Consider the following 115,343-nt stretch of genomic DNA (forward strand, 5'->3'; position numbering starts at 1 on the left):
AGGTAAGGTGGGACTTCCTGTTTATTCCATTTTCGCCTATAAATGGGCCGGTCTTGATCCAGTCACTGGTGATCCCCAAGGATTTCTTGATGGAGAGATAAGTAAGGACTATGCTGCAATAACAGGTTCAGACAAAGGGATAGAAGATTTAGAATATTTTGGTTCCGCCATTCCCACCACCTATGGATCGTTTATTAATACCTTTTCTTACGGGCAGTTCTCGCTAGACATTGCTGTTAGCTACAAGCTTGGTTATTGGTTCAGACGTAGTTCAATTGATTACGGGAGGTTATTATCTGGCTCCATTGGACACGGTGATTTTAGTTCTCGTTGGCAGAATCCAGGAGATGAAAAATTTACAGATATTCCTTCTTTATTGTATTCTACCAATCAAGCACGTGATATTTTTTATGCGGGTTCAAGTGCGTTGATTGAAAAAGGCGATCACGTTAGACTACAATATCTTAATCTTGGCTATGATTTTGGTCAAATAGGGAAGAGTTTATCCTTTCAAACACTTAGGATATATTGTGCGATAAATAATCTAGGATTGTTATGGTCGGCTAATAAACAGGGTATTGATCCCGATTACTTCCTAGGAACAAATTCAATAAAATCTTCGGCTTCTTATTCACTTGGCCTTCACCTTAAATTTTAAAAATTATGAAAAACATCATTTGCCTTTTGTGGGCATTAATATTTATACTGAGCAGTTGTGATCGGTTTTTAGACGTAAAGTCTAACTCTAAATTAGGAATTGCGGAAACATTAGAAGATAATCAGGCTATACTTGACAGATCACAGATGACTACATATTACAGCAACAGTGCTGAAATTTCGTCAGATGATTATTATGTTACGGATGCTGACTTTGACAATAACCGATTTGATTATGAGAAGATGCTTTATAAGTGGAATCCAGATCAAGTATCAAGACCCGGTGATAATGATTGGACAAATCTGTTTTCCAAGATTGTTGTACACAATACAATCTTAGACAACATAAAGCACTATAAATTTGAAAATGCTGAGAATTTGAAAGGTCAAGCTTTGGTGTATCGTGCGGCCGCTTATCTTGAGGCCGCTCAAATATGGTGCCTTGCTTATGATCAATCCACAGCTTCAACTGAACTAGGACTTCCACTTCGATTAACTGCAGATATGAATGTCCCTTCTGTGCGAACCACATTAGATAAAACATATGAACAAATTTTGGATGATTTGCATACAGCAGCTGAGCTTTTGCCCAACAACCAAATCTCAATTGTACGCCCCTCCAAAGTAACAGCTTTAGGGTTTCTATCTCGCGTCTATTTGTATATGGGAGATTATGAAAAATCGCTGTTGTATGGCAGTAAAGCTCTTGCAATAAATTCGAAATTACTGGACTATAACCACCTAAATGAAAATGCGTCTTATCCTTTTGAAATGAACCATGCGGAATTGCTTTTTTCTACATCAATGACACCTTCGTACTTCCTACATAAGAATCGTATTCATATAGACGAAAACTTCTATAATAGTTATGATGACAATGACCTACGTAAAACACTTCAATTCACAAAAAAATCTGGTGGTGGAATAGGGTTCAGAGGAAATTATGCGGGTTCTTCCTTGATGTGCAGTGCGCTTGCAGCCGATGAACTCTATTTAAATGTTGCCGAATCGTATGCGCAGTTAGGCCAGATTTCAAAAGCGATGGATCAGCTTAATCAATTATTAATTACACGTTGGAAACAGGGTGCCTTTGTTGGTTTTACTGCCGATTCCAAGGCTGATGCGATTGAGTTAATTCGTATAGAACGTAGGAAAGAACTTCTTATCCGCGGGCTTAGATGGGCAGATATAAAAAGATACAACCGAGATGGCGCGAATATCACTCTAAGTAGAACAATTAAAGGGGAAACTTTTACTTTGCCACCTAATGATCTTCGTTATGCGATTGCCATTCCGGAGGAAGTTATCGAAATGTCAGGGATGCCTAAGAACAAGAGATAAAAAAGGTGGGGTGTTTGGACCCCACCCATTAATTGAACGTTTTTAAGGTTCAGATTTGAATCCTTCAGATAGATCAAGGATTATCGAATTACTGTTCGATCCCAAGACACTTGATAAACTGACGTTTTCTGGTAACGTGATTTTGCAAGGAAGTACTTTTTCTACCCCACAAGGGTTAGAATTATTGATTGTACTCCAATTGTTCACGTCATTGAAATTTTCAGTCATATCTGTCCCAATGTAGTGATACACAACATCGTCAGCATTCTGACTGTTCTCTGCTATCTGAAATGACATTGTAATTCCTGCTGTTAGCAGGGCAACTACCAACATTGCGTTGGTTCTGAAAAATGAAATGGTTTTCATTGTTTAAAAATTTAATGATTAAAATAAATATTAATAAATTTGGTACTTGACTACTTGTAGTCAATCGGTTGCTATGTATTTGGGAGAACAATAGGTTCTCCCTTGTACATTGTAGCCAACTGGAATTTACAGTTGACAGTTGTCAATCATGCTGCAGCATGCAATTAAGAAGTTGCGCACCTTCTCAATATCTTTTTTGTCGGTCTATGTTTGTAACCATAGATTCCACATATTGCTATCCGTGGTAGACTCATCATAACTCCCAAGTTTACGTTTCAAGACCCTTATTCTTGTTTTCAAAAACAGGACTGGTGACTCTAAACTTTAGGGTAAGTTATGCTCAATAAAAATCGATACAGCACTCAGCCAAGATGGCTCGAGTAGCCCTTCATTCTTATCCTTTCGTTCGGAGTTTCCAATAGACGTTCTTTCTCAAATAGGAGGGAGTGAGTTGGTCTTTGGCTAGGACAATTCGAGTCTTAGGTGTACCCATCGTTTCCCAAGTTCCGTCGCATGGACACTTCTGTCCAGAATAAGCTATCATTACAATGGGATCTTTTTCAAAGAAGAAATCCCTGTAAGGAATCCCCTGTTTATGAGTACTCATAGATTTGGGATTTTATTTAACCCTCAGTTTCTATCCAATGCTGCCTGTCTTTTTTTGGGGGCAATTTGGTTGTATCCTTATTGTCATCTTCAAGAGTTAAGTCCTGAGGTTTTAACAGAGTACTTGTCGAATTTTCCACTTTTAAAGAAGCGGGCATCGAATCGCGATCTTGACACGATAGTAAAATACTTGATAGTAAAATAAATGTTAAGCCACTGAAGGCTGCAAATTGAAAGGTTTGATTTTTCATAATGGGTTAATTTTTTTAAGATTAGCCCGGCCGGTTGATTTTTTATTGATAGAATTCTTGGGATAAATGTATGTAATTCAAGCATATGAAAATTTTTGGGTAGGGAACGGATCGTGATCCGTTCCCTCGCCTACATAATCCGTTCCCTCTTTTTTGAAACGAAAATTCTTTTAAAATCATAAATATGTAACTGCTATGTATTCAGGTGTGGTAATTTGCCTGTATTATGCAAAGCATACTAAAAGAACGAAAATAATTGAAAAAAAGTTTTAATTTTATGAATATCGTGCGAGTATGCGTAATCCGTTCCCTTTTTTAGTCCTGATTTTGGTCTCAAACTGTGCAATGTCGCAAGGTTTTACCAAAAACTATGACTATTATGAGAAGTTGTACGGTCATTTTTCTGAAAATGACGTGAGGGCACTAGTGCCTTTAAATCAGAGTATAAAGGTTGCAAAATTCCAGAAAGATTATTACCATCTAACCTACGTTTATGAGGACGCAGTGTACTTTATGGGAGACAGGGACGTAAAATTGCACTATGCGGATAGTAGTTTAATCGCAGCGAAGCTTTCGAAAGACCAAAGTTTAGTGGCAAAAGCTTATTTAGGCAAGGGTATCGTTTACTATTATAATTTCCGGGATTACAGAAAGGCCCTTGATGAATATAAAAAGGCTAATACTGCCGCTCAAAAATTAAAAAATTCCTACTTAAATTACAAAATTCAGTTTCACATTGGCTTAGTTAAGAAATACCTTGGTTTTTACGGGGAAGCGGATTCTCATTTTGCGCAGGGCGTGGCTTATTTCAAAAGGAATTTAGAGAACGGTGAACTGCATTCAAACGAGCGTCACAATATGACCAAAGGCTATTTGAATTCTCTCTATCAACAAAGCCTTGTTAAACGTCATTTACAAGAATATTCAGAAGCTCGTGATCTTATTTCGGAAGGATTTAAGCAACTAAGTTTATTAGAGGACTATTCTGAAGAAAGAGGGAAGTTCATGTTAGCCCGTGGAATGGATCTGCTTCTTACTAAGGATTTCAAAAACTCCTATTCTGTTCTTTCTGATGCTTTATTAATTCTAAAGCATGAAGAGGATTTTACAGCCCTTGCCTTGACTCATTATTATTTAGGGAAAGTTATACTTCAAATAGATAACACGGCATATGGCATGGCAAATGCCAAGAGACATTTTTTGATCGTGGATTCCCTGTTTTCGAAGTACGGGTTCTTTGAACCGGAACTTCGATCCAATTATAGGTACTTAATCCAAAGCATTGAATCGAAGACTGACCATGAGAACCAAAACTATTATTTAAAACAACTAGTCAAATTAGATAGTATCGGAAATAGAGAGGCGGCTTACATGGCCTCAACCGTCCTACGAGATTTTGACCTCGCTACTGATAGGGTCAAATCAAGAACGAATGCTGAATCGATGAAAGACCGTATGATTCAACTTCTGATAATTCTCTCCATTGGTGGGGGCCTTTTTTTACTTATCTATTTCAAACCAAAAAGATCCGTCATACTAAGGAAGGGAAAGCTTCTTGATTTAACAGCTCTACGAACAGTAGAGGGGCCCTCCGAACCTTTTACAGAAAATCAAATTAATTCCGCAATACCTGCATTAAATCAATTTGAGAGAGATCGAGGTTTTGTACAGAAAGGGATTAAAGTAGAGGATGTTTCACAACAACTTGAATTACCCCCTAGGCTTATTAGCTATGTGATTAAGACTACAAAAAAAGAAAATTTCAGTTCCTATATCAATCGACTTCGATTGGAGTATGCGGCAAGGCAAATAAATGAGTCTGCAAAACTCATGAATTTGTCAGTTCAGGGCGTTGCAGAGCAGGCTGGCTTTACAAGCCGCCAAACGTTCACTCGTTTATTTCACGATTTTTTCGGAATGACTCCAACAGAATATTATGAACGAATTAAAAAGGACCGAGACGGGTAAGGGAGATTGATAGGGCTTTGATTTCAAGCCGTCTAACAGAACTAATGTTCTTTCTATACCATTCAGGACGCATTAGGCTAGGTGATTTTAGCGTAACTTTCACGAAGGTAGAGACTTTGATAAAACTTGACTAAATTGCAGTCGAGTCACCCTTCAAAAAACAAAGCTATGATAAAGAAAATTCTATTGGGTCTTGCGTTATTCCTTGCTCTTGGGTTTACGGCGTTTCAAGTTTCCCCATGGCCTGGCGCACTTGCCATTCGTTCCGTTTTTAATTATTATGGAGAGAAAGCCAACAGTGCACTTGAAAAAGAAGTTCCCGATGGAATCATCTCTATCAAAAATCAGCAATTTGACACTTCAAATCCTTCCTTAACCTTTGATGTATTTCATCCTAAAACAGTGAAGCCGCTGCGCACCATTATTTGGACCCATGGCGGGGGTTTTATTTCAGGTTCTAAAGGACAGATAGAAAATTACGCTAAGATTTTAGCCTCTAAAGGTTATGTGGTGATCACACTAGATTATACCATAGCACCAGAAAAGAAATACCCGACACCCCTTTTTGAGGTAAGCAAAGCATTGCAATATATTTCAACAAATCATGAAAAATACTTTGTAGATAAGGATTTTATAATTTTAGGAGGGGATTCCGCCGGCTCCATGATCACAGCTCAAACCGCAATCAGCATCACGAATCCTGCGTATGCCAAAGAGCTCAATCTTCAGCCCGGCTTAAAACCTCACCAAGTGAAAGGATTGATCCTTTATTGTGGCTTTTATGACCTTAAAGTGTTAATGGACAGTGAAGCGCCTAATTTCTTTACCAAGACAGTTTCTTGGTCTTATTTGGGTACCAAAAATTTGAAGGAAGACACCTCCTTAAAAACTACCTCCATCGCAAATTATCTAACCAAAGACTTCCCAACATCTTTTATTTCCGCGGGTAATGAGGATCCACTTCTTCATCAATCCTTATTCTTTGCCAAGAAATTAAAAGATATTGGAATTAAAACTGATGAACTGTTCTATGACCCGAATTTAAGCCCTGGTTTAGGTCACGAATATCAGTTCACGATGAATGAGTATGGGAAAAAAGCCTTGGATCGCTCGCTACAGTTTTTAACGAACTTGCAGTAAAGTAGTTCAAAAAAACACTCACATTTTGATAGGACAGCTGCAGGAAATCGGTAACCTATTTTAATCCTCGTGAGTCCTGAAATAGGAGAACTATCGGGAATACATAAAATATGCTTTTGTCTGTAATTAGTACTCGAATCGTACTATTGCGCCAATCTCAAATTATTTCAAGGGTAAATGTTAATTTACTTCATTGGTCATTTCCTGATAAAAACGGCACTACAACCTCAACTAATATTTAGTATCTTAGCATCTATCACCTAGCATTTAATCAAATTATTATAATTTAAAAATCTTTAAAAATATAACAAACACCAATTCAAATAACCATGGAAGCAGATTTAAAATTAAAATTAGAACAATTGTTCCAAAGAGTTGACACACTCAAAGATCAAATTAATACCGAAGAAGCGACTAAAAACGCCTTTGTTATGCCATTCATTCAGATATTGGGATATGATATCTTTAATCCCACGGAAGTGATTCCTGAATTCATTTGTGATATAGGGACAAAAAAAGGAGAAAAAATTGATTACGTTATTAAACGAGATGACCAACCTATTCTAATTATTGAATGTAAGCATTGGAAGGAAAAAATCGATGCCCATAATTCCCAACTTCATCGCTATTACCACGTATCTAAATCTCGATTTGGTGTCCTAACAAATGGACATCAATATAATTTCTATACTGATTTAGAGCAACCAAATATAATGGACGAAAAACCATTTTTCACGCTCGATTTGGCTAACTTAAAAGATTCTAGTCTTAAAATTATAGAAAAGTTCACAAAAAAAGGTTACAATTTAGAAGCTTTGTTGGATTCTGCAGAGTCTCTCAAGTATATTAAAGGAATTCGTTCTGAATTTGAAAAAGAGCTACAGCAGCCCTCTGACGAAATTGTGAAACTATTAGTCAGTCGGTTTTTTGACAAACCGCTTATTGCATCCCGAATGGTCTTATTTAAAGAATACACTAAAAAAGCGTTTTCTAATTCAATTAATGAATCGATTAACTTTAGACTTAAAAATGCATTAAGTTTAAATGAAGCGGTCAATTCTAAGCAAGACAGTGAAATTGATGACATTACTAAGGACCTAGAAAACCCTAAATTTGTTACGACAGAAGATGAGATTGAAGCATTTCAAATTATAAAAGCAATACTTCGCGAAGTACTTCCTGCTTCGCGTATTGCATTTCGGGATACACAATCTTATTTTGGGATTTTATTAGATGATAATAATCGTAAGCCAATCTGTCGCTTGCATTTTAATTCTGCAAATAAATATCTGGAACTATTAAATCATGGAAAAGATAATGGTGAACGAAAACTTTTAAATTCATTAGAGGATATTTACAATTTCAGAAGTGAATTGCTTTCGACCATTGAAAACTATTAGGCATTAATGATTCATATGACTATGTAGCAGTTTGCGCCCAAAATTAATTATTTTGGTTATTGACATAATACCTACCTAGGTGCAAAAAAAAACCGTCTTCAGACTAATTCTTGACGGTTTTAATTTTTGTGTTCCAAGATTTCATATCAAGAAAAACCAGACACTCTCATCATAAGGCCAAAAGGTCTTCGAATCAATTGAACATTAAACCAAATGAAGCGGAATGCTTATTGAAACTGGATGGATCGCTTGTTCGCTTTATCATCTACAGCATGCCATTCTCCATTTTCATAAACAGCAGCCTGATGGTCTCCTTTATGCCTGTTCACATCCACGCCTAGAACTTTTCCTTCGTAATAAAAGGCCACATTGCCTTCCAGAATTGTATGTCCCGCAATAATGCGCTTGACGTCAAACAATTCTAGCGTTCTTTTGACCTCCGCTTCTGTAGCTTTGGGTTCAATGAAATACCCTCGATACCAAAACAGGGAACTTTTCCCTACGAAAAAGGGATCAATTTTGGGATCACCTACACCTTTTAAAACTTTTACCTGATCGTAGAAGGGACGGCAAAGTTCATTGATTTTTTCAATGGAATATCCAAGTTCGTTAATAACGGGAGATACGCCTGCATGCATTGCTAAATTATCCCCAATCTTCTCTATGGTATTCTTGGTTCTTAGCCAACGACCCAGCTCAGTATTTGGGGTGAATAAGGACATGTAATCCACGCCCATTAGCTCCGCAGATTCCAAATATTTGGGATGAAGGTAACGCAAATCCCCAGAAAGGTTCATGATGTCATGGTTTCCTAAAATCGTATGCACGTAGCCTCCTGCTTTTTTAGCCTCCATTTCTAATTTATAAAGTAACCACATGATTTCCGTTACGGTGCTACCCCGATCAAACAAATCCCCACAAATCACGAGATGTCCTTTTCCGTAGGTCCAGTTGTAATTCTTATCCACGATACGGTTGGCTATTAGAAGGGTTCTAAACCCTTCAAACTGACCTTCTAAATCCGAGACGACAAACATCTTCTTCGGTTGCTTAAAAACAGAAGGCTCGTTTTTAAGAGACCTTTTTAAAGGGACTGTGAAATCATAATCTGAATTTTCAAATTTAACTTGCACCTTCTTATCTTTTAATTCAATTTTTGAGGCTATGCCTTTTTCAACACTTGAAGCCCAAGGTTCTCCTTGGATATAAGTGACGTGTGGGCCGTCGTAAATTGTCTGCGCAAATGCTGAAAAACCAAATAATACCATTAGAAATTGCAGTACGATTTTTCTCATTTTTGAGGTTTTAATTGAGTTAGTGAAAGGTAGTAAAAAAAAGAAGTAGAGTTTTTCCCTTGAGACTCTCAAATGGGACGAACTCTACTTCATTCGTTTAATGTATCTTTTTTTACTTAAGATTCGCCTTGCCGCCTACGATAGGTAGGGTAAGGGTCGTTCCGTCTAGATCCACAGTGAGTTCTGTTCCTGGTTTTGGATGAATAGTGAATTCTTTATCACTGGAGAAAATTAAGAGTCCGATTTGTTGGCCTTTCTTGATGATTTGATCATCTGGTTGCAGATCGAAGGTAACTTCATAGAATTTACCTGGAACCAAGGGTTCTCCTTTTCTAAGAGAAGCATGGTTCTGTGGATCGGCCCAACCGCGGGTAATGATATTATCTGTTATTTTAGATCTTCTAGAATCATTCCAGGGCAAGGATACGAGCCAAACCGATAAGTTGGCAGCAGGTTTATTGCTAGCCAATTTCACAGTGATTTTAGGGACTCCTGAAATATGAATATCAGATTCTAATTTTGAGCTTACATAAAGTAGCCGGTGATTCGTATAGTCGGCCCTAGCTAAACTCTCTCCTGAAAAGGAGTAGTTATCTACTAGCGTTTCTTTTGCATTTGTAGAAGTTTTTGTGGTGGATAAGCCTCCTTTCTCCGGCGCACCTTTGGTTAAATAGAAGGGTACGTACTTGGCCTGAGGATTTGGAAAATCGGCATAAGGCGTAGGCTTATCCATCTCATCCGCTTCTCTTACAATCCAAGCTTTGCTTTTTTCCTTCTGAATCCCGTTGTCCACACCAAACAAATAGTGGGTGAACCATTTGTTCATCATCTCCATTGGCGGTGGACCTCCGTGTCCATTTTGATGGTAATAGATGGCGGTTTCAAGACCCATTTCTTTGGCTTTCTTGTAGATTCGGTAGCTGTGCTCCGGCATTACGTTCCAGTCGTTAAAACCATGGGACATAAGCAGCGCAGCTTTCATTTTTGGCATATGGTTTAAGTAATCTCGTCCTTCCCAGAAATCGTTATAATCTCCGGTAAGACGGTCCATCCCGTTTTTCATTTCCGTATCACGAATTTTCGCATTGCTATAAGCGCGCTTTGATTCCTCTCCACTGTGAATAAAATCATAAAGCACATCCACGTCCTCTCCTAAATAACCACCCGGGGAACGAACAAGTCCGTTCGAGCGGTAGTAATGGTAGTAAGATGTATTCGGAGCCACAGGTATAATTACTTCTAGTCCTTTTACACCGGTTGTCGCCGCAGCAAGGGGAAGAGTTCCGTTGTAAGACGTTCCCGTCATGCCGACTTTTCCTGTGGTCCAATAGGCTTTTACTTTTTCATTTCCGTCTGCAGAAGTGTACCCATTGGCTCTACCGTTAAGCCAATCGATGACCGCTTTAGGCGCTAAGGATTCATTTTCTCCACCCACTGTTGGGGAGCCTTGTGACAATCCGGTTCCAGGAGAAGCCGAATGCACCACAACAAAGCCCCTCGGAACCCAAGTGGCAATAAGGGAGTTGGATAGGATGGGACGTGTTCCCGTCCTTGTCACCTCAGCATGCACACGGGGTTTAGCGGCAGGCTGCCCTAATTCATGGTTTACATCCCAAAATCCTCCTTCCACATCGGGTGCAACGCCAGAATAGTAAGGGCTTGTTTCGTAGATGACAGGAAGTTTGAGACCTTCACTTTCGGTTTGGTAAGGTCGGGTGACATCCACATACATTCGGTCTTTTTTGCCATCCCCATCGGTATCGAAACTTGTTTCAACCCATAAATCCGTGCGGATCCATTTCTCGGCATCTTTAAATTCAGGGACAATCTGCGCTTGTCCGTTTTCAAAAATAGGAGCTGCTTTTTTGACGGTTTGAGCCCCTAAGCAAAGGGAGCCCGTGAGCAAAGCGAGATATACGCTTTTTCGAAATACTTTATTCATGATGGATTTTTATGTCAGTAGTGGAACTCCTTTCGATGGGGAAAACCCCATGGACAGTAGCTATTAGTGTATAAAGATATAATTTCTTTGCGAATTCAGCGGGCCTTATGTCTTTTTTTTGATTTCTACAGTTTCTTTAAAATTATGAACATAAAAAAGCCACTCCAAAAAAGTGGCTTGCGCTTGATTTAAAATTAAATTCTATTTAGTTGTTCTCAGGTAAAAAACCGTATTCTTTTGAGTATTGAAGCATTTGCTCTGCAAAAGAGTTAGGGTAAGAAATTTCATAATCGGTTACCTCACCGCTGCTGTTTGTTACCGGATTAATGTAGGGGTTTACAAACCCACTATACGGCGCGTTTTCATACTTCGCACTACGGGCAAGCACTTCCTTATGAATAGCCTGATCTACTTTCACCCCGTAATTTTCAACTAGGTTTTTAGCGGCCTCATAATCTCCTTCGGATTTGATTCTTTGCGTTTCTCTAAGAAGTTGTCCGAATAGGTCGTGAAGTTTATCGTAGTCTGTAATGTTGAAATAGGTTTTCCCATCCCGCACGACTTTTTCAATTACATGGTCTTTTTGTCCCTTTTCAAAGACCCAGGCGCTAACCCATTGGCGGTTTCTCATATGAGATTCTTCAATGTCTGCTCCCGGTTCTAGTCGCACAAGTTGCATCATCAGTCCATTCCGGATATAATTGTCATAAGCGGACATTCCAATCGCTTTCCAATCGTCTACCAAGTTAAGTTCCTGCAATTTCGGATCGTATAGGAAATACAGACCTACCAAGTCGGCTCGGCCTTCTTCCATGGTGGAGGCGTAGCTTTTCAATGTTTCTTTCGGAGTACCAATGCCTGGATTGATCTGTCCTGAGGCATGACCAATTACTTCGTGAAGGGCCGTGTGGAGTTTGCTTGCAAGCTCCCCATATTTTTTAGCCAGTTCAAGTTCCTTTTCATCGTTTACAAATTCTTGCAGGCGGCTAGTTCCTCCTACCGCGTTGTAGGCGTCAATAATATTTCCAAGTGAGATGGATTTAGAGCCGTGCTCCGCACGGATCCAATCCGCATTTGGAAGGTTTACCCCAATAGGAGTACTGGGGGAAGCATCGCCCGCTTCTGAGGCTACAACCACAGTTTTGTAACTAATACCCACTACATTCTTTTTCTTATGTTCTGGCATTAAGGGAGTATGGTCTTCGAACCACTGCGCCTGATTGGAAAGCACATCCATCTTCTTGGACATATCAAAGTCTTTGATTTGAACGATGCTCTCAAAGGTTCCTTTGTGACCTAAGGGATCGTTATACACTTCAATAAATCCATTGATGTAATCAATGTTTCCATCGGTTGCAGCGACCCAGGCGGTGTTATAATCATCCCAGGTTTTTAAATCGCCCGTTTTATAGTATTTGATTAAATACGCAAGCGCATCTGCCTGCTTTTGATTCTCGGCTACATTTTTAGCTTTTTCAAGCCAAGAGACAATCTGGTCAATGGCCGCTCCATACATCCCGCCGCTCTTCCAAACTTTTTCTTTAAGCACTCCGTTTTCTTTTACAAGTTTTGAATTTAACCCTGTAGACAACGGACGTTTTGCATCCGGACTTTTCATACCTCCGTAAAATGCAGAAGCTTCTTCTGAGCTAATTCCTTCGCCATAGAAGTTCACAGCTGAACCGGTTAACAGACCTTTACTTAAGTCTAAGTTTACTTTTTTGGAGTCTTTGTCATTGAAGAGTAAATCGGCTAGGGCCGCATCCATTGGGGTATTTGAATTCTGTAAAAGCTCCTGAAAATAGGCCTTGGAAAAAGTAGGTTTAATCTTTTCGTTAGAGTAGTGATGGTGGATTCCATTCGAGAACCAAACCCGTTTTAAGTAGTCTTCAAAATTACTCCATTCTGCAGAAGACTTGTCTCCTTTATAATTCTGGTAAACATGTTCGAGGGCATGACGGATCTTTAAATTATGCTTGTAATTCTGATCCCATATGATATCACGACCAGAATATCCCGCCTGACTTAGGTAGTATACGTATTCTTTCTCCTTTAGAGTTAAGTTATCCCAGCCCGGGACATCGTACTTAAGAACTTCGATATCTGCAAAACGATCCACACTATTGGACTTCGTATGCGTGCTTTGTTCTTGTGAAGAGTTTTGTGCTGTAGGGGCCTTTTGCGTCGTACAAGAAAAGAGCAGTACGGAAGCAAGGGCTAGTAGAGTCAATTTTGTTTTTTTCATACCATAGATTTACACAAAGGTATTTATTTCAAAAATAACAGGTCCTAGGTTGTCCTATATACTTCTTTTGGCTTTTCAAATAGGACCCTCATGCGTGCTTATTCCAGTTCAATAACCCGCTTCCCGGAGCTCCGAAAGTGCGTGTGCATAGGCCCCAAGGGAAACAGCCTTACTGGTTCCCATTTTAGAAAGGCCCACAATAAGTTTCTTTTCCGCGGAGTACGAGACGCTTTGATCGGTAAAAGGCACTGGAATTTGCTGAGTTTTCCAATCGAGGAATTGCGCATAGGAATCGGGATCTTCCATATTATATACTTTAGAAACGAGTCTAGGCATTTTCTCCTGGTTCAGGTTTTCAATCGTTCCGTTTAAATGTCTAAGGACTGCAGGCAGAATAAGATCGCTAGCCCCTGAAAGCCCTCCTCCAATCACCACAGGAGCGTCGAGTAGGGTAAGGGCATTGGCAAGTGCTTCGCCAAACATGGTAGATAGTTCTGAAAAGGCTGCTAAAGCCGCCTTTTTATGACCTTCTTTCTGACCTATAGCGATGTAGTAGATATCTTCAGGGGTTCTGAACTCTGAATCGCCAGATTCTTGGGCGTAAACCCTTTGAACGGCACGAATGCTGACACTTTCTTCAACCAAAATATCGGCATGCTTAAAATTCCGCACGAGCCAGATTTCTCCTCCAGCGGAGTTGTCTCCACCCATAATTTTTTGGTTTTGAATAATCCCGCAGCCAAGCCCTGTACCTAGGGTGATACCCACTAGATTTGAATACTGCTTATTTGCACCTTTTAATTTCAAATCGGAGTTGAGCCTTGGCAACATACCTCCAATGGCCTCACCGTAGGCGAACAAATCACCGTCGTTATTTATATAGGTTGGAATCCCAAAATGCGCTTCGAGCATAGGACCTAAAGCAACCCCGCCTTTAAAGCAAGGAAGATTCATTAAATCGCTGATAATTCCATTTTTATAGTCTGCTGGACCCGGAAAAGCAAAACTGATGGCAACCGGTACGTCGGGCTGAGCGGCCTTTTTTAATTTTTCAAATCCCTCGATGATGGTTTTTAAACACAGATCAAGATCGTGGGCATTACTAGGCAGTACAATGGGGCTGAAAAGTTCTTTCCCCGCTTTAATGGCTGAAAATACAAAATTGGTTCCACCCGCATCAAGGGTTAACACAACGCTCTGATTTTTATAAATATCCATAGTCGTAGTTTATTGGACAATAGGTTGGTGCAATATTACTCAAATTTTACTAAATCCTTTTAGTAATTTCAGATTTTTAAGTTAGTTTTGCATAAAGTTTTGCTTTCGTTTGGTTGGAACGCCTGTCTTCATATGTTCTAAAGCGCTACTGTTATGGCACTTAGTCCTATTATGGCACTTTTATAGTGAATGTGTTAATCCTTTCAAATCGAAGCCTAGATAAGAAAACAAGCATTAGAATGCACAGGCTAAGGGCCAATTGGCCTAAATTTATAGCCTCTAAAAAAGAAATAATCGCATGAACACGGAGAAAGAACAGTTTTTTGAAAAGGTGGAGCAGATGCTTCACAGTCATGGATTTCGAGCGGTAACCAAAGACATGACGCGTCCTTGGGGTGGCTTCTACGTTATGGATGAGACTCAGGCTCAAGCCTTTTCCGACCAGTTTTTTGACGGACTGGATGTCAACGACCTAAAGATCGGTGGGAAATTGAGTCCAAAAATATTAGTGGTCGCTCCCCACAGCAAGCTAAGCTGGCAGTATCATCATCGGCGCGCTGAAATTTGGCAAGTCGTTGAAGGCACTCTGGGTATTGTACGGAGCCCGAACGACATGCAAGGCGAAGTTATGGAACTTCACCCCGGCGATCAAGTGAAACTCGCCCAAGGCGAGCGTCATCGACTCGTGGGATTAAACGAGTGGGGTATTGTGGCTGAAATTTGGCTTCACACGGATGCGTTAAACCCGTCAGACGAAGACGATATCGTGCGCGTTCAGGACGATTTCGGACGCTAAGCGCTTGTTTTCAGGCTACTTTTGGCCCTCAAATAACAATCGCCTATCTTTAATGGCTAGATAACCACACAGATGAAAAAGCAGGGAATTTCGATTAAAACCATGGCCTCGGACTTGAATATTTCAACGACCACGGTTTCCTTCGTCCTTAACGGCAAGGCAAAAGAAAAACACATCAGCCCTGAGCTGACTAAAAAAGTCCTGGACTATGCCAAGAAGGTTAATTACAAACCCAACCTCATTGCGCAAAGTCTTCGAACTGGGAAATCTCACACGCTGGTCCTTATTGTGGAGGATATTAGCAACAATTTCTTCGCAAGACTTGCCCGTATTATTGAGGACATTGCTTATTCAAAAGGATACAAGGTGATCTTCTGCAGTCACGAAAATAACGATCAGAAATTTGCAGAGCTAATTGAATATTTCAAGTTTCGCATGATGGACGGGTACATTATCGTTCCGCCTGCGGGAAGCCGAGAAGCTATAGAGGAGCTTAGTGAACAAAATGTACCCATTGTTCTTGTGGACCGTCTTTACGAGAATATTCAGAGCAATGCGGTGGTCATCGATAACCGACAGGCTGCCTATTCCGCTACGAAGCATCTGCTAAGCAACGGGTATACAAGCACCGCTTTTGTAACGGTTGATTTGGAGCAGACCCAAATGCTAGACCGTCTCCAAGGCTACGAAGATGCGATGGAAGAGAAGGGGCTTAGCCCATTGGTTCTAAATCTTCCGTTTGCGCAAGCAAGAGAACAAAAGGGGAAGAATTTGATTGATTCGTTCATGGTTAAAAACTCAAAAATAGATTCCTTATTTTTCGCTACCAACTACCTGACTCAGTCCGGTCTGGAAACCCCTCGCATTAAAAACAAGCTCTTTGCACGTGAGCTCGGTGTGGTGGCCTTCGACGATAATGACTTTTTCAGAATATACCACCCATCCATTACAGCTGTAGCCCAGCCTTTGCAAGAGATTGGCGCAGAAACCATGCGCCTTATGCTCGGTGCTTTAAAGCGCAAGAACGTGCAGCTTGGTGCGCGTAAAGTGATTCTAAATGCAGAGCTTATGGAGAGAGAATCCTCTCAACCTTCTTCGAGCTCTGTGGAAAATAACCAAAATTGACCTTACTAAATCGGTTTACTACGTTTTAGGTCTAGTTTTCGTTAAAATATCACAAAGTATGTCATTTTTGTGTTTTTATACTTCTCAATAATCTTTTTAATCCTTGAATTATGTTCAAGGATTTTTTCTATTCATTGTATTTTATTCTTTCTTGTGACCAAAATAATTTTTTTTTACAAATATGCTGTTTTTTAAATCGATTTAGTATATTTACTCAATACAAAAAGTTAACAAAACTTAACAAAAAGTTAACTTGGTGTGTAAACGCATCCTTTATCATTTATAAACGCTCAGGTTCAGACTCAAGGCAATGCCTTAATTCGCCATCTGAGAAACGGTTGTAAAGTCAGCCCTAAAGCAGACAAAAGAAGGGGAGAGTTAAACTTAGTGCAAGGCTAAACGGTCTTTTATCCGATTCGGAATGGAGGGGTCAATTAAGACCCACTTTATATAGAGAACTTATATAAGTAACTTTGATATGAGAAATAATTTTAAAGTTTTAACCACTGCCGCCATTTTCTTCTCGGCTCCCGCTCTCTTCGCCCAGCAGTTGAAGTCGGACAGTACGAAAGAAGCGGCTATTGAAGAAGTGGTCGTGGTAGCCTATGGTACTCAGAAGAAAACCAAGGTCATTGGCGCCATCGATCAAATTCAGAGCGAAGGATTTAAAGGACGGGCAAACACCAGTACCACGCAGGCCCTTCAGGGAAAAGCACCCAATTTGACGATTCAGCAAGGCAACAACGAACCGGGTGCTGGTATTAACATCAACATTCGAGGAATTAGTACCCTTGGGAACAACAGTCCCCTGGTGGTGATTGATGGAATTGTAGGTGGCGATATTAACGCCCTAAATCCGAGTGATATTGAAAGCGTGTCGGTATTAAAGGATGCGGGTAGTGCTGCGATCTACGGATCACGTGCCAGTAACGGCGTGCTTTTAATTACGACCAAAAAAGGAAAGAAAAGTCGACTGATGCAGGTCGATCTAAACACGCTTTTAGGGTATAATATTCCGCATTACTTTACCCAACCGGTTAAGGGGTATGAAAACGCCATGCTGCGAAACTTATCCGCTTATAATGCGGGATTAAGTGCGGCACCTTACAGCGCGGAAGACATTCGCCAATTAAAGGAGCAAGGCGATTACGAATGGTTTGCGAAAGAAATTGTACGACCTGCGATGCAGAGCAACTACAATGTGTCGGTAAGCGGTGGGTCTGAAGCCTCCACCTATCGAGTCTCGGCTGGCTATCTAAATCAAGAAAGTAATTTAGTGGGTCCTGCAAAAGGCATGGAGCGTTACAACTTCCGGATTAACTTGAATAACGAATTTGGACGCTTAAAACTTAGCTCAAACTTAGCGTACGCTAAGCAGATGATTAAAGACCATTCCTACAACACCTCGACCCTTATAGGAGATGCGGCTAGAGTTCCCCTCTATTATAAACAGAAAGACGAGAACGGAAATTATCTCACAAACGACGTCCTTCAGGAATTTAACCCCCTCGGTATCCTAGAAAAGGGAGGCTTTAGAAATTACGATAACGACGATATTTTAGGAAGCATCAGCGCTGAACTAGAAATCACCGATTATTTGAAAGCTAAGGCGGTTTTCGGTGGTCATTTATGGGTAAACAACATGTTCAGCCGAACCATGCGCGTGGATTTTTCACCCAAAGGAGTTTATGGTGCAGACCAAAACACACGCGATCAGCATAGAAAAAGCCTGGACTTAAACACCCAGCTAATGGTGGAATTTGATAAGACCTTTGGAAGTCATTACCTCAATGCCCTTGTGGGAGTCAGCAATGAAAATCACAGGGATCGCGGCATCGGACTCTATAGGCTTTATACCGATCCAGAGCTAGGAACTCCCGTCACTGGAACTGAGATCGATCCGGATTCTTACAATTCGAATATGAGCTCCTCCCGAAGTTCCCTAAACTCACTCTTTGGTAGAGCTTCTTACGATTACAACAACAAGTATTTTGCCGAAGTGGCTTTTCGATACGACGGATCATCCAAGTTCAGACGAGACATACGTTGGGGATTTTTCCCATCTGCAACCCTAGGGTATCGAATCACCCAAGAGGAATTTATGCAAAATTACCAAGAGAAGGTCGGGAATATTAAACTTCGAGGTTCTTACGGAATCTTAGGAAATCAAAACGTAGGCGATTATCAGTATCAAACCACATACTTCACGTTTCCAACAGCGTACGGCTACAACAACGTCGCCGTGGGTGGAACCGGTTACAGTTTTGCAAACCCCGATATTCATTGGGAAAAAGCAGCCACGTTCAATGTAGGGTTTGATGCAGACTTTTTTAAAGGCAAACTTTCCCTCACGGCCGACTACTTCAATAAAGTTACTAGCGATATTCTAGTAACCCCTCAAGTTCCGGGTACCTATGGCGCCTCGTTACCAAACTACAACGCCGGTAAAGTAGGAAATCAAGGGTGGGAAGTAAGTGCCAACTGGAGACATCGAGGACGACTTTTTAGCCACAGTTTGACCGCTAACCTGGCCGACAGCAAGAACGAAGTGCTGGATTTCCAAGGAAGGGAACGATTAACCCGATTGGAAGAACTTCAAATCATTCTTAGAGAAGGGTTGCCTTTCAATTCTTATGTTGGGCTTCAAAGAGACGGAATCTTCCAAAGTTACGAGGAAATTCAAGGTGCGGCGGTACCTGTTGGACTTAGCGTGCAACCGGGAGACAACCGTTATGTGGATATTAACGAAGATGGGGTCATTGACGATAAGGACCTAGTGGTCTTTGGGAATCCGTTCCCGCGCTATACCTTTGGACTTACCTACAACGTGGAGTTCAAAAACTTCGATTTGAGTCTTTTTGCACAAGGCGTCGGCAAACGAACCATGATGATTCGTGGGGAAATGATAGAGCCTTTCCATTACAATTATGGGATGACCATGTACACCCATCAATTGGATTATTGGAGTCCGTCCAATCCGGGTGCCTACTACCCACGCCTGGCTAATAACGGCAGCATGAGCAACACGAACAACTTCCGAAGAGGCAGCGACATGTACCTTTACGATGGAGCGTACGTTCGACTTAAAAACGTGCAGTTAGGGTACACTCTTCCGGAGTCTACACTCACAAATTTGAAATTGAGCAATCTTAGAATTTATTTCTCAGGTCAGAACCTCCTCACCTTAAGCAAGGTGAAGTTCGTCGATCCTGAATTGACTGAATTTAACAACAACCTAAGATCTAGTGGGGCAAATTCGGGTCGAGCGTATCCAACGCCGATTTACTATGGTTTTGGTATGGACGTAACTTTTTAATTTAAGACATCATGATAAACAGAACACTATATAAATACAGTTTGGTTGTAGGGCTAGCCTTTTTAACAAGTTGCGAAGGTCTGGATTTGGTGCCTGAAGACCGTTTCACGGAGGAAACCTATTGGACCACGATCGAGAAAGCGCAGTCTTCTCTTAATAATGCTTACATGCAGATTTTAAGCTCGCATCATTTCTTCTATAACGAAGCGTTGAGCGATAATGCGGTAAACGGTAGAGGAGATGAAGCGGGAGCTGCTTCCATTGCAGCGGGAACGTTTGATGCCTCTCTACCTCGTTTTAAGGACGAATGGAATCAACGATACGCGGGTATTAAAAGCTGCGTATTAATCCTGGAAAATATTGATAAAATTAAGGACGCCGATCCCATCAAGATTGAGCGCATGAAAGCAGAGGCTAAAGTGATTCGGGCTTACCATTACTTTATGCTCACGACCTGGTTTGGTGATGTACCCCTTTTCCATACCGATCCCACTTTGGAAGAGGCTTCAACAGCCGTAAGAACTCCAAAAGCAGAAGTCATTGAATTCGTACTTAACGAACTTGATGATGCCATGGCAGTTCTTCCAACCAAAGACCAGTACGCAGAGGCGGAACGAGGAAAAATCACATCCGGCGCGGCTTTGGCTCTAAAAGCGAGAGTCCTTCTTTACGAAGGACGTTGGCAAGAAGTGGTCACGGCCACAGATCGTCTAATCAATAAAGAGAAAGGCTCTTACGGTTTATTCCCGTCGTACAGTGGTCTTTTCTTACCCGAAAATGAGTACAGCAATGAGGATATCTTCAGCATCCAATATGTTCCAATCCAAAGAATGTGGAATGAGTTCTTTGATATGGCTCCGCTTTCTGCAGGCGCACGTCTCAATGCCCTTGCACCCACCCAGGAACTTGTGGATAGCTATGTGATGTTAAACGGTAAGAACATCTCAGAATCGGGTAGTGGTTTTGACAAGGAAGCTCCTTACGAGAACCGCGACCCCAGGCTAACCGCCACGGTGGTTTACGACCAATACAAATGGAAAAACGAATCGGGTGCAGTAAAAACCATTTACATTAAACCAAACACCGATCCAACGGGAGCTGGACTAGACGAATACCAGGCGGGTTCCTCCAAGACCACTACGGGATACTATACTCGTAAGTATTGGGATCCTACCCACCTTTCGGGACTTCAAAGTGGCTTGAATTTAATGGTTATTCGGTATGCCGATGTCCTTTTAATGAACGCCGAGGCAAGAAACGAATTGGGGCAATTTTCCCAAACCACCTGGAACGAAACCATTAAAGCGCTTCGCGTTCGCGCCGGGTTCACCGATGCTGGTGCGACCGCTTATCCAAGTGGTCTTTCACAGACCCAGATGCGTGATCTCATCCGAACCGAACGACGGACCGAACTGGCCATGGAAGGCTTAAGAATTTTTGATATCAGACGCTGGAAGCTTTCTGAGCAGGTGTTGAATGGTTGGGCTCACGGCGCACGTTTTGGAATTCCTAGCGAGGACGATGGGTACCTAAGAGTGAGTCAAAGAAACTTTGACCCTTCTATGCACTACCTCTGGCCAATCCCTAGAGCCGAGCGTCAAATCAATACTGCTTTAACCCAAAATCCTGGCTATTAATTTAATTGACAAAAACTTATTTATAATGAGAACTTTATATTCAACCTTGGCGTTTATATGCCTATTGCTCCTTACGGTCCAGTGCCGGGACGACGATCAAGTAAGCCATACCGAAGTCTCGGCTGTAGAACAGCTTTATTCGCCTTCCGATCTTACTTTTTATAATTTAGGTGCGAACAGCTCAGCCCTTTTCGAGTGGCAGAGTGCCCATTCCGAAGACAACGGCGTGGTGCTCTACGAAGTCGCTTTTGACCTAGAAGGGGGAGATTTCTCCTCACCGATAAAAGTGGTGCCTGCGGATGGTAACGGTTTTAAAACCACGTTAAATCTATCCTTTACCGAACTCAACCAAATCGCCACGTTGGCCGGAATCAAGTCACAAGAAATTGGCAAACTGATTTGGACCGTGTTCTCTTCCAAGGGTCTAAACGTGAAGAAATCAAACGTTTTTAGAACCATTGAGGTGCAACGACCGGCAGGCTATCCGACTCCGGATGAACTGTTCATCACGGGTACGGCAACGGAAGGAGGTGCTAATTTAGAGGCCGCCTTACCATTTAAAAAAATAAGCAGTAGCCAGTACGAGATCTACACCGAGCTCAAGGCGGGAACTTTCCAATTGGCCACTCGTAAATCGGGAACTCCTGAACTCTATTACTTAGATGGAACCAAGCTGAGTACAGAGGGAGAAACCACCCACAGTGGAGACACGAAAGTCTATCGAATTAAAGTGGATTTCAGCAATGGAAAATACACGATGGACGAAGTGGCGAAAATTGAACTTTGGTTTGCACCTGCTGGGGAATTCCTGTTTGAATATCAGTACCAGGGCAATGCGATTTGGAAAGCTTCCGATAAGGCCATTGAATTCTATCAGCAAAGTTGGGGTCGTGACGAACGATACAAATTCAAGTACACTTTTGTGAATGAAGAAGGAACTAACGTTGAAGAATGGTTTGGAAGTGTCAATAGCGACAACCAGAGACCAACAGCCGATTCAGCGGATTCGTACTGGTATTTAGTTCCGGTCACCAGCGACCACTGGCAAAACTCCTTTAAATTCGCTTCGGAATTGGACATGGCTACCGTAGACGCTTTCATAGATATGAGCGCAACCGTACCTGCCTACACGCACAGCTTCACGGTCAAGTAGACTTAATCACCCCTAAGTTCTCCCTTAAAGAGCTCCTTAAACGGACTTCTTTAAGGGAGTATAAAAAAGCATAAAATGAAACAACTAACGAATATCAAACCCCTTCTTTTTCTTGCATTTGGCCTAGGTGTGCTCATCGGATGCGAGGACGAAAGAACGCCTCTTCGCGATCCAAGTCTGGAACCCATTGGCACCGCTCAAATCAACTACGAGGCCACAGCGGACAGCATGCAAGTGGCCACCTACAATACCTTTTTAGGTAGCAACAATACGTTTGTTGAAAACAACGAAGGAAGTACCGCCTTTCATTATTGGCCGAACGCCCATGCTTTGGATGTTTTGGTTGATGCCTACCTCAGAACAAAAGACCCAAATTACGTAGCCAAAATGCGAGCTCTTTTTGATGGGATTAAAATTAAAAACGGAGGCACCTACGAGAATGTTTTCAACGACGACATGCTATGGTTAGGACTTTCGTCACTCCGGGCTTACCAGGCCACGGGCGATGCGGATTACAGACTGGTGGCAACCGAATTGTGGAAAAGCATTCAACTGAGCTGGAGCGACGTTTTCGGTGGTGGAATCGCCTGGAAGAAAGACACACCTTACAGCAAAAATGCCGTAAGCAATGCTCCCGCCGTTATTCTGGTTATGGAACTTTATAAACTGGATCCCAAACCCGAATATTTGGAGTGGGCTCAGAAAATTTATGCTTGGCAAAAAGAGCATTTAATAGAGGCTTCTACAGGCTTGGTTTGGGATAACGTGTCTCTAGTAAATGGGGTGCAGACCACCAATAAAGATTGGGTATTTACCTACAATATGGGAACTTGGATTGGTGCCGGTCTACGTTTACACGCCGCAACAGGGGAGCTCACCTATCTCCAAGATGCAGTGAAAACAGGACAAGCCTTGATAAGCCATGGGAAACTGGTGGACAATGGCCTGCTTCGAGACGAAGGTCAAGGGGACGGCGGTTTATTTAAAGGCATCGGCGTGCGATACCTCACGGAACTCATCGGGAAGACTGAACTCAATTCGAGTGATCAATCGGCAATGCTTCAATTTTTAGGGTACAATGCCAAGACGTTCTACGAAAAAGGAATCGCTAGACCCAAGATGATGAGTGGATCCAATTGGGCTGTAGCCCCTACAGGGAAAACAGACCTAACGACGCAGCTCAGTGGGCTTATGCTTTTGGAGGCGGCAGCGAAACTTCAAAAACAGGACTTGATTCGTTAATCTGAGCTCCGCAGACGCTATTTGACATTTCCCTCCCATTTTGAGAGTAAAGTGACACACCCCAGTGGTGAACACCAATAAAAACTCTTAAATTCACAGTTCTCCCGAACGTCAGACCTAAAAATCTTATCGCAGGAGAACTGTATTTTAATAAATAGGCTCCTTGGACTCAAGATCCAAAAGAAACCTTTTAAAGAAAAAAGATTATGAATCGCATTTTAGTTTGTTTATGTTTTCTGTCTTTCCTCAGTCTCAGCGCTCAGGAAATTCAGGTGGAGAGCCACAAAGAGCCCGTGGATTGGGTCAATACCCTAATGGGTACGGATTCCAATTACGAAGTGAGTAACGGGAACGTGTATCCTGCCATTGCTTTACCCTGGGGAATGAATTTCTGGATGCCTCAAACGGGAAAAATGGGTGACGGCTGGGCCTACACCTACAGTGCTACGAAGATTAGAGGCTTTAAGCAAACGCACCAACCCTCACCTTGGATGAACGATTACGGTCAGTTCTCCATAATGCCGACCACCGGAGAAATTAAGTTTAAAGAAGACGAGAGACAAAGCTGGTTTTCTCATAAGGCGGAAACCGCCTCGCCGTATTACTACAAAGTGTATCTGGCCGATTACCACATGACCACCGAGATCACACCTACGGAAAGAGCCTCTATGTTTCGGTTTACCTTTCCTAAAGGAGAAAAAGCGCACGTCGTGGTCGATGCCTTTGATAAAGGCTCGTATGTGAAAGTGATTCCCCAAGAAAATAAAATAATAGGGTACACCACAAAAAACAGCGGAGGCGTTCCCCAGAATTTTAAGAATTTCTTTGTCATTGTCTTTGACAAGCCTTTCACCGATTTACACACTTTTAACGGGGACACGCTTGGTAAAGCAGCCGAAATGAAAGCCGACCATTCGGGCGCCGTGGTGAGTTTTAACACGAATAACGGAGAAGTTGTTCAAGCGCGAGTGGCCTCCTCCTTTATCAGTTTTGAACAGGCAGAACTCAACTTAAAAGAAACAGCAGATCGAAGTTTTGATCAAATTAAAAGCGACGGTAGAGCGCTTTGGAACAAAGAGCTTAGCAAGATTGCAGTCGATGGCGGCTCTTACGAACAGACGGCGACCTTTTACAGCTGTCTATACCGCTCCATGCTCTTTCCTAGAAAATTCTTCGAGTATAACGAAAAAGGAGAAGTGTTCCACTACAGCCCTTACAACGGAAAAGTGCTTCCTGGTTATATGTTCACCGATACGGGATTCTGGGATACATTTCGAGCGCTTTTCCCCTTCTTGAATTTAATGTACCCTACTTTAAACTCTCAAATTCAAGAGGGACTTGCAAACGCATACAAAGAAAGCGGCTGGCTACCCGAGTGGGGCAGTCCGGGCTTAAGAAACATTATGGTGGGGAACAACTCGGCCTCCGTGGTTTCTGAGGCTTATTTAAAGATTGGAGACACCCACAAATACGACATTAGCACCCTCTACGAGGCACTGCTTCATGGCGCTAATAATGCAGGTCCTCTGACGGCCGTCGGACGAGCCGGCGTGAAGGAATACAATGCCCTTGGCTACGTAGCCCACGACATCACGAATCAAAGTGCAGCACGGACTTTAGAATATGCTTACGATGATTTCGCTATTTACAAACTTGCTCAGAAATTAAAGCGCCCTCAGGCGGAAATTGACCTTTACAAAAAACGCAGTCTCAATTATAAAAATTTGTTTGATCCCACCACGGGGCTCATGCGTCCTAAGAATTCAGACGGAAGTTTTAAAACGCCGTTTGATCCGTTTGTTTGGTTTGAAGGGTTTACAGAAGGGAACTCTTGGCATTACACCTGGAGCGTGTTTCACGATACCCAAGGGCTTATCGATCTCATGGGGGGAAGAGAGAACTTCGTTAAAAAATTGGACTCGGTCTTCACTCTTCCGCCGTCCTTTGGAACCAACTTCGAAGGCCATGTCATTCACGAAATGCGTGAAATGCAGGTGGCCAACATGGGACAGTACGCCCACGGAAATCAACCGATCCAGCACATGATTTACTTATACAACCACGGTGCAGAGCCCTGGAAAACGCAGTATTGGGTTAGAGAAACCATGGATCGACTTTATAGTCCGCATCCGGACGGATACTGTGGGGATGAAGACAACGGTCAGACCTCCGCTTGGTACGTGTTCTCAGCAATGGGCTTTTATCCCGTCACCCCAGCCAGCGATGAGTATACCCTGGGTGCCCCTTTATTTAAGAACATTACGCTCTCGCTAGAAAATGGAAAAACCGTTCAAATTGCAGCGCCGGAAAACAGTGCCAAAAACCGCTACGTAGAATCCATGAAAGTGAATGGAAAACCCTACACCAAACTCTACCTAAGCAACAGGGAACTGATGAAAGGAGCGAAGATTGAATTTAAGATGAGTGAACGGCCGAACACGACACGAAAGATTCGCGCCTCAGACCTTCCATATTCGCTTTCCAATGAAAAATAATATTAAAGCATAATCTACTTAGTATGAACAGAAAAGAATTTTTACAAAAATCAGCCTTGGCCGGAGGCCTTCTGATGGTGAACCCTACCCAGCTCTTTGGCTCAAGCCCTTCGTTTAATTCCAATTTTCCCACGGTAAGGGTGCCTGTTAGCGCACGCCACTTTACCAGTGGAGTGGTGGAAGACGTCATTAAAGAGTTTTCGAAAAATGTGAAAGATAAAGAACTGGTCTGGCTCTTCAACAATTGTTTCCCGAACACGTTGGATACCACCGTGACCTATAAGGAAAAAGCAGGCCGTCCTGATACCTACGTAATTACCGGAGATATTGACGCGATGTGGCTTAGAGACAGTTCAGCTCAAGTCTTTCCTTATCTCGCTTTTGTAAAAAAAGACAAAAAACTAAAAGACCTAATTGCTGGGGTGGTCAATCGACAAACCGAGCAGATTTTAAAAGACCCGTATGCCAACGCTTTCTACGATGATCCCAACAAAACGGGAGAGTGGGCAAGCGACCACACCAAAATGCTTCCTGGGGTGCACGAACGCAAATTTGAAGTAGACTCTCTATGTTACCCTATTCGTTTAGGCTATCACTACTGGAAAGAAACCGCCGATAAAACGCCATTTGATGCCTCGTGGGTACAGGCGATGAAAGCGATTTTACAAGTTTTCAAAGAGCAGCAGTGTAAAAATGGGTACGGTCCGTACTCGTTCCAAAGAAACACGCCTAACGGCACCGATACCCGTTCACTTAAAGGGTTTGGGTATCCGGTAAAACCAGTAGGGCTTATCGCTTCGGCTTTTAGACCGAGTGACGATTCTTCCGTGTTCTCCTTTTTAGTGCCCTCGAACTTCTTTGCGGTCGAAAGTTTAAAGCAAGCGGCCGAAATGCTACGTGCGCTTCATCACGATACCACCACTTCGGCCGAGATGGAAGCATTGGCTCAAGAAGTTTCTCAAGCCCTCAAAGAACACGCAGTGGTGACACACAAAAAATACGGCCAAGTTTATGCCTTTGAAGTGGACGGTTATGGAGGACAAGTCATAATGGATGACGCAAACGTTCCAAGTCTTTTGGCTCTTCCGTATTTAGGGGCGATCGACGCAAAGGACCCCGTGTACCAAAATACCCGTAAACTCATCCTCTCTTTAGACAATCCCTTCTTTTTCAAAGGGAAAGCGGCTGAAGGAATCGGCGGACCGCACGTAGGCATGGACATGATTTGGCCTATGGCCATAATCATGCGAGCCTTCACCACGAGCGATGAGAACGAAATTAAGGCTTGCATACAAAGCCTTAAAGCCACCCATGGTGACACGGGCTTCATGCACGAATCCTTCCATAAGGACGATCCCAAGAACTTTACTCGATCTTGGTTTGCTTGGACGAACACGCTTTTTGGCGAACTTTTATGGGAGACCTACAAACACAGGCCCCATCTTCTTACTTAATTTATTCACTTAATTGGGTCCCTTTGTGCAACCAAAGGGACCTTTTATTTGTCTTCTGAAATCCTGTTTTCCCGGGCGAAGGTCCAGGGCAAAACAAAAAAAAAACTACTGTTATGTGGAAACAAACAAGCTATTTCCTTTCGGGTATTTTGACCTTTAGTTTGCTGGGCTTCAGCCCCGCGCAAAAGAAAGAAGCACCCGATTTAAAAGAAAAAAAACTGACCTCTTGGGTGAATCCATTTATTGGAACCGCCCCACTACTTGATGAGGCCATCATTGGGTACAAGCCACCGGCCGACATGCGCGTTTGGGCTGGATTGGTATTTCCAGGATCCTCCTTGCCCAATTCAATGGTGCAATTAAGTCCCATGACCCGATACACCTCGGGAGCCGGTTACGAGTACGAGAATCCAGACATTCTAGGCTTCACCCATACCAACAAGGGGCATTGGAACCTTTGCCACATCCCGTTGATGCCGGTTCCTAAGGGAGCCACATACCCTTATAAATCCGCCTTCGGCCACGACCAAGAAGAAGCTTCACCCGCATATTATCAAGTCTATCTAAAGGACTATAAGGTGAACGTGAGACTCACCTCTACGCTTCGCGCAGGAATTCATGAGTATACCTTTGAAAATAACGCAAACCGCCAAGTGCTTTTCGATTTAGGACAAGCGAATAACCACGTCGACGACTGGAAAATAAATGCCCAGGGAAAATTTGCTGTCAGCGGTTTCCAGAGAACGGGTCATGAAAAGGTGTATTTCTATGCGGAACTTAGTGAAGAAATAGAAGAAATAAGCGAAACCAACAGCCAGAAAAGTAAAGGCTATGCCTTATTGAGTCTCAAAGACGGGACGTCTCCTGTGGTCGTGAAAATAGGACTCTCGTTTGTGAGCGAAACCAACGCAAAGCAGAACGTGCAAAAAGAAATCGGAAATAAAACGTTTGATCAAATCAAAAAGGAAGGATCGGATCAGTGGGAAACGCTACTTGGAAAAATCAAAATTCAAGGAGGCACGAACCAACAAAAAGAAATGTTCTATTCTAGTCTTTATCGTTCGTTCTTGTGGCCGGTTCTTCGAAGTGACAGCAACGGCGAATTCTTGGACGATCAAGGCCGCATCCGAACCGAGAGCTACAAATACTACGAAATCCCTTCCCTTTGGGACGATTACCGCAATAAGCTAGTTCTCCTAGGGATGATTTCACCCGAGTTAACCGGGGATGTCATTTCGTCTTTAATTGACCGCGGGACCAAAACCGGATTCATTCCGACCTTCTTCCATGGGGACCATGCAGCGCCATTTATTACCGGTTCCTACCTGCGAGGCATCCGTAATTTTGATGTTAAAAAGGGGTATGAATACTTACTCAACAATGCCTATAAAGAGGGTGGTACTCGACCTTTTTTAAAGGAATACATTGAAAAAGGGTACATTTCAGATCCCGATTTGAAAAGCCCACATGTCGAATCCAAAGGAAAAGCAGGAGTAAGTAAAACTCTTGAGTTTGCCTACGACGACTATTCTTTAGCTCTTTTGGCTAAAGAAATGAACGATCTGCCGCATTATAACGACCTTATGAAACGTTCAAAGAATTATGAAAACGTCTTTGATAAACAAACCAATTTCATGAGAGGACGACTGGACGATGGCCGTTGGATCACTCCGTTTAATCCCGAGTACCCTTACTACGAATATATGTACCGGGAAGCGAACGCTTGGAACATGTCATTTTTTGCCCCTCACGACATGCCTAATCTAGTAAAGCTCTACGGCGGGAACCAGGCCTTTGAAACGAAACTCGATTCGCTCTTTACCATCCCTTGGAATAAAGACTACATCGCTTGGAATATTTCCGGATTCATTGGCCAGTATTGCCACGGAAACCAACCGGGCCACGAAGCGCCTTTTAGCTATTATTTTGTTGGAAAACCGGAGAAATCGCAGCAGAGACTTGATCAAATCATGGACACGATGTACGGAATTGGCCCTGAAGGACTTGCCATGAGCGGTATGGACGATGCGGGAGAAATGTCTTCTTGGTACGTCTTCACAGCCTTAGGCCTTTACCCACTAAGTCCAGCTGATCCCGAGTATATCGTTTCTGTTCCTCTTTTTGAAAAAAGCGAATGGAAACTGGATAACGGCAAAACCATCGTGATTGAGAAAACAGGTCAAGGGCGAGATTTAAAAGAAATTAAGGTTAATAAGAAAAAACAAGATTCTTATTATGTCTCCCACGATTTATTTACCCAGGGTGGAACCCTAACCATTAAAGCCGATTAATCTTGTGATCAAGAGACGATCGAACTAACCTCAGGGCTGAGGACTTAATTCAGAAAAAGCTTTGGCTACGGCCAAGGCTTTTTTTTTTGCGAATCTATCCCAGAATTGGAAATCAAAAAGGGTTCAAGTCCTTGACCGCGACATAAGACCCCTAGGGCTGAATCACTGTGGAGTTTTTCACTTCTTTAATCATGAAAGAACTTTGGGTACTAGCAATATGCTGGAGGTTGGTAAGTTTGCTCACCATAAACTCTCTGTATTCTTGGATGTCACGTACGCAAATCTTTAGGATGTAGTCGTAATCCCCTGCGACATGAAAACATTCCAGTACTTCGGGGAACTGGGTGATTTCGTTTTCAAATTGAGTGATGTACTCTTTCTTGTGCTGCACTAGTTTAACATGGCAAATGACGATAAAGCTTTTCTGCACTTTTTCCGCGTCAAGAAGTGCCACATACTTTTTGATAATTTGCTTTTTTTCTAATTTCTTTATCCGTTCAAAAACTGCGGTCACGGACAAATTAAGCTCGGTCGCGAGTTGTTTTGTGGTTTTCTTGGAGTCGTTTTGAAGTAAGATTAGCAATCTTTTGTCTTTTTCGTCTAGCATTAAAATGAATTATTTTCGGTTATTTTTTCATCCTTCGTCAAATTTAAAATTATTTTCATTAATTATTTTAATTTATAGATTAAAAATCTATACTAAGTAAATTCAATTGTTTTATAGTTGCACTATTTGCACATTTATAAAATTGAAAATTTATATTATGGAAAACTTTGAGCCCGCAAACAAAATTCAGGATTTGCAGTACTTTGGAGAATTTGGAGGCGTAAACCCTTCAATCTCGGATAGTTCAACCTACACGTTTCTTTCTGCAAAAACCATGTTCGATACTTTTGAAGGAAATACAGACGGATGCTATTTGTATTCTAGACACTCCACACCGAGCAATCTCTATTTAAGTGAGGCCCTTGCCCAAATGGAAGGAACAGAAAGTGCAAATGTAATGGCCTCAGGAATGGGAGCAATCACATCTACTTTGCTTCAATTGTGCAAAGCAGGAGATCACATTGTGTCGAGTCGAACCATTTATGGAGGAACTTATGCCTTTATGAAGAACTTCCTTCCAAGCTATAACATCAACACTGCTTTTGTTGACATTACTGACTTAGAAGGGGTAGAAGCGGCCATCACAGAGAACACAAAAGTTCTTTTTTGTGAAACCGTGAGCAATCCACTCTTAGAAGTGGCCGATTTGAAGAAATTAGGAGCATTAGCTCAAAAGCATAATCTAAAGCTAGTGGTAGACAACACGTTTTCTCCGCTTTCCATTTCTCCACAGAAACTAGGTACGGACATTACAATTCATAGTTTGACTAAATTCATTAATGGAAGTAGCGATGCAGTTGCCGGCGTCGTATGCGCACCTAGTAGTTTCGTGAACGATTTGAAAGACGTGAATACAGGCGCTTGCATGCTCCTTGGACCCACGCTCGATAGTTTACGAGCCGCGAGTATCTTAAAGAACTTACGAACGCTTCACATCCGCATTAAAAAGCATAGTGAAAATGCCCTGTATTTAGCAGAGCACTTTGAAAAGGACGGATTAACCGTAAAATACCCAGGTCTTAAAAGTCACAAGCAGCATGAGTTATTCAAAAGCATGATGAATAAAGAATATGGCTTTGGTGGACTTTTAACTCTTGATGTAAAAACCACGGAGAAAGCCAATGAACTCATGGAACTTATGCAAAAGGAAAACTTAGGCTATTTAGCCGTGAGCCTTGGTTTTTATAAAACGCTATTTTCTTGTTCTGGAAGTTCGACTTCTTCCGAAATTCCAGAAGCGGAACGTAAAGAAATGGGACTCTCCGATGGTCTTATTCGTATGTCAATCGGACTGGATCACGATATTCAAAGAACCTATCAAAAAATGAAGTGGTGCATGGGGCAAGTAGGGATTCCAAAGTAACGCTCTTGCATGCATTGAAATTTGCAAAACAAAAATTTAAGTGATATTCACTGAGCTAAGGATAGAAAGAAGAAGAACTCTTCATGAAATTCTCGCTCTTCTAATTGATACCAAAAACCTAAACTGGATTCAGTTTAGGTTTTTACTTTTTCTATTTATTGAGTAGTCGTTCAAGCACTTTAATTTGAGCATTTTTCGATTCAATTACTTCTGTGTATAATTTTTTGATTTCGTCAAGAGCCTCAAAGAGAATATCCACTGGATTGTGCTTATCTAGATTAATGCCGTTCCAAGGATCCTCATGGAGGGTGCTCGTCAGTACACTTACTGCCTTTTTCTCGTCAAAATTCTCAATAGCTTCGACCGGGATTTTCAGAGCTCTTGCAATGGCTTCCAAAAGGGATTTGTCAATCTCTGCTTTCTGTTCCAAAATGGATATTTTCTGTTGATTCCACTCTTCCCCCAAATCAAAAGCGAGGGACTCCTGCTTGATTCCTAACATTTCTCTAAAACGCTTTACATTTCTTCCGTGATGAAATTTTGCTAGCTCCATAGTGTGATTCTCAGTGATTAAAAGCTTGAACACAGAAGGCATTCTGAATGAATGCCTTAGAGTTGTAAAGATAAAAATTATTCATTGAAAAATCTGTAATTTTTGCTAGAAAAATGAAGTTTTTATGCGAAATTTCATTTACCACTACTTTGTTCTTATTTGGTTTTTTCAAGCATAATTAATTGTTTGCCTGCAAAGGAATCGCCTAAGTTTAAGGTTCCTTCAAGAACCAGGGTTTTGTTTGTCACATCAATGACCGAAATGTAGTTTCTAGAGTTGTACTCAATGTAGTTTTCTTTCTCGCTGGATTGGGGATTCTTCCCATACTTATACTTGTAAGAAACCCACTCCTCGTCCTGAGATTTGCAATGAGCAGGTTTAAACTTGCTTCTTTTGGTCTTAAATTCAAATATCTCTTCACTTCCGATGCAAGAATTCTTATACGTATTGTCAGGGTTCTCATCCGTCGCAAACGTATCATAGCTTCCGTTATAAAGCCCTACAATTTTCCATTTTCCGTCCAATCGGTCCTCGTCAATTTTTCCTTGTGCTTTTTTAACAGCCCAACTAACACCGTTTACGGTTCCTTTCACCACTTTATAACCTACCTTGGCTGCGGTTTTCACGACTCCTACGGCCGTACTTACTATGCAGGACGTAAGGGTGAAACAAAGAACAAGGACAAGAACTGTTTTTAGAATTGATTTCATAAAAATGCATTTAGTTTAATTTCAAAAGTGGAGTGGTGTTAATCAGGGAAACTCTGTTTTGAAATTATAGTTTGACTAGACCATGGGATACAAAAATGGCTCCATTGTAGTTTTAGTCGGTTCTATTTACTCGAGTTCAACGGATCTTCAAGTGGGAAATTAGAGAATTTCTCATCTATGCCCCTAGAATTTTTGTAGATTTACATAGGATATTCTACTTCTTATCCCCAGAATTTAAAATTTAATGAGTCTACTTCTAATTCTTGAAATCCTTTACGGTGTCCTTGTGACTTTGGTGTGCCTCCGCATTATCCTTGACACCAAGAATGCCACCAAATCCCTTGCCTACGTTTTATTTACAATCTTTGTTCCCGTAATCGGAATGGGTTTTTATTTCTTGTTTGGTATTAATTACCGACATCGACACATGTACAAGAAAAAACTCTTTAAAGATGAAAAATTGTCCATAGAGCTTCGTACCAAACTTTTTGAATATTCCAAAGAAACCTATTTGGGACGGGATTCTAAGTTGTCGCAATCGAGAGAACTTTCCTATATGCTTATGCATGATTTATTAAGTCCCTTAACCTCCGGAAACGACGTGAAGATTCTTCGCAACGGGGAAGAGAAGTTCCCCGAAGTGATTAAAGCCTTAAAGAACGCAAAAAACCATATCCACTTAGAGTATTATATCTATAACGACGATGAGATTGGAAATCAAATTGGCGACATCTTACTTCAAAAAGCAAAAGAGGGGGTAAAAGTTCGTGTGATATACGATGATTTTGGAAGCTCTCGGGGGTGTAAGAAACTTATGGAAAGACTTAGCGAGGGAGGAGTAGAGGCGCATCCGTTCTTGAAAATTTACTTTATTGCCTTGGCCAATAGAATCAATTATAGAAACCACAGAAAAATTATTTTGATCGATGGAAAAGTGGGGTTTGTAGGGGGAATTAATATTAGCGACAATTATATTAACACAAAAGAAACTCCCGAAAACATATATTGGCGCGATACTCATCTTAAAATCGAGGGACCGGGGGTGTTTTATCTGCAATTTCTTTTTTTATGTGACTGGAATTTTTGTGCAGAGCAGTCCCTTGAACCCACAAATGATTTCTTCCCTAGTCCACAGCAGCATGATACCAAAGAAAATAAGGTAGTACAAATTGCTTCGAGTGGGCCGGATTCTCCGACCCCCACCATTTTGTTCTCCATTTTGCAGGCCATTAATTTAGCGCAAAAGGAGATTTTAATTACAAGCCCTTATTTCATCCCAGATGAAAGTTTATTAAATGCACTTATCATTGCATCGCACAGCGGAATAAAAATTAAACTTCTTGTGCCCAAAAACTCAGATTCGAAGATTGTGAAATTAGCTTCCCGTTCTTATTATACACAACTACTCAAAGCGGGAGTCGAAATCTATCTTTATACCAAAGGTTTCGTGCATGCGAAAACCATGGTCGTGGATAGCTTTTTAGCGATCGTGGGCACGGCCAATATGGACATTCGTAGTTTTGATTTAAATTTCGAAGTAAACGCGGTGGTCTACGACCACGCAACGGCCCAAGAACTACGGAATGATTTTGAAATGGATTTGCAAAATTCAGAACGTATAGACAAAGAACGATGGCTTACAAGAGGAAAGCACATTCAACTTTTGGAAAGTACGATGAGTTTAATTTCCCCTTTGCTTTAGGCTCTTTTGCGCCCTTTTGCGAGACTCGGCGCATTGCATAAAAAGAAATAAAGTAGTAGATTTGATAAAAATTATCCTATGAATTTACTAGTAAGACTTTTAATTACAGCCGTATCGGCCTACGTACTACAATTGATCCTTAGTGGGGTTCAAATTGAAAATTTTTGGACGGCGATTATCTTTGCCGTGGTCTTAGGAATTGTGAATCTCATTTTTAAGCCCATCATGCAAATTTTAGGCTTTCCTTTGACCGTGCTTACCCTAGGGCTTTTTGCTTTGGTGATAAATGCTCTGGTCATTATGATTGTGGATTACTTTGTAGACGGTATGACGGTGGACGGCTTTGGATGGGCCTTTATCTTCAGTATTTTACTCTCCATCATCACTTCCGTCATAGGAGGCGTCGTAAACAAAGACTAACCTTTTAACCATCCCTATGAAATCATACCCTGGTGCAAATCCTGATCTCTTTTCAAAAATAGTCACAGGAATTTTCATTTTAGCGATTCTTGTCGCGCTTGGTTTTTGGGCCTACAGCCCAAACCCCGAGGCAAGAACCTCAGGAATGTTCATGGGTCTTTTTTTGCTTCTTGCTCTCACTGTATCTTGGCTTCTAATTCCTTCCATTGGGAAGTCGGAAAGTCATTTTGAAATTCGGACCAAACTCCATTGCATTGAAATTCCTTTAAAAGAAATCAAATCTGTAGAAGCGAAAGCCTACAAAGGACTCTATTTACGACTCTTTGGTATAGGCGGACTCTTTGGCTATTTTGGTTATTTTAACAAAGGGGAAGTGTGGTATGTTACGAATCGACAAAAGGCACTTCGCATTGTGACCAAAAGAGGGAAAGTCTATGTAGTCAGCCCTAGCGACCCGGTTGCAGTCGCAAGTGAATTAGAAAAATATATTAACCCCAAATAAATAAAACTGTATGAAATTAAAACATACTGTTATGGCTCTCGCAGCCCCTTTCTTAATGAATGCACAAAATGTCATGACTCCAGAAATCCTCTGGACTCTAAACCGACTGGGCGTTTCGGCGGTTTCTCCCGACCAAACGACCCTGATCTATAAAGTTAGCCAAACGGATCTTAAAAGCGAAAAGTCAAACAGCAAAAACTATTTGCTTTCAGTCGGAAGCAAAATGGCTTCCGAACTGGATTTAGGAAAAAAATCCCTAGTGCAATGGGACAAAAACGGACTGTATGCGCAGGAAGGAAAAATCCTTTTTATATCCAAAGATTCCGGCAAAACTTGGACGGAGTTCTTTACTGTAGGGGACGCAAGCAATGTACGAATCTCTCCGGACGGAAAGAAAGTTGCCTTTAGTAAAGAAGTGACGATAGAAACTGTCCTAGGAAAAGAAAAATACAAAGACACGCCCAAATCCACGGCGCATATTTACACGGATTTAAATCACCGCCACTGGGATTACTTTAGTGAAGGGAAATACAACCACGTGTTTGTCGTAAACGTCTCAGACAAAAAAGAAAAAGCGGTCGATCTTCTCGAAGGAAAACCTTGGGATTCACCTCAACGTCCTTTCGGGGGAGCAGAAGATTTTGTTTGGAGTCCTGATTCCTCAAAACTTCTTTATGTCACCAAAGCGTTAAGCGGAAAAGAGTATGCTCAATCGACCAATACGGATCTTTATTCCTACGATTTAGAAAGCAAAACCACGACGAATTTAACCCAGGGAATGATGGGGTACGATTTGAATCCAAAATTCTCTCCAGACGGCCAGTATTTAAGTTGGCAATCCATGAAACGAGAAGGCTATGAGGCGGATAAAAATGACATCGTAATTTTAAATCTTAAGACGGGCGAAAAGAAAAACCTAACCGAGTCTTGGGACGAGAGCGTAAGTGGAGATGTATTCTGGTCCAAAGATTCGAAATCTCTTTATTTTACCGCCGCTTTCAAAGCGACAAAACAACTGTTTTCAGTGGGAGTAGAGGGAAAAGGAAAAACGACGGTGAAGCAGCTTACCAAAGGAGACTTTGACGTAAATGAAATTTTCCTTCAAACTAAAGACGAGCTCCTGGTGTCTAGAGCAGACATGAACCACAGTGCCGATCTATATTTGGTGAATGTAAAGAATGGAAAATTTAGTCCAGTCACTTCTGTAAACGCGGAGACTTACGCGAACTTGAAGCCGGCTAAAACCGAACTAAAAATGGTGAAAACCACGGACGGAAAAGAGATGGGTGTATGGATGGTGTATCCACCGGATTTTGATCCGAGTAAAAAATACCCAACCATTCTTTACTGTCAAGGAGGACCTCAGTCTGCATTAACTCAGTTCTTTAGTACAAGATGGAATCTAGGACTTATGGCCGCACAGGGATACATCGTCGTGGCTCCAAACCGTCGGGGAATGCCAGGATGGGGTACGGAGTGGAACGAAGCCATCTCTAGAGACTGGGGAGGACAAGTGATGCAGGACTATCTTTCGGCAACCGATTATGCGCTTGATTTACCGTATGTGGATAGCGAACGAATGGGAGCGGTAGGAGCGAGCTACGGAGGATATAGCGTCTTTATGCTTGCGGGGATTCATGAAAATAGATTCAAAACCTTCATCGCGCACGATGGTCTTTTTGATATGAATTCATGGTATTTAACCACAGAGGAGCTATGGTTCGCAAACTGGGACATTGGAAAACCGACCGAATCGCCAACCCCTAAGGCTTTCACGGACTTTAATCCCATGAATCATGTTCAAAAATGGAACAAACCTATTATGATTATTCAAGGAGGCATTGACTACCGTGTTCCTTACGAACAGGGGCAAGAAGCTTTCCAAGCGGCTCAGTTAAAAGGGCTAAAATCAAAATTCCTTTACTTTCCAAATGAAAACCACTGGGTGTTAAATCCCCACAACGGTCTCGTGTGGCAAAGGGAATTCTTTGAATGGCTAAATGAGACGCTTTAATCAGAGCGTTGAGCATTAGAACAAAACCTTCCAGGATCTTTCTTGGAAGGTTTTGTTTTTCTCGCAGGGCACTTTTAGGCTTTACTTGACTTTGCCTCTCAAATAGCGTATCTTTGCACTCTAATTTTTAAACCGTAATTTAAAAAATGAAAACATCCCACTTTAATTTTGATTTGCCAGAGGAGCTTTTGGCAGAACATCCAAGCGAACACAGAGACGAGGCTAGACTGATGGTTTTGGACCGTAAAACGGAAACCATTGAACATAAGCTTTTCAAAGATGTCATTGACTATTTTGATGAAAAGGACCTTTTCATCTTCAACAATACCAAAGTATTCCCGGCAAGACTTTACGGAAATAAAGAAAAGACCGGAGCGAAAATTGAAGTTTTTCTTTTAAGAGAACTTGACAAAGAAACAAGAGTATGGGATGTGCTTGTGGATCCAGCTCGTAAGATTCGTATCGGAAACAAATTGTTTTTCACAGAAGACGAAGGTCTTGTGGCTGAAGTAATCGACAACACCACCTCAAGAGGACGTACCTTACGTTTCCTTTACGACGGCAGTTACGAGGAATTCAGAACCAAACTTAAAGAACTAGGGGAAACCCCACTTCCAAAATACATCAAAAGAGAGGTAGAGAAAGAAGATGCAGAACGTTACCAAACGATTTATGCAAAAGAAGAAGGAGCTGTAGCGGCGCCGACTGCAGGACTTCACTTCTCTAGACACCTAATGAAAAGATTGGAAATCAAAGGAATCGATTTTGCAGAAATCACCCTTCACATTGGACTTGGAACTTTTAACCCGATTGAGGTAGAAGACTTATCTAAGCACAAAATGGAAAGTGAAGAAGCGATTATCGACCAGAAGAATGCCGACATCATTAACAAAGCGGTAGAAGAGGGAAGAAGAGTTTGCGCAGTAGGTACTACGACGATGAGAGCTCTAGAAACTTCCGTTTCTTCCAACCGTAAAATTGGACCTTACCACGGATGGACCAATAAGTTCATTTATCCTCCACATGATTTTGGAGTGGCCAATGCGATGATTACGAATTTCCATACGCCGAAATCCACTTTACTTATGATGATTGCAGCGTTTGCGAACAAAGATTTCATCATGAGAGCGTACGCGGAAGCCATTGAAGAAAAATACAAATTCTACTCCTACGGAGATGCAATGCTTATCCTTTAATTTAGGAGTTTCTATTTTACAAAACGTCACTTTTTTAAAGTGGCGTTTTTTTATTTCCGGTTTGCAGCGATTTCTATCTCCTTTTCGATCGTAAAAAGCGGTCCTTTTTAATTCAAAAACCCATTGCACCTTATAGGCAACTGCTTCACTAAGAGCACGTAAAATAAAATGGCTTAAAATTTCGTATCTTTGCAAACTTTAATAAGCATACCGTTTGAAAGATATTCGCACCTTAAGTCTTGAAGAGTTAAAAGCTCATTTTCTCACCCTCGGGGAAAAACCTTTCCGAGCCAAACAAGTTTACGATTGGCTTTGGAGTAAGAACCTGCATTCCATTGAGGAGATGACGAATCTATCGAAGGAACTTCGAGAATCGCTTACGAAAGAATTTACCATTAATCCGATCGCCGTGGATTTGCTTCAAAAATCCGAGGACGGAACGATTAAAAACGGTGTGAAATTGCACGATGGACTCCTTGTGGAAAGTGTGCTTATCCCTACCTCCACTAGAACGACGGCCTGCGTATCGTCCCAAGTGGGATGCTCACTTAACTGTGAATTTTGTGCCACGGCGAAGCTTAAGCGCATGCGTAATTTAGAAGTGGCAGAGATTGTGGACCAAGTCGCCCTAATCGATCGACAAAGTAGACTGTACTATCAACGACCCCTAAGCAACATCGTGTTTATGGGAATGGGCGAGCCCATGATGAACTATAAGAATGTGGTGGAAGCCATTCGCAAAATCACGACACCGGAAGGGCTTGGAATGTCGCCTCGACGCATCACGGTCTCTACTTCGGGCATTCCCAAGATGATTAAAATGCTTGCGGACGAAGAAATCAAGGTAAAACTTGCTCTTTCCCTTCACTCTGCTATTGAAGAAACGAGAAACGACATTATGCCGTTTTCTCAGAAGTTTCCTCTTACCGACATTATGGACTCTCTACAGTATTGGTATCAAAAAACAGGCTCTGTAATTACCTTTGAATATTGCGTTTGGAAAGGCATTAACGATTCAGACAAGGACATTAAGGCGCTCATTCGATTCGCGAAACAAGTCCCTTCCAAAGTAAATCTAATTCAGTACAATCCCATTGGAGAAGGAAAATTTGATCACCGAAGCATTGCTGCTGAGGAGCGTTACGTGTCCGAACTAACCAAAGCGGGGGTCACGGTCATGGTTAGAAAAAGTAGAGGAGGAGACATTGACGCGGCTTGTGGGCAGCTTGCCAACAAATCAGCGGAGTAACTTACTTGGGATTGATTTTTGTACGTAATTCGTAAATCTGGTTCTTAAAATCTATCTTTTATGAAATTCTATTTGCTTTTTGCCTCAGTCTTCTTTTTGTCCTTTCCCAAGGCGCAGAATTCGTACGATTGGTTTAAAATCAAAAAGTACAGAGTCTCTACCTTAGATTCAAAAATAAAAGAAAATTCAAGCCTCCATTTCCATCGAGATAAGCTCTATACTTTAAACGACGGCGGCAATCCCTCTGAGCTATTCGAACTTGATCCTAAGAACGGAAAGATTCTAAAAACGCATTCACTTTCTTTTCCCAACCAAGACTGGGAAGCTCTCGCTTCCGATTCCTTAAGCCTTTACATTGGGGATTTTGGAAACAATGCGGGCACAAGAAAGAACTTAAAAATTAATAAGGTGGACGCAACTACTTTTGAGCTGCAAAAAGAAATCGGATTCTATTTTCCAGAGCAGCCAAAAACAGGAGCCAAATTGCACGACCATGATTTTGACGTAGAATCCCTGTTGTTTTTAGACAGTGGGCTTCATGTCTTTACAAAACAGTGGAGCTCCTTACAGGTCTCTCACTATCTAGTCGCTCCAACCGATCCTTCTTCAAATATTCCCGCGCAGTTAATCGAAACCTTTGATTTAGGGTTTATGGCGACCGATGCTGCTTATGATAAGGACACGCTTTATCTCGTTGGGTACACCAAAAAAATGGAAGTTTTCTTAAGCGTATTTAAAAGAGATTCGGATGGGAAATTCTTTTCCCACCTCCCTAAAAAGTACTTCCTAGGCCTTAGTTCTAGCATTGGGCAAATCGAATCGATTGCTATACATAAGGGAAGAGTTTACCTTTCTGGAGAAGAATTTCGCTTCCGAATTCTCCATGCACCGCCCGCGCTGTATTCCTTCCCTTTAGAAAAATTGAAATAAGTTTCTCGAACGCTCGGAAAACCCTATATTTGTTCATTCGTATTACCCTTTTATCACCTCCTATTTGTGTCGAATACTGTAGAAGAAATTAAAAAGCCCATTGCGCAGGAAATGAAACTTTTCGAACAAAAGTTTTACCAGTCCATGCAAAGCAATGTCCCCCTACTAGATAAGGTGACCCGATTCATTGTCACGACCAAAGGAAAACAAATGCGTCCCATGTTTGTCTTTCTTTGTGCAAAACTCATGGGAGAGGTTTCCGAGAAGACCTTCCGAGGGGCCTCTATGATTGAGCTTATCCACACCGCTACCTTGGTGCACGACGACGTCGTAGACGAGAGTTTCAAAAGAAGAAACTTCTTTTCCATCAATGCGTTATGGAAAAACAAAATCGCAGTGCTCGTAGGAGATTATCTACTGGCCAAATCGGTCTTGCTTTCTACCGACAACAAAGAATACGATTTGCTAAATGTCATTTCAAGAACCATTCGAGAAATGAGTGAGGGCGAGCTTTTGCAATTAGAAAAAGCGCGCAAACTTGACATCACAGAAGACGTTTACTACGAAATTATTCGCCAGAAAACGGCCACTCTAATAGCCGCTTGCTGCGAGATTGGCGTTCTCTCCGTAGGAGCGGATGAAGAGACAGCCAAGAAATTTAAAGATTTTGGTACGTTTACCGGGATGGCTTTTCAAATCAAAGACGATTTGTTTGACTACCTGAGTTCCAACCTGATTGGAAAGCCTGTGGGAATTGACATTAAGGAAAAGAAAATGACGCTCCCTCTTATTTACACTTTGCGTGAGGCGAGTTCTACCAATCGCAAGTATTACTTAGATACCATCCGAAGACACAACAACAATCCCAAGCGAGTAAAAGAACTCATTCAGTTCGTGAAAGATTCGGGTGGACTTAGTTATGCGGTCATGATTATGAAGGATTATCAACAAAAAGCAAAAGATTTACTGCAAGAATTTCCAGATTCAGATGCGAAAAATTCACTAAATCAAATGCTTGATTATGTGATTGAACGAAAATTCTAATTCCTTCCTTTTTTTTACGTAATTCGCAATGGGATTTTAGAACATTCTTGATACTCAATAGGTTGTGTTTTAAACAAATATAGTATATTTGTGAAAAGCTAAAGTTTATGCAAACCACCTATATAGAAACCCAAAAATTATCGTTTGAAGATTTCAAAAAGTCCGTTTTAGAGGATTATAAGCTCGGCCGTATCTCTAGAGAAATGTCCCTACTAGGACGAAGAGAAGTTTTGACTGGCAAGGCGAAATTTGGAATCTTTGGAGACGGAAAGGAACTTCCTCAACTCGCGATGGCCAAAGTCTTTAGAGAGGGAGATTGGAGATCCGGATACTACCGTGACCAAACCTTTGCTATGGCCGTAGGCGGTCTTACGCCAGAGAGTTTCTATGCTCAACTTTATGCCGACACCAGTGTCGAGAGAGAACCTGCCTCTGCAGGACGCCAAATGAATGGACATTACGGAACTCGTACCTTAAATTCAGACGGAAGCTGGAAGAACTTAACAGAATTAAAAAACATATCGGCAGACATTTCCCCGACCGCAGGACAAATGCCAAGACTTCTAGGTCTTGCGCAGGCTTCGAAAGTCTACAAAAACTTATCTTTTGAAGGAAGTGAAACGTTCTCTAACAAAGGAAACGAAGTCGCTTTCGGAACCATTGGAGACGCCTCCACCGCAGAAGGGCATTTCTGGGAAACCCTGAATGCAGCTTGCGCCCTGCAGGTCCCTATGATTGTATCGATTTGGGATGACGGATATGGGATTTCGGTTCCCACGCACAACCAACGAGCGAAGGTAGATATCTCTGAGATGCTTTCTGGATTCCAAAGAAAGGAGGGAGAAGCTCAAGGATGCGAAATCATTCAAGTGAGAGCTTGGGATTATCCTTCCTTACTTGATGCTTATGGGAAAGCAGAGCATTATGCCCGTAATGAAAGTGTTCCCGTCGTGGTTCACGTGATTGAAGTCACGCAGCCTCAAGGGCACTCGACTTCAGGATCGCACGAACGGTACAAGGACGAGGATAGACTTTCTTGGGAAGGTGAATTTGACGGACTTGTCAAATTCAAAGAGTGGATCTTAGATTACACCGTAGATTTAAACGGGAAAGAAGAAGGACTAGCGACTGTAGAAGAGCTTAATGCTTTAGATGCAGAGGCAAAACAAATTACAAAGGCTGCCCAAAAAGGAGCTTGGGATAGTTACCAAGGAGCCATCCAGGAGATTAAATCCCAATTGCTTCCCCTAGTGGAAAGCCTTGTAGAGGAACAAAGCAAAATCAGCGAGGATCTCGCTCGATTTAAAGCGCTTGTTTCTGTAGGAAAAAAAGATATTTTCCACCTCGTTCGAAGAGCACTTCTTCTGTCTCGTGGTGTAAAGTCTGAAAAAAGAAAGGCCTTAAATGAAAAATTTGTAGAGCTTTTCGAAATAGAAAAGGATAACTATTCTTCTCATCTCTATTCCGAATCTCAGTGGAAATCCACTCTTGTGAAAGAGGTAAAACCCGTGTTTAGTGAAAATTCGAAAGAAGTAGACGGAAGAGTCGTGGTGAGAAACAATTTTGATAAATTGTTTGAAAAGTATCCCCATACCCTTGTCTTCGGAGAAGACGCCGGAAATATTGGAGATGTTAACCAAGGTCTAGAAGGGATGCAGGAGAAATACGGAGAACTTCGCGTAGCGGATACAGGAATCCGAGAAGCCACCATCTTAGGCCAAGGGATTGGACTCGCCATGAGAGGTCTTAGACCGATCGCAGAGATCCAGTACCTAGATTACATCCTTTACTGTCTTCAAGGAATGAGCGATGATTTAGCCACGGTACAATACAGAACCAAAGGAGGACAAAAAGCCCCACTGATTATAAGAACTCGTGGACACCGTTTGGAAGGGATTTGGCACTCCGGATCTCCAATGGCCGGAATCTTAAATCTTGTCAAAGGAATTCAAGTTCTCGTACCAAGAAACCTAACCATCGCAGCCGGTTTTTACAACACAATGCTTCAAAGCGATGAACCTGCCTTAATCGTAGAATGTCTGAACGGCTACCGACTCAAAGAGAAACAGCCTGACAACTTAGGCGAATTCACAATCCCTGTAGGGAAAATTGACATTACAAAAGAGGGCAGTGACGTGACCCTTGTGACCTATGGATCTACATGGAAAGTAGTTACCGAAGCGGCTGCAAGTTTAGAAGAACTTGGAATTAACGCGGAAGTAATCGATGTTCAGTCTCTTATTCCTTTTGACCTAGACCATGAGATTTTAGAGAGTCTTAAAAAGACTTCTCGTTTGGTTATTATCGATGAAGACGTGGAAGGAGGTGCCTCTGCCTTTTTGCTTCAACAAATCATGGAGAAACAAAAGGGATTCCGTTATCTGGATAGCGATCCATTAACCATTACAGCGAACAACCATAGACCTGCCTATGCAAGCGACGGAGATTATTTCTCTAAACCTTCCGTAGACGATATCGTGGAGAAAATCTATACTTTGTTTCATGAGGCCAATCCTAGTAAATTCACCGCCTTGTAAAAAAAGTTACTACATAAAAAAAGCGAGCCAGAACGGTTCGCTTTTTTTATTCTAAAACAGAAGCCAGCGCTTCGCATTTTCTCTTTTTAAAAGACCGTACGATTCAAGATCCTCGAGGAAAGTCATTTCCGAATGAGGGCGAAGAGAGATCGACTCGAAGATTTTTTTGCGGTGGGCATAGCCCTCCATAAACTCTTGGTTGGTTTCAAACTCTTGACGATCGGACTTTCTCATCCACGTGATGAATTTTGTGGGAGTGGATTTCCAAACACTCTTTCCACGATGTAAAAGTGTGTACTTCATTGCGATACGTTCTTAATGAAACAAAATTAGTAATTATTTTTTTCTAGGCTGTGAACGTAAGATTAATTCTGGAAAATCTTCTTTCAAGTCCGATAGACAAAGTAAAAAAGTGAATTTCCTCAATCGAGCGAACTCAAATAAACGGCGTGTCCATTAAAATAAGACCCTTAGAAAGAGCTACTAAAACATTCAAAGTTGATTTAAAAGGAATGCGCATTCAATTCACAAGAATTTTCCTTATTTTTGTGATTAAATAATTTCAATATGAACTACGATATCATTGTTGTGGGAAGTGGTCCTGGAGGCTACGTGACTGCGATCAGAGCCGCTCAATTAGGATTTAAAACCGCTATTGTTGAAAAAGAAAACCTGGGTGGAATTTGCCTCAACTGGGGATGTATCCCAACCAAGGCCTTATTAAAGTCAGCCCATGTCTTTAATTATTTGAATCACGCCGAAGACTACGGATTAAATAAAGTGGAAAATCCAGGGTTTGATTTTTCAAAAGTAATCGATAGAAGTAGAGGTGTGGCTTCCAAAATGAGTGGAGGAATCCAGTTTCTAATGAAAAAGAATAAAATTGAAGTTTTAAAGGGGACGGCTAAAGTGCTTCCTGGAAAAAAGATTCAATTAACAAAAGAAGACGGATCGACTGCAGAATATAGTGCAGACCATATTATCATCGCCACAGGAGCTCGTTCAAGAGTCCTACCTAGCCTTCCACAAGATGGAAAGAAAGTAATTGGATACCGTGAGGCGCTTTCTATGGCGAAGCAACCTAAATCTATGATTGTGGTAGGATCTGGCGCTATTGGCGTCGAGTTCTCCGACTTCTATAACACCATGGGTACGGAAGTAACCATTGTAGAATACATGCCCAATGTAGTCCCTGTTGAAGACGAGGAAGTTTCAAAACAATTAGAAAAATCTCTGAAGAAAGCAGGAATTAAGATTATGACCAGCGCCTCTGTTGAGTCTGTGGACACTTCGGGAGAAGGCGTTAAAGCAAAAGTAAAAACCAAAGACGGGGAAATCACCCTAGAAGCAGAAGTTTTACTCTCTGCGGTAGGGATTTCAGCGAACATTGAAAATATCGGGCTTGAAGAAACCGGAATTCAAACCGAAAAAGGACATGTCTTAGTAAACGAATGGTACGAAACTTCTGTGCCGGGTTACTACGCCATTGGAGACATTATCCCAACCCAAGCTTTAGCTCACGTGGCTTCTGCAGAGGGAATCACTTGCGTCGAAAAAATCAAAGGTTTAGACATCGAACGCATTGATTACGGAAACATTCCAGGCTGTACCTATACGCACCCAGAAGTAGCTTCTGTCGGACTAACGGAGAAGAAGGCCAAAGAACAAGGCTTTGATATCAAAGTAGGGAAATTCCCATTGTCTGCTTCCGGAAAAGCAACCGCGAATGGAAACACAGACGGATTCATCAAAGTAATTTTTGATGCCAAATACGGTGAGTGGTTGGGTTGCCATATGGTAGGTGAGGGCGTCACCGATTTAATCGCTGAGGCGGTTGTGGCAAGAAAACTAGAAACCACAGGTCACGAGATTATTAAATCCGTGCATCCCCATCCTACGATCTCAGAAGCGGTCATGGAAGCGGTCGCAGCAGCCTACGGCGAAGTAATTCACATCTAGAACTAGAAAACCTTTTATTAACATAGCTCCAGATTTCTCTGGAGCTTTTTTACTAAACAGAGTATGGATTCTTATCTATTAGAAAACATTAAGGCCATCGAAAAGCGAATGCTTACCGCCTGCCAGGAGTTTAATCGCGATCCCAAAGAAGTAAAACTTTTACTCGCGACCAAAACAGTAGAGCCTGAAAAGATTCTCTTAGCATTTAGCTCAGGCCATACGCTCATCGCAGAAAACCGAATTCAGGAACTCAAGGAAAAATTCAGTCCTCTGGAGTCCCTCAGGCATACCAATCATTTCATTGGCCATCTGCAAACCAATAAAATTAAAGAACTGTTGCGCTACGAGGTAAAATGTTTGCATTCCCTTGACCGCCGGGACTTAGCTCAAAAGCTACAAGAAAGACTTGAGAGGGAGAACAAAACCATAGAGGTTTTGCTACAAGTCAATACCTCAGTGGAAGCCAGTAAATTCGGAGTGGATCCCAAGGAAGCTATTTCGTTTTGCAGGTACGTATCCTCTCTTCCCAATTTAAAGATAAAAGGACTTATGACCATTGGGCTGTTTAGTGACGATATGGACAAGGTAGAAGCCTGCTTTAAACGTTTGGCCTTGATTCGAAATCAAATTTCAGAGGCGAAAATTCCAACGGTGGAAATGAAAGAGCTTTCCATGGGAATGAGTGGAGATCTTGAGCTTGCGATTAAACACGGCGCTACGATTATTCGAGTGGGTACAGCCATTTTCGGCAAGCGAGAAACCCCCGATTCCTATTATTGGAACGAAGAAAAGGATCTGTAATCTTATTGGAAGTCTTTTTATTTATGGAAAATTTCCTTTTCAAATATTTTCTCTACTTTTAAGAAAAAATTACGCACGTGTATAATCTAGGTCTGGCTCTTTGCGGTGGCGGTACAAAAGGACTTGCTCACGCCGGGGTCATCAAGTTCTTAAACGAACAAGACATTCATCCGGATGTTCTTGCAGGCACTAGCGCAGGTGCGATTGTAGCCAGCTTTTACGCCGTAGGAAAATCTCCGCAAGAAATTGTGGATTTCTTTAAATCCGTTTACTTTTTTAAGTGGAATCATTTCTCTCTACTAAAAGGGGGAGGATTCATCCATTCGGATATGTTCAAGAAATACCTAAATCCCGTTTTTGAGGACCGAGTGATGGACGACTTAGATAAGAAGGTCTTTATCACGGCCACCAATATACTTAGCGGAAGACTTGAGGTCTTTGCGGGGGATGTGAAAGTAACGGATGCGATTATTGCGTCTTGCGCCGTTCCCATGATTGCCACTCCCTACAAAATCGGAGAGGGACTCTATAACGATGGAGCGATCTTAAACAATTTCCCTTCCGATGTCCTTAAGTACAGCGCAAAGAAAATTATTGGAGTTTATTTCTCACCAAAGAAAGAAGCAAAAAAAGAAGATCTAAAATCAGTCATGGCGGTCACTTCACGCGCTTATGACTTAATGACCTCTCAAGTCGAAATTGGGAAAAGTGGAATGTGCGATTGGTTTATTAATCCCGCAGAACTCGTGAACTTTCATATGTTTGAAGGAAAGAAAACCCGAATGGACCAAATGTTTCAAATTGGCTACGAGGCTGCTAAAGATAGTTACTTCGAAGGCATTATCTAGTGGGCGACTCGCTCAGCGCATTTTTTGCAATAATTTGCATCGTCATCTATGTCCTCATTTCCACACCGAGGACAAACCTTTTCCAAGTTTTGTCTCTTGTTTCTCATTTCTGCAGTCACAATTCCCGTTGGAACCGCGATAATAGAATAACCTGCTAGCATCAAAATGGTGGCAAAGAATTTGCCAATGCCAGTTTGCGGCGCCACATCTCCATACCCCACAGTAGTTACCGTCACTACTGCCCAGTAAATACATTGGGGGATGCTTTCAAATCCCTCACGATGTCCTTCCACCATATACATTAAGGAGCCTACAATGACCGAAAAGATCATTAAAAAAAGCAGGAAAATATAAATCTTTCTCGAACTGTTTCTAAGAGCACGTATGATAAACATACCGTCATTCATGAAATCTAGCAGGTTCAAAATTCTAAAAATCCTTAGCATGCGAAGCATGCGGATGATTAAGAAATACTTCGTAATTGGAAAGAATAGACTCAAGTAAAAGGGAACAATGGCAAGAAGGTCAATGAGACCAAAGAAGCTAAAAATATAGGTCTTCTTATTTCGAATGGTGATAATTCTTAGGATATATTCAATCGTGAACACGAGGGAAATAATAACTTCGAGCACTATAAAATAGACATGGTACTCCAAATCAATGTTGGGCACACTTTCCATCATGACAATAAGAGCACTAAGGCCGATAAGAATCAGAAGACAAATGTCAAATAACTTCCCCATGGGCGTGTCGGCCCTATAGATAATGCGGTATACCTGACGCTTCCATTTTTTCCTCTCGGGAATGTAATTGAACTCTTGTTCGAACTCTGGTGGCTTTGAATCCATATTCTAATTTGAAAATTATCACTAATTTCGCTACAAACTTAATGAAAAAATGCAGTTACACGAAGTAATTTCTAAATTGGAAACTAGAATCCACCCTCGAAGTGCCGAGGATTTTGATAATGTGGGACTTTTATGCGGGAACCTTTCTCGTGAGATCACAGGGATCCTGGTTTGCCACGATGCCTTAGAATCCGTGGTCGGGGAAGCGATTGAAGAGAATAAAAATTTAATCGTGTGCTTTCATCCCATTGTATTTTCCGGACTTAAAAAGATCACAGGGAAGGATTATGTAGAGCGTTCGCTTCTAAAAGCGATTGAAAATAAAATTGCAATCTATGCCATTCACACTTCCTTTGACAACGATTATTTTGGCGTGAACTATGGCATCTGCCAGGCTTTAGGTTTGCACGATCAAAAGATCCTAATGCCCAAAGAAGGACAGCTAAGTCAATTGCAACTCTATGTACCTCGGGATTACACACAGGAGGTAAAAGAAGCCCTCTTTAAGGCAGGTGCGGGCGATATTGGATTTTATGACGAGTGTAGTTTTGTTATGCAAGGAGAGGGCACGTTCCGTCCGAAAGAGGGTTCCAGTCCCTTTTCTGGGCATTTAAACGAGCGTAGCCATGCGAAGGAGGATCTTATAAGCTTGATTTTCGAATCGTACAAATCTTCACAGATTATAAATGCCTTTAAAAAGGTACATCCTTACGAAGAAGTCGCCTATCAAATCCACAGACTAGAAAACAAAAATACTTACTCAGGACTTGGCCGCTTCGGCGAACTTCCTGCCGCTCTAAGTTTCGAGGCTTTTTTGGAGCTTGTAAAAAGTGTATTCAATTTGGAAGTGATCCGCCATTCAAACGATACAGGCAAACCCATTAGGCGAGTCGGAGTCCTTGGTGGGAGCGGGGCCAGCGGAATTCAAGCTGCAAAAAGCGCAAACTGTGATGCTTATTTGACTGGCGATCTAAAATACCACGATTTCTTTCTGTCTGAAAATCAAATACTGCTTTGTGATATTGGGCACTTCGAATCGGAACAGTTTGTTACTCAACAATTATTTGACATATTGTCGGAAAAATTTCCTAAATTTGCAATCTCTAAAACAAAGGAGAAAACTAATCCTGTTAATTATTTTTTATAAAAATATGGCTAAGAAAACAAGCGAAATTTCAGTGGAGGAAAAACTAAGAGCGCTATACGATCTTCAAATAATCGATTCTCGATTGGATGAAATCCGTAACACGAGAGGTGAACTTCCGATTGAAGTAGAAGATTTAGAAATTGAAATCGAAGGCCTTGAAAAACGAGCGTTGAAATTTGAAGAGGAAATCGCGGAGCAAAACGCAGAGATTAACACCAAGAACGAAGTGATTAGTCACGCCAACACTTTGATCGAAAAGTACAAAGCTCAGCAGGACAACGTACGTAACAACAAAGAGTTCGAAGCCCTTGCAAAAGAAATCGAATTCCAAGAATTGGAAATTCAATTGGCAGAAAAGCGCGTAAAAGAATTCGGATTTAAAATTGAAGGCAAGAACGAAACCCTTGAAGAATTGAAACAAAAGATTCAAGAGTATCAACAGCATTTAAAATTCAAGAAAGAAGAATTAGAAGGACTTATCGCAGAAACACAAAAAGAAGAAGATTACCTGAATTCTAAAAGCGAAGAGTTTGCTACGAAAATCGACCAAAGATTATTAAAGTCTTACAAAAGAATTCGTGACAACTCACGTAACGGCCTTGCCGTGGTGGGTCTGGAAAGAGGAGCTCCAAAAGGATCTTTCTTCATGGTTCCACCGCAAAAGCAGATGGAAATTGCCCAAAGAAAGAAAATCATCATCGACGAACACAGTGGGAAAATCCTAGTAGACGACGATTTAGTGATGGAAGAAATTGAAAAAATGAAAGACGTTATAAAGTTTTAAATTTTTAAAATTAGATATTTAAAAACCCTTGGAAGTATTTCCAAGGGTTTTTTCATGTCCATTCTTAGGAATTTATATGAGCAGAATCTAAAGCTACGGCATAGAGCATATAGAAGATCGTCTAAAGGCCCTTTCTATCAGATTAATCTCTTTATTCGCTACTGTTTTACTAAAATCATTTTTTTTGATGGGATTAAAGGAACAAAGGAAGAATAATGGGGACATTTGTTCTCAATATCTACAAGTATATCAATATCTCTAACAAAATACAAGGTCATCTGATTTGGATTTGCGGGGGAAACTTCAATAAAATATGGATTGTGCTTTGCGTGCTAAAGCGAAAGCACAAAACAGGAATAGGGCGAACTTTTTCATTTATTTAAAATTCAAATTTGGATACACTTTATAGAAGTGATATTATTTTTGAACTTTCACATCAATATTGATTGCGGGACTTAAAAGCGGAACCTTTTTCCATTCACCAAGGTACTTCCGGTAAATGGTTTTATTTCCTATCAACGCGCCGCTCATATAAAAGCGACCATCGAAATCACTTAGCAGCTGAATTCCAACATAAAAATCATCGTTGACCCAAATGTTATTCTTAGAGACATCAAAACTATATGTGCCGTCCAGTATTTTTTCTGACGTGATTTCATCGTGTAAGTCTTCAGAAAGAATTGACTTTAGATTTTTGTCATAAAGAGAAAATCGAATAAAAACAGGTCGGTCGGTTTTAAAATCTGAAATATTAATATTGATTTTTTCGATTTTCGTTTTTTTATTGGTTCGAAAGAGCATGGCTACTTCCTTCGACTGCTCCTCATTACTTCTAGAAGGAGTATGTCCAATCAATAACCTTTTGGTTTTCGTCGAAATCCCCCAATTTTTTCTACTATATTTTCCAGGATCAATAATAACTTCCTCAATCATTTTTACTTTTTCAATGAGGGTGATCGTGTGTTGTTTTTGCTTTAAAAACTGTTCGATTGAAGTAGAATAGGGTTCAAAACCACCTACTTCTATCTTCAATTGTGTTTGTGGATCAAGGTTTTTCAATTGGATTTGAAACTGTCCTTTCTCATCAGCGATTGTTCCCGCGCTTTGATTCTCAATGCCAATTTTGGCATAGGAAATAGGCTGCATATCTTCTTTCGATACAATGGTTCCAGAAACGACTTGAGATTTCGTAAGACATCCCACAAAAAGAATAAAAAGAAAGGATAACTTTTTCATAAATTAATTTTTTTCAATATTTAGAATTCACGCCTAACATTCTCCTAAAAAATTGTTAAACTTGATAGAATTTATCGCATTGTATGACAGGAATTGGAATTGGAAGAAATTCACATAGGACTTATTCAAGAATGCAAAAGAGAGCCGCCAATCTTCTGATAAAAATCGCTCTCTAGAATTTGTAGAGAGCGAAAAAAATAAAAAATAAATTAAAATTTAAAAAACAAAAGCTCTATTTTCCTAGGCGCGTGAATACATACGATTGTATAGATCCAAATAATGCTCTTTTACGGCTTTTCTTTTTAATTTAAGGGTAGGAGTTAACTGTCCGCCTTCGATGGACCATACTTCAGGCGTGAGCTCAAAACGTTTAATTTGCTCCCAATGTCCTAAGTTCTTGTTTATCTCTTCAATTTCTTTACTAATTCTTTCTTTTAATTGTTCGTTTGAAGCGATTTCGCTTTGGGTACTTCCCAGGGAATACCCTTTGCGCTCGGCCCAAGCCTTCGCGAAATTGAAATCCGGCTGAATTAGGGCACAGGGCATTTTTTCTCCTTCACCTACAATCATAATTTGCTCAATGAATTTAGAAGCTTTGGCAATGTTTTCTATTACTTGAGGGGCAACGTATTTCCCACCCGAGGTTTTAAACATTTCCTTCTTTCTATCTGTAATCTGCAAATAGCCTTCGCTGTCCACATGACCGATATCTCCGGTCATAAAGTATCCGTCCGGAGTAAAGACCTCGCGGGTTAATTCCTCGTTCTTAAAATAGCCTTTAAAGACGCTAGGTCCTTTCACCGTGATTTCTCCGTCCGATTGAATCTTCACGTCCAAGTTTTCTAAAGGATGCCCCACGGTTCCGACTTTAATTTGTCCCACGGAATTCACAGAGATTACAGGGGATGTTTCCGTAAGTCCATAGCCTTCCAAAATTGTAATACCCGCATTTTGGAACAAAAGGTTTAAACGGCTCGAGAGAGCAGCTGATCCTGAAACTAAACAAATGATGTTTCCTCCAAGTCCGGCTCTCCACTTAGAGAACACCAATTTGTCTGCTAGTTTTTGTTTTAAGCCGGAAGGAGCAGAAATGCTCTGTTTTGCTTCGTTTACGCTAAGAGCCCAAAGGAATATTTTTGATTTAAGACCTCCCGCGCTTGTGCCTTTGTCGTAGATTTTATCGTATACCTTTTCTAAGAGTCGGGGAACGACACTCATGTAGTGAGGTTCGACTTCCTTAATATTGTCACCCATCTTTTCAATGCTTTCCGCAAAATAGATCGAGTGGCCATTGTATTGGAACAAATAAAAGAGCATGCGCTCAAAAATATGACAAATTGGAAGGAAACTAAGTACTTTGGTATCCTTATGGGACAATCCTTTTCTGCGTGGAATACGACTGTTAGAAGCAAGCACATTGGAAACAATGTTATGATGCGTAAGCATCACCCCTTTAGGTTTCCCTGTCGTACCTGATGTATAAATAACGGTCGCTAAATCTTCAGGATTAATCGTTTTTGCGATGTCTTCTACTTCTCCTTGATTGCTAGAATCGATGCCCATGTCAAGGACTTCTTGCCAATTGGCCACCCCTGGAATCGTATCAAAACTAAATACGCCCTGCAAAGAAGGAACTTCTCCTTTAATAGAGTTCACTTTTTCATAGAGAGCCTCATCAGACAAAAAGCAATATTTAATTTCTGCATTGTTAAATATGTAGTTGTAGTCCTCTGCGCTAATCGAAGGGTAGACGGGAACCGACACGGCTCCAATTTGAGAAATCCCTAAGTCCATAACCGCCCATTCCGTTCGTGTGGCGGTGGTAATTAAAGCAATCTTGTCGCCAGGTTTAATGCCTAACTTCAAAAGACCTCGAGAAATCGTATTTCCTTCGTTAATGTACTCTTGTGAGGAAATCGGTTTCCATTTGCCCTCGTACTTCGTGGCAAACATGGTCTCGTTCGGATATTTTGCCAAGGCGTGATGGGCAATATCAAATAAGCGTCTAATGGACATATAAGTAGTATTTTTTTTATTTGTAGTAATTCTGTCAATTCCTATGGAAGGCTCTTGTAAATGTATCATTTTTTTGTCAAACTCCAAAAAAAGTTTATTTTTTAGGTTCCTCGTAAAATTGTATTTTTACCCTTTAATAAAAAAACGTCATATGAACTTTAATTTATCAGAAGAACACCTGATGATTCAACAAGCCGCAAGAGATTTTGCTAAGAGTGAATTGTTGCCTGGGGTCATTGAAAGAGACCGTGATCAAAAATTTCCACATGAGCAAGTCAAAAAGATGGGCGAAATGGGACTCCTTGGAATGATGGTAGATCCTAAATATGGTGGGGCAGGCATGGACAGCCTCTCGTACGTCATCGCAATGGAAGAAATAGCAAAAGTAGACGCTTCTGCAGCCGTTGTGATGTCCGTAAACAACTCTCTTGTTTGCGCCGGAATTGAAAAATTCGCAAGCGAGGAGCAAAAAATGAAATACTTAGTGCCCCTTGCAAGTGGACAAGTCATTGGAGCGTTTGCTCTTTCTGAACCGGAAGCCGGTTCCGATGCAACGTCTCAAAAAACAACCGCAATTGATAAGGGAGACCATTATCTATTAAACGGAGTGAAAAACTGGATCACCAATGGAGGGACGGCAGACTATTACGTCGTAATCGCACAGACCGATGCAGAAAAAAAACACAAAGGAATCAATGCCTTCATCGTCGAGAAAGGATGGGAAGGATTTGAAATTGGGCCGAAAGAAGACAAATTAGGAATTCGCGGAAGCGATACGCATTCTCTTTTGTTCACGGATGTGAAAGTTCCGAAAGAGAACCGCATTGGAGAGGATGGTTTTGGATTCAAATTTGCGATGGCCGTACTAAACGGAGGGCGCATTGGAATTGCATCTCAAGCCCTTGGAATTGCAGCCGGAGCTTATGAGCTCGCTTTAGGGTATGCGAAGCAAAGAAAAGCCTTTGGAACCGAGATTATTAATCACCAAGCCATCGCTTTTAAACTTGCAGACATGGCGACTCAAATTACAGCTGCCAGAATGCTATGTTTCAAAGCTGCGTTTGAAAAAGACGAAGGCAAAGATATTTCGGAAAGTGGAGCTATGGCAAAACTTTACTCCTCTCAAGTGGCAATGGACACCACCATTGAAGCCGTGCAAATTCACGGGGGTTACGGGTACGTAAGAGAATACCACGTGGAGCGAATGATGAGAGATGCGAAAATTACGCAGATTTACGAAGGAACCTCCGAGATCCAAAAAATTGTGATCTCCCGTTCGATATCAAAATAAAAATTCACACAAAGCGCTTTTGAAGCCTAGAGCTTCTAAAGCGCTTTTTAATTTTTTCCTTATGAAATATACATGGATCGCCCTTTCAGTTGTGATACTTCTCTTAGGTATCTTTGGTTGGTACAAATACTATTTTGTCTTTGGTGAAGGCGTAAAATCAGGGTACCTGAATTTTGCCGTTCACAAAGGATACGTGTTTAAAACCTACGAAGGCAAGATTATTCAAGAAGGTTTTGGCAAAGGCAAAACCGGAAATCTTACTTCTTATGAGTTTGAATTCTCCATTGAGAATCCTGCTGTATTCAAGGTTTTAGAAGAAAACAGTGGAAAGCACTTTGATCTGCATTACAAAGAGTACAAAGGAGCCCTTCCTTGGAGAGGCAACACAAAGTACATTGTAGATAGAGTCGTGAATATGAAATAGCCATCTGAAAGATTAGAATGAAAAAGTATATTATCAAACGAGAACGAGTGTTCCATTTACTGTCTCTGATGGCTGTAGCAGCCTCTATATTCACAAGTGATTTTCTAACCAAAATGGGACTTGTGATTCTGGGTGTTTTTGGACTCTTTATCGTGGCCCTTGCCAAAGGAAATAAAAGCACTATTATTATCTACGCTGCGCTACTTTTAGTCGCGCTAGGGGTTGGACTTTACCTCGGCACCGAGCGTGGATTAATACCCGGCAAGCTTTAAGTATTACTTGAGGTAATTCCTACTAAAAACCCACTTTCAAGAATTTGAAAGTGGGTTTTTTATTGAGTTAGAGTTAGGACTTAGGCTTATACTTTGCATAAGGATCCTCAGGATCGGTATCGGGCTCCTGCGTAGGTTTCGGCATTTGATCCGGTGCCGATTTGGTTTTAGGAGCATAAGGAGAATTGTAATAGGATTCTCCAGACTTCGTCTCCACTTTTGTCTCTGCTTCTCCCTTGGTTTGCTCATTCACTTTTACACTAGTTTCGAAAGAAGAATTTCTTTTCGTTTCCACTGGCGAAACCTGTTTTTGTTCTTTTCTTTTTTTCGCTCGGTTCCAGAAATAAATTCCTATAATCAGAAGAAGAAGGAAAGGCCAAAAGGGAAGCAAAAAGACAAGAGCCTGTTTCCCATACTCAAGTCCTTGCATAAAGGCACTTTTAGACTGCTCCTTGTAGGGGCTGATTTCTTTTGCATCGTTTGAATTAGGAGTAAGGGGCTCGTTCCCTGCGAAGGCAGCGGACTGCTCTAAGGTTAGTTCAAGCGTTGAAAGCTCATCCGTAGAACCATTAAAACTCCAAGTCTCCATGGACTTGGTTCTTAAGGTTCCTAGTTTGGAGCCAAAATAGTCAAGGGCTCTTTCAAAGTGGCGAGTTGGGATTAAAAGGGTTAGCTCTCTAGTGGCTTTGCCCTGTACTTCTCCAAAACTTTCTGATTTCACTTTTGCATCGTAGAGATGCATTCCATTCTCAAGCACACTATTAGCCCGATCGAGGTCCTCTACACTCACTTTCATTTTCGCTTTTGAACCTCGAGTTTCTAGAGAAGTATGAGTCTCAGAACGAGTGGCATTACTTGGCGATAGAGTGGTGGAATCTAAGTCTGTTGATGTCCCCTTCGAGCTTGATTCCACGGGAGCTTCTTTTGGTTTTGATTTCGTTTGCTTGGAGAGTTTACTTAAGGTTTTAGAAACGGTGCCTAAAATATCAATTGCACTCGAGTTCTCATTAATCTCAAGTCTTGCAGAATCGACGGTTTTTAAAAGATCCGTACTTTTTTCAATCGTTCCTGCCGTTTCTTTTAAAACGGTATTGAGCGAGTCAATCGTCCTTGCATTTCCCTTGATTAACCGCTCGGCTGTTTTTTTATGCTTCTCAATTTGCGGCACAATCACCCGATGAAAATCGGCGGAATCTTCCACCATAATGGAAATGGAATCCATCGTTTTCAGCCCTTCTTTGGCGGATTTCAATAGCTCATTTGCCTGCTGGATGGTATCTTTTGTTTCTTTAAACTCGGATTTTGAGCACGAACTTAAAAAGGCGAGTAGAAGTATATAGAAGAATGAATATTTCATTGATTATTTTTAATGCAGAAGCTACTGCAATTTGCATTCCCAAATTTAAATTCGCTCGCAAAACTTAAAGAAAAGCGCTTGTTTCCATGCAGCGTAGGGAAATGAAAAGAAACAAAAAGGCGCCGACTTATTTCAGGAAGTAGGCGCCCCTAGTAAAGGAAAAAACTTCCTTAGTTTTTGTATTCACTAATGAAATGAAGTTTTACATTTGGAAATTTCTCCTGAGTCATTTGAATGGTAAAGGAGGAATCGGCAAGGAAAACAAGCTGATCGAATTTATCGCGTGCTAAATAGCGCTGCTTTAATCTGGCGAACTCAATAAATTCAGCGGACTTCTCGTCGGCTTCCACCCAACAGGCTTTGTGAATCGAAATCGGCTCATACGTACATTTGGCTCCGTATTCGTGTTCTAGTCTATATTGAATCACTTCGTATTGAAGAGCTCCTACGGTTCCAATAATCTTACGTCCGTTCATTTCGAGAGTGAAGAGCTGCGCTACCCCTTCGTCCATCAATTGATCGATTCCTTTCGCAAGTTGTTTTGCCTTGAGTGGATCGGTATTGTTGATATAACGGAAATGTTCTGGAGAGAAGGAAGGAATCCCTTTAAAGGAAAGTTTTTCTCCTGCCGTTAGCGTATCTCCAATTCGGAAATTTCCCGTATCGTGCAGTCCTACAATGTCTCCTGGGAAGCTTTCGTCCACAATTTCTTTTTTGTCTGCAAAAAAGGCATTTGGCGCAGAAAATTTCATTTTCTTCCCCTCTCTTACCAGTAGGTAATTTTCATTCCTTTTAAAGGTTCCCGAGACAATCTTAACAAACGCAAGACGGTCCCGGTGCTTAGGATCCATATTGGCGTGAATCTTAAAGACAAATCCGGTAAAATTCTTTTCTTCGGGCCTTACGAGTCTAAGATCCGATTCTTTTGGTTGTGGCATGGGGGCAATCTGAATGAAAGCATCCAAAAGCTCACGAACCCCAAAGTTATTTAAAGCAGATCCGAAAAATACAGGCTGTTGTTCTCCGTCCATGTACTTTTGACGATCAAACTCCGGATAAACACTTTCAATGAGTTCCAATTCTTCCCGAAGGGTTTCTGCGGCTTTCGCTCCCACCATTTCCTCTACGATCGGATCGGATAAATCCTCAATTTTAAGCGATTGACCTACTTTTTGTTTTCGTTCCTCCACAAAAAGTTCGATGTTCTTTTCCCAAAGATTGTAAATCCCTTGGAATTCAGAACCCATCCCAATAGGAAGGGAAAGCGGGACCACTTGTAGACCGAGCTTTTGCTCCACTTCGTCAAGAAGATCGAAGGCGTCTTTTCCTTCTCGGTCTAATTTATTGATGAAAACAATCATAGGAATGTTTCGCATCCGGCAGACTTGCACCAGTTTCTCCGTCTGTTCCTCAACCCCTTTCGCCACGTCAATCACTACAATTACAGAATCCACGGCCGTTAGGGTCCGAAAGGTATCTTCCGCGAAATCTTTGTGACCCGGCGTATCCAAGATATTAATCTTATGTCCTTTGTATTCAAAAGCAAGCACTGAGGTGGCCACAGAGATTCCTCTTTGACGCTCGATTTCCATGAAATCGGAAGTGGCTCCCTTTTTCACTTTGTTGGACTTTACAGCCCCTGCCTCCTGGATGGCTCCCCCAAAAAGTAGGAGTTTTTCTGTAAGGGTGGTTTTCCCGGCATCCGGGTGGGCAATAATGCCAAAGGTTTTTCGTTTTTGTATTTCTGTGGTTAAACTGGCCATATAGATATTTGTAGCTGCAAAATTCGTGTTTTTTTGTTAGAATTAAAAACGTTCGAAGCTCTAAGTTTCTTTATCTTTGTCCTAAAGACGAAAAGACAATGGAAAACTCAGCCCAAACTAGGCCCAATTACGTTTTTACATGGAAAGGAGCGCTTGTTCTTTTCTTTGGAGGATTTGTCCCTTTGCTGGGCTTCTCTGTCCTAAATGTACTCTCCATGATAGCCTTTGGAAAAAACTTTCAGTACGAGAATTGGTACTTAATCCTATCCAATGCGCTCATGTGGGTGGGAGCGATTTACGCCTTTGATTATTTTATTTGTCGACCTAGCACAGGAAAAAAGCTTTCCTTTAATTTTTCAACCAAGAACGTCTCTACGTATCTGCTTATTTTCCCTCTCATGCTCGGCATGATGTTTATTGCGGAGTACTTTACAGAACTTATTCCCACGACAGGACCCGTTTTCGGGGAACTCTATGAGTGGTTTTCGCAGCTGATGCAGATGCTCTCTGAGGATCCTCTCACCATGATCGTAATGGCAGTTGTCATGGCGCCCATTTTTGAAGAAATCGTGTTTCGAGGAATCATTCAAAAAGGACTGCAGAAGGGGGGACTTAGTCCCATCACGTCCATTTGGATCAGTGCAATCTTTTTTGGAATCATTCACGGAAACCCTTGGCAATTTGTAGGAGCGGTTCTTTTAGGCTATGTGTTAGGCCTTGTGTATTACCGAACGAAGTCTCTTCTCATGCCGATTCTTTTGCACGCCTTTAACAATGCACTTTCCAGTATCTTAATCATGTACAGTGGCACGGAGAGTTTCTCCCAATTCTTTGGAATTCCTTCCTATGCACTGCTAGGAATCGGGGTCGTTCTTTTTGCCTTCTTCTTTTACCTATTCACAGAAAAATACGAAATTCATCACGCTGATTAATTCTTACCTTTGCCTATATGAAATCCTTACTAGTCGCTACGCACAACGAACATAAAAAAGAAGAAATCCAACAAATGTTGGAAGGAAAATTCCAAGTGAAGAGTTTACGAGACGTAAACCTTTTAGAGGAAATCATAGAAGACGGAAGTACGTTTTTTGAAAATGCTCTTATCAAGGGGGAATACTGCTTTAAAGAGACGGGCATTCCGAGTTTAGGAGACGACTCAGGACTTGTCGTTGAAGCCCTAGACGGAAGACCCGGAATTTATTCCGCGCGCTATGCCTCCGACCATGATTTTCAACTCAACATTGAAAAAGTTCTCCAAGAACTAGAAGGAGTACAAGATCGCAGCGCCTATTTTGTGACCGTCATGTGCTACTTCACAAAAGACGGTCCCAAATACTACGAGGGCCGAGTATATGGAACGCTTTTAACGGAAAACAAAGGAAAACAAGGGTTTGGTTACGATCCTATTTTTGTTCCCTTAGGCTATGACAAGACCTTTGCCGAGATGGATCCTTTGGAAAAGAATGAAATTAGCCACCGAAGAGTGGCGCTTGAGAAGTTCTTAGAAGACCTTGAAAATCTCCCTTCTTAATAAAGGAATCTACCCTTTGGGGGTGAGATTCTTTAAGCTAGGGTCGTTGCAAGTAGAATAAGACTTATGACCATTAGGCCGTAGTACACGAACTTAAAGAAAAATCCGTCTTTTAGTTTTCGATTGATGTACCGACCTAAGAAAATAGCTGGAATACTTGAAATGAGGCAGTAGAGAAAATAGCTATTCACTTCGGGGGTTAGAAGGCCTTTGTAATAGAACCCTAAGACACTTAGAAGGCTCACCGGTAAGAAATAAGCCTGCAAGGTCGCACGAAAATGCGTGGGACTCCAACGCCTCAAATTTCCATAAATCACTAGGGGAGGTCCATTGAGTCCATACGCACCTCCTAAGACTCCTGATAAAAATCCACAGACAAACAATCCCCACTTCGATTCTTTCAGAAGCACTCGACTCGTTTTTGAAAAAAGGCAGTACAGAGAATAGAGTAGGATCAGAGCGGCAAGCACTATTTTAACGACCTTTTCGTCTGCATAAAGTAGAATGTAAATTCCTAGTGGCAGACCCAGTAGCGCATAAAGAATAAGCCATTTGGCACTCTCAAAGTGAATCTTTCTATGGTCTTGGATTACGATCACAAGAGCAATGACTACCGATAGCATCACGGTAAGCGGTACGGCGACTTCGGCAGGAAGGAAAAAAAGCAGCAGAGGGACCGCCACGAGCGCTTCCCCAAATCCAAAGGAGGACCGAACTAAGGAGGCAAGAAAACTAATGAGTAAAACAGCGATAAGAATCAAAGGTACTTTACTTTAATGATAGGGTGAGCGGCCAAATTTACAAAAATCCCTTTAGTCGAAGGGCTAAGGGAAAATTCTTTTCGAATGCGGCCCCATAGAGCCCTTCAAATTCACTTATTTTCTTTAACTTTGTTTTCACGGGCATCCTCCCGGTATTTATTAATTTCAACGATTGAGCAGCTACCTCACGATTCTAGGCTTTAACTCAGCCATTCCCACGATTAATTCCTCACCCACCGCCCAATTTTTGGAGATGGAGGAGAGGCATTTTCTCATTGACTGTGGTGAAGGCACTCAGGTGCAGCTTCGCAAAGCCAAAGCAAGATTTTCCAAAATCAACCATATCTTCATTTCTCATTTGCACGGCGATCACTGTTTTGGTCTTCCCGGACTCATCGCTTCCTTTCGACTGCTAGGCCGCGAGATTCCGCTGCATGTCTACGGACCGAAAGGAATCAAGGAAATGTTGGAAACGATTTTTAGATTAACAGAAACCCACAAGGGCTTCGAAGTGATTTACCATGAGTTAAGCTCTAACGAATCGGAATTAATTTATGAAGACGCAAGATTGGAAGTGTACACGATTCCACTCGATCACCGCATCTATTGCAATGGATACCTATTCAAAGAAAAACCGAAAGACCGGCATTTAAATATGGCAGAGATTGCCAAATATAAGGAAATCGAGAAATGCGATTACCATCTGTTAAAAGCAGGGAAAGATTTTGAACTGAGCGATGGGTATGTATTAAAAAATGAGATCCTTACGACGGCTCCTAGTGCGCCGGTTTCTTACGCTTTTTGTAGCGACACTCGCTATCTAGAATCCATAGTCCCACTCATTAAGGAAGTGGATGTATTGTACCATGAAGCCACGTTCCTAGACGATTTAAAAGAAATGGCTCAGTACACCGGACATACCACAGCGATAGAAGCGGCTAAGATTGCAAAAATGGCAGGCGTAGGCAAACTGATCTTAGGCCATTTCTCCAATCGATACCATGACCGCAGTGTGTTCACTCAGGAAGCAAGAGAGGTCTTTGCCGCGAGCTTTTTACCCACTCAACTAGAGAGAGTAAAGATAGGGTAGATTTTACTCTTACTAAATCTTTATTTCAAATGATCCATTTTGAAGAATTAAAATCCTTTTTAGACCAAAAGGCAGAGGAATTCCAAAACCCCAATTTCATCGAGCATGATCCGATGCAAATTCCCCATCGCTTTGAACTAAAACAGGACATAGAAATCGCCGGGTTTTTGACAGCCACCATCTCGTGGGGAAATCGAAAATCCATCATCAATTCCGCTACCCAAATGATGAACCACCTGGGAAACAACCCCTATGATTTTGTTCTCTCTTTTTCGGAGCGCGATCTGGACTTTTTAACGGATCGATCGGTTCATAGAACCTTTAATGGGGAGGATTTAAAGCAGTTTCTTTGGAACCTGAAACGTCTCTATAAAGAGAGGGACTCTTTAGAGTCTTATTTTCAATTGCAGGAGGGTGAAACGGATTTCTACCATGGAATCGAGCGGTTTCGAACTTCTTTTCTAGGCCCTACGAAGCACCGCAGTTCTAAACACGTGAGTTCGCCCTATAAAAACTCTGCAGCCAAACGAATCATGATGTATTTGCGCTGGATGGTACGATCCAGTACCCGAGGGGTGGATTTTGGCCTATGGGAATCCCTAGATCCCAAATACTTATCGGTTCCTCTCGACGTGCACACGGGAAATATCTCTAGAAAACTAGGTCTTGTCGAGCGAGTTCAAAACGATTGGAAAACCGTAAGAGAATTAGATCTTACAGTAAGAAAGATGGATCCTACCGATCCTGCCAAATATGATTTTGCGCTCTTTGGTCTGGGAGTGACCAAGGAACTTTAAGGACGAAGGAGTAGAAATTTTTCTAAATGTGTAGCATCATCCTTGCGATGGCAAAGTAAATAAGCACCCCTAGGATGTCATTTGACGTCGTAATGAAGGGTCCCGTTGCAATGGCAGGATCAATCTTATTTCGGTTCAAAACAATGGGCACCACGGTTCCAATGACCGCCGCCACCATAATCACAGCCAATAACGAAATCGAAATGGTCAGCGAAATGGTCAAATCGTGGTGATTGAAAAGAAGGTTGAAAGCAAAGATTAATAGAGCTAAGATAGCTCCCGAAGCTGCAGAAACGCTAACCTCTTTTAAAAGCGTACGGTAGGTATCCTTTCCTAAGGTATCGTTCGCAAGACCTTGTACTATAATCGCGGAGGCCTGCACTCCAATGTTTCCGGCCGTCGCCGCAATTAAAGGAACGAAGAACATAAGAACAGGTTCCGTCTGTAACGCAGACTGATTTCCTTGCAGAACTCGAGACCCGACAAGTCCACCCACCATTCCGATGACGAGCCAAGGAAGCCTCGCCCTGGTCATTTGGAAAAGACTATCGGTGTGGTCCACATCACTCGAGATCCCTGAAGCCAACTGGTAATCCTTTTCGTTTTCTTCTTTAATAAAGTCTAAAACGTCATCAATGGTAATGCGACCTACGAGTTTGTTCAGAGAGTCTACGACGGGGACTTCAAATAAATCGTATCGTTGCATGAAACGGGCCACTTCTTCTGCCTCGTCATTGTCCTTCACCCAGCGAATTTTACTGTTGTATACATCCACTACTTTTGAAGTAGAAGACGTCGTTAAGAGTCTTTTTAAACTTAGAGTACCCAGGAGTTTCTCGGATTCGTCGACCACGTAAATAGAGTAGACTTCATCCAAATCTTCCGCCTGCTTACGCATTTCTTTCACCGCCGCGATGACGGATAAGTTTTGGCTTACTTTTACAAGCTCCGTGGCCATTAACCCTCCGGCTGTATCTTCGTCGTAGCGAAGTAGATCCACAATGTTCTGAGCGTGTTCCTCATCGTCCAGATGGTTGATAATCTCGTCCTGCTGTTTCTCCGATAGCTCCGCGATTAAATCGGCTGCATCGTCCGAATGAATCTCCCCAATAATCTCATCCGCAATTTCTTTGGAGGAAAGTTGGGTTAAGAATTTCTTTCTTTGGTCCTCATCGATTTCAAGAAGCATTTCAGCAGACTGCTCGTTGCCCATCAAATCGTAAACGAACTTTTGCCCTTCCTGGTCTAAATGCTCAAAGAAATTCGCAATATCCACCGCTTCCATCTCTACAAGCAATGCAGAGACTTCACTTACATTTCGCTGAGAAATGCCTTCTTTTAAAAGCTCTTTCAGGTTAAGGATCGGTTCAGTCAAAATCAGGTCGTTTTTTAAGTTTTAAAGGAATTCGTTGCGCAAAAATAGGCATTATGGCCTAAAAACCCTTGGCTTTTGAAATTTAAATCAAAAAAGGGGAAATTCTTCTGCTCTTTACTTTGCATCTTTCCACAAATGAGTGAACCTAATAAAATCCTCGACACTGAGTTCCTCCGCGCGTTTGTCCATAAAGGCGTGTGATTTTAATTCTTCTGGGATTCCAAGGGCTTTTAGAGCATTGGAAAGTTTCTTTCTTCTTTGCCCAAAGCCGTTTTTCACGATTTGTTTAAAAAGGACTTCAATGCCCACAAGGTCTTCTCTTTCTTGGCGAACCAAGCGAATGACACCCGATTTCACTTTCGGGGGAGGATTGAATACATTTTCGTGGACCGTAAAAAGATACTCCACCTTATAGTAGGCCTGAATCAATACGGAAAGAATGCCGTAATCTTTGGTTCGGGGCACACCCGCACAACGCTCGGCCACTTCTTTTTGAAACATTCCGACCATCTCAGGCACCTGGTGTACGTAGTCTACAACCTTAAAAAGGATCTGCGAAGAAATATTATAAGGATAGTTGCCAATCACGGCAAAAGGTTTTCCTTCTGTAAAAGCGAAATCTGTTTTGAGAAAATCTCCCACAAAATTGCGCTCGTCAATTGCCTCGAAATTCTCCTTTAAATAGGCAATGGATTCCGAATCAATCTCGGCTAAGAACAATTTCTGCTCTTTCTCTAAGAGGCTCTGCGTGAGCACGCCTGTACCCGGACCAACCTCCAGCACCTGATCGTACCCTTCATAAGAAAGACTCTCGACAATTTTTCTGGCGATGTTTTGGTCCGTTAAGAAATGTTGACCCAGGTGTTTTTTCGCTTTGACACTCATAATTTGAGATTATTTTTATTAAGGTTGGTTTCTTGCGAGACAAAAGGTGCTTTAGGATTTTTTAACATCTTTTTTTATCCCGTAATCCGGCAAATTTCGGAAGTTTTTTTCTAATTTAGCCGAAAATTTTGTATTGATGGCTAAAACGGTTGATGATTTTAATAAACGAAGATTGCGTTCCAGTAATATTACCGTCGTAATTTCGATTGCGCTTGTGTTGTTCTTGCTTGGACTTATGGGGCTTATTTTAATCAATGCCCAAAAGTACTCCGATTATATTAAAGAGCAGCTTGTCGTGAATGCTTATTTTAATGAAAATTACGATGCGAAAGACTCTGTGAAGATTGCGAAACTAGAAGAAGAAGCTTTTAAAAAGATTCAAGTCTTAGTTCCCGTAAAACGCGCGACGTACATTTCTAGAGAAATGGCAAGTGACGAGGCAAAAAAAAGCATGGGCATCGACAGCGAAGCGTTGTTTGACACAAACATCTTTCCTTCTTCTGTGGAAGTGGCGTTAAAACCTGAGTACGTTGATCCTGCTAAAATTGACGATGCAATCAAGCAAATCTCAAGCGTCGCAGGAATTGTGGACGTAAAGAACAACAGTTCTTTAATGGTGGATGTCTACAACAATTTAAACCGAATTCTAAAATGGATTTTAGGATTTTCCCTCCTCTTTTTAGTCTTAGCCGTGGTTTTAATTAACAACTCCATTCGTCTAAAAATCTTCTCCAAACGTTTTATTATCAAGACGATGCAACTCGTGGGAGCCCGCAGACGTTTTATTTTAAAGCCTTTTGTTCTAGAAGCCATGCTTTTAGGTCTCATTGGTTCTGTCATTGGACTTCTCGCTTTGTTCGGTGTATGGTATTACTTTACGAGCCAAATCGGGCAGGCTTTCATGGAAAACGACCCTCAATACTATTGGCTTATTGCACTGGTACTCGCCATTGGAGTTTTAATAACCGTGGTAAGTACCATTTTTGCTACTTGGAGATTCCTACGTTCTAATATTGACGATTTATATTACAGTTAAGATGACAAACAAAAAGGAAAGTAAACTCGAAAGCACCTTTTATTTTGGAAAGGAAAATTTCAAATGGATGCTTGTGGGTTTAGGTCTGATTGCTTTAGGATACATCCTAATGCTGGGACCGGATGCGAATACAGTAGACGGGAAATTCGACCCCAATGTGTGGAACGATGGGATCTTCTCTATCGTAAGAATTCGAATTGCTCCTCTTCTCATTATTCTAGGCTTTTGTGTAGAAGTGTATGCCATTTTAAAACGAAGCAAGTAACTTTATAAAGTTCGCGACTTAAAGAAGTCGAACTAGCACTCTTATCTTACCCTTATGGATTTATTTAAAGCGATTCTTATTGCGATCATCGAAGGACTGACCGAATTTTTACCTGTCTCATCGACTGCGCACATGATTTTCACTAGTTCCCTTTTTGGAATTCAAGAAGACGAATTTGTCAAAATGTTTCAGGTTTCCATTCAGTTTGGAGCGATACTCGCGGTTGTATTTTTGTACTGGAAGAAATTTTTTAATTTCAAAAATTTGAATTTCTACCTAAAACTAGCCGTCGCAGTTCTGCCGGCCCTTATTCTAGGGAAATTATTTGATGATAAAATTGAGGCGGTATTAGGAGATCCTGTGCCCATCGCCATTATGTTAATTGTAGGCGGAGTGATTCTACTCTTTATCGATAAATTATTCACCTCACCTGTTATTGAGGATGAAAAGGACGTAAGTTTCAAATCAGCCTTTCTAATCGGAATCTGGCAGTGTTTGGCCATGATGCCTGGAACCTCACGAAGTGCAGCTTCCATTATCGGGGGGATGCAACAAAAGCTAACTCGAAAAGCGGCCGCTGAATTTTCTTTCTTTCTAGCGGTGCCCACCATGCTTGCTGTGACCGTTTATTCTTTGTTTTTAAAATCATGGAATCATCAAGGAGTTGAGCAAAAAGGATACGAAATGCTCATGACAGGAAACAACCTAATGCTCTTTCTTGTGGGCAATGCGATTGCCTTTATTGTGGCTGTAATCGCAATCAAGTTTTTTATTGGTGTTCTGACCAAATACGGATTTAAACCGTGGGGATGGTATCGTATCGTAGTGGGAATCGTACTACTTATTTACTTCACCCAATTTGCGTAAGGTAAAAATTCAGCCAAAGTGAGCCAATGACATTAGAAGAAATACAAGAGGGAAAAATCCTACTCGTCGACAAACCCCTAGACTGGACGTCCTTTCAAGCCGTGAATAAGATTAAGTTTGCTCTAAAACGAGAGTTTAAACTTAAAAAAATAAAAGTGGGGCATGCCGGGACCCTAGACCCAAGAGCGACAGGCCTACTTATTGTGTGTACAGGCAAAGCGACCAAAGAAATCTCGAAGATCCAGGACGCTCCGAAAGAGTACCTCGCCACAATCAAATTAGGCGTACAGACGGAGTCGTACGACACAGAAAAACCGGAGATTAGTCCCAGGGACATTTCTGGAATTACAGAGTCTCAAATTTTGCAAGTCCTCAAAACCTTTGAGGGAGAAATCATGCAGACTCCGCCCATTTTCTCTGCCCTTAAGGTAGAAGGTAAAAGAGCCTACGATTTAGCTCGTGAGGGCAAAATAGTGGAGATGAAGTCAAGACCTACCACCATCACCTACCTAGATCAAATCGAAATCGATTTGCCCTTTGTTCATTTTCGAGTGGGTTGTTCCAAAGGAACTTACATTCGTTCTTTAGCGCATGACATCGGACAGGGATTGGAAGTGGGAGGCTATTTAACTTCACTCAGACGAACTAAAATTGGGCAGTACCATGTAGACGATGCCCTCCAATCGATATTAGACCCAGAATTTGAATTTACAACCGCATAGTGGAAGAAATTAGAATTAATAAGTATTTATCCGAAATCGGATTTTGTTCTCGCCGAGGAGCGGACCAACTCCTAGACGAAGGACGCATCACAGTCAACGGTCAGGTGCCCGAAAAAGGTACGAAAGTAACCGCCAATGACGTGATTCTAGTGGATGGAAAACCTGTAAAACCAGACACCGAGGCGCCCCTTTATATCGCCTTCAACAAACCCATCGGGATTGTTTGTACCACGGATACGAAACGCGAGAAGAACAATATCATTGACTACATTAACCACCCAAGGAGAATCTTTCCCATTGGAAGACTCGATAAACCAAGCGAAGGACTTATCCTTCTTACTTCGGACGGCGACATAGTCAACAAAATCCTTCGTTCCCGAAACAACCACGGAAAAGAATACATCGTTCGGGTCGACAAACCTATATCTCCAAAGTTTTTAGAAAAAATGCGTGGGGGAGTGCCCATCTTAGATACGATCACCAAAAAATGCGAGGTCGAACAAATTGACACAATGACCTTTCGTATTGTACTTACTCAAGGCCTGAACCGACAAATTCGACGCATGTGCGAATACCTAGGCTACGAGGTGAAGAAATTAAAGAGAATCCGCGTGTTGAATATTCATCTTGATCTACCGCTAGGGAAATGGAGAGAATTAACCCCTGAGGAGCTTAGCGGACTTTTGGAAATGGTGGAGGACTCCTCAAAAACTAGCGAGTAAAGAAAAAACAAGCCTTGAGGACAGGAGAGGAAATCTCCTGTTATTCTTCTGGCTTATCTACCAAGGAATCTTTTAGTTTTAAGAGTTCTGATTTCACAAACTCAAGTCGATCAATCATTGAAACCGTCTCGGATACTTTCGCGTTGGTGGTAAGCGCAATTCGGGCTCCGTCTAACGTGTAGCCCTTTTCTTTGACCAAATGATAAATGATTTTTAAATTCTTGACATCCTCTGGGGTGAAATACCGATTTCCTTTTTTATTCTTTTTGGGACGAAGAATCGGAAATTCTTGTTCCCAATACCGGATAAGCGAGGTATTTACATCAAAGGCTTTGGCAACCTCTCCGATGGAATAATAGAGTTTGTCTGGTAAATTTAATTTCATTTTAAAGGAATCACAATTTCAAAAATACATTAATTTTCAGAAAAGGAAAGGTTGAAATCTGGAAAATTATTTTGCGATTTCAATTTTCAACTTTTTATTCTTCAATTTTTCGTTTGCAAGCTTTTTTAGTACATCCATTACTTTTTTCCGATTTACAGCAGCGTAAGAAGTAGTGTCTTTCACTTCGATAAGTCCAATATCTTCCATTTCCAATCCGCCTTTCTTAATTAAGTACCCAGCAATATCGCCTTTGTTTACTTTGTCTTTTTTTCCAGCGCTAAAATAAAGGGTTTGAAAGGGAGTTCTAGAAGGCATTTTATAATCTTGCGTTAGAACCTCCTGTGGAATCGTGTTTTTAATGAAAGGAAAACGCTCCTCCTCGGTCATTAATAAAAACACAAAGCCTTTCGCGTGCATTCTTGCGGTTCTTCCATTTCTATGGATAAACGCGTCTTCTTTAGGTGGCAATTGGTAATGAACAATCGATTCCACTTCTGGAATATCCAAACCTCTCGAAGCCAAATCGGTCGTAATTAAAATTCGTGAAGAATCATTTTTGAATTTTAAAAGGGCTCGTTCTCTTTCGTCTTGTTCCATTCCGCCGTGAAAAGTCTCGCGAGCTATTCCTTTTTCTCTTAAAAGTCCTGAAATTCGGTCCACAGCATCGCGGTGATTGCAGAAAATGAGAGTTCTTCGGTTTCCTATTTTGCACAAAAGTGTAAATAAAGTATCCAATTTTTCCTCGGAAGTCGTCAGCACTTTACGGTACTGAAGATCGGGTTTTGCTTCCTTAATTTTTAAAAAATCAACAATTTCTTCATTGTGGAGACCCGTAAAACTGGGGATTTCTGGCATTGCAGTGGCAGAGGTAAGTATCCTTTGGGAGAGAGAAGGGATTTCATTAATAATGAAACTCATATCGTCATGAAAACCGAATTCCAAGGATTTATCAAACTCATCTAAAACCAAAGTTTTAATAGGAGTCGGGTCGAAATTGTCATTATTTAAATGGTACGCAATTCTGCCGGGAGTTCCAATCAATAAAGCTGGAGCTTCGATCAGATTATTCATTTCAATTTTTTTATCATGCCCTCCATAACACACCGAAACTTTGTAATCGGTTCCCATCGATTTGAAAACCTGTTCGATTTGAAGTGCCAATTCACGAGAGGGAACCAAAACGAGCGCCTGAATTCCCGAAAAGTCTTTTTTTAAACTCCTTAAAATTGGAAATAAAAAAGCCAAAGTCTTTCCTGAACCTGTAGGAGACAAAAGCAGAAGGTCTTTTTCATTTTCAGAAGCTTTGTAGGCAGATTTCTGCATTTGATTCATATCCTGAATCTGCAGGTTTTGGTAAATCGATTTTAATTCCATTTTGCAAAGGTAATTTTTTTTAAATCTGTTCTCGTAGATATTTAGTATTACTGAAAGCTTCTTTTTTCCTAAAAGCAACGATTTTGAATGCAAAGAATGAAGTGAAAATGAGATTGCAAAGCAAATACAAGACATGTGAAAAAAAATCACTATGATTAGAAACGTACAAGTTAGTGTAGTTTGCTATATTTTTCGTAGGCGTTATTGAGCCACGTTCGAAGGTCAATTTTGACCAAAATGAACAAACCTTTTCAGACTCAGTATACACAAAAGTGCATATGCACCCAAATCCGCAAGAATCTGTTCTAAAATTACAAGCAATTAAATGTCAATTAGGTTATGAGTTTATTTAAGGAAATACTTTAAATATATCATTTCTTTTTACAAAGCGGGCTAATTCAATACTGTTTCCATCTTTATAAAATCCTAATCGAAAATCTCCTATTCTTAATCTATAAGCAGTTGAATAACCCTTTAATTTTTTAATATTATGGATTTCATCTAATGATTTTGCACCTTCAATTTCTAAAATAAAATCTTTAATTTTATTTTTTAAATTTTTATCACTAAGTTTTTTGACATCGTTTAGAAAACTTCTTAAAATAATGACGTCCATTAGTCCAAAGCACTCATTAGTTCGTCACGGTTGATAACATCCGCTCGATCCGCTTGTTGCATAAGCAGCAATAAACCCAAATCTTCTTTTTCTACGGCTGACAAAGATTTTAGTCTTTCCTGTTCTTTATATTCTACGTAAAAAGAAACCGCTTTTTCCATCAATGATTTTACACTTAATTCTTCGAAGGCAGATAATATTTTTAATTTCGTCAATGTGCTTTCTTCAATGTCAATGTTCTTTCTCATAAATAATTATTTAGAAATCAAATATACAAAAAATATATTATACACAATATGTATATATTATTCTAATTATTCCTTTTTTTTAGTTTCAACATTGGTATTATCACAAATTTCGCATACCAATACTGGTTTGGCTTTTAGCAATACTAAGTCAATACCTTTAGAAAACCAAGTTCCAGGAAATAGCAATAGATCACGCAAAGCGGTAACTCCTCAAAAAGCTAGCCTTTTTTAGATATTTCATCAGTGAATAAAGCAATCCAAGCTCGCAATAAAATCAAATCCGGTTCTACCGGATCGTTTTCTTGCCCGGGAGCTGGCTACTAATTTTTACACAAAAAAAAAGAAATAAAATGAAGTGCTGCGTACTCTTAAGTAAATTAAAAAATCCATTGTCAATATTAAATAGTTTGCGTATTTTTGCACCACTTTTTGTGGAGGCATTTGGCACAGTTAAAACATTAACAATTAACATCTTCTCTATTTTTCATTATACCACATTGAGCCAAAATTGAAAAATATTGAATACAAATTATTTATTTTATGTCAGAAACGACAGACAAAGCGGAGGTTTTATTAAACCAAAACGTAGCACCAGAACAGTTTGATTGGGATTCATTTGAATCTGGATTAGACGCGGATGCAAGAAAAGAAAAAAGCGACCTTGAAGAAATCTACAACGGTTCGCTTAAAAACCTTCAAGACAATGACGTTCTTGTAGGGAAAGTCGTAAGACTTACTGACAAAGAAGCGATTGTAGACATCAACTTCAAATCTGAAGGGGTGATTTCGCTGAACGAATTCCGTTACAGAACTGACCTTACCGTAGGTGACGAAGTAGAAGTAATGGTAGACCGTAGAGAAGACAAAACAGGTCAACTTCAACTTTCTCACAGAAAAGCAAGAACGCTTAAAGCTTGGGATCGTGTGAACGAACTTCATGATACAGGTGAGGTTGTAAACGGATTTGTGAAGTCTAGAACAAAAGGAGGTATGATTGTGGACATCCACGGTATCGAAGCTTTCCTTCCTGGATCTCAAATTGATGTGAAGCCTATCAAAGACTACGATCAGTATGTAGGAAAAACCATGGAATTCAAAGTGGTTAAAATTAACCCTGAATACAAAAACGTGGTGGTCTCTCACAAAGCGCTTATCGAAGCCGATATCGAAGATCAGAAAAAAGAAATCATCGCACAACTTGAAAAAGGTCAAGTTCTTGAAGGAACCGTTAAGAACATCACTTCTTACGGGGTATTCGTGGACCTTGGTGGCGTAGACGGACTAATTCACATTACAGACCTTTCTTGGTCAAGAGTGAACCATCCATCTGAAATCCTAGAAGACGGACAAACTGTGAAAGTGGTTATCCTTGATTTCGATGATGAGAAAACAAGAATCCAACTGGGAATGAAGCAATTGGAAGCACACCCTTGGGATGCTCTTTCTGCAGACTTAAAAGTAGGAGATAAAGTAAAAGGTAAAGTAGTAGTTCTTGCTGACTACGGTGCATTCGTAGAGATTGCTCCAGGAGTAGAAGGACTTATCCACGTATCTGAAATGTCATGGTCTACTCACTTAAGAAGTGCAGGAGATTTTGTAAAAGTTGGAGACGAAGTGGAAGCAGAAGTGCTTACTTTAGATAGAGAAGACAGAAAAATTTCTTTAGGTATCAAGCAATTGAACAAAGATCCATGGGAAAACATCGAGGCTAAGTATCCAGTAGGATCTAAGCACGTGGGAACCGTAAGAAACTTCACCAACTTTGGTGTGTTCGTGGAACTAGAAGAAGGAATCGACGGTCTTATCTACATTTCTGACCTTTCTTGGACTAAGAAAATCAAGCATCCGTCTGAGTTCTGCAACGTAGGCGATAAACTAGAAGTTATCGTTCTTGAACTTGACACAGCGGCTAGAAGACTTTCTTTAGGTCACAAACAACTTCAAGCGAACCCTTGGGATAAATTCGAAAGCAAATATGCAGAAGGAACCGTTCTTACAGGAACTGCAACTGACGTATTTGACAAAGGAGCTCAAGTTCAATTCGAAGATGCTGAAGTAGAAGCTTTCTGTCCTTCAAGATTATTAGAGAAAGCAGATGGATCTAAAATCAAAAAAGGAGAACAAGCTGAATTTAAAGTAATTGAATTCAACAAAGAATTCAAAAGAGTTGTGGTTTCCCACACCGGTACTTTTAAAGACGAAGAAAGAAGATCGAACTCAGGTTCTAACTCTTCTTCTAACAAGCCAGCAGCTTCCACTGGGGATGAAAAAACAACCCTAGGTGATATCGATGCGCTTGCAGCACTTAAAAAGAAAATGGAAGGAGGAGAATAATTCTTCACCCCGTTTTTTAAATAGCAAGAAGCTGTCTCTTTTTTAGAGGCAGCTTCTTTATTTTTTGAGCGATAAGCTATTCCAATTAAATGCTAAACCGAGGCGGGTTCTATCTACCTTGCTCTCCAAACTATTTTCACAGCAGAAAGGGTAGGGAGCTCAAGCCTTTCGTTTTCTAAAACCACGAAGTCATTTTTAAGGTAGAATTCCAAAGGAGACCTGTAGAAAGTGCCATCCTTTTTCACTTCCTCGTTCCCATCAATCACCCAACCATAAAGTGCCTGTTCTTTCTGTTTCAACAGATTTAAGAGCTTTGTGCCTTCTGCTTTGCCCTGCACTTCTTTTGACAAGATTACAGCAAACCAGGACCGATCCTCTCTTTTGAATCGAGCTGCCCAGCCCACAATGTTCTCGCTCTCCATAAGGAGATAATGTCTTGCTTCACTGAGCCCTTCTAAATAACGATCTACGCTTTCTAGAGATTCAAATTCAAGTCTACTAGGATACTCTGTATTCCACAGGTTTCGCAGAGCCTCTTTCTGGTGGTCGGATAATACTGATGTTGGGTAAGTTTCCATGGATTAAAGGTATAAAAAAAGCCAGCAAAAGCTGACTTTTTATAAGCGTATCAATTGCACGATCCTTTATAGCTTAAGGAGTTCAATTGCGCGCTCTGGACTTTCGTGAGAAAACACGGCATTGCCTGCCACGAGTACATCTGCACCTGCATCAAAGAGGCGAGACGCATTCTCGAGATTTACACCTCCGTCCACTTCAATTAAAGCTGTGGAATTATGGCTTAAGATTAAATCTTTGGTCTCTGCAATCTTCTTGTAGGTGTTTTCAATAAACTTCTGCCCTCCAAAACCCGGATTCACGCTCATTAACAAAACCAAATCCACTTGGTCAATGATGTCTTCTAACATCATCACAGGGGTAGAAGGGTTTAAAACCACTCCAGCCTTGGCTCCTTTGTCCTGAATTAGAGTGACGGTTCTGTGCAGATGTCGCGAAGCTTCGTAATGAACAGAGACTAAATCCGCACCGTGAGAAATAAATTGCTCCACGTAATTTTCAGGTTCAAGAATCATTAAATGCACGTCTATAAATTTCTTTCCGTGCTCTTTGATGGGCTTCATTACAGGAAACCCAAAAGAAATATTGGGTACAAAACGTCCATCCATGACATCTATGTGCAGCCAGTCCGCTTGCGAATTATTAAGCATTTCAATGTCGCGCTGTAAGTTTCCAAAATCAGCGGAAAGTAGGGAAGGAGCAATTAGTCGGTTCTTCATTTTTCAAAAAAGTTTATTAGCCTAAGGCTTAGTGGTACTTAAGATTCATTTTTGGGGTAATCGCAAGGAGCGTCTCGTAGATAAGCTCAATGACGTGCTTCACGTCTTCTTTGCTCACCATTTCAACCGTGGTGTGCATATAGCGAAGCGGCAAGGAGATTAGGGCGCTTGGAACGCCGCCGTTAGAATGCGCAAACGCATCCGTATCGGTTCCGGTAGCACGGCTAGCCGCGGCTCTTTGAAAAGGAATCTTTTTTGCCTTGGCGCGCTCTACAATGAGTTCTCGAAGGTTATGGTGAACACTCGGGGCGTAGAACAAAACGGGGCCCTCTCCGCATTTTTGATCCCCTTCTTTTTTCTTTTCAATCATCGGAGTAGAGGTGTCGTGCGTAACATCAGTTACAATCGCTAAATTGGGTTTAATCGTATCCGCAATCATATCGGCTCCATAGAGTCCTACTTCCTCTTGAACAGAGTTCACGATGTAAAGACCAAAAGGAAGGTCTTTTTTGCCTTCTTTAAGAAGTTTAGCCACTTGTGCAATCATAAAGCCACCCATTCGGTTGTCTAGGGCTCTACACACAAAATATTTGTCATTTAATTCGAAAAATTCATCGGGATACGTAATCATGCACCCTACATAAATTCCCAAACTTTCTACTTCTTTTTTGGAGCTGGCTCCGCAGTCAATAAAGATGTTTTCAATTTTGGGCACCGGTTCGTTTGAATTCGTTCCTCGTGTATGAATCGCAGGCCACCCAAAGACTCCTTTCACCACTCCTTTTTCTCCATGAATATTCACCACTTTGGAAGGCGCAATCATTTGATCGGAGCCTCCGTTTCTAATGACATAAATTAGACCTTCGTCCGTGATGTAGTTCACATACCAGGATATTTCATCAGCATGGGCTTCAATAACCACTTTAAATTCCGCTTCTGGGTTAATAATTCCGTAGCAAGTTCCGTAATGATCCACTTTAATTTCATCAACATAAGGCTTTAAAAAGTCCATCCAAACTTTTTGTCCGCCCCGTTCATACCCCGTGGGAGAGGCCGTGTTTAAATAGGTTTCAAGGAACTTTATCGATTTTTTATCAAATTTCATGAAAGGGAATGTTTTTTGTAGTTTTAATGCTTGAATTTAAGTGTTGTAAAAATAATGAAATTATACAAGATAACAGGCATTTTGTTTCTGCTTTTCGGGAGCTCTCTACTCAAAGCGCAGAACGATACCATTTCCTTACCTCTATCCAAATACCCCGCAAGCAGCCTTCAAACCGATGAGTTCGGAAATAAGTTTTATTACGATGCGAGGCAAAAAGCAAAAATCTATGAGATTGACGGGGAAACCGTGGTGGTCATGGACGAACTCGTGCTGCAAAAAAAGCCCCATTTTAATAACGAACTTGACCGAAATTATTATTTCTTTCTCAACAAGAAACTAAATCGGGTGTATCCTCTTTTTCTAACGGCCCTAGAGCAGTACCGAACCTTAGAAACCACCCTTGCCCAAATGAGTTCTTCTGACCAACGCAAATATGCGAAAGAGAAGCAAAATGAACTCGCAAGTGAGTACGAAGAGAAGCTTCGGAATTTAACCACTTCTGAGGGACAAGTCTTTGCCAAACTCATGCACCGCGCCACGGGAAAGAACGTCTATGAGATCATTAAGGACCTTAGAGGGGGGTGGAGCGCTTTTTGGTGGAACGTCAAAGGGAACGCAGCAGACATTGAACTGAAAAAAGAATACAATCCTTACAAATACAGAGACGATGAATTTGTCGAATCTCTTTTGCAGAGTAACTGGAATGTCGGATATTTGCAACCCTATCCGGGATACCGAGACTTTAAAATAAAAAGAGAATGACCTACAAAATCACCCTAAGACTTCTAGTTGCAGTCTTTATGTGTCAATATGCAAGCGTTTTTGCATGGGGCACCACCGGGCACCGCATAGTTGCAGAAGTGGCCCAGAACAATTTAAAAGCTTCCACTAAGCATAAACTCAAAAAAATCCTAGGCAAACAAAAACTTGCCTACTGGGCCAACTGGCCTGATTTCATTAAGTCAGATACCACCGGACATTGGAAGCACACCGAGACTTGGCATTACGTCAATGTGAGTCCTCAAAGTTCTAAAGCGGATTTCATTCGCACCCTTGAGGCGCAAGAGGCTCCTACATTGTATACAGAAATCAAAGCAATCGCAAATCGATTAAAAAACGGCAACCTTTCCAAGGAGCAGAAAGAAATTGAACTTCGTTTTTTAATTCACATGGTGGGGGACTTAGCTCAACCCATGCATGCAGGCCGCGCAGAGGATCTTGGAGGCAACAAAGTTCGCATTAAATACTTTGGTCAGAACACCAATTTGCACTCCCTTTGGGATAGCAAACTCATTGATGCCAATCAATACAGCTATACAGAATATGCAGAAATCTTGGATGTAAAAACACGAAGAGAGAAAAAGAAGCTTATGAAAGGAAGTCTAGAGGACTGGCTCTATCAGTCGCACCAAGCGGCCAATTCGATTTATGCATACACCAAGCCAGATGAAAATTACTCCTATGGGTACCTCTATCGTTTTAATTCGCTTCTTGAAAAGCAACTTTATGAAGGAGGTCTTCATTTAGCACAAGTTTTAAACGAGGTTCTATAAGAATTTTTGAGTAAGTAAGGCAAAGACCTTTTGGTCTACAGGCAATAGGAATGGATTTTCTTCTCGTAAGGAAATCCATTCTACTTTTTCGATGGAAGGCTCCTTAATTAATAGATCGGATTCGTTCGTAAGTTCACAGGTATAATAGACTGTAAAGAGCTGCTCATTCTTGCGAAATCGAGAAACCACAAATTCTTCTTGGGTGTAGAAATGCTCTATGCGATCAATCTTTAAATTCAGTTCTTCGAGAAATTCTCTTTCAAGACACTCGATACTCCCTTCTTTGAACTCAAGACCGCCTCCTGGCAATTTTAGTAACTTTTCTCCCGCATACATTTCATGAAGCGCCAAAAGATGACCATCTTTTAGGCAAAGTCCGTAAATGCGAATGTTAAATTGATTTGTCATACCTCTACTCAATTAAAGTTTACGCGCATTAATCATTTCTCTTTTGCCCGGAGGCCCAGGTTTTTTTTCTACTTCAAAGGATAAATCGAGTAGGGCACGTCTCAAACTGCCTTTGGAGCTGTAGGTGGTAAAGAGTCCACCGGCATTCATTTTGTTAGCGACCAGGGAAATTAGATCCATCTCCCAGAGTTCAGGCTGGACCCGCGCGCCAAAACAATCAAAGTACACGAGGTCTATAGGCGGCATGGACAAAGACTTTAAGTCAAAAAAATCAGCTTCGATTTTCGTGACAAAAAAGTTCTCACAAACTTCCACTGCCTCACCCCAGGGCGCTTTGTGCAGCCTATCAAAATAGCCTGCAAGAAGCTTGTTTTCAAAAAGACTGGGGTACTCTAGCGCTACGAGCTCTTCAGGCAAAACGGGGAATTTTTCAAGACTAAAATAATTTACGACCTGATTTTGACCCGTTTTTAAAAATTCATCAATCGTAACCAAAACATTTAAACCTGTCCCGAATCCGAGTTCTAAAATATTAATTTCACAACGTTGTACGAGTTTGAACCCATTTTCTATAAATACGTATTTAGCCTCCTGCAAGGCGCCGTGCCCGGAGTGATAACCTTCATTTAATTCTTTGATAAACAAGGTTTTACTTCCGTCTTCGGTGAACTTTACTTCTCTTTCCATAACAATATTTGTCAAATTTAAAATTAATATTTATATTTATCAATTAAATTCTATCGTAAAATATAAAAATATTTTTAATAAAATGATAATTCAAAAAACCACCAATTCAAAAATTGACTCCTTTGATACCGAAAACTATTCGTTTGGAGATCACTTTATCGACCACATGGTTCTATGTGAGTACGAGAATGGAAAATGGGGAGAGCCTAAATTAGTGCCTTACGGTCCTCTTTCTTTTTCTCCAGCCAACATGACGTTCAACTATGGACAGGCCTGTTTTGAAGGAATGAAAGCCTACAAAGACAAAGACGGACAGGTGTTTTTATTTAGACCGGAAAAGAATTTCACTAGAATAAACAAATCCGCTAGTCGTCTGGCGATGCCGGAAGTACCAGAAGAGGTGTTCATGGGAGGATTAAAAGCCTTAATTGACATTGACCGCGCTTGGGTTCCGTACGGAGAAGGGAAATCCCTCTACATTCGTCCCTTGATTTTTGCTACCGAAGAGGGATTAAAAGCAAGAGTTTCAAACAAATACATGTTTGCCATTGTAGCTTCTCCTGCGAAGAGCTATTACTCGGAGCCCGTATCTGTTAAAATTTCCGATTATTACTCTAGATCTGCCAGCGGAGGAGTTGGATTTGCAAAAGCCGCGGGAAACTACGCCGCTTCTTTCTACCCAACCCAACTAGCGAATAAGGAAGGGTATGAACAAATCATTTGGACCGACGACACCACGCATGAAAACTTTGAAGAGAGTGGTACTATGAACGTTTTTGTTCGCATCGGCGATACGATCTATACTCCTTCTACGTCTGAGAAAATTCTAGACGGAGTGACGCGTGATAGCTTTATCCAACTTGCGAAAAAAAGAAATTTAGAAGTAGTGATTGGAGATGTAAAAGTGAAAGACGTGATTAATGCTCATAAAGAGGGTACATTAAAAGAAGTTTGGGGAGTAGGAACCGCTGTGGTTACCTCTGCTTTCAAAGCGATTGGGTACGGAGAGGAGAAACTTGAGCTTCCCATCCTAAGCAAAGAAGACAGCTTCGCTCTTACCCTTCAAGACGATTTGGTTTCTATCCAATCCAACCAAAAGGAGGATCCTTTCGGATGGAGAGTTCTTGTGGAAGAAGGAATTGCAGATAAAATCTAAGACCTATTTTTGGACAAAACTAGCCGGGATTATTCCCGGTTATTTTGTTTCTGATAGTCATGAAAATTCATTAATTTCGCAAAACGTTTTCTTTAGCCTAAAGAAAGCGGAAAACTTTCTCGCCACGGCATAAGAAAATTTAGAATGAAAATTAATAAAATCCTATTCGCATTAGCCGGTATCGTGCTAATAAATTGTACACCAATATATAAAAAAATGAACGTAGACAAAGAACTTTACGAAGGTCTAGACAATGGACTTTACGCAAACTTACAAACTTCAAAAGGAGCCATGCTCGTGAAATTAGAAGCGGACAAGTCGCCGGTAACGGTAGCCAATTTCGTGGGCTTAGCGCAAGGGAAAATTCAGAGCAACAAACCAAAAGGAACTCCATTTTACGATGGAACCATCTTTCACCGTGTGATTGAAAACTTCATGATCCAAGGGGGAGATCCTCAAGGAACTGGAATGGGAGATCCTGGGTATAAATTTGACGACGAAAAGAACGACCTACAACATACAGGGAAAGGAATCCTTTCTATGGCGAACTCAGGTCCTAACAGCAATGGATCTCAATTCTTCATTACGCAAGTGGCAACTCCTTGGTTAGACGGAAAACACACCATCTTTGGAAAAGTAGTAGAAGGGGAAAATGTAATCGATGAAATTTCTGAAGTAGAGAAAGGACATTCCGACAGACCTAAAACTGACATCGTTTTAGAAAAAGTGTCAATTTTCGGAAAAGGCGAACCTTACGAAAAATTTGATGCAGCGGAGGTGTTTGAAAATGGCAAAGCAAAAATTGCAGAAAACAACAAAGCATTCGAAGAAAAAAGAAAAGCAGAAGCGGAGAAAGAATTCGAAGCTTTAAAGGAAGGAATGCAAAAGACGGATTCGGGTCTTTACTACAAAATCACGAAAAAGGCAGAAGGCAAAAAAGCAGAAAAAGGGAACACCGTTTCTGTTCATTATGCTGGAAAACTTCTGGACGGGACTGAATTTGACAACTCTTTCAAAAGAGGAGAACCTATTGAATTCCCAGTGGGAACCGGAATGGTGATCCAAGGTTGGGACGAAGGAATCCTTCTTCTTAATGAAGGAGAGGAAGCGACCTTCCTAATTCCCCCTACATTAGGCTATGGAGCGCGTGGCGCTGGAGGCGTTATTCCTGCCAATGCATGGTTGTTATTTGACGTGCAACTTATTGAGGCAAAATAATTTCCCGCTCCTTACTCAATTAAAAAAGCAATTTCGTGAATTCACGAAATTGCTTTTTTTTAGGGTATAATAAAGAGGGAACTTCCTAAAAGGTTTACCAATTTTGGTCTACCATGTAAAGGAGTTGGGTCATGACCGTGGCTCCTATCAGAAGCTCTCTTCGGTTTACATTTTCAAAGACATCCTTCTCTGTATGGTGCAGATCAAAATAGCGCTGCGGATCTGGAGAAAGTCCGGCCAATGCCACGCCTACTTCTTTTAATGGACCTATGTCTACGCCACTATGCTCCTTTTCAAAATCATACACTCCGTAGGGCAAAAATAGGGGAGCCCAAGATTTAATTAGTGCTTTTTGTTCTGCTTTCATATCTAATGCAATTCCACGAGGGGAGAATCCTCCTGAATCGCTTTCAATGGCAAACAAATGAGGCTCTTTTGATTTCTTCACTTCTTCTAGGTATTTATATCCACCGCGAACTCCGTTCTCTTCGTTTGCATACAAAACCACCCGAATCGTATGGTTAGGCTTAATTCCTAGTTTCTTAAAGGTTCTTAGTGCCTCAATACTTTGGACCACTCCCGATCCATCGTCGTGTGCTCCTTCGCCCACATCCCAAGAATCCAGGTGTCCTGCCACCACAATCACAGACTTGTCCTTATTTCCGACAAGTTCTCCAATCACGGTAAAGGAACTTTTGTCTTCTTTCATCGTGCAATTGGAATTCAGTTTGGCCACCACTTTTTGAGTCTTCAAGGTTGCGGCAAGCTCATCAGCCGTTGTATTCCCAATGGCCACTCCTGGGATTTTTTTCGCATCGGAATCGTAGCGAAGCGATCCGGTATGAGGCACGGCATCAAAAGCGGACGAAAGGGATCGGATAATTACCGCCTTGGCTCCTTTCCGTGCTGCCTCGCTTGCGGTGGAGCGGCGGTAGATTCCTGCCTCGCCATACGCCTGAAAGGGTTGGATATGGTCGTGTCTCCAAGTGAAATTAAAAAAGACAATCTTGTCCTTCACCTTATTTTTATCCAGCGCTTTGAATTCGTCTAAACTTTGCACCGCGATAATCTCGGCCACAACATCCTTGCCATCTGTTCCCTCTGAGTTCCCAATGGAAAGCATCTTAATTTCTTTGTAGGGCTCATTTCCGATTTGGATTTGAAGCGATTCCTCACCCCGTTCCCATACAGGTACCATCACGGGTTGAAGATACACTTTGTCCGCACCGGCTGCTTTCAATTTAGCCTCTGCCCAATGAACCGACTTTTCATAAGCCTCAGACCCACTAAGCCTGTGGCCAATGGATTTGGTTAGTTCATGAAGGTCGTCGTAGGCCTTGCCGTGGAGAAGGATTTCATCAGAAATCCGTTTGAATTGGATGGAGTCTGCATTCTGAGAATGCAAAATTCCACCCCAAAGGAGTGGAATGAGAAAGATTTTCTTCATAGTTCTTTTATTTGGAAGAACGAATTTAGAAAAATATTTACAGAGGACAAACCCAATGGGCTCCTCATTTATTAGAATTTTACTTCATGTCGTACATTACCAAGGCGGTCACTAACTTAGGTTGAATGTATGTGCACTTAGGAGGCATGCTGATTTTATGGTCTGAAATTTTAATCATTTCATTAAAACTTACCGGATAAATTCCAAAACCTACTGTGAATTTGGTTGTGTCTACGATTTCTTTTATGCGGTTGATTCCCTCAATACTAGAGGTTCCTTTCACGTAGGCAATTCGATCGGAAGAATCCGTATCCTCAATTCCTAACAAATCGTTGAAAATTAGCTCATCCACCATGTGGTGGTCTACGTAGTTTACATTAATATCTTGAGACCGAAGTTCGTGCTTTACGTGAAGGGAGTAGAACTTTCCTTCGAGGTACATTGAGATGTGGTATTTCTGAGAAGGGAAGTACGGCGTGTCTCCTTTTTCGTGGATATTAAAGGTTTTTTCAAGAGACTTTAAAAAAGCGGCGGGTTTCATTCCGTTTAAATCTCTCACCACGCGGTTGTAATCGTGAATCTTGATGGATTGATTCGAGACGATGTAGCTGAATACAAAATTGTACGCCTCGTTTCCAGTTTGACGCTTGTTTCGAGCGCGCATATGCTTTGCATTGAGCGCGGCCGAACCAATTCGGTGGTGTCCGTCTGCAATGTAAAACGAATCGATACTTTCCAAAACCTCTTTAAACTGAAGCATTTTAAGACGGTTGTCAATTCTCCAAATCTTATGCTTAATCCCCTGTTCATCATCGTAGTTTAAAATCGGAACATTCTTCTCCTCGTGGTTCATTAAAAGCTCCACTTTGGAATTTGCAGGATAGGTGAGTAACACCGGTTCTGCCTGCACGTTTACTTTTTCTAAGTAATGCGCAAGTCTTTCTTTTTTTTGAGGGATTGTACTTTCGTGGCGTTTTATTTTACCACTCCAAAAGTCCTCCACAGAAGTAAGTCCTAAAAGTCCTCTATAAACCACCTTATCAGGGTGAATCTGTTCGTATAAATAATAGGCAGAAGGATCTTGCAAAAGTTTTCGATCCTGGAGCAATTGCTCGTAATTGGTTCTGATTTTTCTTAGGTTTCGATCAATGTCTTTCGACTTAGAAAGAAGAGCCGGCTTAATCATCTGAATGTAAGAAGAATCTTCCTGCGCTTTTGCACTGATTTCTTCCATTGAAAAATTATCAAGTGGATGCGTTGGAAATTTGTCTACGTAATCTTCGACGGGTCTTACCCCTTTAAACGGTCTAAATACTGGCATATCGTTCTATCTGTCGTTATTATTGGATTAAACTTAGGATGCGCTCTGCGAGTTCACGCCCAATTTTCTCTTGCGCATCAAGGGTACTTCCCCCCAAATGAGGAGAAAGAGAGAGACTTGGGTTCATTAAAAGAGGTAGCTCAGGATGGGGTTCGCTTTCAAATACGTCGAGAGCAGCTCCTGTGACGATTCCCTCTTCAATTGCATCGAGCAAACTTACTTCGTTAATTACGCCCCCTCTAGCGGTGTTTACAATTCGAATTCCTCGCTTCATTCTTTCGAACTCGGGCGTATCCAGAAGATACGTTTTGGATTTAGGTGTGTTCACACTTAAAAAATCAAGGTCTTTCAAAAATTCGGGAAGGTCCTGCGTGGTTTGCAATTCAAAAGAAACGCGTTGCGAATCAAAAAATTCGATCTCTACGGTCTCCTTTCTTGCTGTACGGGTACAAACCTTCACTTTCATACCGAGAGAGAGTCCCATTTTGACGACTTCCTGTCCCACAGCACCAAAACCAATAACTCCCAGAGTTTTGCCTTGAAGTTCCACAGCCGTTGCAAATGACTTCTTGAGCGCATTGAACTGACTTTCTCCTTCTAAAGGCATCAGTCGATTGGATTCATGAAGAAAGCGAGCCAAGGTAAAAAAGTGCGCAAAGACAAGCTCCGCCACAGATCGAGCGGAACTGCTTGGGGTGTTTACGACTTGAATTCCGAGCTCACTCGCGTATTCAAGATCAATATTGTCCATACCAATTCCCCCACGTCCAATGATTTTTAGGGAGGGACATTGATCAATTAATTCTCTTGTGACCTGAGTCGCGCTACGAACGAGAAGAATTTCAATTCCATTTTCGTTAATAAAATCGGGCAGTTGATCCTGCGCTACGCGGTGCTCAATCACCTCCAAACCAGCCTGCTTAAATCGCTCAAGTCCGCTTTTGGAAATTCCGTCATTCGCTAAGATTTTCATGAATATAGTTTTTTAAATTGATTTCATTACCTCAACCAACACCTTCACGCTTTCAAGGGGAAGGGCATTGTATAGACTTGCTCTGTATCCACCCACACTGCGATGGCCATTTAATCCTGAAATACCTGCGCTAGCCCAAGCCTTATCAAAGTTCTCTTTCAGACTCTCGTCCGTCAATACAAAACTTACGTTCATTAAAGAACGATCTTCGAGCTCCGCATAGCCCTTGAAATGAGGGTTCCGGTCAATTTCATTGTAAAGAAGTTCCGCTTTTTGTTTATTTCGTTCTTCTGCCGCCGAAATTCCGCCGTGCTGTTCCAAATACTGAAGTGTAAGTAAACTTGTATAAACATTAAACACGGGTGGTGTGTTAAACATGGATTCTTTTTGAATGTGCAAACTATAATCTAAATAGGAGGGTAGGTCTCTACCTGTGTGTCCTAAGATCGATTTTTTTACAACCACAAGAGTCGCTCCTGCAGGACCCATATTCTTTTGAGCTCCCGCATAAATTAAATCAAATTTTGAAAAATCGATTTCACGAGAAAAAATATCACTACTCATGTCGCAGACACTAAGAGTATCCACGGTGGGAAACTCCTTCATTTGAGTCCCATAAATGGTATTGTTCGAGGTACAATGAAAGAAATCGTACTGGGATCCTACAGAGTATCCTTTTGGAATGTAATTGTAATTCTTATCCTTCGAGGAACCTACCACATCCACTTCTCCAAATTTCTTCGCTTCTTTGATGGCATTCGCCGCCCACGTGCCCGTATCCAAATACGCAGCTTTCCCGTTTTGCGCTTTCATTAAGTTGATTGCACTCATCAGAAATTGAAGCGAAGCTCCGCCTCCCAGATAAAGCACTTCATACTGATCGTCAAGATTCATAAGTCTTTTTACGATTGTGCGCGCTTCTTCCATGACAGGGACAAATTCTTTACTACGATGAGAAATCTCTAGAAGCGACAGGCCAATTCCATTGAAATCAAGCACCGCCTCCGAGGCCTTTTGAAAGACTTCTTGAGGTAAAATACTAGGTCCTGCGCTAAAATTGTGTTTTTTATTCATGAGTAATTGGGTCTTGATTTGCCGCCGAGGCGACAAAGGGTGAAACAGAAAAACCTTCTGCCAAATCTTTTCTATCGTTTCTAGACGAGCGACAACAAGGTTTGAAAAAAAAGCCTCAATACTTTGAGGCCTTACTAATTATTCGTTGTGCAAGAAAGCCTTCTTCGCTAGTAAGCTTTCCTCCGACTCTACGTGGTCTTCATCCGGTATACAGCAGTCTACCGGACATACGGCAGCACACTGTGGTTCTTCATGGAATCCCATGCATTCTGTACATTTGTCCGTGACAATAAAGTATACATCATCACTTACGGGCTCTTGCGGAGCATCCGCATCCACGGTTAACCCGGATTTAAGGGTTACCTTTCCTTTGAGGGAAGTCCCCTCGGAGGCTCTCCAATCCACTGCACCTTCATAGATTGCATTGTTTGGACATTCGGGTTCGCAAGCGCCGCAATTTATACATTCATCCGTTATTCTAATCGCCATTGCTGTTGTTAATTTTTATATAAAGTTGCACAAATATACAAAGAAATCTCGGCTCAAGACGAATTTTAGCGAGATTCTAAACCTAAAATAGATCAGGTTTTGGCCCTAACTATGAGCAAGCTAGCTCCTGGCGTAAGGTGGTGCGACCCATTTGTCTTTTCGCCCGTGATTGCGTATCTTTGTCTTTGCTAAAAAAGAGGGCCTTGAGCCCCTTTTTAGAGTCTTATCCAACGACGAGAAACATTTTTAATGGCATTAGATTTACAAATACAAGGCCTTGCGAAATTAGGTGAGTTTATACAGAATTATCTCGATACAAGAGAGAATCTTTCCCCTGAACAAACCGCACTTGAAGAGGTGCTATCTAGAACCACGGCTGAAAATTCGTGGTTTACGAAAGAATCGCTCACACAGAGCCTTTCCCAGTGGGCAAGTGTTTTAAATGAACCTGCAATCAAAGAGTGGCTTTCTTCCTACAAACGAGCCAGTACCCCGCGTAGAGTAGGGCTAATCCTTGCCGGGAACATTCCATTGGTTGGATTTCACGATGTGATCTGCGTACTTTTAAGCGGTCATTTTCCTGTCCTTAAGCTCTCGTCTAAGGACAAGCGATTACTTCCTTTTCTGCTTACAAAATGGAATGAGTTTTCTCAAGGAAATGTGAGTTATGAATTGACTGAGAAACTAGAAAATTTTGACGCAGTCATCGCTACAGGAAGCAACAATACGGCTCGTTATCTCGAGTATTACTTTAAGGAGTACCCAAGCATTATTCGAAAGAACCGAACCTCCTTAGCGGTGGTGAGTGAGAACGACAGTGATGAGGATTTGCAAGCTCTAGGAAAGGACGTCTTTAGTTACTTTGGGTTAGGCTGTCGAAACGTAACCTATTTATTACTTCCCGAAGGTTTTAAGCTCGAACGAATCTTTGAGAACCTTTTGCCTTACTCAGAGATTATCAACCACAATGGCTACGCGAACAACTACGATTACAACAAAGCCATTTACCTTCTGAACCAAGATCTTTTTTGGGACAACAACTTTGTCATGCTAAGAGAAAGCCCTGAGCTTTTCAGCCCTTTGTCCGTACTTCATTTTTCAACCTATAAATCGTGGGAAGAGGCGCAAAGCTTCCTTGAAACCCACAAGCTCGAAACGCAGTGCGTGGTTTCTAACCTAGAGCAAATTAAAGACAGAATTAAACCCGGAGAGGCTCAAAATCCAACCCTAGCGCAATACGCAGACCACGTGGACACGATGGCCTTTCTCGAAGGACTCTAGATCAAAAACGACTTTTAGAAGGATTTAACGTGGTCACAAACACCATGACTTCGTCCTGAAATCGCTTTTCGACGTGTTCCACCAAATTGACAAGTTCATTTTCCATAAAACTAGAGCGAATCTCTTGGGTTTCAAAGACTAAGAGCAAATTCGTGTTTTGCCCCTCCGTTACGCGTTCGGTTTCCACAGAGGAGATAATATACTTCTCCACATCATACAGATTTTCAACCATTTGATGTAGCTCATTTTGTAAATAAGAATCCCACGACTCGAGCGAAGAGGCAATCGTGTGAAAAGTTATGCTCAGTACCGTCATTTTTGTCTATTTTTATAAGAAATGTGGATAATTTTGAGGGCAAAAATCGGGAATTTTTTCTTAAATTAGCACGTTATTATATTTTGAACGTAAAAAATAGAAATCACAGGCCTTGGCCTTGAAAAACATTTTAGATTTTATATGAATACAGAAGGAGAAAGGTTAATTCCAATTAACATTGTGGATGAAATGAAATCCTCGTACATCGATTACTCGATGTCGGTGATTGTATCCAGAGCATTACCGGACGTGAGAGACGGTCTTAAGCCCGTCCATAGAAGGGTATTATACGGGATGTATGGACTTAACGTGTTTTCAAATAGAAAGCACCTGAAATCTGCGAGAATCGTAGGGGACGTACTGGGTAAGTATCACCCACACGGGGATAGTTCCGTGTACGACGCAATGGTACGTATGGCGCAGCCATGGAGTTTACGCTACACCCAAGTGGATGGACAAGGGAACTTTGGTTCCATGGACGGAGACCCGCCCGCAGCCATGCGATACACAGAGGCTAGATTAAAGAAAATTTCGGATGAAATCTTAGCCGACTTAGACAAGGACACAGTGGACTTCCAAAACAACTTTGATGATTCCATGACCGAGCCTACGGTAATGCCTACGCGTATACCCAATCTACTGGTCAATGGAACCTCAGGGATTGCGGTCGGAATGGCTACCAACATGGCACCCCATAACCTTTCGGAGGCAGTAGATGGAATTTGTGCTTATATAGATAACAACGAGATTACCATTGACGAGCTCATGCAGCATGTCGTAGCGCCCGATTTCCCTACAGGTGGGATTATCTATGGATACGAAGGCGTGCGCGCCGCATTCCATACAGGAAGAGGTCGCGTGGTCACTCGCGCAAAAGTAAACTTCGAAGAAATTGGAAATCGCAACGCCATTGTGGTGACCGAGATTCCTTACCAAGTAAACAAAGCGGAAATGATTTCTCGTACCGCAGAACTTGTGAAAGACGAAAAAGTACCCGGGATCTACGAAATTCGGGACGAATCGGACAGACGCGGGATGCGAATTGTTTACGAACTTAAAAATGACGCCATTCCGAATGTCGTTTTGAATCTACTTTACAAATACACGGCACTTCAGACTTCTTTTAGTATCAATAACATTGCCCTTGTTCACGGAAGACCAGAGCAATTGAACTTAAAGGACATGATCGTGCATTTCGTGGATCACCGTCACGTGGTGATTGTACGACGTACCGAGTTTGAACTTCGCAAAGCGCAAGAAAGAGCGCATATCTTAGAGGGTTTCATGAAGGTCATAGGAACCCAAGACTCTCTAGACAAAGCCATTGCAATCATTCGTCATTCCTCTACGCCAAACCAAGCGAAAGAAGGGCTGATTAGTGAATTTGAACTTTCTGAAATTCAAGCCCAAGCGATATTAGATCTACGACTCGCTCGACTTACAGGAATGGAACTCGACAAGATTCGTGCGGAATACGATGAAATCATGGCCTTAATTAACGACCTAGAAGACATCCTTTCGAACGAACCTAGACGATTTGAAATCATCAAAGCGGAAATGCTTGAAATCAAAGAAAAATACGGAGACGAAAGAAGAACCGAGATTGATTACGCCGGAGGGGATATGTCGATCGAAGACTTTATTCCAGACGACACCGTAGTGGTTACCATTTCTAATTTAGGGTACATTAAGCGTACGAGCCTTTCGGAATACAAAATTCAAAGCAGAGGAGGCGTGGGTAACAAAGCCGCGACCACAAGAGATACGGACTTTTTAGAATACATAGTTTCCGCGACAAACCACCAGTACATGTTATTTTTCACAGAGAAAGGAAAATGTTACTGGCTGCGTGTTTTCGAAATCCCTGAAGGATCTCGAACTGCGAAGGGGAGAGCGATTCAAAACCTTATTAATATAGAACCCGACGACAAAGTTCGCGCCTATATTAAAACAGACGATCTAAAAGACGAAGACTACGTAAATCAAATGTACGTGGTAATGATCACGAAGAACGGAACGGTGAAAAAGACTTTGCTTAAAGCCTACTCACGTCCAAGAACCAACGGAATTAACGCCATTGAAATTAGAGACAACGACCTTCTCTTAGGAGCCCGTTTGACTCAAGGTGATTCTGAAATCATGATTGCGACTCAAAAAGGAAAATGCATCCGATTCCCTGAGGAGAAAGCGCGCGCCGTAGGCCGAGGCTCTATCGGAGTTCGAGGAATCTCTTTAGAAGATAGCGATGAGGTAATTGGTATGATTGTTGTGAATGATGTGCAGCAAGAAAGCGTATTAGTGGTTTCTGAAAAAGGATATGGGAAACGTTCAGCGGTGGAAGACTACCGTGTGACGAACCGAGGCGGAAAAGGGGTAATCACCCTGAATGTCACGGAAAAAACCGGAAACCTGATCGCCATTCAAAACGTTGTGGACGGAGACGGTCTTATGATTATCAACAAATCAGGGGTTGCCATTCGTATGAGCGTCGATGAACTTCGTGTGATGGGTAGAAATACACAGGGGGTTAAATTAATAAACCTCAAGAAAAACGATGAAATCGCGGCCATTGCGAAAGTGCAAATGGACGATGAAATAGCAGAATCTGAAGAAGAATCTACAGAACCACTTCCAGGCGCAGTTCATAGCGATCTTGTAGAATTCAGTGGGGCTCCACAAAGTGGAGACAATGCGGTAACGACTCTAGGCGATGAAGCTTACTTACGCAGCATTGAAGAGCAGGAAAAGAAGGAAAATGAAGAGATAGAAAAAGGGGAAGCAGACGATTCCTCTGATCCTAGCGAAGAATAAAGTAAATAACGTTAAAAAAGTATAGGAATGAAAAAAATAATTTTAAGTGTAGCAATGGTTTCTATGACCTTTGCATTCGCGCAGAAAAAAGAAGTTTCTGCGGCATTTAAGGCGATTGAGGCAGGTAATACTGCAGAAGCAAAACAAAACATTGCTCAGGCCGAAGCTCTAATGAATGGGAAAGTATATGTCCTAGAACCAAACATTCAAGAACAGTACTATTACACCAAAGGTCTTGTCCTTATTAAAGAAGGGAAAGCCGTAGAAGGAGCAGCACAACTTGCGAACATTACGGATTTAGGGAAAAACAAAATCTACGCAGGGAAAGAAGGAAAAACCAAAGTTTACATTTCTGGAAAAGCCAAAGCGGACGCTTCTGGAATTTCAAACTTGAAAGAAGAGGCTTACAATCCGGTATTGACTGGACAAATTATTGGCCAGGTAAACCCTTTAATTCAAGCGGCTAATACAGCAGCACTCGAAGCCAACAACAAGGAGAATTTCGACGTTGCAGGTCCTAAGTTTTTAGAAGTTTACAACCTTTTAAAAGCGGCAGGTCAAGATAACAAACAGTATTTGTATTTTTCTGCCATCACCTACGCTCGTTCTTCAGACAAAGCAAAAGGAATTGAAATCTACAAAACCCTTATAGATTCCAATTACACAGGAGTTGAGACTCGTTACTATGCAAAGGACAAGTCGGGACAACAAGTGGAATTTGATAAGGCCACATGGGATTTAATGAAAAAGACTCAAAATGCGGACTATACCGAGTATAAAAACGAAACAAGTCCTAACATTGAACAGGAGCTTTACGAATCGGCTGTCGGTCTAATGATTGAAGCAGAAAGATATGACGAGGCGATTGCGTACTCTCAGAAAGGAATGGATAAATTCCCGAAAAACACCAAACTGACTGAATTAAAAGGTCTTGCTTATTACCGCGCGGGTAGAACGGATGAGTTTATGGCAAGTTTGAAAGAACTAGTGGCCAAAAACCCACAAGATAAAATCAGTTGGTACAACTTAGGGGTTCTATCAAGCAAAGACCCTAGCAAAAGAGCGGAGTCGGAATCTTATTTCAAAAAAACAGTTGAAATTGACCCGAGTTATGCACCGGCTTTTCAGAACCTAACGTACATGACAATGGACATTGACAACGATCAAAAACACATTGATCAGTACAATGACTTAAGAAAAGCAGGAAAGATGAACGAGGCGAACAAAGTAATGGAAGATCGTAGAGATCGTTTTGCCAAAGCGGTTCCTTACGCAGAGCAGTGGTACAAAGCCGCGCCTGAGGATATCGATGCCGTTACCATTCTAAAAGGGCTTTACCAAAGCACGAAGAATGAGGTAAAATTCCAAGAGTTCAAAGCAAAAGAAGCCGCTTTAAAAGCGAAGCAAAAATAAGCGCTAAAAACATAAAAGCGATAAGCCGTCTCGATTTTGAGACGGCTTTTTATTTGATAATTGTCTGCTCACGAAAGGCATATCGTAGTTATCAATTTGAACCAACGCTTATTCGAACAAGTAACAATTTTGTAATCCTTTCTTATGCTTTCTCCATCAGAAGTCGCTGCGTAACCTTTTCGCTAAACTCATGGGTTTCACCTCCATAGCTCACCTTCATACTTCCGTCAAATTCTTCGACGGAATCAATTCTAAGCTTTGTACCTAAGGCCAAGTTTTTTGCGTTCAAATATTTTAAAAACTCACTGGTCGATTCCGTTAAAGCGCAAAAGACCAAGACGTCTCCTTTCTTACCTTGGTTAAGGCTTTTGTAATTAAAGCGCTCAATGGAGCCGCTTTTGTCGGGGATGGCAGATCCATGGGGATCGGTTTTAGGGTAATCCAAAAGCTCGTCAATTTTCTCAAAAAACAAACTCGATTGAATGTGTTCGATTTCTTCTGCGATTTCATGTACTTGCTCCCAACCAAATCCCATTTTTTCTACGAGAAACATTTCGGTTAAACGATGCTTTCTAACAATAAGTGCAGCCTCTATCTTACCCTCACTCGTAAGCAAAAGAGGTTTATACGGCTCATAACTAACCCAGCTTTTTTTCTCGAACTTCTTCATCATGCTGTTTACACTAGGCATCTTGATACCCAGAATTTTACTGAGTTCATTTACACTAGCGGGTTGATTTTTCTCTGTCAAATGATAGAGAGCCTTTAAATAATTTTCTTCTGTACGCGTAGTCATGCCTCAAAAGTACAAAAAGTTAGACTCTCAAAAAAACCTATCTAACATAAGAACTTTCTCTACAGACCAAAATTAAAACCTTAAATTTGCAATTCTTATGCACTATATATGGGTATCGAATTAATACTAAAATACTTTCCTGAACTTTCCAAAACACAAATTGAGCAGTTCACACAACTTGAAGCACTTTACACGGAATGGAATTCTCAGATTAATGTCATTTCTAGAAAAGACATGGACTCTCTTTATGAGAAGCACATCCTTCATTCTCTTGGCATTGCGAAAGTTATTGAGTTTGCCCCGGGCACGAAAGTGCTAGACGTAGGAACTGGGGGAGGATTCCCAGGAATTCCTTTAGCGATCTTATTTCCAGAAACGCAGTTTACCCTTGTGGATTCCATCGGAAAGAAAATTCTCGTGGTCAACGAAGTCTCCACGGCACTTGGGCTCACCAATGTGCGAGGGATCCATGGCAGAGCAGAGGGTATAAAAGAGAAATTTCACTTTGTGGTTAGCCGCGCTGTCACTCGTATGCCTGAGTTTTTAAAATGGCTAAAAGGGAAATTTGAAAAAGAACAAATTAACAGCAAACACAATGGGGTTCTTTACCTAAAAGGGGGAGACCTGGGAGAAGAACTTGCAGGCCTTCGATGTGAACTTACTTCCTTAAGTAAACATTTCGAAGAAGAATTTTTTGAAACCAAAAAAGTAGTGTACCTATCCAAAGGCCACTTTAATTCCTAATATAGACCATGCAGAATTCTAAGTTCTTTCTTTTTACAATTTTCACTGCGCTTGTTTCCCTAACAAGTTGTCAGAGATCTGACGATCCCACGTTTGCTCAAAAGATTGAGTTAAGCACCGACAGTGTATCGCTGCCTAGCGAATCAATTACTCTTGGCAATACTGTACAAATCACAACCTATCATAAACTTGCTGCCAATTGTGAACTTTTTCATGGTTTTTCTGAAGTAGAGGTAGGAGAGGAAAAACAAATAACCGCTTATTACTTTAAAACGGACAGCGTATGTGGCGCCACTTCCGTATCACAGGCTTTTATAAATTTCACGCCAAAAAGAAGCGGAACCTTTCGTCTCAAGTTTTGGAAGGAAAATAACCAGTGGGTTGAGAAAACCCTTGAGGTTCTTCCAAGCCCTGCCCCCTAAGGATAGAGGAACACTCCAACAAAAAGACTTGAAACGAAGGGCGCCCGCTCCTTCTTTCAAGTCTTTTTCTTATCTTGGCTCTACCTAAAAACAGAACCTTTGGACTTTTCATTTCTAAACAAAATTACGCTGGAACTTCTTGAACAGAGTTCAAGCCTCAAAAACTACACCTTGATTTTTCCTGGGAAACGTCCCACTGTCTTTTTTAAAAAGCACTTGGCTGAGAATGGCTATACGGGTTTCTTACCCGAGTTTTACACCATTGAGGAGCTAATGGAAGAAATTGCCGGGGTTCCAATGGTTCAAGGCCTGTCTTTATGGCTCTTTGCCTATGATGTCTACAGTACTCTTTACACCGAGGACTTTAACCAGTTTTTAAAATGGTTTCCCACGGCCTTAAAAGACTGGGACGACATCCTAAAATACAAAGCAAGCGAAAAAGAGGTCTTTAGTTATATGCACGAAGAAGAGAGAATCAAAAACTGGGGAGATTCTCTTGGCGATCCTACAGAAACCCAAATGAAAAACCTTAATTTCTGGCGTCGATTAGCACATTTCTTTCCAATCTTAAAACAGAAGCTAATTGAGAAAGGGTGGTATAGTTATGGAATGGTCTATGAAAAAGCCAGTGAAAATCTAGAAACTTTTATTGCAAATGTCGATCAGCGCTACGTATTTTGCGGGTTCAATGCTATTACTCCCATTGAAAAGGATTTAATGCGTGGTCTTTTGCAATGGAACAAAGCTCAGTGCTTTTTCGATGCAGATCAATACTACCTTAACGACAAAAGACAAGAAGCTGGAAAATTTCTTCGAAGCTCTTTTCAATGGAAAGAATTTGGAGATCATCGAAAATTCAATTGGATTGAAAATGAGTTCATTCAACCAAAAGACATTGAGATTATTGAAGTATCGGGAAACGTATCCCAGACCAAAGTACTTCCTAGCCTCTTAGAGAACCTATCTCCTTTAGAAGTCTCAAAGACTGCAGTCGTCCTTTTGGACGAAAATTTACTGCCTGCAACCCTTGAGAGCCTGCAGTTTGTTGAGAGTCTCAACATTACGATGGGATTTCCGATAAAAAATTTAGATTTTTCACTTGCCATTAAAAAGATATTTCATCTTCACAAGCAATTGGCGAAGTCCAAATCCTACTACTACCGAGACGTAAATGCCATTATCAATGCCATTGAAAGTACAAAAGAGGACAAAACAATCACGCATGAATTCCAAGAACAACTGCGCTCCAAAAACCTGGTCTATCTATCACAAAAGCGACTGCAAGAATTGTTAGGGAACCTTAGTTACCTCAAAATCCTTCAGCCCTATGATTCTCCAAAAGCTCTTCTCAAAGAATTAATTGAATTCTGCCTTTCTTTAAAATCCACGACACAGAACGATTTGCTGTACGAAAACATCACCCTCTTTGAGAATGCATTCAAAATTGCCGCCAATCAATTGGAGGGCTACCAATTTGAAGTAAGCATGGAAACCCTCGAGGTGATGATGAACCATTTGATCGGAAGCGAAGAAATCAAGTTTCAAGGGGAACCTTTGGAGGGACTGCAAGTGATGGGACTTTTAGAAACGAGGCTTTTAAGCTTTGAGAACATTATTTTGCTCTCAACAAACGAAGGAAACCTTCCTCAAGGAAGCTCCCAAAACTCGTATCTGCCATTTGACGTTAGATTAACTCGAGGACTTCCAACGTATCTTGAAAACGACAGTATCTACGCCTATCACTTTTACAGGTTGCTACAAAAAGCAAAGAAAGCAACCTTCCTTTACAACAGTTTAAGCTCAGGGGTCAATACAGGGGAGAAGTCAAGGTTCCTAACGCAAATTGAACTGGAAAGTAAACATGCCATTAAACATACCGTGGTTGACGCGGATTCATTGCCGGTACAAAAGTCGTTAATGACGATTGAAAAAACACCATCCGTACTTGAACGATTAGAGGAGTGGAAATCAAAAGTGGCTGCTACCCACCTCACTTCGTATATGTATAATCCTATTCAATTTTATTTAAAATCGATTTTAAAACTCTCGGAAGAAGATGACATTGAAGAAGAAATTTCTCGTAAAAGCTACGGAACACTCGTCCATTATGCACTTCAAGTACTTTATGAACCACTTAAAGGTAAAGTGCTTTATGAAAAGGACTTAAATGGACTTTTCTCAAAAATAGATGAAGCAATTGAAGAAGCTATTATTAAGCTTGATCACCCCCTTGAAGCTTATGAAAAGGGAATGAATTTCGTACACAAAACCATCGCTCGCGATGCCGTAGAATCGGTCATTAAGTACGATCTTGCTTTGGTTAAAGAGGGAAGTAAACTTGAAATTCTTGCCCTTGAACATCCTTTTAGCAACCTTGCATTTGATCTTGAAAACGAGAATGGTGACCAAGTTTTTTTCAAGGGATTCATTGACCGAATTGACAGGTTAGATGGCGTCATTCGGGTCACAGACTATAAATCCGGAAAATTGGAAAACCTTAATTTAGAATTTAAAGACTTGAGCGAAAATTACCTAATTGAAAAAAGCTTAAAACAAGCTATTCAGTTAAGCATCTATCTTTGGTTTTTGAAGTCAAGTGGGGAATTTAAAGGCATTGAAACCAGAGCCCATATTTGGTCGTTTATTAACGCAAAGAAAGGACCTCAGCCTCTTACCTTTGTCGATGGGGATCTTAGCACTGCGATGAATTCCATTCGAACCCTGATTCTAGAGATTCTAAATCCCGAAATCCCATTCGAGCAAAAGGAAATTCCCGTTTATAGCAAATCCTACTGAACGAAATAGAAAAAGGAACTCATTTCGAGTTCCTTTTTTGTTTTGAAATAAGAATGTTTTTTAAGAAAAGGCATTAATTCCTGTGATATCATGGCCTGTAATCAACAAATGAATATCGTGGGTTCCTTCGTAGGTAATGACGGACTCTAAATTAGCCGCATGACGCATCATTGGAAATTCTCCCATAATACCCATTCCTCCGAGCATCTGTCTACTTTCTCTTGCGATGTCAATAGCCATCTTAACATTATTTCGTTTTGCAAGTGAAATCTGAGAAGGGGAGGCCTCATCTGCATTTTTCAAATTCCCAAGTCTCCAAGACAAAAGCTGCGCTTTTGTAATCTCAGTTAAAAACTCGGCAAGCTTTTTTTGTTGCAATTGAAACGAAGCAATGGGCTTTCCAAATTGCTTACGTTCTAAACTATACTGCAGAGCGGTGCAATAGCAGTCAATGGCCGCTCCAATCACACCCCACGAGATTCCGTAGCGTGCTGAGTTAAGACAGGAAAGCGGTCCTTTTAATCCAGAAACACCCGGAAGTAAATTTTCCTTTGGAACTTTTACGTTATCAAAAACAAGTTCCCCTGTTTTTGACGCACGTAGGGACCATTTGTTTAGCGTTTCTGGTGTTGAAAAGCCTTCCATAGCTCTTTCTACCACTAATCCTCTTACTTTTCCATCGGGTCCTTTTGCCCAAACCACTGCAATATCACAAAGGGGAGCATTGGTGATCCACATTTTGCTTCCATTAAGGAGGTAATGGTCAGACTCTTCTGTAAAATGAGTTTCCATTGCCCCTGGATCTGACCCGTGGTTGGGCTCAGTTAAGCCAAAGGAACCAATAAAATCCCCAGAAGCTAGCTTAGGCAAGTATTTCTTTTTCTGCTCCTCTGAGCCAAACTTAAAAATTGGAAACATCACAAGAGAGCTTTGCACAGATGCCGCTGAACGAACAGCGGAGTCTCCGCGTTCGAGTTCTTGCATGATAAGTCCGTAGGAAATTTGATCTAGGCCCATCCCTCCGTATTCTTGTGGAATGTAAGGACCTAGCGCGCCAATGGCGCCTAATTCTTTCATTAAACCGGGAAGGTCCTCGTGGTCCTGAGCCGCCTTGTCAATTTTAGGGAGGACAAAAGAGTCCACCCAACTGCGAACAGAATCCCGAATAAGCAGGTGTTCCTTAGTTAAGAGATCATCAATTAGGTAGTAATCGGGTATTAAAGTAGAAGGATAATAGGGCATTTTATTTTTTTTCTAAATTAGGAATTTGTTCTCAATCTCGAAAGTCAACCAAATCATCTTTAAAGCGATACAGATATGGGGCTTTGTTGGCCGATCCGTCGAAGAATTTCTCTAGTCTTTCGAGACGGTTAAAGCTAAGCATTTTTCGCTGAAAATTATTACGTCGAAACGGTTCTCCTAAAACAATCTCATAGAGCTTTTGAAGTTCCATCATGGTGAATTTTTCAGGAAGCAGGTTGTAGGCAACAAGCTGTGTGTCCAAATTCCGCCGAAGGTGATCGAGGCCCACATGAATCATGCGTTCGTGATCAAAGGCCATTTTGGGAAGTTCATTTACATCAAACCAAGCAATCGATTCATTTAATGCATCCGGAAATGTTTTGGAAATCGTGTAATCGATCAAACTGCAGTAGGCCACACTGATAAAGCGCTGAAGGATCCAATGGTCCTTCGGGACTTCAATCCCCCGGTTTTCCAATAGGATTTGATGAACGTTGTTTTGTGTTCTTTCCTTCCGACCAAAAGTATGGAACTGGTCCAGGAACAAATTATCAAGATGCGTTCGCTCATAGAGAACGCGCGCTGCCGCTTCTCTTAGATCCTCGTGATGGAATACAAAACCGCCAGGAATGGACCATAGGTCCAGATCGTGGTATTTTAACAAAAGGATACGGAGTTTCTCCTTGTGAAAGCCAAAGATGGTACAGTCTACCGAAATTTGAGGAATAAATCCGTCCGTATCAATAAGATCTTGTAAAGATTGTCTGTTTTTAGAATCATCAATGACACTCATGCACTACTCGTTTTTTCCAAAGTTAAGACTAATTATCTTTTTGAGAGATTAATATTTTAAAAAATACAAGAAGAAGTCCTAAAAACAAAATAGGAACCAAAATAAACACTGAATATAAGGAAGTTAAATCAAAATGAAAGGCCCACGAAATGTAAATAGAGCCTAAGGCACTCCCTAAAGAAGAAAAGACCACAAGCGCAGAAATCAATCGATTTACCTTCTGAGAATCGTAATGAAGAAGCATTCGGGCATTAATAATGGGATAAAGAGGCGATAGAAACAGTCCAATGGCCGGAATTAAATAAATCAAATACAAATTGTGCTCAGGGGCAAAATTGATAAAAAGGTACATCGTCACTAACATTAACACCAGCAATGCAAGGCAGCTCCCAACGTATTTATACCAAGAGAAACGATAAATCAGTTTGCTCGTTAAATACCTTCCTACAAACGAAAAAAGTGCGAGAAAGGCCGTACTCTGTAGGGCAAACTGCGAGGAGACATTAAAATGGCCTTTGTAGAAAGTCGGGAGCCAGGAATTAAGGCACTGCTCAACAAATACAATCAAAAGCATAATTAGAAGGAACACCGTCGTTTTGCGATCCATTTGCTTGACAAATCCAACCCATAAATTGGATTTTTGTACCTCTTCACTTTCTTTTATTTCCTCGTAGGGCATTCTCCAAAGCAGAATGAAGGTGAAAATCGAGAGAAGAGCAATCATCCAAAACCCAAACATCCAATGCTCCTTAAAAGAAGAGCCCAAGAGCCAGCCGAATCCCATATTCACAAGAAAGATCCCAAGCATAAAAGAAGCCTCCACTTCGTTCATTACCTGAGCTAAATGCTTCTCTTTAAAATTACTTCGAAGAAGCGAGAAGGTGCTAATTTTCCCCACTGCAAAGCCCAGTCCGATAAAGACGAACCAGATTTTCATGATCCAAAAGCTTCCAATAAAAGGGACACTTAAACAACAGATAGCCACAAAACCCACTGTGAAAAGAAGCGCATACTTAGAGCCAAAGCGATTAATGTATCGAACGGCAAAAAGCGAGGCAACGGCAATGGGCAAATCTTTAAACGCTTCTAAGAATCCCAGCCCTTGAAATGAAATTTGCTGCTGTGAAAATTGGAGAATCATAATGCCCATGCAGTTTAACAACATGGAGAAAATTAGAAAGACGAGAACAAGGGGATAGTGGGATATTTTTTCGGAGTGCACCATGAAAATTAACGTTTTAGTAACAGTTTTTGTGAAATTTTAAGCTATAAACGCACTCAAATTAATAGTAATTTTCCTTTGTTTTTTGCTCTAAAGCACTGCAAATAAACAAATTTTAAAAAAAATAAAAAAATAAAACTCAATGTTAATAATTTGTTATAGATTTATTGTCTCATTATGAGATAAAAAAATCAAAATAATATGAAAAAACAAATTCTTAGTGTTTTGAGCTTATCCATGCTTCTCTCTGCCACCGGTTTAATGGCGCAGCAAGCGGAGAAGGATACAGTTCGCGAGGAAACTATTGAAGAAGTAGTTTTAGTGAACGTCGGATACGGCGTACAAAAGAAAAGCGTGGTCACAGGAGCTATATCTAAGGTGACCTCTGAAGATTTCGAAAATGCGCCCAACGGGGGTATTGGACAAATGATGCAGGGGCGTAGTGCCGGGGTAACCATCGCAATGAACTCCGGTGCACCGGGATCCTCATCCACCATTCGTGTCCGTGGGGTTACTACTTTCTCCGGAGCTAACGACCCGCTATGGGTTGTGGATGGTGTTCCACTTGAAAATGCAGATATTGCTACCTTAAACCAAGGGGATATTGAATCCATTGAAATCCTAAAGGATGCAGCCTCTGCTGCCATCTACGGGGTTAGAGCCGCGAAAGGGGTTATTCTAGTAACCACCAAGAGCGCCAGAAAAGGAAGAATGACCGTAGCCTATAATGGGTACACTTCGTATTCCGCACCTTCGAGAATTCTTCAATTGTTAAACGGTACTGAATACGGAGCCTTAATGAATGAACGATCTATCAATGGAGGCGAAGGACTTCTTTTTAATGATCTCTCTACTTTAGGTGTAGGAACCGATTGGCAAAAAGAAGTATTCAATACCAGTGCATTTGGACAAAACCATGAACTAAGTTTTAGTGGACGAAACGACACTTCTCAATTCTACGCTTCTTTCGGGATTCAAGAACAAGAGGGGATCGTAGCAACTCCTATTTCTAATTATAGAAAACAAACGGCTAGAGTAAATTCTACGCACAAGTTTTTAAACAATATTTTAACTTTCGGTCAGAATCTCTTTTATACACATCAAAAAAACGTGGGAATTGGAGATCAAAACCGTGAATTCGGTGGAGTACTTGCAGACGCACTTATGCTCGACCCTTTAACTCCCACGATTGAGTATGATCCCGTTCGAGCCAACTCGGCGCCGTACACGGCCTCTCCATGGATTGTTCGCGATGCGAATGGAAACCCTTACGGGATTTCCAACATGCAACAATCCGAGATTGTAAACCCTCTTGCGTACATTCAAACTCGTATGGGGAATTACAGTTGGAGTGATGTAATCGTAGGAAACGCGTACTTGCAAGCGGAACTGATTCCGGACTTAAAACTTCGAAGTACACTCGGGGCAAAAAAAGCCTTTTGGGGTGATTACAGTTTCAACCCACAGTATTATTTAAGTTCCCTTAATTTAAATGTGGTTCGAAACAACCTAAACCGCGGAAATGGCAATGGATTAGATTGGAACCTAGAAAACACATTAACTTACGATAAAAAGATTTCTGACCATGATTTCGCCTTTTTATTAGGACAAGGGGTTTATGTCACTGGAATAGGAAACTTCAGTGGAGCCACCCATTACAATGTACCCACAAACGACTGGAGAGAAGCTTCCTTCAATATGGCGGTCGCTCCTACAGACCAACTAGGGTATAGTTATAACTTTAACGAAGTAAGAAGAACTTCTCTTTTTGCAAGGTTAAATTACAACTACCAAGAAAAATATCTTTTAACCGCAATCGTTCGTCGCGATGGATCTTCCTTATTTGGCCCTAACAACAAATACGGGACTTTCCCTTCTGTTTCTGCAGGATGGGTGGTTACAAAAGAAAACTTTTGGCCAGAGAACTCTTTCGTAAACGAACTTAAAATTAGAGCGGGGTACGGGAAAAACGGGAACGACGGATCGCTTGCCCCAAATCAATACGAATCTCTAATCGCAAACGGATACAACTACTATTTTGGAACCGGTCCATCCGTCATCATTGGTAGCGCACCTGAAACGCTTTCTAACAACGATTTACACTGGGAAACCACGACGCAAAAGAACATTGGAATCGATACCCGTCTCTTTAATAACTTTACTTTAACGGCGGAATACTACCAAAAAGTAACCGAAGGGATTTTACTTCAATACCAAATCCCGGGCTATGTAGGGGTAACCAACAACCCGTGGGGGAATATTGGGGATATGAAAAACGACGGTTTTGAACTCGAACTATCTTACCGTAAGAAATTTGGAGATTTGAAATTTGATGCGTCCGCCAATTTCGCAACGCTTAAAAACGAAGTCACCAAATTAAATGGTCTTGATTTTATCGGAATGGCTAGCTTTCAATCCTTAAATGGTGAAGTCGCCAGACTTATGGAAGGTCTTCCTTATGGAAGTTTCTACGGATGGAAAACCAACGGAATTTTCCAAAACTGGGACGAGGTAAATTCTTACACTTCAGCCGACGGTTCTGTGATCCAGCCGGATGCAAAACCAGGGGATTTCAAATGGATGGATACCAATGGAGACGGAACCATTGATTCCGAAGACCGAACTTTCCTAGGAAGTTCTCTTCCAAAAAACACATTTGGATTAAGTTTAAATTTCGAATATAAAGGATTTGACTTAAATGCTATGTTCCAAGGAGTCACAGGAAACAAAATCTTCCAAGGCCTGAGAAGACTAGACGTAAGTAGAGCAAACTATCAAGCCGAAGCGCTTCAAAGATGGACGGGAGAAGGCACTTCAAACAACTATCCTAGACTGACCTCAGACGATACGAACGGAAACTTCACGAACATGTCCGATTTCTACTTGCAAGACGGGGACTATGTGAGACTAAAAGTTCTCTCTCTAGGGTATTCTCTACCTGCGAAATTAACGAATGCCATAAGCGCTCAAAAAATTAGAGTTTATGTCACTGGAAACAACGTATGGACCCTGACCGATTACAATGGATACGATCCAGAAATTGGAGGGGATGTTATGGGGGTTGACAAAGGGTATTACCCACAACCTAAAACTTTAATCTTTGGTATCAACTTACAATTCTAAAACAATGAAAAACAAACGATACATATACATTGCTTTAATAGGAGCCCTCAGCTTTAGCGTCGGATCCTGCTCGGAGGAGTACTTAAACGTACCCAACGACGGAAAGCAAACCGAAACCAATTACTACAAAAACGAAAGTGAAGCCTTTTCAGGACTCGTTTCTATCTACGATGTTTTAAGAAAGAACACTGGAAGTTTTGACAACATCCTTACTTTCATGAATGCGGGATCGGATGATCACTTCGCCGGAGGTGGAGGGGAAACCGATGGAGTCGGAATTCACAAATTTGAAAATTTCACGATCGATCAATTTACGATTCACAGAAGTTACTGGAGTGATCATTACCAAGGGATTTTCCGTGCAAACATTCTTTTACAGAAATTGCCAAACGTTCCTATGGCTGACACGACCAAAGAACAGTTTGCAGCGGAAGCCAAAACGCTTCGGGCGATCTATTATTTCAACCTCGTGAGAATGTTCAAAAACGTGCCTTTAATCTTGGAACCAATCGACCCTGCAGCTATGTACGACGTTTTGCAAGCTCCAAGTGAAGAGGTTTACGCACAAATGGAAAAGGACCTTGAAGATGCCATTCCAAATTTACCTTTGAATGCCTCGGCGCAATATCCAGGTAGACTCTCTCAAGGAGCTGCAAGAGCAGTACTTGGGAAAATTTACCTTTACAACGGCAAAAAAGCCGAAGCCGCTGCACAACTTGCCTTAGTAAACGGTACGCCGGGAGGAACAAGTCAGTACGGATATAAATTACTCGATTCTTTTGATGATTTATGGGTGACAGACAACAAGTTCAACTCAGAATCCATTCTAGAATGCTCACACACCAACCTAAGTAACGCCGGATGGGGGAACTGGGGAAGTGGAACCGATGAAGGAAATACCACGGGCGTAATGGTAGGCCCAAGAGGATATACAAAGATTGGAGCGAACGCACCGGATCTTCCAACAGGTTGGAGTTTCAACAACTGGACTCAAGGGTTCTATGATGCGATTAAAGGAGATCCAAGATTTGAAGCTACGATTCTTGACTTGAAAGCGCTTAAAGCAGCGGGGCAAGCAGATTATACTCCAGGGTATCGCGACACGGGATACTTCTTAAATAAGTTCGTCCCAACCAATGATGATGTAACAGACGGAGCCGGAGATGCGGTTTTAAATTACCGTCAGAATTCTTATATCATTCGTTTGGCAGATACTTACCTAATGGAAGCGGAAGCTTTAGGCGCCACGGGCGCAAGGGCTCAGGCACTTTTGGATGCAGTTCGTAAGAGAGTAGGCCTTCTTCCTGTCCCTGTCACCATGGATGCCATTAAGAAAGAAAGACGAATTGAACTCGCAGGTGAAGGGCATCGTTTCTTTGACCTTGTTCGTTGGGGGGATGCCGCAAGTGTACTCGCTTCCAAAGGATTTGTCGCAGGGAAAAATGAAATCTTACCGATTCCTTACCAAGAATTGCAAGGAACCAAGATTGAACAAAATCCAAATTACAAAGATTAATTCCTAAGATATGAAAGCATTTAAAATTACAACAGGCCTTTTGGCCCTTGCCTTACTCATTACGGCATGTGATGTGGAGGGCATTGACCAAAACGTACCGGAATTAACCGATCCCAATTCAGGTACCTACGATAAGATTTTTGACCTAAGTACAGACAACTCTGGAACGGTTCGAATCACACCGGTAGGAACTGGAATCTCTAAATCCATTGTCGACTTTGGCGACGGTACAGGAGCTGCGGCCTCTGCCGTTGTAAACGCGGGTCAAAGTATAACGCACGTGTATCAAGAAGGAGACTATACGGTAAGTATTACCTCAATTGATCTTTCTGGAAAAGAAACGGTAAACACGTATCCATTGAGCGTAATTTACGCCACACCAACGGATCTTAGTATTGGCGTTTCCGGTGGAGGACTTACTTTAACCGTGAAGCCGGAAGCGAAGCTTGCGAGTGGTGGGTATAAAATCCTATTTGGAGAGGGAGCCACTGAAGTTCCCACTGTCATCGCGAACGGAGCGTCTGCGACCCATACCTATGCCACAGCAGGGGAGTACACCATAACTGTAACGGCACTGAGTGGGGGAGCCGCTACCGCGAGCACTACTTTAGATGTAACGGTTAACAACCCGCTTGGACTTCCTATCGATTTTGAGACCCCTTACACGAATTACGGGGTAGCAGGCGTCTTTGGCGGTATGGGAATGGGCTTTGTCGACAATCCAAACACGGAAGGCTTAAACGTTTCAAACAAAGTACTTACACTAAGCAAATCCGTTGGAGCAGAAACTTGGGCTGGTATTTATATTCCACTCGGAGAGCCAGGAGGCATTCCTATTAATATTGACAATGGAAAGGTATTTAAAATATTAGTCTATTCGCCAACCATCGGAACCTCTGTGCATTTCCAATTGGAAGATGGGAGTGATTACAAACCCTTTGTGGAGGTTTTAACAACGAAAGCAAACAAGTGGGAAGAACTTACGTTTGACTTTACAGACCAAGACATAGCCAGCGGCTATCGCTTCACGCAGGTTGTTTTCCTAGTTAATGCTAGTAGTGTTGGCAATGGTGAAGTCGTTTATTTGGATGACATTACACAAATTAATTAAAATATTATGACAACTAAATCCCTACTAAAAATTTCAGGACTCCTTTCTTTTGCACTTGTATTTTTATTCTCGTGCAAGGAGGACGAGTATACAATGGGAGCTCTTAGCTCTCCAACCAATTTAAATATTGTTACCGAGATTTCAGGACAAGATGCTCAAAACCCTAACGGTGACGGATCAGGAGTCGTGAATATTACCGCAAGTGCAGACAACGTTCTTAGCTATCGTGTCGCATTTACAGAGATTAACAATTTAGGAAGTGAACCAGAGTATGTGGTTATGCCCGCAGGCAAAATCACTAAAAAATTCAGTTCACTTGGCGATGTTAATTACCGAATTTCGGTTATGGCATACGGTGCTGGAGGTACCTCTACAGTAGCGACAAAAGATATCACTGTAAAAAGTGTGTACAATCCAGATCCTGTCGTGGTAGAAAACCTAACAGGCGGAACGTCCAAAACTTGGGTCGTAGCAAAAGCGCAACCTGCGCACATGGGAGTGGGTCCTTACACACCTGCCTCAATTGAACCTGAATGGTGGGCAGCCGCACCTTTTGAAAAAGAAGGAATAGCAGACTGTCTTTATGCCGCAAGCTTTACCTTCACGCAAGAAGGAACAACCAGCTTTGGTATGAAATCCACAACTCCACAAGGAGCCTTTACAAAAACAGGTGCGCTCGCTGGAATTCCAGGCATCCCAGGTTCTGGAGACGAAGGGTGTTACCCATACGCTGGAGGTAGCTCTGCCTTTGCTTTCATTGAAGCCACAAGTGGAGTCGCTGCTTCGGCATCAACGACCACCAGTATCTTGCTTTCGGGAAACACGACCTTTATTGGATACGCGGCCACGAAAAAAGAATATGAAATCCTATCCATTACACCTACCACCATGCACCTAAGGGTACAGGGGACGGAAACGGGTAATGCATGGTATGTAAAACTAGTTGCTGTTGAGTAACTATAGTTTCTCTCTTGGGAAGCGGTTTGAAAATAGCCGCTTCCTTTTTTATTTTTAACCGATTCAAATCATGAGAAAAAGACTGAATATAAACTTTATAGCACTTGGAACTTTCCTGGTGTTTTTCCTTGTTTCTTGCTCCTCTGGTGGCGGCGACAATCCAGGGACACCAGAACCCAAACCGACACCGAGCAACCTTGTGGTTAGTTCTTTAATTGTGGGCTCCAATGCTCAGAATCCAGAAGGAGACGGAAGTGGGGTCGTTAATTTCACTGCGAAAGCAGACCATGCCACAAGCTACAAAATGCTAGTCAACGGAGAAACCCTTAGCTCAAGCACAGGCGCATTTACCTATACGTTTACCGCTCCCGGATCCCATGTTTACAGCGTGTTTATTTCCGCCTATAACGGAGATAAATTCGCTTCTAAAACTCTTGAAATCCGAGTGAAGGTAGCCTCCAAATTAGTTTGGTCTGACGAATTCAATGTGGACGGCGCCCCGGATGCAAAAAAATGGACCCATGAGACAGGAACTGGAGATGGCGGCTGGGGAAATAACGAGCTACAATATTACACCAACCGAAGAGAAAACTCGGAGGTTAGTAACGGTACACTTAAAATTCATTTGATTAAAGAAGCATTTCAAGGAAGCTCCTTTACCTCGGCCCGAATGGTGACCAAAGGTAAATTTGATTTCAAATACGGAAAGATTGAATTCCGAGCCAAGATTCCTACCGGAAAAGGAACATGGCCAGCGCTTTGGATGCTAGGGGCCAATATAGACACAGTCCCTTGGCCTGGCAGTGGAGAAATTGATGTCATGGAACATGTGGGAAACCAACAGAACCGAATCTTCTCCACTTTGCATTATCCTGAACACTTCGGTGGAAATGCAGTAGGTGGAAGTATGATGCTTCCAACAGCATCAAGCGAATTCCATATTTATTCGGCCGAATGGACTCCAAGTTCAATCATTTTCTCCGTGGACAACAAACCTTATTTCACATTTAGCAATTCAAGTTCTTTGCCTTTCAATCATAATTATTTCATCATTATGAACATGGCAATGGGTGGAAACTTTGGAGGAACGATCGATCCTTCGGTTCAAGGGGCTACTTTTGAAATTGATTACGTTCGCGTCTACCAATAACCCTAAACTCATTCAAATGAAAACCCGTCTTTTGTCCACTATTTTCACCGGCTTGCTTTTGGCAACTTCTCTTTCTTGTTGCTCGCGCTCCTCTGAGCCCGGAGGGAAAACCCCTCCCGTAGATCCACCCGTGAATCCACCGACCGCGAAAAATGAAGTAGATGTGTGGATTACGAAATCGGATCAGTCTGCTTTGCTCCAAAAACAAACAAACGTGATCGCCTTTTCATCCCAGACGAATTCCTATCCTTTTATTGATATCAATACCAATCAAAAATTCCAATCTGTCGATGGATTTGGATACACCCTTACAGGGGGTAGTGTGGAGGTTATTAATAAGTTAAGCGACTCTAAAAAAAATGAACTTCTGCAGGAACTATTTGGACAAGGGGATAACAGCATAGGAGTAAGTTATATTCGACTAAGCATCGGCGCATCGGATTTGAATAGTTCTGTATTTTCTTACAACGATTTACCGGCAGGTGAAACCGACGTAACTTTAGCCAAATTTTCACTCTCGAAGGACCAAGCTTTAGTGGATATGCTTAAGCGCATTCTCGCGATCAATCCTAACATTAAAATTATGGCTACGCCTTGGTCTCCACCGACCTGGATGAAAACCAATAAGAGCAGTATTGGAGGTGAACTTCTACCGGAGTACTACGGGGTCTATGCTCAGTATTTTGTAAAGTACATTAAAGCGATGAAAGAAAATGGCATCACAGTCGATGCAATCACGCCGCAAAATGAACCTTTGCACCCTGGGAACAATCCTAGTTTATCCATGTCGGCAAAGCAGCAAGCAGAATTCATTAAAAACCATTTAGGACCTGCGTTTCGCGCAGCAGGCGTTCAAACCAAGATTGTAATCTACGATCACAATTGCGATCGCCCTGACTATCCAATTGAAATTCTTTCGGATACCGAAGCAGCGCAATACGTGGACGGAAGTGCATTCCACCTGTATGGAGGAGACATAAATGTTTTGCAAGGAATTCACAATACCTTCCCGTCCAAGAATCTTTACTTCACAGAACAGTACACGGCATCAACAGGAGAATTTGGAGGAGATCTTAATTGGCATGTGAAGAACGTAATCATAGGATCGATGAGAAACTGGAGTAAAAACGCACTCGAATGGAACTTAGCGAATGACGGTCGTTACGAGCCGCATACGCAGGGCGGATGTGACACTTGCAAGGGCGCAATTACGATTAACGGAAGTAGCAACTTCACCCGCAACGTTGCTTATTACATTATAGCGCACGCCTCGAAATTTGTTCCTCAAAACTCGGTTCGGATTCAGTCTACCCAAAATTCAAACCTCAGTACCGCAGCCTTTCAAACGCCTAGTGGGAAACTGGTTTTAATTGCACAGAACGGCAGCGCAAACGCTGAAATCTTCAATTTAAGAATTAATGGAAAATGGGCCACCTTATCTCTCGATGCAGGTGCGGTCGGAACCTTTGTATTTTAGAGCGTATAATCCAAGGAAAATAAGGTATGAAAAGTTTAATTGCAGTTTTAGTACTTGCCACACTCACTTCTTGTCAAACCAAAGTCCCGCTGGAGAAAGACGGCTTAAAACTCGTCTGGAGTGATGAATTCAACTACCAAGGACTTCCTGATTCATCAAAATGGGAATTTGAAGAGGGGGGAAGTGGCTTTGGAAATCATGAACTCCAGTACTACACGAAAAACAGACTCAAAAATGCGCGCGTAGAAAAGGGCAAGCTTGTCATCGAAGCGCACAAAGAGTCTTGGGATAAGAATGAATATACGTCTGCCAAACTGCAGACAAAATCCACGCAGACATGGACCTATGGACGTATAGAAGTTCGTGCAAAGCTTCCCAAGGGGAGAGGGACTTGGCCTGCAATCTGGATGATGAGCGAGAAAATGAAATCCTGGCCAAAGGACGGAGAAATTGACATTATGGAACATGTAGGTTACAATCCTGGTTTCATTCATTCCTCAGTTCATACGCAGAAATACAATCACGTAATAAACACCCAGAAAACAGATACTTTATACGTGAAAAATGCCATGGACAAGTTCCACGTCTATACGCTAGATTGGACGCCTGAAAAAGTGGATGTATACGTTGATGACGTTAAATTCTACACCTACGAAAATCAGGAAAAAACCTATGAAGCTTGGCCACTAGATCAGCCCTTTTACCTCATTTTAAATCAGGCCGTGGGAGGTGACTGGGGTGGGAAAGAAGGGGTAGACCCAAGTATTTATCCTCAGAAATTCTATATTGATTACGTCCGCGTTTATCAATAAAAAAGAACCTATCAATAAAATTTTTTTTTTCTAAAGAAAAATGCAAGCCTATCCGCTTGCATTTTTCTTTTAAACTACTTGTAATTACCTTTTTAATAGAGGCAATCTAAGGCTTTAGTTTCGATGCAACCAGATTGCAATCGGCCTCTGTTAAGCTATGACCACTTTCAAATTTTACCACTTTTGGAGTGGCGTAACGCTCTCCAGAATCGTCATATTTTCCAATTCCTTCGATGAGTTTGCCGTCTTTTTGAAGAAACCAGATTTCACGCGTCGAAGTAGTTCCTTCCGCCTGAAATACATAATCCACTTTCAAGGTATCTCCGTTTGCAATTCCAGCTAAATCTCCGAATGAACTATCTTTCTCAAAGTTTTTATACCGTAAACTCCCTGTGATTGTTCCCAGATTGTTGTTAATCTTTGCAAAGAGCGTGTCCTTACCAATCGCTTCAAAATAACAGGTGCTAGTACTAGCAAGGGTAGAATCGGTTACATTGGCTTCATCAATAAAAATTCCACTGGAGTCAATAGGTTCCACCGTAGTGGTTTCTGTTTTCTTATTACAGGAAACAACGGCTAAAACCATTGCACCTACTAAAACTAAATTTTTCATAAGTCTAGGGTTTAAATGAGTTTTCAATTTACTAATATTCTAGAAATGCCACAAATGGATCCTGGATGCATAATTGTGACGGGCTTTATTTCTCTAAGAATATGACAGTGAATTTATACCTCGTTAATAGAAAAAAAAACAATAGCATTTGAATAAGAAAATAATTTAAATGTATATTTAGTGCATTATAGATTAAGAAAATTAATAATCCAGTGGAGCTCAGGAATGCTATTTCCTATTAACTACTTCAAAACGTTTGTTATGACAAAACCTCCAATTCTTCCAATACTATCGGTGAATACGAGCAGATCGATAACGATACGCTGAAAAAACTGAAGGCGATACAGGAACTGGACAACGATACAAAAAATCACATCTTCGCAACCATTGACGCCTTTATAAAGGCCGCAAAACTTAAAAATATTGCAGCGTTGTAAAATAAACAACTCCCGCCAAAAGGCGGGAGTTGTTTATTGTATTTTATGTGGATTATTATTTTCCCATAAGGCTATCAATGCAAGTATTTTGTAATTGGGATCCTTTTTTATTTTTACTTTACTAATCCTATTTTTAATCTCCCAGCTTTCAACATTTTTAACAAAAGTGATATTGTTATATTCATTCTCTCGCTTTTTAACAAAAGTCTTATATTTCAATCTTGTCGATAACCCATCACTAGATTTGTCAATATTTTCTAATCTTAAATCCAGCGTGTCTGTTGCAGCTAACATGTAAAAACTTTCTAATTCAGCATGTGTTAGATGAGTGCTATTTTGGTACTCTAAGATAGTAATTACCGTTATTTGAAAAGATTTGTCAGCAGCGTTAGCAGAATCATACAAAATTTTTTGACTGTTTATTAGCATTTCTTTTCTTTGCCCAGTACAACTCACCAAACATATAATAAAAACTATAGATGTAAATAATTTAAACATAATTAATCATTTTTTGATTTATAATACCTTATCTTTTGCTCGACATGTTCTTTGAAATTTGGCGTTGTAAGTTTATAAAGAGGCTGCTGTTTTTGATTTTCGTAGATCTTACTATGTTTAGCATCTGGTTGTCCAAGATGCCCTTTTGCGCCCCCAGTACTTACCACCATTATATGACTCATTGGTACCATATGGCTGCCCTCCTTCATAGTGAACATTGTTGAATGCACCTACCGAAAAATCTTTATTCGACAGGTTGTTTACATCTATACCGGCATCTTTAGCGTAGTGTTTTGCAATATTTGCTAAAGTACCTAAATTGGCGGAATCAAAGTTCATATCTTTCAATTCTGTACTTTGCCATGGAGCTTGCATTTTAGCAAATTGGATGCTTTCTTGATGGGTTTTTCCAAATACCGTGTGTATTACGATATTGTTAGTCGTCTTATTATCCGTATATAAGAATTTTCCATATTGATTGAAATGATCATCTGGAGGCACTGGCATTCTTCCATCGGGGTCGATGAACCTTATCGGATTATTGAAGCTGTAACTGTAAGGAGACCAGCTCGGCATCTTCTCTGCCAACGGATCTACGACACCCCATCTCCCTATATCCGGCATATAGAATCTCGCTCCGTAGTCATACATTCCTGTTTCTTGGAGTTCTTTGCCGTTGTACTTGTACTGATAGCTGGGCGTATTCATTAGATTTTCCTTTGTTTAAAATTAATTATTTTATCGAAAAATCTCTACTTTTAATTGATCCTGTTTTTTGGGAGAAGGTCAACAATACAAAAGTTCAAAATATTTAATACCAAAAGGCTAATTAAAAATAATATTGATGAACTTAAATATATATCTTGTTCGATAATTCCTTTGAATAAAATCATATTCTTAATCCAAACAATCAATAAAAGTATTGAAGAATATAAAATATATTTAGAGTTTTTAATGAAAACTGTAAGTGTAAATATTACTATTGATAGTAGTATTTCCATATCTATAATAAAAAAATTATTGGGATAATTACTAATATCAAAACTTATAGATTCTGATTTAAATACATCGAAAATAAATTGATGAAAAGGATATGCAGGAGAAAAATTATAAGCAATTTTAATATTTAAAAATCCTATTACTACCAATAGTGCTAAAATAATAATTATATATTTCTTTTTCATATTAATCCAATTTATGAACCTGATCCAGTTCCTTTCTTTTGTTGGTCTCCAGTTCTTACATTTGGCTGAACCTGAAAGTTATTCCAATTAACATTCTGAAACCATTTTACTGGATTTACAGCTTGATCCGTTCTTTGTATTAATGGTTTTAAATAAGGAGTCATAGAATCATCAATGTTAGTATGACTTGTTCCTGTCATTGTTGCTTTTATAGAATTTTGACCAGCAACAGTTTTAGATCCACCGCCACCAGTAAACATATTTTGATCAGCACTTAAACTAATAATACTTTTGACAACCTACGATCCTGAACGTAGCATTGCCCATTTCAAGTTTGTCTTCAAGCTTTTTGTATTCCTCCTTTAAAGTCAAATCTAATTTTATCAAACGCACTTATGGGATTCCTCCTTGGAGCTCTGAATTTGAAATCTTTAATTTCTATGATTAACAAAGTTCCTCTGAATAAAATTGCTAAATCTTGTTCTGCTTTAATTTGTTTAACAAAATAGAATGAGGTAATGTCTTAAACGCCAAAACTTATAATTCTTATATGAAAATCTTATTCTTTATTAAATTGCTGTTGTAAACTATCAATAATTTTATTTGCTTTTTTTCTTAAATCATATCTTTGGTTTTCATTATCTCCAATGGTAAAATAAACCCAATTTATCATTTTTATATCATTAGTACTGTAAGTATTAGAATTTTTGTTTGAGTTATTTTTAAGTTTAATACTAAATTTTCCATCGTACACATCGTATACGTAAATACTTCCATCTTTCAATTTATTATGATATTGTTGATAATCATAATTTTCAATCTGTTTAATTATTTTATTCTTTTCAATATAAAAATATTGATTTTTAAAAACTCCTTTATTTTGTAAATATTGAGAATATAAAATACCATTTCCTGGTATTTTAAAGGTTGAAGATTCTTCTTTAATTTTTTCTTCAAAAACGATTACAATCACACCTTTATAATTATTAGGAATATTGTAAGTTATATTTTTTGAAGAATTTTTACTACAACTTAAAAACAAGATTAATAGCAAACAAAAATTTATTACTCTATGCATATTACCAACTTTTTGGAGGTTTAGTTATATTATCATTTTTATCTAAGTAAATCGTTTGATTAAATTGAGACATTGGTCTGCTATTATCTCCTCGTAAAGAAGTGGTTGGCCCACTAATTGAACCTGCATTTGCATTGAAATTACCTAACGTAACACCGACTCCATTTTGCCCAGTAATATAAGTTTCATTAGACGGAAAACCGTCGCCACTTACAGTCCCTGTAATATTTAGCATTTTATTTCCGTCAGATAAGGCTGTTGTTGTAATAGTCATTGAAGGCTTAACATCAATATCAGGAGATATAG

General features: G+C 41.1%; 104 protein-coding genes and 1 pseudogene (2 of these 105 cut by a window edge). 59 read left to right on the forward strand and 46 right to left on the reverse strand.

The genetic code is table 11. The features are described 5' to 3' along the window. Positions 1–658: the 3' end of a SusC/RagA family TonB-linked outer membrane protein gene (locus tag ACX3PZ_RS08330; RefSeq protein WP_459112511.1), read on the forward strand. 2,540 nt of this gene lie to the left of the window's left edge; only the last 658 of its 3,198 coding nucleotides appear in the window; its start codon lies off the left edge, out of view; the stop codon is at positions 656–658. 5 nt (positions 659–663) lie between these two features. Continuing rightward, on the forward strand, positions 664–1,998 hold the full coding sequence (locus tag ACX3PZ_RS08335; protein WP_459112512.1) for a RagB/SusD family nutrient uptake outer membrane protein: 1,335 nt from the start codon (positions 664–666) through the stop codon (positions 1,996–1,998). 42 nt (positions 1,999–2,040) lie between these two features. On the opposite strand, the gene ACX3PZ_RS08340 is transcribed toward ACX3PZ_RS08335, so the two are convergent. The 3 genes from ACX3PZ_RS08340 to ACX3PZ_RS08350 form a co-directional block, all read right to left on the reverse strand. Beyond that, positions 2,041–2,364, reverse strand: a complete 324-nt coding sequence (locus tag ACX3PZ_RS08340; protein WP_459112513.1) for a hypothetical protein — start codon at positions 2,362–2,364, stop codon at positions 2,041–2,043. A 394-nt stretch (positions 2,365–2,758) separates the two neighbouring features. Further along, positions 2,759–2,971 (reverse strand): hypothetical protein, encoded by a 213-nt coding sequence (locus tag ACX3PZ_RS08345; RefSeq protein ID WP_459112514.1) that lies wholly within the window; start codon positions 2,969–2,971, stop codon positions 2,759–2,761. Positions 2,972–2,987: 16 nt separating this feature from the next. Then, positions 2,988–3,221, reverse strand: a complete 234-nt coding sequence (locus ACX3PZ_RS08350; RefSeq protein ID WP_459112515.1) for a hypothetical protein — start codon at positions 3,219–3,221, stop codon at positions 2,988–2,990. Between the two features lie 345 nt (positions 3,222–3,566). On the opposite strand from ACX3PZ_RS08350, the gene ACX3PZ_RS08355 reads away from it, so the two are divergent. From ACX3PZ_RS08355 to ACX3PZ_RS08365, 3 genes are all read left to right on the forward strand, one after another. Further along, the gene (locus ACX3PZ_RS08355) at positions 3,567–5,189 is read left to right on the forward strand and encodes a helix-turn-helix domain-containing protein (protein ID WP_459112516.1); all 1,623 of its coding nucleotides are present in this window, start codon (positions 3,567–3,569) and stop codon (positions 5,187–5,189) included. Between the two features lie 168 nt (positions 5,190–5,357). Further along, the gene (locus ACX3PZ_RS08360) at positions 5,358–6,329 is read left to right on the forward strand and encodes an alpha/beta hydrolase (protein ID WP_459112517.1); all 972 of its coding nucleotides are present in this window, start codon (positions 5,358–5,360) and stop codon (positions 6,327–6,329) included. 329 nt (positions 6,330–6,658) lie between these two features. Continuing rightward, a complete protein-coding gene (locus ACX3PZ_RS08365) occupies positions 6,659–7,729 on the forward strand; it encodes a type I restriction endonuclease (protein WP_459112518.1) in 1,071 nt (356 codons plus the stop codon). A gap of 227 nt (positions 7,730–7,956) precedes the next feature. Here ACX3PZ_RS08365 and ACX3PZ_RS08370 read toward each other — a convergent pair whose 3' ends face one another. The 4 genes from ACX3PZ_RS08370 to ACX3PZ_RS08385 form a co-directional block, all read right to left on the reverse strand. Further along, a complete protein-coding gene (locus ACX3PZ_RS08370; RefSeq protein ID WP_459112519.1) occupies positions 7,957–9,024 on the reverse strand; it encodes a metallophosphoesterase in 1,068 nt (355 codons plus the stop codon). 112 nt (positions 9,025–9,136) lie between these two features. After that, complete coding sequence (locus tag ACX3PZ_RS08375) at positions 9,137–10,966, reverse strand: Xaa-Pro dipeptidyl-peptidase (protein ID WP_459112520.1); 1,830 nt, start codon at positions 10,964–10,966, stop codon at positions 9,137–9,139. A gap of 205 nt (positions 10,967–11,171) precedes the next feature. Then, a complete protein-coding gene (locus tag ACX3PZ_RS08380; protein WP_459112521.1) occupies positions 11,172–13,211 on the reverse strand; it encodes a dipeptidyl-peptidase 3 family protein in 2,040 nt (679 codons plus the stop codon). A 108-nt stretch (positions 13,212–13,319) separates the two neighbouring features. Beyond that, positions 13,320–14,429, reverse strand: coding sequence for an ROK family protein (locus ACX3PZ_RS08385; protein ID WP_459112522.1), 1,110 nt, complete (start codon positions 14,427–14,429; stop codon positions 13,320–13,322). 340 nt (positions 14,430–14,769) lie between these two features. Between ACX3PZ_RS08385 and ACX3PZ_RS08390 the strand changes: the two genes are divergently transcribed. From ACX3PZ_RS08390 to ACX3PZ_RS08430, 9 genes are all read left to right on the forward strand, one after another. After that, positions 14,770–15,225 (forward strand): cupin domain-containing protein, encoded by a 456-nt coding sequence (locus ACX3PZ_RS08390; RefSeq protein WP_459112523.1) that lies wholly within the window; start codon positions 14,770–14,772, stop codon positions 15,223–15,225. A gap of 72 nt (positions 15,226–15,297) precedes the next feature. Next, on the forward strand, positions 15,298–16,350 hold the full coding sequence (locus tag ACX3PZ_RS08395; protein ID WP_459112524.1) for a LacI family DNA-binding transcriptional regulator: 1,053 nt from the start codon (positions 15,298–15,300) through the stop codon (positions 16,348–16,350). A 478-nt stretch (positions 16,351–16,828) separates the two neighbouring features. After that, the gene (locus ACX3PZ_RS08400) at positions 16,829–19,666 is read left to right on the forward strand and encodes a SusC/RagA family TonB-linked outer membrane protein (protein WP_459112525.1); all 2,838 of its coding nucleotides are present in this window, start codon (positions 16,829–16,831) and stop codon (positions 19,664–19,666) included. Positions 19,667–19,677: 11 nt separating this feature from the next. Next, positions 19,678–21,303, forward strand: a complete 1,626-nt coding sequence (locus tag ACX3PZ_RS08405) for a RagB/SusD family nutrient uptake outer membrane protein (RefSeq protein WP_459112526.1) — start codon at positions 19,678–19,680, stop codon at positions 21,301–21,303. A gap of 25 nt (positions 21,304–21,328) precedes the next feature. Then, positions 21,329–22,456 (forward strand): SusE domain-containing protein, encoded by a 1,128-nt coding sequence (locus ACX3PZ_RS08410; RefSeq protein ID WP_459112527.1) that lies wholly within the window; start codon positions 21,329–21,331, stop codon positions 22,454–22,456. Positions 22,457–22,531: 75 nt separating this feature from the next. After that, positions 22,532–23,698, forward strand: a complete 1,167-nt coding sequence (locus tag ACX3PZ_RS08415; RefSeq protein WP_459112528.1) for a glycoside hydrolase family 76 protein — start codon at positions 22,532–22,534, stop codon at positions 23,696–23,698. Between the two features lie 206 nt (positions 23,699–23,904). Next, positions 23,905–26,193 (forward strand): GH92 family glycosyl hydrolase, encoded by a 2,289-nt coding sequence (locus tag ACX3PZ_RS08420; RefSeq protein WP_459112529.1) that lies wholly within the window; start codon positions 23,905–23,907, stop codon positions 26,191–26,193. 23 nt (positions 26,194–26,216) lie between these two features. Next, positions 26,217–27,647, forward strand: coding sequence for a glycoside hydrolase family 125 protein (locus ACX3PZ_RS08425; RefSeq protein ID WP_459112530.1), 1,431 nt, complete (start codon positions 26,217–26,219; stop codon positions 27,645–27,647). Between the two features lie 113 nt (positions 27,648–27,760). Further along, positions 27,761–29,938, forward strand: a complete 2,178-nt coding sequence (locus ACX3PZ_RS08430) for a GH92 family glycosyl hydrolase (RefSeq protein ID WP_459112531.1) — start codon at positions 27,761–27,763, stop codon at positions 29,936–29,938. Positions 29,939–30,089: 151 nt separating this feature from the next. Here ACX3PZ_RS08430 and ACX3PZ_RS08435 read toward each other — a convergent pair whose 3' ends face one another. Continuing rightward, complete coding sequence (locus tag ACX3PZ_RS08435; protein WP_459084862.1) at positions 30,090–30,545, reverse strand: Lrp/AsnC family transcriptional regulator; 456 nt, start codon at positions 30,543–30,545, stop codon at positions 30,090–30,092. A 157-nt stretch (positions 30,546–30,702) separates the two neighbouring features. Between ACX3PZ_RS08435 and ACX3PZ_RS08440 the strand changes: the two genes are divergently transcribed. Next, complete coding sequence (locus ACX3PZ_RS08440) at positions 30,703–31,908, forward strand: aminotransferase class I/II-fold pyridoxal phosphate-dependent enzyme (protein WP_459112532.1); 1,206 nt, start codon at positions 30,703–30,705, stop codon at positions 31,906–31,908. Positions 31,909–32,059: 151 nt separating this feature from the next. On the opposite strand, the gene ACX3PZ_RS08445 is transcribed toward ACX3PZ_RS08440, so the two are convergent. After that, positions 32,060–32,461 carry a helix-turn-helix domain-containing protein gene (locus tag ACX3PZ_RS08445; RefSeq protein ID WP_459112533.1) on the reverse strand — a complete coding sequence of 134 codons (402 nt, stop codon included), beginning with the start codon at positions 32,459–32,461 and terminating at the stop codon, positions 32,060–32,062. A gap of 155 nt (positions 32,462–32,616) precedes the next feature. Next, entirely contained in the window at positions 32,617–33,171 is a 555-nt protein-coding gene (locus ACX3PZ_RS08450) for a hypothetical protein (RefSeq protein ID WP_459112534.1), read from the reverse strand. A 244-nt stretch (positions 33,172–33,415) separates the two neighbouring features. On the opposite strand from ACX3PZ_RS08450, the gene cls reads away from it, so the two are divergent. From cls to ACX3PZ_RS08495, 9 genes are all read left to right on the forward strand, one after another. Then, positions 33,416–34,873, forward strand: coding sequence for a cardiolipin synthase (gene cls, locus ACX3PZ_RS08455; RefSeq protein WP_459112535.1), 1,458 nt, complete (start codon positions 33,416–33,418; stop codon positions 34,871–34,873). Positions 34,874–34,951: 78 nt separating this feature from the next. Further along, positions 34,952–35,293, forward strand: coding sequence for a phage holin family protein (locus ACX3PZ_RS08460; protein ID WP_459112536.1), 342 nt, complete (start codon positions 34,952–34,954; stop codon positions 35,291–35,293). A gap of 16 nt (positions 35,294–35,309) precedes the next feature. After that, positions 35,310–35,795: a PH domain-containing protein gene (locus tag ACX3PZ_RS08465; RefSeq protein ID WP_459112537.1), complete on the forward strand. Its 486-nt coding sequence runs from the start codon at positions 35,310–35,312 to the stop codon at positions 35,793–35,795. A gap of 10 nt (positions 35,796–35,805) precedes the next feature. Then, positions 35,806–37,809: a S9 family peptidase gene (locus ACX3PZ_RS08470; RefSeq protein ID WP_459112538.1), complete on the forward strand. Its 2,004-nt coding sequence runs from the start codon at positions 35,806–35,808 to the stop codon at positions 37,807–37,809. A gap of 146 nt (positions 37,810–37,955) precedes the next feature. Further along, positions 37,956–39,005, forward strand: a complete 1,050-nt coding sequence (gene queA, locus ACX3PZ_RS08475; protein WP_459084854.1) for a tRNA preQ1(34) S-adenosylmethionine ribosyltransferase-isomerase QueA — start codon at positions 37,956–37,958, stop codon at positions 39,003–39,005. Between the two features lie 214 nt (positions 39,006–39,219). After that, on the forward strand, positions 39,220–40,254 hold the full coding sequence (gene rlmN, locus ACX3PZ_RS08480) for a 23S rRNA (adenine(2503)-C(2))-methyltransferase RlmN (protein ID WP_459084853.1): 1,035 nt from the start codon (positions 39,220–39,222) through the stop codon (positions 40,252–40,254). Positions 40,255–40,314: 60 nt separating this feature from the next. Beyond that, the gene (locus tag ACX3PZ_RS08485) at positions 40,315–41,184 is read left to right on the forward strand and encodes a YncE family protein (RefSeq protein WP_459112539.1); all 870 of its coding nucleotides are present in this window, start codon (positions 40,315–40,317) and stop codon (positions 41,182–41,184) included. 66 nt (positions 41,185–41,250) lie between these two features. After that, on the forward strand, positions 41,251–42,228 hold the full coding sequence (locus ACX3PZ_RS08490; protein WP_459112540.1) for a polyprenyl synthetase family protein: 978 nt from the start codon (positions 41,251–41,253) through the stop codon (positions 42,226–42,228). Positions 42,229–42,335: 107 nt separating this feature from the next. Then, on the forward strand, positions 42,336–44,765 hold the full coding sequence (locus ACX3PZ_RS08495; RefSeq protein ID WP_459112541.1) for an alpha-ketoacid dehydrogenase subunit alpha/beta: 2,430 nt from the start codon (positions 42,336–42,338) through the stop codon (positions 44,763–44,765). Between the two features lie 51 nt (positions 44,766–44,816). Here ACX3PZ_RS08495 and ACX3PZ_RS08500 read toward each other — a convergent pair whose 3' ends face one another. Beyond that, a complete protein-coding gene (locus ACX3PZ_RS08500; protein WP_459084849.1) occupies positions 44,817–45,068 on the reverse strand; it encodes a hypothetical protein in 252 nt (83 codons plus the stop codon). A 264-nt stretch (positions 45,069–45,332) separates the two neighbouring features. Here ACX3PZ_RS08500 and lpdA point away from each other — a divergent pair, with 264 nt between their 5' ends. The 3 genes from lpdA to ACX3PZ_RS08515 all read left to right on the forward strand — a co-directional run bounded on the left by lpdA (position 45,333) and on the right by ACX3PZ_RS08515 (position 48,373). Beyond that, positions 45,333–46,724, forward strand: coding sequence for a dihydrolipoyl dehydrogenase (gene lpdA, locus ACX3PZ_RS08505; RefSeq protein WP_459084848.1), 1,392 nt, complete (start codon positions 45,333–45,335; stop codon positions 46,722–46,724). 63 nt (positions 46,725–46,787) lie between these two features. Beyond that, entirely contained in the window at positions 46,788–47,525 is a 738-nt protein-coding gene (locus ACX3PZ_RS08510; RefSeq protein ID WP_459084847.1) for a YggS family pyridoxal phosphate-dependent enzyme, read from the forward strand. A gap of 77 nt (positions 47,526–47,602) precedes the next feature. After that, positions 47,603–48,373 carry a patatin-like phospholipase family protein gene (locus ACX3PZ_RS08515; protein WP_459084846.1) on the forward strand — a complete coding sequence of 257 codons (771 nt, stop codon included), beginning with the start codon at positions 47,603–47,605 and terminating at the stop codon, positions 48,371–48,373. Here the strand turns inward: ACX3PZ_RS08515 and ACX3PZ_RS08520 are convergent. Continuing rightward, positions 48,370–49,221, reverse strand: coding sequence for an ion transporter (locus tag ACX3PZ_RS08520; RefSeq protein WP_459084845.1), 852 nt, complete (start codon positions 49,219–49,221; stop codon positions 48,370–48,372). The two genes, ACX3PZ_RS08515 and ACX3PZ_RS08520, sit on opposite strands and share 4 nt — an antisense overlap. Positions 49,222–49,270: 49 nt before the next feature. On the opposite strand from ACX3PZ_RS08520, the gene ACX3PZ_RS08525 reads away from it, so the two are divergent. Further along, positions 49,271–50,368: a Nif3-like dinuclear metal center hexameric protein gene (locus tag ACX3PZ_RS08525; protein ID WP_459112542.1), complete on the forward strand. Its 1,098-nt coding sequence runs from the start codon at positions 49,271–49,273 to the stop codon at positions 50,366–50,368. 4 nt (positions 50,369–50,372) lie between these two features. Next, on the forward strand, positions 50,373–51,152 hold the full coding sequence (locus ACX3PZ_RS08530) for a zinc ribbon domain-containing protein (protein ID WP_459084843.1): 780 nt from the start codon (positions 50,373–50,375) through the stop codon (positions 51,150–51,152). A 417-nt stretch (positions 51,153–51,569) separates the two neighbouring features. Here ACX3PZ_RS08530 and ACX3PZ_RS08535 read toward each other — a convergent pair whose 3' ends face one another. Next, positions 51,570–52,388, reverse strand: a complete 819-nt coding sequence (locus tag ACX3PZ_RS08535; RefSeq protein ID WP_459112543.1) for a carboxypeptidase-like regulatory domain-containing protein — start codon at positions 52,386–52,388, stop codon at positions 51,570–51,572. Positions 52,389–52,628: 240 nt separating this feature from the next. After that, positions 52,629–54,404 carry an AMP-dependent synthetase/ligase gene (locus tag ACX3PZ_RS08540; protein WP_459112544.1) on the reverse strand — a complete coding sequence of 592 codons (1,776 nt, stop codon included), beginning with the start codon at positions 54,402–54,404 and terminating at the stop codon, positions 52,629–52,631. Between the two features lie 151 nt (positions 54,405–54,555). Here ACX3PZ_RS08540 and ACX3PZ_RS08545 point away from each other — a divergent pair, with 151 nt between their 5' ends. From ACX3PZ_RS08545 to ACX3PZ_RS08555, 3 genes are all read left to right on the forward strand, one after another. Next, complete coding sequence (locus ACX3PZ_RS08545) at positions 54,556–55,695, forward strand: acyl-CoA dehydrogenase (protein WP_459112545.1); 1,140 nt, start codon at positions 54,556–54,558, stop codon at positions 55,693–55,695. A gap of 61 nt (positions 55,696–55,756) precedes the next feature. Next, positions 55,757–56,119, forward strand: a complete 363-nt coding sequence (locus tag ACX3PZ_RS08550) for a hypothetical protein (RefSeq protein ID WP_459112546.1) — start codon at positions 55,757–55,759, stop codon at positions 56,117–56,119. Between the two features lie 17 nt (positions 56,120–56,136). Then, on the forward strand, positions 56,137–56,391 hold the full coding sequence (locus ACX3PZ_RS08555; protein ID WP_459084837.1) for a hypothetical protein: 255 nt from the start codon (positions 56,137–56,139) through the stop codon (positions 56,389–56,391). Between the two features lie 73 nt (positions 56,392–56,464). Here the strand turns inward: ACX3PZ_RS08555 and ACX3PZ_RS08560 are convergent, their stop codons facing one another. Beyond that, the gene (locus ACX3PZ_RS08560; RefSeq protein WP_459112547.1) at positions 56,465–57,748 is read right to left on the reverse strand and encodes a hypothetical protein; all 1,284 of its coding nucleotides are present in this window, start codon (positions 57,746–57,748) and stop codon (positions 56,465–56,467) included. A 170-nt stretch (positions 57,749–57,918) separates the two neighbouring features. Next, complete coding sequence (locus ACX3PZ_RS08565; RefSeq protein ID WP_459112548.1) at positions 57,919–59,511, reverse strand: peptide chain release factor 3; 1,593 nt, start codon at positions 59,509–59,511, stop codon at positions 57,919–57,921. Positions 59,512–59,609: 98 nt separating this feature from the next. Here ACX3PZ_RS08565 and ACX3PZ_RS08570 point away from each other — a divergent pair, with 98 nt between their 5' ends. Then, complete coding sequence (locus ACX3PZ_RS08570) at positions 59,610–60,443, forward strand: CPBP family intramembrane glutamic endopeptidase (RefSeq protein ID WP_459112549.1); 834 nt, start codon at positions 59,610–59,612, stop codon at positions 60,441–60,443. A gap of 17 nt (positions 60,444–60,460) precedes the next feature. Continuing rightward, positions 60,461–61,042, forward strand: coding sequence for an RdgB/HAM1 family non-canonical purine NTP pyrophosphatase (rdgB, locus tag ACX3PZ_RS08575; RefSeq protein WP_459112550.1), 582 nt, complete (start codon positions 60,461–60,463; stop codon positions 61,040–61,042). A 32-nt stretch (positions 61,043–61,074) separates the two neighbouring features. Here the strand turns inward: rdgB and ACX3PZ_RS08580 are convergent, their stop codons facing one another. Beyond that, a complete protein-coding gene (locus ACX3PZ_RS08580) occupies positions 61,075–61,803 on the reverse strand; it encodes a sulfite exporter TauE/SafE family protein (protein ID WP_459112551.1) in 729 nt (242 codons plus the stop codon). 172 nt (positions 61,804–61,975) lie between these two features. On the opposite strand from ACX3PZ_RS08580, the gene ACX3PZ_RS08585 reads away from it, so the two are divergent. Next, complete coding sequence (locus tag ACX3PZ_RS08585) at positions 61,976–62,893, forward strand: ribonuclease Z (RefSeq protein WP_459112552.1); 918 nt, start codon at positions 61,976–61,978, stop codon at positions 62,891–62,893. A gap of 29 nt (positions 62,894–62,922) precedes the next feature. Next, positions 62,923–63,690: a TIGR02757 family protein gene (locus tag ACX3PZ_RS08590; RefSeq protein WP_459112553.1), complete on the forward strand. Its 768-nt coding sequence runs from the start codon at positions 62,923–62,925 to the stop codon at positions 63,688–63,690. 22 nt (positions 63,691–63,712) lie between these two features. Here the strand turns inward: ACX3PZ_RS08590 and mgtE are convergent, their stop codons facing one another. Together mgtE and rsmA are read right to left on the reverse strand one after the other, a co-directional pair. After that, entirely contained in the window at positions 63,713–65,065 is a 1,353-nt protein-coding gene (gene mgtE, locus ACX3PZ_RS08595; protein ID WP_459084829.1) for a magnesium transporter, read from the reverse strand. A 114-nt stretch (positions 65,066–65,179) separates the two neighbouring features. After that, positions 65,180–65,950, reverse strand: coding sequence for a 16S rRNA (adenine(1518)-N(6)/adenine(1519)-N(6))-dimethyltransferase RsmA (rsmA, locus tag ACX3PZ_RS08600; RefSeq protein ID WP_459112554.1), 771 nt, complete (start codon positions 65,948–65,950; stop codon positions 65,180–65,182). A 136-nt stretch (positions 65,951–66,086) separates the two neighbouring features. Here rsmA and ACX3PZ_RS08605 point away from each other — a divergent pair, with 136 nt between their 5' ends. The 5 genes from ACX3PZ_RS08605 to rluF are packed head-to-tail and all read left to right on the forward strand — an operon-like array spanning position 66,087 to position 69,562. Then, positions 66,087–66,986 (forward strand): cell division protein FtsX, encoded by a 900-nt coding sequence (locus tag ACX3PZ_RS08605; RefSeq protein WP_459084827.1) that lies wholly within the window; start codon positions 66,087–66,089, stop codon positions 66,984–66,986. Position 66,987: 1 nt separating this feature from the next. Beyond that, positions 66,988–67,251, forward strand: a complete 264-nt coding sequence (locus tag ACX3PZ_RS08610; protein WP_459112555.1) for a DUF3098 domain-containing protein — start codon at positions 66,988–66,990, stop codon at positions 67,249–67,251. A gap of 54 nt (positions 67,252–67,305) precedes the next feature. Then, on the forward strand, positions 67,306–68,118 hold the full coding sequence (locus tag ACX3PZ_RS08615; protein ID WP_459084825.1) for an undecaprenyl-diphosphate phosphatase: 813 nt from the start codon (positions 67,306–67,308) through the stop codon (positions 68,116–68,118). A 26-nt stretch (positions 68,119–68,144) separates the two neighbouring features. Beyond that, complete coding sequence (gene truB, locus ACX3PZ_RS08620) at positions 68,145–68,840, forward strand: tRNA pseudouridine(55) synthase TruB (protein WP_459084824.1); 696 nt, start codon at positions 68,145–68,147, stop codon at positions 68,838–68,840. After that, positions 68,840–69,562, forward strand: a complete 723-nt coding sequence (gene rluF, locus ACX3PZ_RS08625; RefSeq protein ID WP_459084823.1) for a 23S rRNA pseudouridine(2604) synthase RluF — start codon at positions 68,840–68,842, stop codon at positions 69,560–69,562. Before truB ends, rluF begins: the two co-directional genes overlap by 1 nt. Positions 69,563–69,602: 40 nt before the next feature. On the opposite strand, the gene ACX3PZ_RS08630 is transcribed toward rluF, so the two are convergent. From ACX3PZ_RS08630 to ACX3PZ_RS08645, 4 genes are all read right to left on the reverse strand, one after another. Further along, positions 69,603–69,947, reverse strand: a complete 345-nt coding sequence (locus ACX3PZ_RS08630) for a MerR family transcriptional regulator (protein WP_459084822.1) — start codon at positions 69,945–69,947, stop codon at positions 69,603–69,605. 66 nt (positions 69,948–70,013) lie between these two features. Further along, complete coding sequence (locus ACX3PZ_RS08635) at positions 70,014–71,321, reverse strand: DEAD/DEAH box helicase (protein WP_459084821.1); 1,308 nt, start codon at positions 71,319–71,321, stop codon at positions 70,014–70,016. Between the two features lie 349 nt (positions 71,322–71,670). Continuing rightward, complete coding sequence (locus ACX3PZ_RS08640; RefSeq protein WP_459112556.1) at positions 71,671–71,937, reverse strand: type II toxin-antitoxin system RelE family toxin; 267 nt, start codon at positions 71,935–71,937, stop codon at positions 71,671–71,673. After that, positions 71,937–72,185, reverse strand: coding sequence for a hypothetical protein (locus ACX3PZ_RS08645; RefSeq protein ID WP_459084819.1), 249 nt, complete (start codon positions 72,183–72,185; stop codon positions 71,937–71,939). Before ACX3PZ_RS08645 ends, ACX3PZ_RS08640 begins: the two co-directional genes overlap by 1 nt. A gap of 540 nt (positions 72,186–72,725) precedes the next feature. Here ACX3PZ_RS08645 and rpsA point away from each other — a divergent pair. Beyond that, complete coding sequence (gene rpsA, locus ACX3PZ_RS08650) at positions 72,726–74,519, forward strand: 30S ribosomal protein S1 (protein ID WP_459084818.1); 1,794 nt, start codon at positions 72,726–72,728, stop codon at positions 74,517–74,519. A gap of 113 nt (positions 74,520–74,632) precedes the next feature. On the opposite strand, the gene ACX3PZ_RS08655 is transcribed toward rpsA, so the two are convergent. The 3 genes from ACX3PZ_RS08655 to ACX3PZ_RS08665 form a co-directional block, all read right to left on the reverse strand. Further along, positions 74,633–75,097 (reverse strand): hypothetical protein, encoded by a 465-nt coding sequence (locus ACX3PZ_RS08655; RefSeq protein WP_459112557.1) that lies wholly within the window; start codon positions 75,095–75,097, stop codon positions 74,633–74,635. Positions 75,098–75,163: 66 nt separating this feature from the next. Beyond that, on the reverse strand, positions 75,164–75,814 hold the full coding sequence (rpe, locus tag ACX3PZ_RS08660) for a ribulose-phosphate 3-epimerase (RefSeq protein WP_459112558.1): 651 nt from the start codon (positions 75,812–75,814) through the stop codon (positions 75,164–75,166). A 28-nt stretch (positions 75,815–75,842) separates the two neighbouring features. Further along, positions 75,843–76,919, reverse strand: a complete 1,077-nt coding sequence (locus ACX3PZ_RS08665; protein ID WP_459084815.1) for a M42 family metallopeptidase — start codon at positions 76,917–76,919, stop codon at positions 75,843–75,845. Positions 76,920–76,973: 54 nt separating this feature from the next. Here ACX3PZ_RS08665 and ACX3PZ_RS08670 point away from each other — a divergent pair, with 54 nt between their 5' ends. Both ACX3PZ_RS08670 and ACX3PZ_RS08675 read left to right on the forward strand, forming a co-directional pair. Continuing rightward, the gene (locus ACX3PZ_RS08670; RefSeq protein ID WP_459112559.1) at positions 76,974–77,681 is read left to right on the forward strand and encodes a DUF4294 domain-containing protein; all 708 of its coding nucleotides are present in this window, start codon (positions 76,974–76,976) and stop codon (positions 77,679–77,681) included. Continuing rightward, entirely contained in the window at positions 77,678–78,472 is a 795-nt protein-coding gene (locus ACX3PZ_RS08675; RefSeq protein ID WP_459084020.1) for a S1/P1 nuclease, read from the forward strand. The genes ACX3PZ_RS08670 and ACX3PZ_RS08675 overlap by 4 nt, the downstream gene beginning before the upstream one ends. Here the strand turns inward: ACX3PZ_RS08675 and ACX3PZ_RS08680 are convergent. Both ACX3PZ_RS08680 and mnmD read right to left on the reverse strand, forming a co-directional pair. Next, complete coding sequence (locus ACX3PZ_RS08680) at positions 78,467–78,880, reverse strand: NUDIX domain-containing protein (protein WP_459084021.1); 414 nt, start codon at positions 78,878–78,880, stop codon at positions 78,467–78,469. The two genes, ACX3PZ_RS08675 and ACX3PZ_RS08680, sit on opposite strands and share 6 nt — an antisense overlap. Before the next feature lie 12 nt (positions 78,881–78,892). Further along, positions 78,893–79,567 carry a tRNA (5-methylaminomethyl-2-thiouridine)(34)-methyltransferase MnmD gene (mnmD, locus tag ACX3PZ_RS08685; protein WP_459084022.1) on the reverse strand — a complete coding sequence of 225 codons (675 nt, stop codon included), beginning with the start codon at positions 79,565–79,567 and terminating at the stop codon, positions 78,893–78,895. Positions 79,568–79,649: 82 nt separating this feature from the next. On the opposite strand from mnmD, the gene ACX3PZ_RS08690 reads away from it, so the two are divergent. Further along, entirely contained in the window at positions 79,650–80,723 is a 1,074-nt protein-coding gene (locus tag ACX3PZ_RS08690) for a branched-chain amino acid aminotransferase (RefSeq protein ID WP_459084023.1), read from the forward strand. A gap of 216 nt (positions 80,724–80,939) precedes the next feature. Beyond that, on the forward strand, positions 80,940–81,941 hold the full coding sequence (locus ACX3PZ_RS08695) for a peptidylprolyl isomerase (protein ID WP_459084024.1): 1,002 nt from the start codon (positions 80,940–80,942) through the stop codon (positions 81,939–81,941). Between the two features lie 94 nt (positions 81,942–82,035). Here the strand turns inward: ACX3PZ_RS08695 and ACX3PZ_RS08700 are convergent, their stop codons facing one another. The 5 genes from ACX3PZ_RS08700 to ACX3PZ_RS08720 all read right to left on the reverse strand — a co-directional run bounded on the left by ACX3PZ_RS08700 (position 82,036) and on the right by ACX3PZ_RS08720 (position 87,245). After that, positions 82,036–83,388 (reverse strand): M20/M25/M40 family metallo-hydrolase, encoded by a 1,353-nt coding sequence (locus ACX3PZ_RS08700; protein WP_459084025.1) that lies wholly within the window; start codon positions 83,386–83,388, stop codon positions 82,036–82,038. 79 nt (positions 83,389–83,467) lie between these two features. Next, the gene (locus tag ACX3PZ_RS08705; RefSeq protein ID WP_459112560.1) at positions 83,468–84,709 is read right to left on the reverse strand and encodes a DUF1015 domain-containing protein; all 1,242 of its coding nucleotides are present in this window, start codon (positions 84,707–84,709) and stop codon (positions 83,468–83,470) included. 19 nt (positions 84,710–84,728) lie between these two features. Further along, positions 84,729–85,682: a D-2-hydroxyacid dehydrogenase gene (locus tag ACX3PZ_RS08710; protein WP_459112561.1), complete on the reverse strand. Its 954-nt coding sequence runs from the start codon at positions 85,680–85,682 to the stop codon at positions 84,729–84,731. A gap of 12 nt (positions 85,683–85,694) precedes the next feature. Further along, on the reverse strand, positions 85,695–86,756 hold the full coding sequence (gene serC / locus ACX3PZ_RS08715; RefSeq protein ID WP_459112562.1) for a 3-phosphoserine/phosphohydroxythreonine transaminase: 1,062 nt from the start codon (positions 86,754–86,756) through the stop codon (positions 85,695–85,697). Positions 86,757–86,894: 138 nt separating this feature from the next. Then, positions 86,895–87,245: a 4Fe-4S dicluster domain-containing protein gene (locus ACX3PZ_RS08720; RefSeq protein WP_459084031.1), complete on the reverse strand. Its 351-nt coding sequence runs from the start codon at positions 87,243–87,245 to the stop codon at positions 86,895–86,897. A 249-nt stretch (positions 87,246–87,494) separates the two neighbouring features. Here ACX3PZ_RS08720 and ACX3PZ_RS08725 point away from each other — a divergent pair, with 249 nt between their 5' ends. After that, the gene (locus tag ACX3PZ_RS08725) at positions 87,495–88,526 is read left to right on the forward strand and encodes an acyl-CoA reductase (RefSeq protein ID WP_459112563.1); all 1,032 of its coding nucleotides are present in this window, start codon (positions 87,495–87,497) and stop codon (positions 88,524–88,526) included. Between the two features lies 1 nt (position 88,527). Here ACX3PZ_RS08725 and ACX3PZ_RS08730 read toward each other — a convergent pair whose 3' ends face one another. Next, positions 88,528–88,842, reverse strand: coding sequence for a DUF4286 family protein (locus ACX3PZ_RS08730; RefSeq protein ID WP_459112564.1), 315 nt, complete (start codon positions 88,840–88,842; stop codon positions 88,528–88,530). A gap of 141 nt (positions 88,843–88,983) precedes the next feature. On the opposite strand from ACX3PZ_RS08730, the gene gyrA reads away from it, so the two are divergent. Together gyrA and ACX3PZ_RS08740 are read left to right on the forward strand one after the other, a co-directional pair. After that, positions 88,984–91,653: a DNA gyrase subunit A gene (gene gyrA / locus ACX3PZ_RS08735; RefSeq protein ID WP_459112565.1), complete on the forward strand. Its 2,670-nt coding sequence runs from the start codon at positions 88,984–88,986 to the stop codon at positions 91,651–91,653. Positions 91,654–91,680: 27 nt separating this feature from the next. Continuing rightward, positions 91,681–93,066, forward strand: a complete 1,386-nt coding sequence (locus ACX3PZ_RS08740) for a tetratricopeptide repeat protein (protein ID WP_459112566.1) — start codon at positions 91,681–91,683, stop codon at positions 93,064–93,066. Between the two features lie 142 nt (positions 93,067–93,208). Here ACX3PZ_RS08740 and ACX3PZ_RS08745 read toward each other — a convergent pair whose 3' ends face one another. Then, positions 93,209–93,862: a metal-dependent transcriptional regulator gene (locus tag ACX3PZ_RS08745; protein WP_459084038.1), complete on the reverse strand. Its 654-nt coding sequence runs from the start codon at positions 93,860–93,862 to the stop codon at positions 93,209–93,211. Between the two features lie 108 nt (positions 93,863–93,970). Between ACX3PZ_RS08745 and rsmG the strand changes: the two genes are divergently transcribed. The 3 genes from rsmG (at position 93,971) to ACX3PZ_RS08760 (ending at position 97,824) form a co-directional block, all read left to right on the forward strand. After that, on the forward strand, positions 93,971–94,606 hold the full coding sequence (gene rsmG, locus ACX3PZ_RS08750; RefSeq protein WP_459112567.1) for a 16S rRNA (guanine(527)-N(7))-methyltransferase RsmG: 636 nt from the start codon (positions 93,971–93,973) through the stop codon (positions 94,604–94,606). Between the two features lie 8 nt (positions 94,607–94,614). Beyond that, entirely contained in the window at positions 94,615–95,028 is a 414-nt protein-coding gene (locus ACX3PZ_RS08755; protein ID WP_459112568.1) for a hypothetical protein, read from the forward strand. Between the two features lie 99 nt (positions 95,029–95,127). Then, positions 95,128–97,824 carry a PD-(D/E)XK nuclease family protein gene (locus ACX3PZ_RS08760; RefSeq protein WP_459112569.1) on the forward strand — a complete coding sequence of 899 codons (2,697 nt, stop codon included), beginning with the start codon at positions 95,128–95,130 and terminating at the stop codon, positions 97,822–97,824. A 60-nt stretch (positions 97,825–97,884) separates the two neighbouring features. Here the strand turns inward: ACX3PZ_RS08760 and ACX3PZ_RS08765 are convergent, their stop codons facing one another. From ACX3PZ_RS08765 to ACX3PZ_RS08775, 3 genes are read right to left on the reverse strand one after another with little or no spacing between them, the layout of a single operon-like run. Then, entirely contained in the window at positions 97,885–99,066 is a 1,182-nt protein-coding gene (locus ACX3PZ_RS08765; protein ID WP_459112570.1) for an acyl-CoA dehydrogenase family protein, read from the reverse strand. A 31-nt stretch (positions 99,067–99,097) separates the two neighbouring features. After that, on the reverse strand, positions 99,098–99,859 hold the full coding sequence (locus tag ACX3PZ_RS08770) for an NUDIX hydrolase (RefSeq protein ID WP_459112571.1): 762 nt from the start codon (positions 99,857–99,859) through the stop codon (positions 99,098–99,100). Between the two features lie 28 nt (positions 99,860–99,887). Further along, a complete protein-coding gene (locus tag ACX3PZ_RS08775) occupies positions 99,888–101,084 on the reverse strand; it encodes an MFS transporter (RefSeq protein WP_459084048.1) in 1,197 nt (398 codons plus the stop codon). A 198-nt stretch (positions 101,085–101,282) separates the two neighbouring features. Between ACX3PZ_RS08775 and ACX3PZ_RS08780 the strand changes: the two genes are divergently transcribed. The 7 genes from ACX3PZ_RS08780 to ACX3PZ_RS08810 all read left to right on the forward strand — a co-directional run bounded on the left by ACX3PZ_RS08780 (position 101,283) and on the right by ACX3PZ_RS08810 (position 111,227). Further along, positions 101,283–104,204, forward strand: a complete 2,922-nt coding sequence (locus ACX3PZ_RS08780; protein ID WP_459112572.1) for a SusC/RagA family TonB-linked outer membrane protein — start codon at positions 101,283–101,285, stop codon at positions 104,202–104,204. Between the two features lie 4 nt (positions 104,205–104,208). Further along, positions 104,209–105,720 (forward strand): RagB/SusD family nutrient uptake outer membrane protein, encoded by a 1,512-nt coding sequence (locus tag ACX3PZ_RS08785; protein WP_459112573.1) that lies wholly within the window; start codon positions 104,209–104,211, stop codon positions 105,718–105,720. 10 nt (positions 105,721–105,730) lie between these two features. Then, complete coding sequence (locus tag ACX3PZ_RS08790) at positions 105,731–106,831, forward strand: PKD domain-containing protein (protein ID WP_459112574.1); 1,101 nt, start codon at positions 105,731–105,733, stop codon at positions 106,829–106,831. A 6-nt stretch (positions 106,832–106,837) separates the two neighbouring features. Then, positions 106,838–107,788 (forward strand): hypothetical protein, encoded by a 951-nt coding sequence (locus ACX3PZ_RS08795; protein WP_459112575.1) that lies wholly within the window; start codon positions 106,838–106,840, stop codon positions 107,786–107,788. Between the two features lie 70 nt (positions 107,789–107,858). Next, positions 107,859–108,938: a glycoside hydrolase family 16 protein gene (locus ACX3PZ_RS08800; protein ID WP_459112576.1), complete on the forward strand. Its 1,080-nt coding sequence runs from the start codon at positions 107,859–107,861 to the stop codon at positions 108,936–108,938. Between the two features lie 16 nt (positions 108,939–108,954). Next, the gene (locus tag ACX3PZ_RS08805; protein ID WP_459112577.1) at positions 108,955–110,415 is read left to right on the forward strand and encodes a glycoside hydrolase family 30 protein; all 1,461 of its coding nucleotides are present in this window, start codon (positions 108,955–108,957) and stop codon (positions 110,413–110,415) included. Between the two features lie 26 nt (positions 110,416–110,441). Next, complete coding sequence (locus tag ACX3PZ_RS08810) at positions 110,442–111,227, forward strand: glycoside hydrolase family 16 protein (protein ID WP_459112578.1); 786 nt, start codon at positions 110,442–110,444, stop codon at positions 111,225–111,227. A 106-nt stretch (positions 111,228–111,333) separates the two neighbouring features. On the opposite strand, the gene ACX3PZ_RS08815 is transcribed toward ACX3PZ_RS08810, so the two are convergent. From ACX3PZ_RS08815 to ACX3PZ_RS08850, 8 genes and pseudogenes are all read right to left on the reverse strand, one after another. Then, positions 111,334–111,840, reverse strand: a complete 507-nt coding sequence (locus ACX3PZ_RS08815; RefSeq protein WP_459112579.1) for a hypothetical protein — start codon at positions 111,838–111,840, stop codon at positions 111,334–111,336. 470 nt (positions 111,841–112,310) lie between these two features. Then, positions 112,311–112,775 carry a hypothetical protein gene (locus ACX3PZ_RS08820; RefSeq protein ID WP_459112580.1) on the reverse strand — a complete coding sequence of 155 codons (465 nt, stop codon included), beginning with the start codon at positions 112,773–112,775 and terminating at the stop codon, positions 112,311–112,313. A gap of 117 nt (positions 112,776–112,892) precedes the next feature. Continuing rightward, positions 112,893–113,282: a hypothetical protein gene (locus ACX3PZ_RS08825; RefSeq protein WP_459112752.1), complete on the reverse strand. Its 390-nt coding sequence runs from the start codon at positions 113,280–113,282 to the stop codon at positions 112,893–112,895. Then, positions 113,283–113,471: pseudogene (locus tag ACX3PZ_RS08830) on the reverse strand (RHS repeat-associated core domain-containing protein); the annotation flags it as partial. 62 nt (positions 113,472–113,533) lie between these two features. Continuing rightward, the gene (locus tag ACX3PZ_RS08835; protein WP_459112581.1) at positions 113,534–113,959 is read right to left on the reverse strand and encodes a hypothetical protein; all 426 of its coding nucleotides are present in this window, start codon (positions 113,957–113,959) and stop codon (positions 113,534–113,536) included. Between the two features lie 11 nt (positions 113,960–113,970). After that, positions 113,971–114,219: a hypothetical protein gene (locus ACX3PZ_RS08840; RefSeq protein ID WP_459112582.1), complete on the reverse strand. Its 249-nt coding sequence runs from the start codon at positions 114,217–114,219 to the stop codon at positions 113,971–113,973. A 299-nt stretch (positions 114,220–114,518) separates the two neighbouring features. After that, positions 114,519–115,037 carry a hypothetical protein gene (locus tag ACX3PZ_RS08845; protein WP_459112583.1) on the reverse strand — a complete coding sequence of 173 codons (519 nt, stop codon included), beginning with the start codon at positions 115,035–115,037 and terminating at the stop codon, positions 114,519–114,521. 1 nt (position 115,038) lies between these two features. Further along, positions 115,039–115,343: the 3' portion of a hypothetical protein gene (locus tag ACX3PZ_RS08850; RefSeq protein ID WP_459112584.1), read on the reverse strand. The gene runs 283 nt beyond the window's last position; only the last 305 of its 588 coding nucleotides appear in the window; its start codon lies beyond the right edge, outside the window — the gene reads right to left on this strand; the stop codon is at positions 115,039–115,041.

Source organism: Chryseobacterium sp. A321 (assembly GCF_054489265.1).

Bases quoted from the DNA above. Each gene is read 5' to 3' on its own strand.
- ACX3PZ_RS08655 (WP_459112557.1), bottom strand. From the start codon at position 75,097: ATGGAAACTTACCCAACATCAGTATTATCCGACCACCAGAAAGAGGCT.
- rsmA (WP_459112554.1), bottom strand. From the start codon at position 65,950: ATGAGTGTCAAAGCGAAAAAACACCTGGGTCAACATTTCTTAACGGAC.
- lpdA (WP_459084848.1), top strand. From the start codon at position 45,333: ATGAACTACGATATCATTGTTGTGGGAAGTGGTCCTGGAGGCTACGTG.
- rdgB (WP_459112550.1), top strand. From the start codon at position 60,461: ATGAAATCCTTACTAGTCGCTACGCACAACGAACATAAAAAAGAAGAA.
- ACX3PZ_RS08815 (WP_459112579.1), bottom strand. From the start codon at position 111,840: ATGAAAAATTTAGTTTTAGTAGGTGCAATGGTTTTAGCCGTTGTTTCC.
- serC (WP_459112562.1), bottom strand. From the start codon at position 86,756: ATGAATAAAAAACACAATTTTAGCGCAGGACCTAGTATTTTACCTCAA.
- ACX3PZ_RS08445 (WP_459112533.1), bottom strand. From the start codon at position 32,461: ATGGAGCTAGCAAAATTTCATCACGGAAGAAATGTAAAGCGTTTTAGA.
- ACX3PZ_RS08700 (WP_459084025.1), bottom strand. From the start codon at position 83,388: ATGAAGAAAATCTTTCTCATTCCACTCCTTTGGGGTGGAATTTTGCAT.
- ACX3PZ_RS08640 (WP_459112556.1), bottom strand. From the start codon at position 71,937: ATGGACGTCATTATTTTAAGAAGTTTTCTAAACGATGTCAAAAAACTT.
- ACX3PZ_RS08835 (WP_459112581.1), bottom strand. From the start codon at position 113,959: ATGAAAAAGAAATATATAATTATTATTTTAGCACTATTGGTAGTAATA.
- ACX3PZ_RS08545 (WP_459112545.1), top strand. From the start codon at position 54,556: ATGAACTTTAATTTATCAGAAGAACACCTGATGATTCAACAAGCCGCA.
- ACX3PZ_RS08450 (WP_459112534.1), bottom strand. From the start codon at position 33,171: ATGAAATCAATTCTAAAAACAGTTCTTGTCCTTGTTCTTTGTTTCACC.
- ACX3PZ_RS08720 (WP_459084031.1), bottom strand. From the start codon at position 87,245: ATGGCGATTAGAATAACGGATGAATGTATAAATTGCGGCGCTTGCGAA.
- ACX3PZ_RS08785 (WP_459112573.1), top strand. From the start codon at position 104,209: ATGAAAAACAAACGATACATATACATTGCTTTAATAGGAGCCCTCAGC.
- ACX3PZ_RS08485 (WP_459112539.1), top strand. From the start codon at position 40,315: ATGAAATTCTATTTGCTTTTTGCCTCAGTCTTCTTTTTGTCCTTTCCC.
- rsmG (WP_459112567.1), top strand. From the start codon at position 93,971: ATGGGTATCGAATTAATACTAAAATACTTTCCTGAACTTTCCAAAACA.
- ACX3PZ_RS08840 (WP_459112582.1), bottom strand. From the start codon at position 114,219: ATGTTTACTGGTGGCGGTGGATCTAAAACTGTTGCTGGTCAAAATTCT.
- ACX3PZ_RS08380 (WP_459112521.1), bottom strand. From the start codon at position 13,211: ATGAAAAAAACAAAATTGACTCTACTAGCCCTTGCTTCCGTACTGCTC.
- ACX3PZ_RS08430 (WP_459112531.1), top strand. From the start codon at position 27,761: ATGTGGAAACAAACAAGCTATTTCCTTTCGGGTATTTTGACCTTTAGT.
- ACX3PZ_RS08765 (WP_459112570.1), bottom strand. From the start codon at position 99,066: ATGCCCTATTATCCTTCTACTTTAATACCCGATTACTACCTAATTGAT.
- ACX3PZ_RS08345 (WP_459112514.1), bottom strand. From the start codon at position 2,971: ATGAGTACTCATAAACAGGGGATTCCTTACAGGGATTTCTTCTTTGAA.
- ACX3PZ_RS08350 (WP_459112515.1), bottom strand. From the start codon at position 3,221: ATGAAAAATCAAACCTTTCAATTTGCAGCCTTCAGTGGCTTAACATTT.
- ACX3PZ_RS08710 (WP_459112561.1), bottom strand. From the start codon at position 85,682: ATGAAAATCTTAGCGAATGACGGAATTTCCAAAAGCGGACTTGAGCGA.
- ACX3PZ_RS08365 (WP_459112518.1), top strand. From the start codon at position 6,659: ATGGAAGCAGATTTAAAATTAAAATTAGAACAATTGTTCCAAAGAGTT.
- ACX3PZ_RS08495 (WP_459112541.1), top strand. From the start codon at position 42,336: ATGCAAACCACCTATATAGAAACCCAAAAATTATCGTTTGAAGATTTC.
- truB (WP_459084824.1), top strand. From the start codon at position 68,145: ATGACATTAGAAGAAATACAAGAGGGAAAAATCCTACTCGTCGACAAA.
- ACX3PZ_RS08810 (WP_459112578.1), top strand. From the start codon at position 110,442: ATGAAAAGTTTAATTGCAGTTTTAGTACTTGCCACACTCACTTCTTGT.
- ACX3PZ_RS08340 (WP_459112513.1), bottom strand. From the start codon at position 2,364: ATGAAAACCATTTCATTTTTCAGAACCAACGCAATGTTGGTAGTTGCC.
- ACX3PZ_RS08420 (WP_459112529.1), top strand. From the start codon at position 23,905: ATGAATCGCATTTTAGTTTGTTTATGTTTTCTGTCTTTCCTCAGTCTC.
- ACX3PZ_RS08550 (WP_459112546.1), top strand. From the start codon at position 55,757: ATGAAATATACATGGATCGCCCTTTCAGTTGTGATACTTCTCTTAGGT.
- ACX3PZ_RS08780 (WP_459112572.1), top strand. From the start codon at position 101,283: ATGAAAAAACAAATTCTTAGTGTTTTGAGCTTATCCATGCTTCTCTCT.
- ACX3PZ_RS08530 (WP_459084843.1), top strand. From the start codon at position 50,373: ATGGCTAAGAAAACAAGCGAAATTTCAGTGGAGGAAAAACTAAGAGCG.
- ACX3PZ_RS08435 (WP_459084862.1), bottom strand. From the start codon at position 30,545: ATGCTAGACGAAAAAGACAAAAGATTGCTAATCTTACTTCAAAACGAC.
- ACX3PZ_RS08825 (WP_459112752.1), bottom strand. From the start codon at position 113,282: ATGCCAGTGCCTCCAGATGATCATTTCAATCAATATGGAAAATTCTTA.
- ACX3PZ_RS08800 (WP_459112576.1), top strand. From the start codon at position 107,859: ATGAGAAAAAGACTGAATATAAACTTTATAGCACTTGGAACTTTCCTG.
- rpe (WP_459112558.1), bottom strand. From the start codon at position 75,814: ATGAAGAACCGACTAATTGCTCCTTCCCTACTTTCCGCTGATTTTGGA.
- ACX3PZ_RS08405 (WP_459112526.1), top strand. From the start codon at position 19,678: ATGATAAACAGAACACTATATAAATACAGTTTGGTTGTAGGGCTAGCC.
- ACX3PZ_RS08605 (WP_459084827.1), top strand. From the start codon at position 66,087: ATGGCTAAAACGGTTGATGATTTTAATAAACGAAGATTGCGTTCCAGT.
- ACX3PZ_RS08520 (WP_459084845.1), bottom strand. From the start codon at position 49,221: ATGGATTCAAAGCCACCAGAGTTCGAACAAGAGTTCAATTACATTCCC.
- ACX3PZ_RS08590 (WP_459112553.1), top strand. From the start codon at position 62,923: ATGATCCATTTTGAAGAATTAAAATCCTTTTTAGACCAAAAGGCAGAG.
- ACX3PZ_RS08805 (WP_459112577.1), top strand. From the start codon at position 108,955: ATGAAAACCCGTCTTTTGTCCACTATTTTCACCGGCTTGCTTTTGGCA.
- ACX3PZ_RS08705 (WP_459112560.1), bottom strand. From the start codon at position 84,709: ATGCCAGTATTTAGACCGTTTAAAGGGGTAAGACCCGTCGAAGATTAC.
- ACX3PZ_RS08730 (WP_459112564.1), bottom strand. From the start codon at position 88,842: ATGACGGTACTGAGCATAACTTTTCACACGATTGCCTCTTCGCTCGAG.
- ACX3PZ_RS08570 (WP_459112549.1), top strand. From the start codon at position 59,610: ATGGAAAACTCAGCCCAAACTAGGCCCAATTACGTTTTTACATGGAAA.
- queA (WP_459084854.1), top strand. From the start codon at position 37,956: ATGAAAACATCCCACTTTAATTTTGATTTGCCAGAGGAGCTTTTGGCA.
- ACX3PZ_RS08845 (WP_459112583.1), bottom strand. From the start codon at position 115,037: ATGCATAGAGTAATAAATTTTTGTTTGCTATTAATCTTGTTTTTAAGT.
- ACX3PZ_RS08425 (WP_459112530.1), top strand. From the start codon at position 26,217: ATGAACAGAAAAGAATTTTTACAAAAATCAGCCTTGGCCGGAGGCCTT.
- ACX3PZ_RS08560 (WP_459112547.1), bottom strand. From the start codon at position 57,748: ATGAAATATTCATTCTTCTATATACTTCTACTCGCCTTTTTAAGTTCG.
- ACX3PZ_RS08690 (WP_459084023.1), top strand. From the start codon at position 79,650: ATGATAATTCAAAAAACCACCAATTCAAAAATTGACTCCTTTGATACC.
- ACX3PZ_RS08670 (WP_459112559.1), top strand. From the start codon at position 76,974: ATGAAATTATACAAGATAACAGGCATTTTGTTTCTGCTTTTCGGGAGC.
- ACX3PZ_RS08335 (WP_459112512.1), top strand. From the start codon at position 664: ATGAAAAACATCATTTGCCTTTTGTGGGCATTAATATTTATACTGAGC.
- ACX3PZ_RS08410 (WP_459112527.1), top strand. From the start codon at position 21,329: ATGAGAACTTTATATTCAACCTTGGCGTTTATATGCCTATTGCTCCTT.
- ACX3PZ_RS08500 (WP_459084849.1), bottom strand. From the start codon at position 45,068: ATGAAGTACACACTTTTACATCGTGGAAAGAGTGTTTGGAAATCCACT.
- ACX3PZ_RS08680 (WP_459084021.1), bottom strand. From the start codon at position 78,880: ATGACAAATCAATTTAACATTCGCATTTACGGACTTTGCCTAAAAGAT.
- ACX3PZ_RS08415 (WP_459112528.1), top strand. From the start codon at position 22,532: ATGAAACAACTAACGAATATCAAACCCCTTCTTTTTCTTGCATTTGGC.
- ACX3PZ_RS08395 (WP_459112524.1), top strand. From the start codon at position 15,298: ATGAAAAAGCAGGGAATTTCGATTAAAACCATGGCCTCGGACTTGAAT.
- ACX3PZ_RS08440 (WP_459112532.1), top strand. From the start codon at position 30,703: ATGGAAAACTTTGAGCCCGCAAACAAAATTCAGGATTTGCAGTACTTT.
- ACX3PZ_RS08665 (WP_459084815.1), bottom strand. From the start codon at position 76,919: ATGAAATTTGATAAAAAATCGATAAAGTTCCTTGAAACCTATTTAAAC.
- mnmD (WP_459084022.1), bottom strand. From the start codon at position 79,567: ATGGAAAGAGAAGTAAAGTTCACCGAAGACGGAAGTAAAACCTTGTTT.
- ACX3PZ_RS08565 (WP_459112548.1), bottom strand. From the start codon at position 59,511: ATGGCCAGTTTAACCACAGAAATACAAAAACGAAAAACCTTTGGCATT.
- ACX3PZ_RS08355 (WP_459112516.1), top strand. From the start codon at position 3,567: ATGTCGCAAGGTTTTACCAAAAACTATGACTATTATGAGAAGTTGTAC.
- ACX3PZ_RS08535 (WP_459112543.1), bottom strand. From the start codon at position 52,388: ATGAAAAAGTTATCCTTTCTTTTTATTCTTTTTGTGGGATGTCTTACG.
- ACX3PZ_RS08820 (WP_459112580.1), bottom strand. From the start codon at position 112,775: ATGTTTAAATTATTTACATCTATAGTTTTTATTATATGTTTGGTGAGT.
- ACX3PZ_RS08770 (WP_459112571.1), bottom strand. From the start codon at position 99,859: ATGAGTGTCATTGATGATTCTAAAAACAGACAATCTTTACAAGATCTT.
- ACX3PZ_RS08360 (WP_459112517.1), top strand. From the start codon at position 5,358: ATGATAAAGAAAATTCTATTGGGTCTTGCGTTATTCCTTGCTCTTGGG.
- ACX3PZ_RS08795 (WP_459112575.1), top strand. From the start codon at position 106,838: ATGACAACTAAATCCCTACTAAAAATTTCAGGACTCCTTTCTTTTGCA.
- cls (WP_459112535.1), top strand. From the start codon at position 33,416: ATGAGTCTACTTCTAATTCTTGAAATCCTTTACGGTGTCCTTGTGACT.
- ACX3PZ_RS08470 (WP_459112538.1), top strand. From the start codon at position 35,806: ATGAAATTAAAACATACTGTTATGGCTCTCGCAGCCCCTTTCTTAATG.
- ACX3PZ_RS08790 (WP_459112574.1), top strand. From the start codon at position 105,731: ATGAAAGCATTTAAAATTACAACAGGCCTTTTGGCCCTTGCCTTACTC.
- ACX3PZ_RS08540 (WP_459112544.1), bottom strand. From the start codon at position 54,404: ATGTCCATTAGACGCTTATTTGATATTGCCCATCACGCCTTGGCAAAA.
- ACX3PZ_RS08745 (WP_459084038.1), bottom strand. From the start codon at position 93,862: ATGACTACGCGTACAGAAGAAAATTATTTAAAGGCTCTCTATCATTTG.
- ACX3PZ_RS08400 (WP_459112525.1), top strand. From the start codon at position 16,829: ATGAGAAATAATTTTAAAGTTTTAACCACTGCCGCCATTTTCTTCTCG.
- ACX3PZ_RS08635 (WP_459084821.1), bottom strand. From the start codon at position 71,321: ATGGAATTAAAATCGATTTACCAAAACCTGCAGATTCAGGATATGAAT.
- ACX3PZ_RS08755 (WP_459112568.1), top strand. From the start codon at position 94,615: ATGCAGAATTCTAAGTTCTTTCTTTTTACAATTTTCACTGCGCTTGTT.
- ACX3PZ_RS08615 (WP_459084825.1), top strand. From the start codon at position 67,306: ATGGATTTATTTAAAGCGATTCTTATTGCGATCATCGAAGGACTGACC.
- ACX3PZ_RS08460 (WP_459112536.1), top strand. From the start codon at position 34,952: ATGAATTTACTAGTAAGACTTTTAATTACAGCCGTATCGGCCTACGTA.
- ACX3PZ_RS08695 (WP_459084024.1), top strand. From the start codon at position 80,940: ATGAACGTAGACAAAGAACTTTACGAAGGTCTAGACAATGGACTTTAC.
- ACX3PZ_RS08375 (WP_459112520.1), bottom strand. From the start codon at position 10,966: ATGAATAAAGTATTTCGAAAAAGCGTATATCTCGCTTTGCTCACGGGC.
- gyrA (WP_459112565.1), top strand. From the start codon at position 88,984: ATGAATACAGAAGGAGAAAGGTTAATTCCAATTAACATTGTGGATGAA.
- ACX3PZ_RS08370 (WP_459112519.1), bottom strand. From the start codon at position 9,024: ATGAGAAAAATCGTACTGCAATTTCTAATGGTATTATTTGGTTTTTCA.
- ACX3PZ_RS08385 (WP_459112522.1), bottom strand. From the start codon at position 14,429: ATGGATATTTATAAAAATCAGAGCGTTGTGTTAACCCTTGATGCGGGT.
- ACX3PZ_RS08465 (WP_459112537.1), top strand. From the start codon at position 35,310: ATGAAATCATACCCTGGTGCAAATCCTGATCTCTTTTCAAAAATAGTC.
- ACX3PZ_RS08675 (WP_459084020.1), top strand. From the start codon at position 77,678: ATGACCTACAAAATCACCCTAAGACTTCTAGTTGCAGTCTTTATGTGT.
- ACX3PZ_RS08610 (WP_459112555.1), top strand. From the start codon at position 66,988: ATGACAAACAAAAAGGAAAGTAAACTCGAAAGCACCTTTTATTTTGGA.
- ACX3PZ_RS08630 (WP_459084822.1), bottom strand. From the start codon at position 69,947: ATGAAATTAAATTTACCAGACAAACTCTATTATTCCATCGGAGAGGTT.
- ACX3PZ_RS08555 (WP_459084837.1), top strand. From the start codon at position 56,137: ATGAAAAAGTATATTATCAAACGAGAACGAGTGTTCCATTTACTGTCT.
- ACX3PZ_RS08525 (WP_459112542.1), top strand. From the start codon at position 49,271: ATGCAGTTACACGAAGTAATTTCTAAATTGGAAACTAGAATCCACCCT.
- ACX3PZ_RS08645 (WP_459084819.1), bottom strand. From the start codon at position 72,185: ATGAGAAAGAACATTGACATTGAAGAAAGCACATTGACGAAATTAAAA.
- ACX3PZ_RS08725 (WP_459112563.1), top strand. From the start codon at position 87,495: ATGGCATTAGATTTACAAATACAAGGCCTTGCGAAATTAGGTGAGTTT.
- ACX3PZ_RS08775 (WP_459084048.1), bottom strand. From the start codon at position 101,084: ATGGTGCACTCCGAAAAAATATCCCACTATCCCCTTGTTCTCGTCTTT.
- ACX3PZ_RS08510 (WP_459084847.1), top strand. From the start codon at position 46,788: ATGGATTCTTATCTATTAGAAAACATTAAGGCCATCGAAAAGCGAATG.
- ACX3PZ_RS08390 (WP_459112523.1), top strand. From the start codon at position 14,770: ATGCTTCACAGTCATGGATTTCGAGCGGTAACCAAAGACATGACGCGT.
- rpsA (WP_459084818.1), top strand. From the start codon at position 72,726: ATGTCAGAAACGACAGACAAAGCGGAGGTTTTATTAAACCAAAACGTA.
- ACX3PZ_RS08740 (WP_459112566.1), top strand. From the start codon at position 91,681: ATGAAAAAAATAATTTTAAGTGTAGCAATGGTTTCTATGACCTTTGCA.